Here is a 115,343-nt window from a genome sequence, read left to right on the forward strand (position 1 = left end):
TACCTAAAGAAATCGGTCAATTAAAGCAACTAGAAAGACTTTATTTAGCCAACAACCGCTTATTTAATATACCAGATGAAATTGGACAACTTACTATGCTCAAAGAGCTCTATCTGAAGCATAACAGAATTTCATATCTTCCCAACACCCTTTGTAAGCTCGAAAATATAACTGACTTTCACGTTAATGATAACTACTTACAAGGATTCCCTGACTGCATTCTAGCTTTTAAAAAACTTCGTGATTTAGATATCTCCAATAACGAAATACACTCTATTCCACCAGAATTACTGGATTTACATGATTTAAAATTACTTTGGATGCGAGGTATAACATTTGAAGCCAGAAATAGAGAAGAGGCAGAATCTATCAGAAATACAATTGAAGGGTTACAGAAAAAAGGCGTAAAAGTAAGTTTAGATTTAGAATAATTACCAGTTAATACTTTCTAAACCAAGCTTGTCTAAATACTCATTTGCTTTTGAGAAAGGTTTACTACCAAAAAAACCTCTGTGAGCCGCGAAAGGAGATGGATGAGCAGACTCAATAATATGGTGTTTATTTCTATCAATTACTGCTCCTTTTTTTTGTGCATAAGCTCCCCAAAGAATGAATACAACATTTTGTTTTTTCTCCGAAACAGTCTGGATCACTGCATCAGTAAATTGCTCCCAACCTTTGTTTTGATGACTTCCAGGTGATTTGGCTCTTACTGTTAAGGTAGCATTCAACAACAAAACTCCCTGTTCTGCCCAGTTAGATAAATCTCCATTTGGAGGCATAGGCTTTCCTACATCAGCTTTTCGTTCTTTAAAAATATTCAAAAGTGACGGTGGCATGGGAACACCCGGTTTTACTGAAAAGCATAAACCATTTGCCTGACCTTCACCATGATAAGGATCCTGCCCTATGATAACAACCCGCACATCATCGAAATAACATTTATCAAAAGCATTGAAAATTTCATTCCCGGGTGGATATACTATATTCTTAGCATATTCTGACTTCACAAATTTTACAAGCTCATCAAAATATGGTTTTTCGAACTCATTTTTTAAGTAAGCCTTCCAACTCTCATGAATTTTTACTTCTGAAGCATCCATTATCTTACACTAATTAATATTGGTTTACAAAACACAAACAGACCAAAGTTGCGTTACAATATGCATATTGACAAGTTTTAAAGTATATTTACAATATGGTTAAATTGATTACAGAAGGTATAGTAGTTAGTGTTGAAACTAGCTATTTGCAGGAATACTCTAGTCCTGCACAAAACCATTATGTTTTTACGTACAAAATAACCATTGAAAATAATGGTCAGCATACAGTTCAGCTACTTAGCCGTCATTGGTTCATACATGATGCTGGTTATGAAATGAAAGAAGTAGATGGTGAAGGTGTTGTGGGCAACCAGCCTATACTGGAACCAGGGCAAAAACATATTTATGTATCAGGCTGTAACCTTAAATCAGCTTTGGGTAAAATGCATGGATATTACACCATGGAAAGAATTGTTGATGGTCAGCTTTTTGATGTTAAAATACCAGAATTTAATCTGATAGCAGAATTTAAATTAAATTGAATTTCTTTATCATAAAGGAGTGGCTCAAGTATTTCCACCTACAAACTGACGAGCACTCTTTACATTCTCCTTACTTTTATAAGTTCTATACTGAACTAATCAAGCCTAAGCACAGAAGAAATAATTCTGCCTTCGATGAGATAGAAAAGCAAAGAAAAGTCTATTTAAAGAGTACCGAAGATATAGAAATGCTTGATTATGGTGCTGGATCGAAAGTGCTAAAGATAGATAGAAGAAGGATCAGTGAAATAGCAGCATCAAGTATCTCACAAAAGAAATTTTCTATTTTCCTCAATAGAGTTATTAATCATTTTAGTTATAAAAATGTGATAGAATTAGGCACCTCTTTGGGGATAAACACTGCCTATATAGCGCATAATACTTTATCAAATATTACAAGCTTTGAAGGTGATCCTTCTCTTTGTACAATAGCCAATGATCATCTGAGATTTTATAGAAACATAAAAATCATTCAAGGAAATATAGATGATACACTTGCTTTACACCTTGAAGAAAGCAATGAACCCCTTGATTTGGCCTATATTGATGCTAATCACACATACGAAGCCACCCTAAAATATTTTGAGCTCATGCTTAACTATTGTCATGCAAATAGCATACTCGTTTTTGATGATATTCATTGGTCACGTGAGATGAAAGAAGCTTGGGAAAACATCAAAAGACATCCTCAGGTAACAGCCAGCATGGATATATTTGATGCAGGCCTAGTTTTTTTTAATCCAGATTTCAGCAAACAACACTATATACTAAACTTTTAAAGGAGACATTTCAATAAACAGTTCATTACCTAACCTTTGGGGAATTGAGTTTGAACTTATCTTCATATGCTGTATATCAAAACATGTTTGGAAAAGAGGTTCATAATCGCTTTTATGACCTCCAAATGGAGGTTGATCTTGGTTGAGAGGTATATTAAACAATAAACCAACGAGCTTCCCTCCTTCTTTTATCAATTGGCTCATTTTACGTACATAAATAGGTCTTAACTTAATCGGAAGTGCACAAAAGAAGGTCTGCTCAACAATGTAATCATAACTACCTTCATGTTCAAAGAAATCACTATGTAAAAGATTTTCATCAGGAAACTCTGGGCATCTTGCTTTAAGATTCTCCAATGGTTTTTTAGACAAATCAAGAACTTCTACATTTTTAAATCCTTTCTCAAAAAGCACCTGAGCCTCATAAGAATTACCTCCACCAGGAATGAGAATATGTACATCCTTATCATCAATACCTTCAAAGTATCTAATAATGGCGGGTGCAGCATAGCCTATATCCCAACCAGTTTCACCGTTTAAATATCTTTTGGTCCAATAAGATTCGTTTAGCTGCATTAGTATGATATCAATAAATGATTAAATTTGCCGTTAATTTTACTCAAAAAAAGCAAGAAACAATACTAATCAATCATTTATGAGTCAAGATTTAACAGGTAAGTCAGCCAACGAGTCCGAAAGAAAAAGCAAGAACCAGAGTAGAACTATTTATGTCATTCTATTTTTAGTAGTGATAAGTGCGGCAGTTGGTTTTAAATTTTATATGGATGCTGAAAGCGAAAACAAAAAGCTTCAGGCCGATTTAGAGGAGACTTACACGGAATTAGATAGTATAAGCAGTCAACTTGACAATAAAATTTCCGAAATAGAAGCATTAGGCGGAGATGTTACTGAACTTCAGTTGATTAGAAAAAACCTTGAAAGTGAGAAAGAAGCCTTACAAAAATCCAATAAGTGGGCAGCAAACGAAATAAAAAGATACAAGGATAAGGTAAGCGGCTATGAAGAATTGCTAACCTTACAAGATGAAAAAATTAAGAAGTTAGAGGCCGTAAACAAGGAGTTGATGGGTGAAAACACCAACCTTAAAAAGGAGAAAAATGTACTTAACGATAGCATCTCCGAATTAAAATCAAGAAGAAAAGAACTTGCTAGTAAGGTTGCCTTGGCCTCACGCTTAAAAGCAGAAAATATTAAGGTTTATGGTGTTAACGACAGAGGAAGAGAGCGAGAGGATGAATTTAGATCAAGACAAATAGATAAACTAAAAATAGAATTCAATCTGGAAGAAAATAATGTAGCACAGCCTGAAGGTAAAAACATTATTCTTCGAGTAATCAACCCTAAAGGAAATGCCCTATTCGATGTAGCTACAGGATCAGGCTCTTTCATGGTAGATGGAAAGGAAATGTTTTACACTGCGAAACAGGAAATACTTTTCGACAACACCAAACAACAACTTTCCTTTGTTTATGATAGAGGTCAGGAATATGAAGAAGGTATTTATAAGGTAGAATTATACGCAGATGACTATTTAATAGGTAAGGCAGATTTTACTGTTAAGTAAAAAGTATTGCTCAAATACGTGTTTTCAAATCTATCTTGCGGATCATTATTCATGCGTTTATTGTGCATCATTCAACATGTATATGGACAGAATAGAGTCGAAAAACACTACACTTTCAACCTAATTCATGAAATTAGTGCTGGTCACTTGGTGCTTAGATAAAAGATTAGAAATAAATACAATCACCCTCGTAGCCTTCGAATAAAGAAAAGGTTAGCTTTTGGTTACTCTGGTTTCTGATAATATCTAGTTTATAACTGCCTGCAAAAACTGTTTTAGAAGCTAGTTCATTATTTAAATAAACAGTATCAGAAGTATAAGCTATCTCCTCAGAAACACCTTCTGCATAAACATATTTGGCATGCATAGAATCGAGATTTATCCAACATGAAAATTGATTATTCGCTAATACATAAACTGTATCCACCTGGCCACCAATGCTCCACGTAAATTCATCGAAATCCAAAGAAGTATTATTATAAACAGCTAAATTAACCTTATCATCTAAAATTTCACCGCAAAAAACCTCAGTACAGAGATCTTCGTTAGCAAAATCTTCTTCAAGGCAAGACATCAAAATAAGTACCAATAAAATACTAAAAAGCTTCCTCATAAAATATTTATTCCACATTCAAGACAATATAATGAATGGAATGGTTGCAACGCACTTAAAATATAAGCTACAAAAGTACAATAACTATTGTTTAAATAAATACAATACCCTATTTTTGCAGTCCAAAATTAAAAATTAATATAATGGAATTGAAAAATTACGAGACGGTATTCATTTTAACTCCCGTTTTATCTGATGCTCAGATGAAGGATGCTGTCGACAAGTTCAGAAAGGTTTTGGAAGATAAGAAAGCCGAAATTATTAATGTTGAGCAGTGGGGCTTAAAAAAACTAGCTTACCCTATTCAGCATAAAAGCACCGGCTTTTACAATCTTATCGAATTCAAAGCAACTCCTGAAACTGTTGCAGTGCTAGAATTAGAGTACAGAAGAGACGAGAAAGTGATGAGATTCTTAACAGTTGCTTTAGACAAGCATGCTATAGAATACGCTGAAAGACGCAGAAATGGCGCATTTAATAAATCCAAAGAAAATAAAGAGGAGGTAGCGAAATGACACTTCATAACGAACCTATCAACGCGAAAAAGCAAGATAACCAGAAAAAATACTGCCGATTCAAAAGATTTGGCATTAAGTATATAGATTATAAAGATCCGAACTTCTTATTGAAGTTTGTGAACGAGCAAGGTAAACTTTTACCAAGCAGAATCACTGGTACTAGCGCTAAATATCAAAAGAAAGTGGCTCAGGCTGTAAAAAGAGCTAGACACCTGGCTTTATTACCTTACGTTACTGATTCATTGAAATAATAACCCAAAAATTTAATTAAAATGGAAGTAATATTAACTGCAGATATTAATGGTTTGGGCTATAAAAATGATACAGTAAATGTTAAGCCTGGTTATGGTAGAAATTACCTAATACCTCAAGGTTTCGCAATTATTGCAAACGACTCAAACCGTAAGATGATTGACGAAAATATTCGTCAGGCTGCTCACAAAGCTGAAAAATTACAAAAAGATGCTGAAGAGCTAGCTAATAAAATTGGTGATTTAACTTTAAACATTAAAACCAAAGCTGGTGAAAGCGGTAAAATATTTGGTGCAGTAACTACTGTTCAAATTGCTGATGGCTTAAAAGAAAAAGGTTTTGATGTAGATAGAAAGAAAATTGCTATTAATGGTGATATCAAGCAAGTAGGTGAATATACTGCTGTTCTTGATCTACATAAAGAGGTTAAAAAAGAAATAAACCTAGTTGTTGAGGCTGACTAAGTCCATAAACAATTAAATTAGAAAAGCTCTGACAGTTCGCTGTTAGAGCTTTTTTTATGTCCGGTTCACAAGAAATAATTTAACAATAATGATTAGAGTCTATCAGCTGGTATACCGAATAACCAAATTTGTGTTTCTTGTTGACTGCTGAAGTTATTATCAGAAACAAATAAGAGGCTCTTGGTTTCACTATCAAAATCTCTTCCAAAAGCCATCCCCTCTATATTGTCAACTCTTTCTCCATACTGATTGAGGTCAATAAACAACTCCTTATCCACAGCAGTAAAAGTGGCTTGTGTTAAAGCTGGTTCATCCATTACATTGGTAGCATTAGAAACATTCACTTTAAATACATTTACAAAGTTTCCTACTCCCGTTATATAGGACCTTTCTAGAACAAGTAATTCAGTCTCGCTCAAACTAATCAACTCCGTAACTGAATTAATATTAAATTCATTAGCTGGTTTAGTAATAGCCTGAACTGGTTCAATTGGATAGGCGTATTCTGCTAGCACCTCTTCATTTTTAATATCAAACCTCGTAAGTCTAATTGGTCTTTTACTTTCAGCATATTTCGGAACATCGCCATCCTCTTTCAATGGAAGTTCGTTGGCAAACCAAATGATAGTATCATTTTCAAAAGTTAAACTCTCAAATCCCCCATTCTTTCTTAGACCTTTCGTTTCATAATAATTAAATACAGTAGGCACTTTATATGATTTTATAAGGTTACCTAAAGTATCCATTTCTCTAATGAAAGGCGCTTTGTTGTTTTCTTGCCTACCACCCTCGCTCGTATAAATAAGAGTTTTACGATTCTGATGAAAGCGAATGGCTTCGGGATCTAAGGAGTGCTCTCTATAATTAAATCCACTATCATTTTTTAGAAATACCGTCTTTCCGATTATAACGGTATCAATTCCTTTGTCAGTGTAGTCAATTCGAGCACGATAATAACGAGCATCATTATATTCCGATCTATCATCAGAAATAAAATACCAAAAGGCATTACCATCGTAATCAATGGAGGATAAACCTCCTAGAATGGTGTTATCTACAATAGAGCTATCTCCAATAACATATTTATCTATAAACTTTACTTCACTTGACTTATCAATTTTCGGGTTACAGCCTAGTAAAAATGAGCCCACCACTATCAGTAAAAAAATTCGACTATACATAGCATCTTTTTATCTCGCAAAAATAATATAAGCCCGTAACTTTTAAACTAATTGTAAGTTAATAATTGAAACTTAATAGAAATGATAGATTGGAATGAAGTTATAAAAAGAGCTAACAATGGAAATCCTAAGCCTCCGAGAAGAGTTGAAAAAACGGAAAGTGAATGGAAATCCGAATTGACTCCTGATCAATTCTTTATAACTAGGAAACACGGAACAGAAAGAGCATTTACCGGTGAATACTGTGAAGCTCATGAGCCGGGAAAATATGGATGTATATGCTGTGGCACTACCCTATTTGATTCGAACTTAAAGTTTGACTCAAACTCTGGCTGGCCAAGCTTTACTGAACCATTTGAAGACGATGTAATAAAACATACCAAAGATACCTCACATGGCATGGTAAGAGTTGAGGTGAGCTGTAACGTTTGCGATGCGCACTTAGGCCATGTGTTCCCTGACGGCCCAAAGCCAAGCGGCTTGCGCTATTGCATAAATTCAGCCTCTATTAAATTACAAAACAATTAATTAAACTCTTCAGGAGCAAAAAGTCGTCTGAGTGCCTTTTTATCATATTCCTGACTCACTTTGTTAAATAATATGAAGCTATAGAAACAGCCATTTGCCTTGATTTTAGTCATAACAAACTTGGCCTGATCTATAGCTCCATATTTATCCATGATTGCACATTCCTTCCTCTCAGAAATCCCTGTTAATATAAATTGGGGATCTGAATCAAGTTCTGCAATTCGCTTATCTAAAGAACATTTAAATACCTGTTCTGGTGTGTTACCTATTAGATCCTCCTTATTAAAGTAAAGCTCATCTTGCAAGTATTGACTGATTGCCACAATCTTATAATGCTCATCAATTACCAGAACGCCATCGTATACTTTAGCAATTAATCTATTGAAAAGCTTCTTTTCAAGTTTCACTCCTTCTAACTGAGCTTCAATATTTTGTTGATTGCGGGTCATTTCTTCTTGCGTAGCCTGAAGTTCTTCCATATTCTGCCTCATCTCTTCCTCCTGAGCTTTCAATTCCTCAGTCATCTCCTGCGAGTCTTGCAATAATAAGGTTGTTTTTTCTTGCATTTTTATGGCACTTAGGTTAGCACCTAATCTGGAAGCAAACTCCTTGATAAATTCAATACTGGCCTCTGAGAATTCTTTAAAACTTGCTAATTCAATTACGCCAGTAATAGTCTCTTTATGTTTTACAGGTACTATTAATATGGATCGAGGTGATGCATCTCCCAAACCGCTTCTAATATTCAAGTAATTATCAGGCACATCAGTTAAATAAATATGATCACCCTCCAGCCAACTTTGACCGATGAGTCCCTCGCCTCTAGCTATTTTTTTATTCAGATACTTTTTGCGTTCAAAAGCATAACACCCTTTAAGGCTTAGATAATCTTGTTTAGAATCGAAATCATTTTCACTTTCAACCACGAACAGAGCTCCCTGACTTGCTCCTATATACTTTACAAGTTCACTTATTATAGTATAAGCGAATGTTGCCTGATCCGACTCGTCATTTTTCATTAATTGAGCAAACTTTGCTAATCCTTCTGTGCTCCAATTTCTGCGTTCATCTAATTTAGCTTTTGCCTCAAGTGTTTCATTCTTCTCATTGATCAACCTAAGGTTTGATCTCAGATTCTCAAGCATCTGCTGGAAGTTTCTACTCAAGCTTCCAATTTCATCTTTGCTATCCACATCCAAATACTTGTCAGCCTCTCGATCACCCGAAAGAACCTTTTTAACGATATTATCTAATTTAATTATAGGTTTAGAAACTGTCTTTCTGAGTAAATAAATTAGAAATAAGCTACCCATTATTAAGAATAAGATAGTTAAGCCAATCGTTATCTGCGCTTGCTTCTTCAGAGCATTATTTTTATCGTTAATTTTAGCATAAATAAAATTGATCTTTGGAGTAGTCTGTTTCAATATTTCCTCCAACTCTAAAAGCATACCGTTCTCTTGAGTAAGGCCTATCTCCATTTCGGCTAAAACTATTCTATCAAAATGGTTTTTATAAGCATTAATTTCATCAATTGCCTTTTCCTTATAATTAGAAGTCATATGAGGAAATTCTTGAATGTCAGCATTCTTGATAAACGCAACAAATTCAGACACTGTGTTATGAAGTCTATCAACATATTTTGTATCGTGTCGAAGTGCAAAATCCTTCTCATGCTTTCTTAAGGTAAGCGCAAAAACCTGTTCTTCAGGAGAAATACGTTCCTGCAGTTGATGAGCATATGTGCGCATCTCTCCTTCCAAACCATGATCTTTGAAACCTCTTTTGTGAAATAAAGCAGTTAAATCATTGAAATTTTGTTGATAGCTATTAACCAAACTGGAGAGTTTTTCCACGTCAAAAGATAAATCAACACTTTCAACCACATCCAATTGAGACGTTTGATTTAGTGCCGCTCTAATAATATTGAGATTTGAGTTAATTTCTGTTGTGATATTACTTTTACCATCTTCTAGAAATGCAGGTTCCTTCCATCCAAAAAGCATAAACTCCTTTTGTCTTTTCTGAGCCTTATCCAGGTCTAGCATTATTTCAGCCATTTCTATTCTAAGGGTTTGAAAATTACTTATGTCGCGGTACGAATTGAAAACTATAAGCCCTCCGAAAAGCCCTAGAAATAGTAAAAGTGAAAATGAAATGATGAATTTCTTCCTGATTGCTAAATCTTTGTATCGCATACAATGCTTTTTTTTGCAAAGGTACGATGTGCAGAGAGGCTAATTATTAAGAATAAGCAATCGGTCTGTTAAGAAATTATGAGTAGTAAAAGTATTTATTGGAAATGTTCAATTACTACACAGAAGCTCTATTTTAATAAAAAAGAAGAGGTTGCTTAAGCAACCTCTTCTTTATCTCTTAAATGCCTTCTTATTATTTTTCCCACATTTGATTTAGGCAACTCGGTTTCAAATGAAACCAACTTAGGACATTTATAAGCGGTCAAATTTTCTTTGCAGTAGGCAATAACTTCTTCTTCAGTTAAACTATCATCTTTTTTAACAATAAAAGCTTTTACCTTTTCAGTAGAATGCTCATCTGGAACACCAATTACCGCAACTTCCAATACTTTATCCATTCCGGCAATTACATCTTCAATCTCATTAGGATATACATTAAAGCCAGAAACGTTAATCATATCTTTCTTACGATCAACAATTTTGAAGAAGCCATCTTTATCCATCACTCCCACATCACCTGTTCTAAACCATTCACCATTAAAGAAAGTGGTTTCATTTAATTCGTCTTTATTCCAATAGCCTGACATTACTTGTGGACCCTTACCACAAATTTCTCCAGGCTCTCCCAAAGGAACCTCTTCACCTTGCTCATTCATTACTTTCATTTCTGTGCTAGGCGTTGGAATACCAATTGTACCAATTCGCTCAGTACCATCTAAAGGATTTACACTTAGTACTGGGGAGGTTTCACTCAGACCATAACCTTCCACTAAAGGACCACCTGTTATCTTTTTCCATTTTTCAGCAACAGCACGCTGTACGGCCATACCACCACCTATGGAGCCTTTCAAATGGGTAAAGTCAACTTCATTTATATTAGGTTGATTCAGTAATCCATTAAATAAGGTATTTACTCCTGTCATCAAAGTAAAAGGATGTTTCTTCAACTCCTTTATAAAACCCGGCATGTCCCTAGGATTAGTTATTAAAATACTTTTTGCACCAATGCTAAACATTAACAAACCATTTACCGCCAAGGCAAAAATATGATAGAGCGGCAAGGCTGTTATCATTACTTCCTGCTCTCCATCTGTAAATAATGGTTTAAACCATTCCTGCGTTTGCATAGTGTGTGCTACTAAGTTTCTATGCGATAGTTTTGCTCCTTTACTTACTCCTGTTGTTCCTCCCGTGTACTGTAGAAAAGCTAAATCAGAAGAGGAAATCTCGGGTCTTTCAAAAGAATGCTTACTTCCTTCCTTTAAGGCTGTCTTAAACTTCACAGCCTTAGGTATATTATATGAAGGAACCATCTTTTTGATGTACTTCACAACGAAGTTCACTATAAAGCCTTTCAATCCACCGATCATATCTCCCAGTTCAGTATGAATCACTGTTTGAATGTCAGTTTCTGGTAATATCTTTTCTAAATTATCAGCAAAGTTGGCTACAATAACAACTGCTTTAGCACCTGAGTCCTTAAACTGATGAGCCATCTCTCTTGCGGTATACAAAGGATTAGTCCCCACTACAACTAAACCGGCTTTTAAGGCTCCAATCATTGAAATAGGATACTGCAGACAGTTTGGCATTTGTATAGCTATCCTGTCTCCTTTCTTTAATCCGGAAACGTTTGTCAAATAACTCGCGAAATTATCAGATAATTCATCAACTTCACTGTAGGTTAAAACCTTACCCATATTTTCGTATGCCTCTGCATCCGCATACTTTTTGAATATTTCTTCAAAAAGCTCAGGAAGGCTTGAATATTGATCTGGGTTTATCTCTCTAGGCACTCCTTTCGGATAATGCTTAATCCATGGAAAATCACTCATAATGTTTCTGTAGTTATCAATACTAATCTTTTGGGTCTGGAAATTACTAAAAAATATTATTCTAACATAAACTCATATACATATGGAAACGTTTGCAAATTTCACCTTTTTCATTACTTCTCTGTTAATCAATGGATTAGTGTTATGCATGCATAACAATTAAGGCTTTAATAAAAATTGATTTTTTAAAACCATTAAAGAAACCATCAGTTTAAAGCACTAAAACTATTGATAAAAGTAATTGAGTTAATAGATTTCATCGATAGTTCAATTGTTAAAAAAAATGCTTAAAGGTTAACATAAGGCATCTTTTTATGTTAGCTTTGTAGTTAAATTAAAATTAGTCTAAATAATTCATATATGAGCAAAGACGATCAAATTTTAGAAGAATTTGCCTCAAAAGAATATGAACATGGATGGAATGTGGATATCGAAGCAGATTCAGCTCCTCCAGGTTTAAATGAAGATATTGTACGATTTATTTCCGCTAAAAAAGAAGAGCCAGAATGGCTTCTTGAATGGCGATTAAAGGCTTACAGAAATTGGAGGAAAATGGTAGAGCCGGAATGGGCTAATATTCATTATCCTAAGCCTAAGTTTGAAGACATCATATATTATTCTGCCCCAAAGCAGAAAAAGAAAATTGAGAGCTTGGATGATGTTGATCCTGAATTACTCAAAACATTTGAGCGTTTAGGTATTTCCTTGACCGAGCAAAAAAGATTAACAGGGGTAGCTGTTGATGCTGTAATGGATTCTGTTTCAGTGGGTACAACATTCAAAAAGCAATTAGCTGAGCAAGGAATTATATTCTGCTCTTTCAGCGAAGCTGTTAAAGAACATCCGGAATTAGTTAAGAAATATATTGGCTCAGTAGTGCCAAGTAATGATAACTTCTATGCAGCTTTAAATTCCGCAGTATTCTCTGATGGATCATTCTGTTATATTCCAAAAGGAGTAAGATGTCCGGTTGAGCTTTCAACTTATTTTAGAATTAATGCAGCTAACACTGGCCAATTCGAGAGAACGCTTATAGTAGCTGAGGAAGATTCTTATGTTAGCTACCTTGAAGGTTGTACAGCTCCGCAGAGAGATGAAAATCAGCTTCACGCTGCTGTAGTTGAAATATATGCAGCTAAAAGCGCAGAAGTGAAATATTCAACCGTACAGAACTGGTTCCCTGGTGATAAAAATGGAAAAGGTGGTATTTACAACTTTGTAACTAAAAGAGGTATTTGTGCGGGTGATTATGCGAAAATATCATGGACACAGGTGGAAACCGGTTCTGCAGTTACCTGGAAATATCCTAGCTGTATCTTAAAAGGTGACCATTCACAAGGTGAGTTTTATTCTGTGGCTGTAACTAACAATTATCAGCAAGCTGATACGGGTACCAAAATGATCCACTTAGGTAAAAACACCAAGAGTAGAATCGTATCTAAGGGTGTATCTGGGGGAAAAAGTCAGAACTCGTACAGAGGTTTGGTAGAAATTCATCCAAGAGCTGAGAATTCAAGAAACTTCTCACAGTGTGATTCGCTATTAATGGGAGACCAATGTGGTGCTCATACCTTCCCTTACATTGAGGTGAAAAACAAATCATCTCAGGTGGAACATGAGGCTACAACATCAAAAATTGGCGAAGATCAGATTTTCTACTGTACGCAGAGAGGTATTGATGAAGAAAGTGCTGTGGCATTAATTGTAAACGGCTATTGTAAAGAAGTTTTAAACAAGCTTCCTATGGAGTTTGCAGTAGAAGCTCAAAAGCTTCTCGCATTAACTTTGGAAGGATCTGTAGGATAATCAATAAGTAAATAATATTAAATTTCAGAAGATAAGTAATGTTATCAATAAAGAATTTACACGCTTCAATTGAAGGCAAAGAGATATTAAAAGGTATTAACCTTGAGGTTAAGCCAGGTGAAGTTCATGCTATTATGGGACCAAATGGTTCAGGTAAAAGTACATTAGCTTCCGTATTGGCTGGTAGAGAAGATTATGAAGTAGATAAAGGTGAAATCACTTTCAAAGGAAAAGACCTTTTAGATTTAGGTGCTGATGAAAGAGCTAAAGAAGGTGTTTTTCTGGCATTTCAATATCCTATTGAAATACCTGGTGTAACCACAACCAACTTCATGAAAACTGCTCTTAACAAAATTAGAGAGCATAGAGGTCTGGAGCCTTTAGATGCGGTTTCTTTCTTAACATTAATGAAAGAAAAAATGAAATTGGTTGAAATTGATCAATCACTTTTAAGCAGATCTCTTAACGAAGGTTTTTCAGGTGGTGAAAAGAAAAGAAATGAGATTTTCCAAATGGCTATGCTTGAGCCTGAATTATCTATTCTTGATGAAACAGATTCAGGACTTGACATTGACGCTTTGAGAATCGTTTCTAACGGAGTTAACAAACTTAAAACTCCTGATAATGCTACCATAGTAGTAACCCACTACCAAAGATTATTAGATTACATTGTACCTGATTACGTTCACGTACTATTTGAAGGTAAGATAGTAAAAACTGGTGGTAAAGAATTAGCTAAAGAATTAGAAGCTAAAGGTTACGATTGGATTAAAGAAGAGGCAGGCGTTGCTTCATAAACATTTGCTATAATTTTATGAGTAAACTAACGAAAGAACAAATAGATCAATTCTTTATTGAGCAGTTTGAGTCATTCGAGCAACAATTGAATGGTGAGAAATCACTTCCTCTGCACAAAACGAGAAAGGAAGCATTTGATACATATAAACAATCAGGTTTTCCCGCTCCGAAGGATGAAGAATATAAATACACCAATATAGCGAAGGCTTTTGCTTCTCACATTTCTTCTGTTGAGACATCTGACATTGAATTGACAAAAGAGGATGTACAAAAGCATTTTATCAGTAAGCTGAAAGCTATAAATTTGGTGTTTGTTAATGGTGAATTGAACACATCATTATCCGACCTCAAAGATTTACCTGGTGGTCTTATCATTGAGAACATAAATGATGCACAAACCAAGTATGAGTCGGATTTTGCCTCATACTTCAATAAAGCTGATATGGCTGGTGCAGATAACTTCTTTTCACTGAATACTGCCTTCACCAATGGTGGAGCCTTTATTAAAGTAGAAAAGAGTGCAATTATCGAGCAACCTCTTGCATGTTATTTCTTTAGCACATCTCAGAAGAATGACATGATTTCTCAACCAAGAAACATGATCATTGCTGGCGAAAATAGTCAAGCCACTGTTATAGAAAACTTTATTACACTAGGTGAGCATGCAAGCTTCACCAATGCTGTAACTGAGATTACACTTGAGCAAGATGCCATTTTCAATTATTACAAATACCAGAATGAATCGGATAAGGCCATTCATGTTGGTGCTACAATGGTTGAACAAAGAGGTAAATCAGTATTTAATGCCGGCAGTTTTAGCTTGAGAGGCATGATGCTAAGGAATAACCTAAACATTGCGATTCATAAACCTCATTCTGAAACTAATATGTATGGCATGTATTTACTTGATGGTAAATCACATGTTGATAACCATTCAGTAGTAGATCATATTGCTCCAGATTGTGAAAGTAATGAGCTTTACAAAGGAGTATTAGATGGTAAATCTAAAGGTGTTTTCAATGGTAAAATCTTTGTTAGGCAGGCTGCGCAGAAAACTAATGCTTTCCAATCGAACGGAAACATCTTATTAGCAGATACTGCTGAAGTGGATACCAAGCCACAATTAGAAATTTGGGCTGATGACGTTAAATGTTCTCACGGCTGTACTGTAGGGCAGCTAGATGCTGATCAGCTATTCTATTTGAAAGCCAGAGGCATAGATGAAAAAACTGCGAAGTCAATGCTACTTAAGGCCTTTGCCGCAGATGTAATTACTACTGTGAAGGTAGATGCACTCCGTGAGCTTATTGAAAAAAATATTGAAGAACGTATATAATTAAGGCAGGGCTTCAACTCAAAGCCCTGTACTTATCGTTCACATTCTCATTTCTAAAAATCTAGCAATGCAGGTAACCGAAACCACTTTCGATATCAATAAAATAAGAGCAGACTTCCCTGTTCTTGATCAAAAGGTTAACGGCAAACAGCTGGTTTATTTTGATAACGCTGCTACCACGCAAAAGCCTAAGGCAGTTATTGAGGCCATAAAAACTTATTATGAAGGCTATAATGCCAACATACATAGAGGTCTTCATACGCTTGCCGAAAAGGCCACTACTGCTTTTGAAGAAACCCGTAAAACCTTCCAGCAATTTGTTAATGCTAATGAAGTTGAGGAAATTATTTTCACTAAAGGCACTACTGATAGTATTAATTTGGTAGCACATGCTTATGGTAGAAAGTTTTTCAAATCAGGTGATGAAATTCTAATATCAGGGATGGAGCACCATTCCAATATAGTGCCTTGGCAATTATTGTGTGAAGCAACCGGGGCTCAGTTAAAAGTAATTCCAGTCAAAGAAGATGGAAGTATTTCATTGGCAGATGTTGAAGATCTTATTACTGACAAAACTAAGTTGGTATCTGTTGTATATGCTTCCAACTCTTTAGGAACAATTAATCCTGTTAAAGAAATTGCTGCTTTGGCCCATAAAGCGGATGCAGTAATGATGGTAGATGGTGCTCAGGCAGCTTCTCACTGTAATGTAGATGTTCAGGATTTAGACTGCGACTTCTTTGCGACTTCAGGCCACAAAATGTATGGTCCTACAGGGACAGGTATTTTATACGGTAAAAGAGCCTTACTGGAAGCAATGACTCCTTATCAGGGAGGTGGGGAAATGATCAAAAATGTAAGTTTTGAGGAAACAACCTATAATGACATCCCTTATAAATTTGAAGCCGGCACACCTAACATAGCGGATATTGTAGCTTTGAAGGAGGCAGCTGACTACATCAGTGCTTTAGGAAAAGATAACATTATGGTCTATGAGCAGGAATTAACTAAGCATGCTCATCAGGTTATGGCTGAAGTTCCGGGCATTAAGTTTTATGGAACGGCAGAAGAAAAAGTAAGTGTTGTTTCTTTCACACTCGAAACCGTTCATCCGTATGATGTAGGAATGATGCTTGATGCCAAAGGTATTGCTGTAAGAACTGGCCATCATTGTACGCAACCTTTGATGGATCATTTTGGTATTGAAGGAACAATCAGGGCGTCCTTCTCTGTTTACAACACAAAAGAAGAAATCACTCAATTAGCTGAAGGCTTGAAAGATATAGTGAGCAAATTCGGCTAATAAAAAATAAAGTAATGAGCGATCAAAGTATAAATCAAATTCAGGATGACATCATAGAAAAATTCTCCATGCTTGATGGAGATATGGAAATGATGATTGGCTATTTAATGGAACTAGGTGAGAAATTACCTGAAATGCCTGAAACCTTAAAAACAGAAGATAACATTGTAAAAGGCTGCCAATCAAAAGTATGGCTAGTTGCTGATGAACAAGAAGGCAAACTTTACTTTCAAGCCGATAGTAATACAGCTATAACCAAAGGCTTGGTAAGCCTTTTGGTAAGCATATTAGGTGGGCAAAAGATTGAAGATATAATGGATGCGGACTTATATTTCATCCATAAAATAGGAATGAATAGATTCATAGGAACTCAGCGTTCCAATGGATTTTTAGCAATGATCAAACAAATAAAAATGTTTGCCATTGCTTATAAAACAAAAATTGAAAACGAAGCGTAAAACAAGGCTATGTCAGATACACAACAAGAAACTAAAGGGAGCATCCCTAACTTGCGCGATAAAGTTTTAGATGCCATTAAAACAGTTTACGATCCGGAAATACCGGTGGATATTTACGAGTTAGGTCTTATATATGAGATTAACGTGTATCCATTAAATAATGTGTACGTTTTAATGACACTTACTTCTCCGTCTTGTCCTTCAGCCGAAGAAATTCCGGGTGAGGTGGAAGCTAAAGTGAAAGCGATACAAGGGGTTAATGATGTTAGAGTTGAATTAACATTTGACCCTCCTTACACTCAGGAAATGATGAGTGAGGCTGCTAAGTTAGAGCTTGGCTTTATGTAATAGATTTGCCGGTATTGAGTATAGAGTACTTAGTATTGAGGAATTTAGCTTTAGAGAATAGAATATAAGATAGATTAACTGATAATTGATAATTAGATAAATATGTATCCAGAAGAATTAGTAGCACCAATGCGTGCAGATTTAACAGAAGTTGGTTTTGAAGAGTTAAAAACTGCTGATGCCGTAATAGAGCATTTGAAAGACCACAAAGGAACATCTTTAGTGGTAATTAACTCTGTATGTGGTTGTGCAGCAGGTGCTGCAAGACCAGGCGTTAAATGGGCTGTTCAATCAAGTGAGAAAAAGCCTGATCATTTAACAACTGTATTTGCTGGTGTTGACCAGGAAGCAGTAGCTAAAATGAGAGAGATGACAGCTCCTTATCCACCATCATCACCTTCTATTGCTTTATTTAAAGACGGTGAGTTGGTACACTTTGTAGAAAGACACCATATTGAAGGTAGAAATGCAGAAATGATTGGTAACCACCTGATTCAGGTTTTTGAAGAGTATTGTTAATTGTTAACAAATCGCATGAATAAGAAAGGCTGCTCAATGAGCAGCCTTTCTTATTTATATATTTTCATTAATTTATTTAATCTTCATCATCTTCGTGAGAGCTAAATGCCCATATTGCTAAACCTGTCAACGTTATCACACCACCTACTACCAGAGCCACATTAACATTTCTTTGAACTTTCTTGGCTCTATTGAGATATGAAGATCCAATTCCTTTACTTGCAATAAAATCTTCAAGCTGAGTTACTCTATGTTCTAATTCGTCTTTTGCTTTTTTAGTCAAATCCATAGTTTTAGTGTTTGAAATATAACTTATAAACTCATTTATGTCCGTAATTGTTTATATAAAAGCTTTTGTATAAATTAACTATAAGATTAATTAATCTTAACAAGGTTTATACATATGCGTCTCCTATCTACTATCGCTCTACTTACTTTTCTTTCTTTAACATCATGTAACGATGACTTAGCAGATGTAGCACAAGAAATAGAACAAGCCGAAGAAATTGAAAAAACCTATAATGTCAGCCTTAATGACGAAGATTTTAAAGGTTTACGATGTTACGCTAGTATTCCAGCAAATGGACCTATTTATATAATCGATGGTCTATCAGTTTCAGAAGAAAAGCTTAAAGAAATTCAGCCGAATGAAATTAAATCAATTACCGTATTAAAGGGCGTAAAAGCTACCGCATTTTACGGTAGCAGAGCAAAAGATGGTGTAATCATTATCAATAAAAAGTAAGCTTACTGATAATTTTCTGGCACTTTACGTTTATGGGAGGCCTCTTCATAAATATTGCCCCACTTTAATAATTTCGCCTCCTCAAAAGGTTTGGCAACGAATGTTAAGCCTTTGGGCTGCCCTTCATCATACCCCATAGGTACAGTTAGGCAAGGATAATGAGCAACGGCAGCATAACCTGCGCTCCAGTTGTTGATCGAAAGTATGCCATCAAGTTTATTTTTCTCCATTGGCTCTGAGAAATATTTCTTTCCTTCTGTCATTAGTCTTTGCTTGAGTATTTCCAAACTATCCAATTTGGTTGAATCTTCAGCAACACCTTCAAATCTACCCTGACCATACGGAATTCTTACTATAGTGTCATTTAAGTTATAGGCCATTATTTCCTGAATATTTGCAACGGTAAGATTCGGATTACCATAATTTTTAATGTAAGCGGGTAGATCAGCTTTCATATCTGCATTGAGTAAAGTAAGAAAACCTTCCAACTGATAAGGTTTCGGTTCTATCTCTATAATTTCAGCACCCAGATTTTCCAAATCTTCCAACGCCAACTGATATAAGCTATCTTCCATAAAGTTTTTGATAGCCCCGAACCTTAAGCCTGTAAGGCTCTTTTCATTAAGAATTGCAGTATAATCAATACTTGCATCCGAAGCCATGGTAATTTCATCCAAAGGATCATTCCCTACCATAGCCGATAACAAAATGGCATTATCGGCAACAGTTTTTGTCATAGGGCCAGGCGTATCTAAGGTACTCGAAATAGGCACAATTCCTCCCCTGCTTAATAAGCCTACGGTAGGTTTCAAACCCACAATGGAATTGGAACTAGATGGTGACAAGATAGAACCTGATGTTTCAGTTCCTACAGCTGCAACTGCATAATTAGCAGCAACTGCAGAGCCACTGCCAGAGCTTGAACCACCCGTATCAAACTTTCTTGGTCCATAAGGATTTAGCGTTTGGCCACCAACTGCACTGTAGCCATTTGGACAAACTGTACAAAGAAAGTTTGCCCATTCACTTAAGTTAGCTTTACCCAAAATAATGCCTCCTTTTTCTTGAATTCTGTCTGCGATAAAAGCATCTCCGGTAATATTATCTGCAAATACTACTGCTCCTGCTGTAGTAGGTAATACTTCGGTATTGATATTATCTTTCAACAGAATCGGCATTCCGTAAATTGGATGCGATTTGTCCTTTATATGCTGGTCTAGTTGTTCTGCTTGCTCTACGGCCTTCGGGTTAACGGAAATAATATTATTCAGTGCCGTAGCGCTATCATTTTCAAATAATACGATTCTATAGAGGTACCACTGTGTCAGTTGCTTGTAGGTAAGCCTCTTATCAGCTACTGCCTTTTGAATATCAGTAATACTTCTCTCCAATATAAAAGGCTTTAATGCATCGTAGTCTTTCACATTGAAATCTGATAATTGCGGTTCTATCTGCGCCCACAGCTCATTTTTATCTGAAAAGCGAGACTGAATCAGTTTATATTGCACCCTTTCAGAAGGATGATCAGCATTCTCTGCTATTAATGCAGCTTGATCATAAGGAACCCAGGTTGGTATTTTAGTATTTTCCTTCTCACAACAAGAGGAAACGATTATTAAAACCAACAGAATAATTAATCTGGCAATTCCTTTAGTAGTACTAGATGTAAATTTCATAGCTCCTATATTGAATATCAAATACAATATAGAAGTAAATTATGTTTTATTCTTTTTCTAAACCTACAAGTTCATCTACAGTTACGTGTCCATCAGCCACTACTGTTTCCATGTAATTATCTTTAGTTACCACCTTGGGTTCTAATAGAATTGCTTTAACCTTCACACCAGCAACAGTAGTATATTTTAACTCATTAATTGACTCATTATTTGCCAATTTCATAGCGGACTTTGCAGCTAGCTTGGCTAAATCCTTTATGGGTTTGTAAACCGTCATGTCTTGCAAGTCTTTCTTAAGGTTTCTCACCGCTCGAATTTCCGCATCCTGACCTGTTATATACATTGGCTTAACCACACTTTCATCTCCTAAAGCTGAAATTACTCCGCTTGCCAGCGCATCATTAGCTGCTACAACAGCATTGATCTCATTAGTTAAAGTAAGAGATTGTTCTTGCATTTCAAGGAAGGCATTAAGCTCTCCCCACTCTTCCAAAACAATGTCTTCAAGAATCTTTATGTCACCTTTTTCCTCATATGGTTTCAACACTTGCAATTGACCTTTTCTAAATAAAATAGCATTGTAATCGCTTTTTGGTCCGTTCATGAGTACATAATTGCCTTTTGGTGCATTTTTTATGGCATATTCAGCCTGCAACATTCCAACCTTCTCATTATCGAAAGATAAATATGCCGCTAACTTATCTGTTGGAATAATACGATCATAAGCTATCACTTTTACACCTTTTTCCGTAGCATAATCAACTACTTTTACAGCCTCTTTTATATCTACTGGAACAACTATTAATACTTTTGCTCCCGCTTTGATGAGCTCTTTGGCTTGTTTCAGTTGAGTCTCAGCTACTCCTTCAGCCACCTTTACCAAACACTCTCCACCTAATTTGGTGATCTCTTCGCATATGTAATTTCTGTCATTCAACCACCTTTCTACCACATAACTATCCATTAACAGACCTATTTTCTGACTGTACCCTACACTAGCACAGCCAATTAAAACTATCAGCAATAACTTTTTCATGGTTTTATCTTTTTTGGTGAAACTTCTTTCTGGTTCTATAAAAGATAGCATTTTTTCATGAGAAAGTCATTTAATTGAGCGTGTAAAAAGCAATCGGTTGCAAAAGTATTCTATAAAGAAGCCTCACATTAAAATATATAAGCCTTTAGTTTTTTCATTTATTTCTTATTTATGTTACTTTCATTGTGATTTTAAAAACAGGATCATTATGGGTTTCTTTAGCAGCTTAAGGAGTGAATTCATTGATATTATTGAATGGACGGATAACTCCAGCAATACATTAGTCTATCGTTTTGAAAGACATGACAATGAAATTAAAAACAATGCGAAACTGACTGTAAGAGAGGGGCAGGCAGCAGTTTTTATAAACGAAGGAAAACTGGCCGATGTATTTATGCCTGGCATGTACAGCTTAAACACCCAGAACTTACCTATACTTTCCACTTTAAAAGGTTGGAAATACGGTTTCGATAGTCCTTTTAAGGCCGAAGTATATTTCGTTAACATGCGAAATTTTACAGACCAAAAGTGGGGTACCAAGAATCCGATTACACTTTCCGATAATCGTTTTGGGATGCTAGAAATCAGGGCTTTCGGAACATATGTGATTAAAGTAAAGGATCCTGCACTGTTCATAAAAGAGATAGTTGGAACGGATGGTCATTTTACAACAGAGGAGATAGCCAATCAGCTTAGAAGTTTAATTGTAACAAGATTTACTGATGCCATAGGAGAAGCTGATTTGCCTGTAGAAAAATATGCTGCTAATACAAATGAAATAGCTCAGCTCATTAAAGGCATCATGCAAGAGGATTTTAACGCATATGGTATTGACCTCACCAATTTTCTGATTGAAAATATCAGTATGCCTGATGAAATCAAGACAGAAATATTTGAGCTTAGTCGTTTGGACAGGGTTGACTTAGATAAATTTGCTAAGATCAAGGCTGCCAAAGCGATGGAAAAGGCTGCCGAAAATGAAAGCGGTACTGCTGGTGCCGGCATGGGTATGGGAATGGGATTTGCCATGGCTAACCAAATGGGTAATGCTTTTCAGGGAAACCAACAAAATAATCAGTCAGCTGGTGGGCCTCCTCCGTTACCAAATCAGACTAGCTTTCATGTCGCTATAAACGGTCAACAATCTGGCCCATATGACTTGAATACTTTACAGCAAATGATCAACAGCAATCAGGTTAATAAAGACACACTTGTTTGGAAACAAGGTATGGCACAATGGACTGCTGCGGGCCAAGTAAGTGAATTAAGCCAGTTTTTTGGTAGTGTGCCTCCACCCTTACCTCCTCAATAAATGGACGAGCAAAAAGAAGCAGCTGCAAATAACGTAATTACTTTTGGCTGTACTGATTGTGGTGCAGACCTAAAGTATGAACCTGGTACTACCTCGCTTACTTGCGAATATTGCGGTGCAAAAAATGATATCCCTGCTGTTGATGATGACATAGAAGAGTTGGATTATGAAGCTTTTCTAAACAAGGAAACCGCCACAGCAGATGAAATGACCATCAATCTGGTCAAGTGTCATGTTTGTGCTGCCGAATCTAGCCTGGAGCCTCATGTAACATCGGCTAATTGCCCCTATTGCGACTCGTCATTGGTAGTGGAAGATGCTCATGAAGAGAGTGTATTAAAGCCAAAGAGCTTGCTCCCCTTCAAACTAAAGAAGGATGAGGCCATCGCACAATTTAGAAAGTGGATAAAAAAGTTATGGTTTGCTCCCAATGACTTGAAGAAAGCTGTTCTTTCGTTCGATCACTTTAAAGGTTTATACATCCCTTATTGGACTTACGATTCTGCCACACATACCAACTATACCGGTCAAAGAGGTACTTACTATTATGTGACTGAAAGTTATACCACCACAGAAAATGGTAAAACTGTTCGGAAAACCAGACAGGTAAGGAAAACCAGATGGAGTTTTACCGCAGGCAGTATAAATCACTTTTTTGATGATGTATTAGTTCCTGCAAGTAATTCACTACCTAGAAAACAAGTAGAAGCCCTAGAGCCCTGGGACTTGAAGAACTTGGAGCCATTTACTCCCCAATATTTAAGTGGATTCATTACTGAGAAATATCAGGTTAACCTAAAGGCCGGTTTTGACCGAGCCTGTAACATCATGCAATCGCGCATTGACACTTTGATAAGGCAAGATATTGGAGGTGATGAACAACGCATACTTACTAAAAAGACACAATATGATGATATTAAATTTAAACATCTATTGCTGCCAGCCTATGTAAGTGCTTATAATTTTAAAGGTAAACTATACAGGTTTATGGTAAATGCCAGAACGGGGGAAGTTCAGGGAGAAAGGCCTTACAGCTGGATAAAAATTACCTTAGCTATACTAATAGTACTAGGAATAATAGCAGCGTTTTATTTTTTCGCAAAAAGTTAAACCGCTGCCTAATATATTATTGAGCGACCTTTGCTTCTAAAGCATTGAGTCGCTCTTCTATTTCCATCAATTTATGGATGATAATAATATGCGTTTTCTTCGCATCAATGCCTACTACGCTTTCCGCACTGGCAATCATGTTTTCTATTTCTTTATAACGTTCTTTTGGGATTCCTGTGTTTTCCATATTTAAAAAATTATCTATGATTCTTTGTGTGCTAACATTCTAAGAACATAAGCCTTACCGCTATGGTATTTTCCTTCATCCAAAACTGTTTGTTCTTCACTTAGGTAATCAATTATGAAATCAGAAAACTCTTCTTTTGCAGATGCTAAGTCTAAAAGAAAATCTTCGCTTTTAGGACCACCTGAGTCTAAACCAATTTGATTTTTAGAGAACTGCTCCATGATGATAAATCCACCTGGCTTTAGCCAATCTTTTAGCTTTGCATTAAAGGCCTTTCTGGTTAAACTATCTGTATGATTAAATATTAAAACAATAGCATCAAAAGGAGCATTTTTAGGCTCAAAATCGTCATAAGTTGTAACCTTATAATCAATATTTACTTGGTGATTTTGAGCCAGATACTCGGCTTTCTTTTTTCCTTCCTCAGAATAGTCAAAAGCTTCAACCTGCCATCCTTTAGTTGCAGCATAAATGGCATTTCTTCCTTCACCTTCGGCCACAAATAAAGCTTTACCAGGTTTGAGTTCACGTAATTGTTCTGCAAGAAATTCATTAGGTTTTGTACCATAAATGAATTCCTCTATGCTATATCGTTCGTTCCAAAAATCTTTTTTCATACACTGAACAAATAAAATTAAAAAGGCAGACAAAATTTTGTCTGCCATCACGTAATCAACTTAACTATCTAATTTAAGTTCTTCTTAGCCAGATAGAAGTCTATTTTTTCGATTGAATCATCTGCTTCCCTTGCTTCCATTTCTGCCAAAGTTTTTGGTGGAGGTATAATTACTTTATCACCTTTTTTCCAATCTAAGGGCATAGCGACTTTATATTTATCAGAAGTTTGAAGTGCTTCTAGTGCCCTTAAAATTTCATCCATATTCCTACCTACGTTTAACGGGTAGTACATAATTAACCTAATCTTCTTTTCAGGATCAATAAAGAAAACAGCTCTAACTGCGGCTGTTTCACTTTCATTTGGTTGAAGCATTCCATACAGTTTTGAAACCTTCATATCTAAATCTGCAATGATAGGAAAGTCAAAATACACTCCTGTATTTTTCTTCACATTGTTTACCCAGCCCAAATGTGCGTGAATACTATCAATACTTAAACCTATCAATTCTGTATTTAAAGCATCAAATTCTGATTTTCTTTGTGCAAAACCGCTCATCTCAGTTGTACAAACAGGAGTAAAGTCTGCCGGATGTGAGAACATCACTATCCATTTACCTTCAGCATAATTTGAAAGCTTGATGTCACCTTTGGTTGTTTTGGCTGTAAAATCAGGAGCCTTATCGCCTATTCTCGGCATTGAATAAGTCTGTTTTTCTTGTATATTTTCCATTGTAATTATAGTTTTTTATACTTTAATTAACGACTTCAGACTCATGATTGACGTAACAATTGTTACCTTCTGTTATTTAAACTCCTCCACTGCATCGCTTAAATCATATACCTTTTGATTGGTTTTTGATTCAATAATGCTTGAGCCAACAGCCGAACGATAACCACCTGCGCAATGCACTAATATCGGTTTATCATCTTTCACTTCGTCAAGTCTTTTTCTTAATTCCGGCAATGGTATGTTTTTAGAATTTGGGAAAAAGGCACCAGTGGCATATTCAGAAGCGTTACGTACGTCTATAATGTTATATGTTTCAGGATTATTTTTTACGTCATCTACGACTACTTCCTCATCTTTTTGAAGCTCATTTGGCAAATGATATGTAGCTCCTATAATATTGGTCTCATAACCAATTTTAGCGGAGCGCTCGATGGCTCTTCTCATTTCCTGTTCGTTAGATGCTACCAAATAGAATTTTTCATCAGGCTTAATTGTAGACCCAAGCCATGTTTCAAACTTAGAGCTTTCACCACCTAACTGAATGTTAAAAGCCTTTTCTTGATGTCCTCTTTTAAAATTATTTTCAGGTCTAACATCAATAATGAGAGCATCTGTTGGTATTACTGCTCCTTTAGAAAGCACTTCTACAGCGCTGACTGCATCATCAAATGCATTAGCCCCTTTTCTATTAAGCTCTACATCATAAGGGAAATAATGAGGGATAAACGGCTGTCCATCTAAAAAGCTATCGACAAATTTTGCTTTATCGTTGATTTGAAACGCCCAATTATTTTCCTTTTCCTTACCAATAGTAGAAGTTCTGTCAGGACTCATATTTTTACCACAAAGTGATCCTGGTCCGTGAGCTGGATTAACAATTACTTCATCCGATAATTCTTTATAAACAGTATTAATTGTATCAAACATCATTTCCGCCAAATCCTTTCTAGTGGCTTTTATGTTCCCTGCTCCTTCCCTTAAGTCTGGTCTTCCTACATCACCTACGAAAAGTGAATCACCAGTAAAAACGACTTCATCAATACCATTCTCATCTATCAATAGATAAGCGTTGTGATCTGGTGAATGACCAGGAGTGTATAAGGCTTTTATCCTCACTTTGCCTAATGCCACTTCTTCATTATGGTCGATCCCTTTATGCTGATAAGAAACACCTGCTTGCGAATTAATATAAACATCCAAGTTATACTTTTCTATCCATTCCTTATGGCTACTTACAAAATCAGCATGTGGATGAGTTTCAAAAACAGAAACGATTTCTGCTCCTTTCTCATCAGCAAAATCTAAATACTGTTTAGGGTTTCTGCGCGGATCAACCAAAGCGATCTTTCCTTCAGATAATATAGCGTATGAAGCATGTGCCAACGCTTCATCATAAAATTGTCTAATCTCCATAATTTGATCTATTTACATTATTCAGAGAACTGATTTAGTAAGCTGCTGTTTGTAACAGATGTTACTTAAGCTGATTAATGTGGTAGCTTGTTCCTCACCAAACCATAAACATATGTACCTAGCACGGCAGATAGTATGACTACAGAAATTACACCAATACCATTACCTAACAGAATAAACATTGGACCGGGGCAGGCACCTGTCATAGCCCAACCTAAGCCGAAAATTATACCGCCAATCAAGTAGCGCGGTATACTAAACTGCTTAGGCTTAATATTAATTGGCTCACCATCAAGTGATTTAACGTTATTCCTTTTGATAAACTGAATAAGGATTATTCCAATAAGTATTGCTGAACCAATCACACCATACATATGGAATGATTGAAACCTAAACATTTCATATATTCTAAACCAGGAAATTACTTCTGCTTTTGCCAATGTTATGCCAAAAATGAGACCTACAAATAAGTATTTTAAGAATTTCATGTGCTATCTGTTGATTTTAAAGTGTTAGTAAATAAGGTAAAATGAGATAAGTTACTGCTAAGCCCCCGATGAAGAAACCTACCACAGCTATTAAAGAAGGAAGTTGTAAATCACTTAAACCACTTATGGCGTGACCAGAAGTACATCCTCCTGCATAGCGAGTTCCAAAGCCAATTAAAAAACCTCCCAGTACTAACATTACAAAACCCTTAATACTGAAAAGGCTTTCCCAAGTGAATAATGATTTAGGGACTAAATGGTTACCGGGGTTTTCAATTCCATATGCTTTTAGTTCTGCAACTGTTTCTGCCGAAATATTAACCTCTGATGAACTTGATAGGTATTCATGTGCAACAGAACCCCCAATCACCAAACCTAAGGCAAAAACCAGGTTCCATATTTGATTCTTCCAGTTAAAATCGAAAAACTCACAATTCTTTCCTCCCCCAATAATTGAACATACTGTTCTTAGATTAGACGATATTCCGAAAGTATTACCAAAATAAAGTAAGAAGAACATCACTAAGGCTATAATAGGTCCGGCAACGTACCAGGGCCAAGGTTGACTTATCCATTCAATTAAACTGCTCATTATTTTTAGTTTTTTCTAAGTGAGGTGCAAAAGTATGATGAAAGTCATGTTTAGTTCGTAACACATGTTACATGTAGCTACACCAATAAAACAACTCTTTAAGACTGGATGGCGAAAGCGCTTGCTAAGACGTATTGGATGGAGTGAACTGATACCGACTAAAATTACAGGTATTAAATACAAAAGTATATGTAAAAAGTGAAATTTGATTTCCGTGAATTTGGAAAACTTGTAACTTGTAAAGATTTTAAACAATTAAACTAACAATTTACATGGCTACAGTAACCATTTACGTAAGCAAACAAGCCGATGGCAAAGGGCTTCATTTTTCGGATAGTGAAGGGCATTCTGGAGATAATACTATCAGTACCAAAGTGAAACCTGGAGACACAGTTATATGGAAAATAGCACCTAATGGAGGCATAGATTCAATAACTAGTATAACAGAAAAAAGTATGACAGAAAACAAAAATTTATTTAGTTCATTACCAGCACCTGAAAATCCAAAGGACCCTAAATCTGACTGGTCAGGGGTAATTAGCGAAACAGCAACAGGCAAAGAGGTTTATACTGTAGGTTACACTATTGGTAATGAAACTTATCTTCATGATCCGGAATCTAACGACCCTGAGCCTGAGCCTAACGATCCTGATTTAGAAGTGGATCCAGATGGCAATTAATAATAAGAAAATGAGATTAGATATGTTGAAAGTCTATGTAACAATGGGCTTTCTTCTTTTATTTCCACTTTTGTTAGTTGGCCAGGACAACAAGAATAGAATTGACAGCCTTGAAGCAATTCTATTACAAAAAAAAATCAGCGACTCATTAAAATTTGAAGTTTTAGAAGAATTAGTTAATGACCAAAGTCTGAACCCGAAAGTCAGGTTAAAGAATTGTTTTATTTTGGTTCAGCTAGCCAAAAAAAATAATAACCTATACTGGTACTATAAAAGCAACGTATGGTTTGGCCATATTTATAAAAAAATAGGCGATTTAGACAAAGCACTCGACAACTACTTAGATGCGGCTTTACATGCCCAAAAATTGAAAGATACAAAGAAAGAAGCGATAGTTTACAGTGCAATCGGTAGTTTATATAAAGTGCACGAAGAATATGGTAGAGCGCTCGACTTCTTTAATAAGAGTATTGCGCTATCAAGAAAGGTAGGAGACAAAAAGACGTTAGCCATTACATTAAACAATTCCGCTCAACTATACAAAATGGATGGCGTCTACGATAGTGCATTATTACGTTTTGAAGAGGCAGGCAAAATTTTTGACAGTCTAAACTACCGAAAGGGCCTGGCTTACAATTTAGGAAATATTGGCTTGTTATATGCTAAACAAGGAAATAATTTAAAATCTACTGAAAATTTACAAAAAGCTATTCAAATCCTTAATGAAATAGGTCACTCATATCCGATAGTTACTTATGAATTAAAGTTAGCAGACCTATCTTTTATAAAAGGTGATATTTCGAAAGCATTGGATTATGCTCATCACAGCTTAGAAATTGCCGAAGAAAATGATTTAAAAGAACAGATAAGAGATGCCAGTTTAAAGCTTTCTAAGTTATATGCTGAAACAAAAGCATACGAGAAAGCCTATAATTACCATAAACAATTTGTTATCTATTTGGATAGCATAAGAAATGAAGAAACCATTCGAAATATGGCGGACTTGAGGACAGAATATCAGGTTGCACAAAAGCAAGCAGAAGTCGATTTACTTCAAAGTAAAAGACAAAGGCAAAATATAATATTCGCTGCTATGATTGTTGTGATGATGCTATTGGTGTTTTTAGTGTTCCTTTATTATAGAAATTATAAAAGAAAGCAAGCACTCAATATGGTTATTACTGAACGAAAAGAAGAAATTGAAGCCCAGAGAGATCAACTGGAAATGATGAACGAAACCAAAGAGAAGTTTTTATCAATCATCTCTCATGATCTGTTAGGTCCAGTGAACTCTTTTAAAGGATTGAGTACTATTATGCAGGCTTCCATTGAGCAGCAAAACGTAGCTGACCTGAGACATATTCATAAACTATTCAATGATTCTGTAGAAAATTTATCAACACTTCTTACTAACCTTTTAGACTGGTCTGTAACGCAACAAGGAGCTATTCCTTATAATCCAGAAGAAATTAATGTGGCAGAATTAGTAAATGAGTTATTGCATTTATTTTCAAATATGGCCCTTAATAAAGATATCAACCTCTCTTCTACTGTGGGGGATAAAATATTAGTTTGGGCTGATGTAAATAGCTTAAAAACCATTCTTAGAAACTTAACAAGTAACGCGATAAAATTTACCGACCAAGGCGGACAGATTACCATATCCGCCATTTTACACGATGACAAAGTAGGCATTCAGGTAACTGATAGTGGAGTGGGTATGGCGCAAGAAAAAATTGATGAGCTATTAGCTAAAGATAATTTTAAAAGAAGCTCTGGCACGAAAGGTGAAAAAGGAGTTGGACTTGGTTTACAACTTGTAAAAGAGTTCACAGAAATGAACAAAGGCAGCATGTCAATTGAGAGTACTGAGGAAGTAGGAACCAAGATTACTGTTTATTTACCAGTGGTTTAACAATTTTGGCGTTAAAAACTATTTAGTTAATTCTACAAAGTGATAATGAAATTCTTCTAACTGTTCTCGTTCTGTTGATGCTAAATTATAACTTAAATCAACACCATCAAACTCTACAATTTCATGGCCTTTGGTAATATCAACTTCCTGATCACATGCTGTCAAGAAAGGAATATCACCAAAAGGGTTTTCATTATTAACGATTGACTTACTATAAGCATTCTTTATATAAATACGAAAAGCATGTAACTTATTGGAATCATCGGACTGTATAGCACCTATAGAATCTATTTTTCTATAGCTAACACTATAATCAATTATAGGCTTGTAAATAACATATCTACCATCTTCAGCTAAATAGTTACAATCTCCCATCCATTGACTAAGGTTAAAATTACCATCTTGATTAAAGTCAAAAGTAGTTTCAATATCTATATTTGAAGTATCAAGTCCATGAAAGCTTTTATAAACATTCCAGTTACGAGATGATAAATTGAATGAATAAAGAGAATTTTGATTTATGAAATCTATGTGGTCTCTATTAGCTTCCAATACTGCATCTTCCTTACAAGCAATTGCTAAAAAAGACAATATTAAGAGTGATAAATACTTTTTCATTAGATATGTATTAAAATTAAAAAGCCCGACCATCAACAGATAATCAGGCTTTAGTACCTTGGGCCGGAGTCGAACCGGCACGAGTGTTACCTCATTGGTGTTTGAGACCAACGCGTCTACCAATTCCGCCACCAAGGCATGTGGTAATCGGGTGGCAAATATAGAAAAATATAGTCTGATTTAGCAAGCCATTTACTTAAATAAAAAGGAGCACAAACAATTTCTGCAATAGTCTGTATTATTGCATGAAATTTCATCTCATCATCCCACTGGTAATCATACAATTAGCACTAACTATGGATAATTCACCCTTTGATGCTTTTCAATGGAAAAACAGAATCTTGGTTATTTACTCAAATGAATCCTCCAATTCATTGACTTCCCAAAAGCAATACTATGCTGATGGTAAAACCGATTATGAGGAAAGAGATTTAATTGTATTTGTTTTAACTGATAAAACGCTCAACTATATTGACAATTCAGCTGCTTCTATTGATGCGATAGATGTCAGAAATTTTCTTAACATCTCAGAGAAAGATACTTTTAATGTCAGCCTTATTGGAAAAGACGGAGGTATTAAGCTTCAGCAAAATACGCTACTTACTAATGAAAAACTCTTTGCCACAATAGATGCGATGCCTATGCGGAAAAGAGAAATGAGGAAAGATTAAGCTTACTGAAGTTCACTGAGCTCCAACCAGCGCATTTCCATTTCATCCAACTTGTCAGATAGTTCGTTTAGGCTTTTGCCCCAATTGGCAAAATCTTCTGCACTACCTTCTCCTTTGGCCATCAACTCTTCTAATTCCTTTTTCTGCTTACTTAGCTCAGGCATTTCTTTATCTAAGGTTTCAAGCTCTAACTTTTCCTTGTAGCTAAGCTTTTTTCCGTCATTTGACTTTTCTTTGATTGCCTCAGTTTTTACCACTTCCTTTTTAGGCTGTTTCCGATTATCCTGTTCTTTCTGTTTCTTTTCTAACCTATATTCAGAATAGTTACCATTGAATATCTTCACCTGATGATCTCCTTCAAAAAGAAATAGTTGTTCAGTCAAGCTATCCATAAAATACCTATCGTGAGAAACAATGATCAGGCAGCCCTGGAAACGCTCAAGGAAATCTTCCAGAATAGACAAGGTTTGCAAATCGAGGTCATTAGTAGGCTCATCTAAAATGAGAAAATTAGGATTTTTTATAAGAACTAATAGCAGTTGCAGCCTTCTCTTTTCCCCTCCACTTAATTTATAAACAAAATCATGTTGTTGCTTTGGTGGAAAGAGAAATCTATTTAGAAATTGAGAAGCCGTTATATCTGATCCATCAGGTAGTTTAAAATGATCAGCAATGGCTGATACAACATCAATCACTTTTTTAGACTCATCGAACTGAATCTCTTGCTGTTTGTAATAGCCAAATTCAGTGTTTTTACCTAAATCGATTTCGCCTGCATCTGCATCAATGTTACCAGTCAAAATATTAAGAAATGTACTTTTGCCAACGCCATTTTGACCAACAATACCTATCCTGTCACCCTTTTTAAAAATATAGCTGAAATTTTCAAAAAGTAAATTATCGCCAAACTGCTTTTTTATCTTATCCAGTTCAAGAATTTTACCCCCCATTCTTTTCTGAGACACTTCCAACTCTACCTGGTCTTTTTTGAGATTCTTTGAAGCTTTTGCTTTCAGATCATCAAAAGCATCCATTCGATATTTGGCCTTGGTACCACGTGCTTTCGGCATGCGTCTTACCCATTCCTGCTCCTTTTTCATCAGGCTTCTAGCCTTATCCACCTCAAGCTGCTCGTTGGACTCTCGCTCTTCTTTCTTAACTAAAAATTCAGAGTAGTTACCTTCATATTTATAAATACTGTTATTATCTATTTCCAGAATTCCGTTACAAACTCTATCAAGAAAATAACGATCATGTGTCACCATTAATAAGGTAATGTTCTGGGTAGATAAATACTTTTCTAACCACTCTATCACTTCAATATCTAAGTGGTTAGTTGGCTCATCTAATATCAAGAAGTCAGGATTAATAATTAACTGTGCAGCGAGGGCTACTCTCTTCTTCTGGCCTCCACTCATGTCTGATACCGCCTGATCAAAATCAGAAATACCTAATTGCCCAAGTATTTGCTGAATCTGGCTTTCATAATCCCAAAGCTGCAATGATTCCATTCTTTCTAATAAATGGGCAAATCGTGCTTGTTGCTTCTCGTCTTGATCAGGATTATTTACTAAATGTTCATACTCTTTTATAATCTGAAGTGCCTCATGCTCACTATTGAAAATAGCCTGTGTGGCATTAATCCCTTTAGGAAATTGTGGATTCTGAGGAAGAAAGCCTACTACAATATCGTTTCTGAAACTGAAATTACCACCATTGGGTGACTCCTCTCCCATCAATATTTTAAGCAAAGTAGATTTCCCTGATCCGTTAATACCCACTAAGGCAGTTTTATCGCCTTGAGCAAGGCCGAAAGATATATTTTCGAATAAGGTTTTATCGCCAAAATTTTTACTTAGGTTTTCTACGGAAAGGTAATTCATGTGATTTAATTTATTTACAGCGGCCACATGGAATGTCTTTTATCAGGCCTTTTTTGCCCTGGAATAGAATGAGCTTATTAAACTACATTCTATTGCATTTCACCTAAGACATTTCATGCTGCGAAATTAGTCTTAAAAATCAGGAAATAATAAGCCAATTGATCAATAGCCTGAAATTATTCTAAAAGGCCAACCAAATCACCATCAAAAGCTATTGTACCTTGCTCGTCCATTTCTCGCAACTTTGAAATAACTTCTTCCTTCGAGAATTTTAAGATACGATCACTGAGTGCTTTATATGTAAGAACTTCCTTTTCAAGTTCTTTAATAATAAGCTCTTCCAAAGATGCAGAATTGTTTTTGCCCTTATTCGCTAAGCAAATATCACAGACACCGCATACTTCATCCTTATCTTCACCAAAGTAAGCTAGCAGGCTTAGAGTTCTACATAGCTTATCATTTGTAAGATACTTTTGAACGGTTTCAAGTTTTTTCTTTTTAAGCGCCTTCCTCTCATTTAATCGCTTAATGTTGAGTGGTAATTTACTGGCATCATAACGCTCGTGCAGAAAAGTAATTTGTGGTGTATCAGTTTTAGGCGTGTAATCTACAATACCTTCTTTTGCTAAGTAAGCTAACTGTGTTTGAACCTGCTTTGCATTCAAATCAGCAAATTTACCTATCTCATGCTCATTTATAAACACTACTTGTTGATAAAGCTCACCGCCATATAGTCTCAATACCGCCTTAATCAGCTTTTCAAACTTCTCGTTAGCAATTTCAAAACTGTATAAAGCCTTAAAATCAATCTTAATATGCAAGCCTGATGGCCTGTAGAATTGTTCATTGAGCTGAATAAAACCTTCCTGCTCCAAAATCTTTACTCCTTGAAAGACTTCATATACTTCTAACTGGAAATGTTGGCTAAAAGCTTTTATATCAAAATCATAGCTCATAAACTCACCAGATCCTATGGCAATTTTAAAATAATTCGCCAGTGACTGATAAAGTCGCTTTAAGTAGTCAGCTTCAGGGTGGGCCATTTCAAGGCGCTTGTTCATGTCAGTAAAATCGCTCGAATGGTAAAGCGCCACTGCAAAAGCTTTGTTTTCATCACGTCCTGCTCTGCCAGCTTCCTGATAATAGGCTTCAAGGTTATCAGGCACTTCCCAATGGATTACCGTTCTTACATCAGGTTTATCTATCCCCATACCGAAGGCATTGGTAGCTACTACTATCCTTGTCTTATTTTCTATCCAAGCTGATTGTTTAGTATTTCTTTCTTCCTGACTGAGACCCGCATGGTAGAAATCAGCACTCAATCCTTTGCGCTGGAGCATCAGGGCTAAATCCTGAGTAGTTCTTCTGTTTTGTGCGTAAACAACAGAACTACCCGGTATCTTATTGAGAATCTCCAGAAGCTTATCTTCTTTATTTTCTACATTCCGAACAGAATAGGATAGATTATCTCTGGCAAAACTCTTTTGATATACCTTCCCATCCTCAAAATTGAGCTTTTCCTGGATATCAAGCCTAACCTCTTCTGTAGCTGTTGCAGTAAGCGCTATACAAATAACCTCAGGATAGTTTTCACGGAATTCAGCTATTTCCAAATAAGGCGGACGGAAATCATATCCCCATTGGCTGATGCAGTGTGCTTCATCGATGGCCAGGAGAGAAAGGTCCATCTTCTTAACTCTTTCCTGGAAAAGCTCGGTCTTTAATCTTTCAGGTGATAAGTAAAGAAATTTGTAAGCTCCATGCGCAGCATTATCAAGTAATATATCAATTTCCCTTTTGGTCATTCCCGAATAAATAGCAGCGGCTGGTATACCTCTTTTTTTGAGTTGATCTACTTGATCGCGCATTAAAGCTATTAAGGGAGAAATGACCAGACATAAGCCATCCATCATTAATGCGGGTACCTGAAAGCATATAGATTTCCCGCCACCGGTAGGTAACAGGGCTAATGTATCATTTCCCGCTAATACAGAATCAATTATATCTTCCTGTAAAGAACGAAAGGCATGATAACCCCAATATTTTTCAAGTACAGCTAATGCCTGCGGATTAGTCATTTAATTGTTACCAACTAGGAGTTTCTTTATTGAGAAATGCTGCAATACCTTTTTTACAATCTTCAGAATTACGAGCCATTGCATTTTGTTCAGCCGCATACTGCAAGCCTTCGTCTAAACCTTTTGACTGCACCTCGGCAATCATTTGTTTAGTAAACTGCATTGACTGACCGGAATTATTTTGAATCAATTCCTGAGCAAAATCATAAACATGCTGTTCCAACTTATCAGCATCTACCACTTCGTTAACCAATCCGAAATCCTTTGCCTGCTCAGCATTGTACAATCGGCCTGACAGTAGCAATTCTTTTGCTTTCCCCTCTCCCACTTTACGCAATAAAAACACTTTCACGATGGCAGGAATAAAACCTATCTTCACTTCTGTATAGCCAAATTTAGCTTCGGGTACAGTATAAGAGAAATCGCAAACTGTAGCCAAGCCACAGCCACCTGCTAAGGCATGACCTTGAATTTGTGCAATTACCACTTTTGGGTAGGTATAAATCATTCTAAACAATTCTTTCAAATGCATAGAATCTTCAAGGTTTTCTTCATATGTATTTTTCTGAAGTTGCTGAATGTAACCTAAATCGGCACCAGCGCAGAAGGCTTTACCTTCAGCTTGTAACACTATTACCTTTGCCTCGTCATTGGCCTCTAGTTGAGTAAAAGCTTCTTTAAGCTCTGCAACAAAGTCATAATTAAGTGCATTACGCTTATCCGGCCGGTTTAAAATTATATAACCAATTCTGTTTTCTACTTTAACTTTGGTAAAGTTCATTTGCTAAATTTTTAATTCAAAAGCACCCTCCTCAGGCACTACATAATAATTAATCTGTTTTTCTTCAAGTATGTTTTTCAAGCGTTGAATTTCATAATAATTATTGGAAGCATCTATTATAACATAACCAATTTCAAATTGATCAAATACTAAATCACATTTACTCCCTCGGTTTTCACTCATGATCAAATAATCAATCTTGGCTTTTTCATTTAACTGAAAGTTTTGCTTTACCTCTCCACTTATAACACCAATCACCAAATCATTCCATACAGTTAGAAAAATACCATTCCAGTCTCTAAAGATTTGTTGTTGATTTTTGGGATTGAAATCATCAGGATGAAAGTCGGCTATACCTGCTTGCAATTGTGAAGGATAGACATGAAAACGCAGCTTACTTTTATCTTCAATAAGCGCTGTATCAAGTTTTATATATTGACTAAACCCATTTCTAAGTGCGAAAGCTTTATCTCCTTTTGTAGCATATACAATAAATCTATTTTCACTTGCTCTCTTCAGATGTCTGTTGATTATAAGGAATGAGCAAAGAAAAATGGTTATAAAAGCGTATCTCCAATAAGTTATTTTCTGTGCAACGATAAATAAAGCAAAGAAAACTATTATAAGATAGATCAGCCAAGTCTCAAAAGTGATCATGTAAATTCCTTCAATTGTGCTGGCAGGAAAGCGCTCAAACATAAATATAAGCTGATTAACAGCCCAGATGAGCAAATCTATTATACTGCCGATCAGTTTCGCTAACCATTCCCACCAAGAGAAAGCGAGTAATAAAATGCTGCCATTAAGAATTAGAAAAGCCGCAGGTATTACTACTAAGTTTGAAATGAAAAAATAGGTAGGAAACTGATGAAAATACAAAATACCTAGTGGAGCTGTAGCTAATTGTGCAGCTATCGAAACAGCGGTTATCGCCCAAATCTTATCCAGCAATTTATTCCTTACTGCCAACAATTTATAAATCTTTGGCTGGAAGAAAACAATGCCAAAAACAGCTAAATATGAAAGTTGAAAGCCAACTGAGAACAATAGAAACGGGTTGAACAACAGCAACACAAAAGCTGAAGCCGCCAGAGTATTGTAAATATTAGTGTGCCTCTTAAAAGTTTGCCCCACAATGATAAAACTGAACATAGTGGCTGCTCTTAAAACAGAAGGCGATAAGCCTGTTATAAAGGCATAAGTCCATAAACCGATGATGCTGACAACTGCAAAAACAAATCTTCCTTTCTGTCTGTGCTTCCAGGGTTTGAAAAGGGCTGATATAATAAGGAAGATAATGCCTACATGTAAACCACTTACTGCCAAAACATGCATTGCTCCAGCTGAGGCATATGCACTTTTAATATCATCATCAAGCTCATCCTTTACTCCTATGGTGAGTGCTTTGGCAATAGCCAGCGACTGAGGATCATTGATATATTTACCAAGTAAATCACTTAGATAGGTACTGCTTCTGATAGATGCAGATATGAAAGGATTCCCATTCTCCTCCTTTAAAATAGTATAGTTATCAAGTGGAACATATTGCTGAAAATATATCTGAGAAAAACCCAGAAAACGTTTATAGTTAAATTCAAGAGGATTCTTAGGTCCTTCTAACACACTTAAACCAGAATTAATTAATAGCTCATCACCATAGAAAAGACTATCCGTTTTACGACCCTTCTGTAAATAGATAATGGCTTTAGAATGAAGTGCCATCCATACTGAATCTACTTTTACAGCATTAATCTGCACCCTAAAACTTTGTGTTTTCTCTGTTTCCTTTGCTTTGCTAATCAAGCTTGCCTTAAAGGCGGTGAGCTGCTCATAGTTATGATTTAGTAGATGTTGTTGACTATTTTTCTCAGATTGGAAGTAGGCATTTAAGTATCCTACACTACATGACATCACAAATGCCAGTACACCTAGCTGTAAAGATTGCTGAGTTTTAAAATACCTATTACGAAAAGCTGTTAAGGCAAAATAGGAAACAATGCTTAGTATAAATAAAAGTAAGAATATGCTATAGAGAGAGCTGACGAATGTACCGACAACTATGCCTATGGCTAGCCATAAGGTGAGGCGCACAAAAGCAAATCTATTCCAATAGGACTGCATAATTATGAATATACAACAATGCAGTTAAATAAGTAATAAGGTCTTTGCTTAAGCCGGATTTAGCTCCATAGTATAATGCATGATATTACACTCTTCAAATTGCTTTCCCACTTTTTTAAAGCCAAATTTCTCATAAAGTGAAACGGCTCCTAGTTGAGCATGCATGTAACGTTTTTTATCTGCTGATGCAGGATTATTGGCTATATCTTCTAAAACTGCATTGACTAAGGCATAGCCTACTCCTTTATTCCTATGACTTTTCAATACGGCAAAACGCTCCATTTTTACACCATTATCAGTATAACGCCACCTTGCCGTACCACAAGCAGTTCCTTCACTGTCTCTGGCTATAAAGTGGGTAGAAGTATCTTCAAATTCATCATACTCCTCTTCAGGCGCTACTTTCTGTTCTTTTACAAAAACTTCTTCGCGAATTTTAAATATCTCTTTTAGTTCATCTTGGGTCTGAACTACCTTAACCTTTATCATGATTTAGCTTCCTTTTCAGCGTCACTTTTATCGTAAGCATCAATAATTTGCTTCACTAATTTATGTCTCACTACATCCTCACCACTTAAATTAATAACTCCAATACCTTTAATATCTCTTAGAATACGGGTAGCCTCCACCAAGCCAGATTTTTGCTTTTTAGGTAAATCTACCTGACTCATATCTCCAGTAATGATAGCTTTTGAATTTGGCCCCATTCGCGTTAAGAACATCTTAATTTGCATGGGTGTAGTATTTTGGGCTTCATCGAGTAGAATAAAAGCATTGTGTAAAGTTCTACCACGCATATAAGCAAGAGGAGCAATCTCAATCACTCTGTTTTCCTGATAGTATTTTAGCTTTTCAGCGGGCACCATATCATCAAGCGCATCATAAATTGGACGAAGATAAGGATCAATCTTCTCTTTTAAGTCACCTGGCAAGAAACCTAAATTTTCACCTGCTTCCACCGCAGGTCTGGTAATGATGATTTTCTTGACTTCTTTATTCTTGAGTGCGCGAACCGCCATGGCTACAGAAATATAGGTTTTACCTGTACCTGCCGGCCCTATTGCGAAAACCAGATCATTTTTCTGAACTGACTTAACAAGCTTAATCTGGTTATTCGTTTTAGCCTTTATAGCAAAACCTCTGGTACCGAAAACAAGCGTTTCTTCAGCATCAACCATCATTTTCTTTTCGGTCTCTGCACTTTCATCGTTTAAGTACGACTTAACACTGTCTTCAGTAAGCTTACCAAATTTATGGTAATGATCTACAAGCGATTGAACAATTTGATTAATTCTGATTATTTCAGGCGAGCTACCCTGGATACGTATTTCATTACCTCGGGAAATGATTTTTGACTTTGGAAAAGCGGCCGATAATTCGTTTATATTTCTATTCTCAACCCCTAAAAAATCTACTAATGATACATTTTCTAATGTGATGACTTTTTCTACCAAATGCTTCTATTATTTAAATTTTCTGAATTTGTATGTACTAAATTTTCAGTAGTTTTGTTCTTAACAAATTTAACAATTATTCCGCTGTTTGTATGCCATTAGTCACTTTTCTATCAGATTTTGGTTGGCGCGACCACTATGTGGCGGCCGTAAAGGCGAAAATTCTGGCAGAGGACCCCAGCATCCATATCGTTGATATCAGTCATAACATCAAGAAGTTTGATATCATTCATGCAGCCCATGTTTTAAAATCTGTTTATCAAGATTTCCCGGAAGGGACTATCCATTTGGTGGCCATTAATCTGCAAAGTCAACCTAAAGAGGATTTGATTGCGATTGAATTAAATAAGCATATTTTTCTTGGAAGCAACAACGGTTTAATGAGCTTAATAAGTGAAAACGCTCCTTCTCAAAGCGTGAAACTATCCTTATCTGATTTTACGAATTTTGCAGCAAAAGATGTTTTGGCACCAGCAAGTGTAGCACTTGCAAAAGGGAAGAAGTTAGGGAAGCTGGGAGATAAACTAGAAGAAGCTGATCTTACAAGATTTATGCCTCTAAGGGTAAAAGCTAACCGTGAACTTATTCAAGGGCATGTTGTGCACGTTGATGATTATGGCAACCTGATTACCAACATCAGCAAGGTTGACTATGACATTTTAAGTAAGGACAAAAATGTACTTATTAAGTTTAGAAATTACGGCCTACCAAAAGTGCTCAACCATTACCATGATACAAAAGGTGGAGAGGCCTTTGCAATATTTAATGCTGAAGGCTTCCTTGAAATAGGTATAAAAGAAGGTAATGCTGCTGAATTACTTGGACTGGAATACAGCAGCATGGTAACTATCAAGTTTGATAGTTATTAGATCAATTACAATATTGTCTTATATAGTAATCTACACTTTCATCACCCATACCTTTTGCCTTTTGCCAGTCCGAGCAGGCAGCCTCATCATTTTCTAACTGATAATTAACATTACCTCTCAATTTAAAATAAGAAGCTTCATTATTATTCAACTCTATGGCTTTGTCCAAATCTTTCAGAGCAGGACTATAATTCTCTAGTATTGACTTTACATTACCTCTATAATAATAGGCTGAAGCATCTTTAGGATTGAGCTGAATTACTTTATCGTAGTCAGCCAGTGCTCCTTCCCAATCTTCAATTTCTTCTCTTAAAACAGCTCTGTTATAATAAGCATCCGTGTTATCAGGGTTCAGTTGAATGGCTTTTGAATAATCCTCCATAGCAGCTCTTACATTACCTGTATATAATTGTGCTTGTGCTCTATACAAGAAAATAGAAGGGTTGTTAGGTTCATTCTCAGCAGCCTGATTTAAATCCTGAATGGCCGTACCATAATCCTCCACTTCAAGATAAGCTCTTCCTCTTTTAAAATAAGAGTCGGCATTGGCTGCTCCACCTTGAATAGCTTTTTCAAAATAGGATATAGCACCAGGCCAATCTTCCATCTGATAATATGATTCTGCTTTAATCAGGAATAACTGAGGGTTGGCTTCACCTAAATCTTCAAGTGCATCCACATCATTTATTACACCTTCATAATCTTCTTTCTCATAAAGAGCTGTAGCTCTATTTTCATAAGCCCTGCTGTAGGAAGCATCCTGAGCTATTGCTTTGTTGTAATCTTCAATAGCAGCATCAATATTGCCAAGTAGTTGTTTAGCTTTACCTCTATTATTGTAGTAAATCGCTTCAGTAACTCCTCCATTGATAGCCGTATTATAATCTTCAATTGCCGATTGATAATTCTTCAATCTGAACTTGGTATCACCTCTATAGGCATAAGCTTCATAAAGCTTGGCATCTTGCTCAATTGCTTTGTTAAAATCTGCCAAAGCCTTTTGAAGATCTTTCAACTCATAATGACCAATACCCCTTTTGAAAAATAATAAGGTTTCAGTTGACCCTAGTTCTTCAGCCTTATTATAATCCTTAATGGCTTCTTCTAATTTAGACTCCTGATACAACAAATTTCCTCTATGGAAATAGGTAATCGCATGATCATCATTTAAAGCAACAGCCTGATTTAGATCATTTAAGGCCGGATCGAATGCTTCTAAGATATAGTAGGCATTACCTCGAGCATAAAACAAATCAGCAGAAGTATTTCCTCTTTGGAATGCCAAATCTAGCGTTCCAATAGCTTCTTCATACTTACCTAAATTAAACTGGCACAAGCCTAATCTTATATAAGTGTTTTCGTCTGTAATATTCAATACAATCACTTGGTCGTAGTCAGCAATTGCCTCTGTATATTTATTTAATTCATAATAAGCATTGGCCCTATTAAGCAATGCTTGTCCATACTCACTCTTTATTGCTAAGGATTTATTGTAATCCTCAATGGCTGCTTCAAATTGCTCTTGCAAAGCTTTTGCCTTACCTCTATTGTTATAAATCACTTCATCTTCAAAACCTTTAGCGATCGACTGATCATAAGCAGTAACTGCTCCTTTATAATCCTGCTGTCTGAATAGCACATTACCATACTGATAATAGGTTTCGGCCTGTGCTTGACCTCCTTTAACCGCTTGGCTCAAATATTGAGCAGCTGGCTCATATTGTTTCCCCTCATATAATGCATTCCCTAAGTGTTCTATCACTATAGGTTCAGTAGCTCCTTTTTCAACTGACTTTGATAAATCTTGCGCTGCTTGTTGCATATTTTTTAACTGAAAGAAGCTATTACCTCTATTGGCATACAATGCAGTTTCCTGAATACCTCCCTGCTCGGCTTTTTGATAAGCCTGAACAGCTTCACGATAAGCTTCCTTTTGGTAATGAATATTTCCTTTATAGAAATATAGTGTCGCATTATTAATTCCTCCAGCTATTGCCTCCTGCATTTTGGTCAACGCCTTATCATATTGTGAGGTCTGATAGTATGCAAGCCCCAGCATTTCAGAAACTGCAGGAGTAGATTCTGTTACTTTTTCCAGATCACTAATTGCTGCAGCATAATTCTCTTGTTGGTAATAAGCACTACCTCTATTGAGCAAGGCCTGTGCATAAGCAGGGTCTTTTTCAAGAGACTTTGAGTAATCTTGAATGGCTGCTGCATATTGTTCTTGACTAAATTTCGCTTTACCTCGATTATTGTAAAGCACTTTATCATCCATGCCTAATGTTGCGGATTGATCATAAGCAGTTACAGCCTCCGCAAATTGCTCTTGCTTGAACTTCAAGTTCGCCAGGTAATAGTAAACTTTAGCTTCTTTTGAACCCTTTTCTTTAGCTTTAGTCAAAGCAATAGTGGCACTTTCAGCATTCTTTAATTCATACTGAGAAATCCCTAGAGCTTCAAATAACATCAAAGATTGATTACCTAATTCCTGGGCTTTAATTAATTGATCTGCCGCAGGTCTAAATCTTTCAAGTTTGTAATACGACATTCCCAAAGCAGAGAGAACTTCTTCGCTACTCTCTCCACCTTGTAAAGCACTATTCAATGCACGAGATGCTTCATCATATTGTCCATTTTGATAAAGTGACAAGCCGAGCATGGCATAATTTTCCGAATTGTTTGCACCTTGTCTAATAGCATTTTGTAGGTTTTCAATTGCTTTGTCGTAAGACTTTGTCTCGTAGTAGGCTTTACCTAAACTCGCTAATAAGTTGGTCTCACGAACCCCTGCTTCTGCAGCTTTATTTAAATTTTCAATTGCGGCCTGCCACTGCTCTTTCGCCAATGACATCAAACCTTTGTAATAATACAGTTTACCATCAGCAGCACCCGCACTGAGTGCTCGCTCAATATTAATTGTAGCTTCTTCAGTATTACCAGTTTCATACAATAAGATTGCATATTGAGCAAAAACATTAGGACTTTGAGTGCCCGCGGCTATCGCTTTCTTTAGGTTATTTATAGCAGTTGGTTTATTGTCTGTTGCCAGATAAGCTTTTGCAGTATTAAGGAATAGAGAAGTATCCTGAATACCGAAAGAAGCTGCCCTTTCTAAATTGGAAATAGCTTCTTGATAAGCTTTAGCATTAAACTGTGCAGTACCCAAAAGCTGAAAGATTTCACCTGAATTAGCACCACGTTCAATGGCAGCTTTAAAATCTGCAACTGCCTTTGCCTCATTGCCCATCGCAAGATAAGCCTTACCTCTTAGCTCATATACTGCCTGGTCATTTATTCCTTTTGAAATAGCTGTATTAAAACTACCTATTGCATCTCTATAATTTTCAACTTGAAAATAAGCAAAACCTAAATTATAATGCTCCTGCCCTTTGGAATCTGCAGAAACAACCTTCTTAAAATCATCTATGGCAGGTTGCCATTTCTCAGTCTTGAAATAAGCGTTAGCCCTGTTTTCTAAGGCTTGTTGATAAGTCGGTTTTATTGCTAATGATTTATTAAAGTCATTTATGGCCTCTTCATATTTCTCCTGGAGAAAGTAGGCCTTTCCTCTATTATTGAAGAGCACCTCATCTTCCATTTTTTGAGCCACGGCCTTATCATAGGCAGCTATTGCTTCAGAGTACTGCTCTTTTTTAAAGTAGGCATTCCCTAAGTAATAGGCTGCTTCTGCTCCTTCATATGCTTTTTCTACTGCTTGCTTTAAACTTTCAATTGCCTGATCATTTTGATCTAATTCATAATGAGCGATACCTTTATAGGCATACCATTTTTTCTCATCTATTTTCTTGTCCTTACCCTGTTCAAAATCACTTACAGCTTTGGCGTAATCCTTTAGTTGATAATAGGCAATTGCCCTCGCACTGAAAGCCATTGCATCTGCTCTTATATTGATAGCTTTTGATAAGTATTCGATAGCTGATTGATAATTACCCTCATAGAATGCAGCCATTCCTGCTAATTTCCAAGGAGTTGCCTCTCTAGGGTTGCTACTAGCAAATGTAGCTAAGGCGGAAGAGGCTGACTTATAATCTTCTTTCGCAAACTGATATAAAGCTGAAAGTGCGTTAGTATTAACGTTAAGCTCACTGGTAAATTTAGAAAACCCTAAAGTTACAGCTGAAGCCTCATTCAATCTTGAACTGCCAATAATCAAGCTGCCATTAACACTACTCACATCAGGAACAACAAAACCTGCAGCCTTAGCTCCTGAAAATACAACTGAAATATGCTGCTTATTGCCGGGTATAGAGGCGAATGTACCAAAACCCTCTACAGTATAGGCTTCATTTGTCTTTATACTTTTCACTTGTCTCTCTTGAACATCCGTAGCCAAAATTTCCGCTAAACTTTCTCCTTGTTTTAAGGAGCCTTCCATTAGTGATGCTTTTTCGAAAGCCGTACTTAAATTATTATCTACCGTGAACTTTACAAGACCAGATATTTTATCCCAAGCATTAAAGGTACTTATATTATGAACAGAGCTATCCTTGGTGAAAACTTTAGCACTTGATGCACCCTTGAACAGTGAAGCATGAGATACTCCTGTTCCTTGAGCATCAATAATTAATGCCGTACCACTTTGTAATGGATTACCTCCACTATTGTAAGTCTGCACAAAATATGTACTTTTTTCTTGTGCCAATGAGATGCTTGAAACGATCAGCATCATTAAAAGCCCAGATATAAATAGAAGTCTCTTAAACATCAATCAAAGATTTAAATAACAGAGGGGAAATTATTGAAAATTTGCCGTTTATGGAAGAAACTTTCAGCTATTGTTAAGAAGTGTTATCTTCAAGGTTCATCCAAAGTAAAACATCATGAATAAAACCCACTACCTGATTTGCCTGGCCATCCTACTATTAAGTAGCTGTAAGCCAAGCAATGACACTAAGAAGACAGAAACGAATTATAAAGAGCAAGCAATAGAAAAAGGTCCTATAACGCTGGTCATTCATGGCGGAGCAGGAAATATAAATAGAGAGGCATTAGGCCCTGAGCGTGACTCACTTTACCGTGCTAAGTTAAAGGAAGCACTTGAAGTTGGCTATGATAAGTTGAGCAGAGGTGGTTCCGCTATGGATGCAGTGGTTGCAACTATTCAAACAATGGAAGCTTCTCCCCTCTTTAATGCCGGAGTTGGCGCGGTATTTACCAATGAAGGCAAGAATGAATTAGACGCTTCAGTAATGAATGGTAAAGATAAAATGGCCGGAGCAGTTGCTGGAGTTACCACTATCAAAAGTCCTATTGCTGCAGCAAAGGCCGTAATGGATAAAAGCCCTCATGTGATGATGGCCAGAGATGGTGCAGAGCAGTTTGCAAAGGAAATAGGTCTCGAAATGGTTGATCCGTCATACTTTTATACTGAAAGAAGGTTTAAAAGCCTTGAACGTGTGAGAGAAGCCGAGAGAAAAAAGGAGCTATCCTATCTAGAAAAATATCCTGATTGGAAATACGGAACGGTAGGCTGTGTAGCTTTGGATAAAGATGGTAACATTGCAGCAGGCACATCTACCGGAGGCATGACAAATAAAAAATATGGTCGTATAGGAGATTCACCTGTAATTGCAGCTGGCACTTATGCTGACAATGCAACCTGCGGAGTTTCTGCAACTGGGCATGGTGAGTTTTTTATTAGGAATGTTGTAGCTTATGATATTGCTGCCAAAATGAAGTATTTAAATTTAAATCTTGATGAAGCTGCCGATAAAGTGATTAACGAAGAATTAGTTGAATTCGGAGGTGATGGTGGCATTATTGCCTTGGATAGAGCTGGTAATATTAGCATGCCTTTTAATACAAGTGGCATGTTTAGAGGTTATAAGAACACTGCGGACGATACACGAGTTTTCATCTATAATGACGAAGAATAATGGACATTAAAATAGAGCCTTTTAAACCTGCATTTTTTGAGGAATTACTTTACTTAATGGACTTAAATATTCCATTATATTTTGCTCCCGAAGAAAAAGATGACTTTAGAAATTATTTAGAAAACGAGGTGGAAGATTATTATATCCTACTTGTTGATAACAAATTAGTGGGATGTGGTGGTATCAATTATGATGATAAAAATACTGCGGTAATTACCTGGGACATGCTTCATCCGGAATATCAAGGACAGGGTTTTGGTACTAAGCTTTTGTTATTCAAGCTTGATAAAATAAAGGAGAAGACAAATATTGAAAGAGTGATAGTTCGCACTTCACAAATGGCACACACCTTTTATGAAAAACAAGGTTTTAAGCTTTTAGAAACAAAAAAAGACTACTGGGCCCCAGGTTTTGACTTGTATTGGATGGAGTTGAATGTTTAAAGCAGATAATTTTTGAAACGAAAGAAGCCCGCAATTGCGGGCTTCTTTATTTTTAACCTAAACAAAACTATATGAGTAATTATAGTATGATTGTCTTTTTAGCAGTTCCGCTTATTACTTCTATGGTAAGCTCACCATTAACCTGAGCTACATCATAGTTTTGAACAAAGCTTACTAAATCTGCTACTGTATTGCTATAAAGAGCATTACCGTTTTGATCCTTAACGATCACTGTAACCGGACCTACTTCATTTTTCAATACCTTTAATTCTATCTTGTTATTCTCTAAAGTTCTGGCGGTAGCGTAGAAATTAACTTCTACTGAATTGATCTCTGATAAAGAAATCTTTTCTTCATAGGTATTCTTGCCTTCTTTAACTACAAAAGTAAACTCAGTACCGTTTAGCTTGCTCAAATTGTAAGGTCTTGTAAAACCTTCTGATTGCTGAATTTGCTCCTGAAAAATTGGAGTACCTTTCTCATCTAAAATCTTAACGATAACTTTCTCTTCAGAAGAAGGAATGAAAGTAAGGTGAGCCTTCTTATCAGTTACATTAGTTGTAACTTTTATTTTGGCTACTGCAGTTTTTTCTTCGTTTTCACCAGCTTTAGCAGTGAATACTGAACATACGATTAAGGCTGAAACTAATAATTTTTTCATTGTCGATAGATTGTTTTTGTTTATTGACGATGCAAAGATGAGCGACTATTTTCAGTTAATTGCAACAATTCAAATGATGTAATTATTAACAGATTTAATTGTAATGTAAGATTCCTATTGCATTTTTAACAAAACCATATCTTGTAAAGGGTATTAATTAAAATTGAAAACCAAATAATATTTTGATTAATAAGAAAATACAACTACTTCATTTAACACTTAAACAATGCTCATAATCTGCTATTTGCTTAAAGATTCAAAAAGTAGATAAAAAGACTCTCTTAACAATTACTTAACATTGGTATATAAAAAATCTGTTCTTCGCATTTTTTTATCCCTGAAAATCATGCCTTTACGCTGTAATTTTCTTTAACCTCACACTTTAACATCATAAGTGTGCGAATTCAACTTCCATAGTTTATCAAAAACTGAATGCACGGGAATTCAAAATCCTCCAAATTGGGTTAAAGAAAATAGCTTTTGTGTTATGATCTTTAAAGAACAAGAGGAACATAGCTATTATGAGCGTAAAAAATCAAAGCAACTCCTTAATGAATAGAAAAAAGCTATTTATTCTGGGAATAGGGATTATTGTGCTGTCATTACAATATTGTAAACCCGCCTTTACAAACACAAACAAAAATAAAGAGCCTTTGATATCATATAATAAAGACATTCAGCCTTTAATGCTGCAGCGATGTACGCCTTGCCATTTCCCGGAGCAAGGAAGAAAAGAGATGCTTAATACCTATGAAACTACTAAAACACACATCAATGATATCATCCATCGGATTCAACTACCAGAAGATGATAAAGAATTTATGCCTTTCAAAAGTAAGCGTGCACCGTTAAATAAAGAGGAAATAGAATTATTTAAATCCTGGCTAGTTCAAAATATGCCAGAATAATAGCTCACTCATGAGCAGGTAACTCGAACAAAGCTATTTTTACTATCAGCTAGTTAAACTTTTAACTATTAAAAAAACACTCTATCTTACCTACATAACTAATAGATTATGAGGAAGATATTATCGATTATCCTATGTACATTAATTTCACTTAATTGTCTAATTGCTCAAAAACCATCTGACCCTTTAGCGCATACTTATTCAATAGTAGCTAGAGATCCTGACACAGGTGAAATAGGTGTAGCAGTACAGAGCCACTGGTTTAGTGTAGGCACAGCCGTTTCATGGGCAGAAGCGGGAGTGGGTGCCGTAGCCACTCAATCATTTACAAATGTTTCCTTTGGACCGAAAGGACTAAGTTTAATGAAATCAGGACTTAATCCACAAAAAGCATTGGATATACTCTTAGCTAATGATGAGGGAAAGGATTATCGCCAGGTAGCGCTGATTAATGAGAAAGGAGAAGTAGCAACACATACAGGAGAAAAATGCATAGATTTTGCCAGTCATTTAAACGGTGAAAACTTCTCTGTGCAAGCCAATATGATGCTAAACAACACAGTTGTCTCGGCCATGGAAAAAGCATGGAAGATAAATGAAGGAGTACCTCTTGCAAAACGTATGCTTATAGTTTTAGAAGCCGCTCAAAACCAAGGAGGAGATATAAGAGGTAAACAATCCGCAGCACTTCTGGTAGTAGCTCCAAAATCAAGTGATGCCCCATGGGAAGATAGATTGGTCGATCTGAGAGTAGATGATCATGAAAATCCTTTACAAGAATTAGGAAGACTGCTTGATGTACATGAGGCCTATCAATATATGAATAAAGGTGATGTTCATGTTGAAAAGGGTGAAATGAAAGAAGCTATGCAAGCTTATAATAGCGCCATGAAAATATTTCCTGATAATTTGGAGATGCAATATTGGACAGCTATCACTTTAGCAAATGATGATAAAATTGAGCAAGCTGTTCATATGCTTCAAAGTATTTATACCAAAGATTCAAATTGGAGAGAACTTACTAAAAGACTCCCAAAAGTAGGTTTGCTTTCTGTAAATGAAAGTGAACTAAGTTTATTGCTTAAGTAATTAGCCACTTCAGAACAAAAACATATTAACACAAACCAAGTTTAAGCTATGTGCGTAGGCTAGGTCATAAATACTGTTTGACAATAATCAGCTTATCTTTCATTTTTTCCGCATGCGAATTGAATGAAAAAGATACTGAAATAAATATATCTCCTCAAGATACAACTGCTACTGTTATAAAGTTTTTAGCCTTAGGTGACTCATACACAGAGGGAACAGGAATTGAAGCAAGCGGCAACTGGCCTAATCAGTTAGTCAGAAGATTAAGATCTAAAGAATTTGTTGTGGACACATTAGCAATAATTGCACGAAGTGGACAAACCACCGGCAACCTCCTTAACGCTATTAGAAGTGCTGAAATTGGTGATTTCAATTTGGTGTCATTACAAATAGGCGTTAATAATCAATTCTTAGGCAGACCTTTTGAAACCTTTGAAGTAGAATTCAATCAGTTGCTGGATTCTGCCATCGAATATTCAGGAAGCTATCATCAGGTATTTGTTCTCTCCATTCCCGACTATGGCGTTACACCCTTTGGGGCCACAGAAAGTGAAACAATCGCGCAAGAAATTGATCAGTATAATGCTTATATAAAGACCGTTTGTGAGCAGCGTGAAATACTCTATATAGATGTGACCAGCATCTCCAGAGAATTAGGTGACGGTTCGCTGGCACTTGCCCCAGATGATCTTCATCCGAGCGCCTATCAATATAGTAAATGGGTTGACGCGATGATGCCTGATGTAATCAAGCTAGTTGAAAAATTGGAATGAATTGAATTCAAAAAAACCGAACACATTTATTTATAAAAGTATTCGGATTCATGTACCAATCGAGTAATTCTTAAGGATTAAGCCTTAGTATAGCATCTGCAATTTCTTGAGCAATTTCTTTCTTACCATCTTTAGAATTTAAGTAAAGGTCTGAATCAGCATTGGATACGTAACCAATATTGAAGAGCACTGGAGGACATTTTGCATTTTTTAGCACATAATAACCACTCGAATAGGCTGGTCGGATATTTTTACCAACTCCATTAAATTCTTCCGTTAACAACTGAGCAAACCGCTTAGAGGCTGCCTCAAACTCACCCAAATCATTATAAATTGGAACAAGCATATCTTCCATTTTGTCTTCATGCCTTTCTACATGTAGAGAGATGAACATATCAGCATCTTCTGACATAGCAATACGCTCAGCAAGCGACTTCATTTCATCAGCTTTACGTGTTAATACAATATCCACTTCCTTAGAATTTTCAAAAAGAATTGCTAATTCCTGAGCCACATCTAATACGATATCCTTTTCATCTTGCCCAGAAGAGTGAGTGCCAGCATCTCTTCCTCCATGTCCAGGATCAATCACTACTTTTAGTTTACGTTTTTTAGTGTCAGAATTTTTATTTGCTTCCTGAACTAGTTCTGACTTAAATGCAAAATCATGTATAAATGGCAAAGGATCGACATGACCTTGGTTGGCATCAATTACCTCATAATGTAAGTGTGGACCAAATGAAGCTCCACTATTACCTGAAAGCGCGATAACTTCTCCCCTATTCACTTTATCCCCCTTCTTAACTTTAATTTGAGACAAATGGGCAAAGGCTGTCTGATAAGTTCCATTGTGATCAATGATAACTTTTAAGCCATAATCACCAATTTTTGCAGCTTCAATGACTTCACCATTAGCAGTTGCCAAAACAGCATTTCCTACTGGTGTTCTAAAATCAACTCCTTGATGATGTTTTTGTACTTTAAGTTTAGGATGAATTCTAGGTCCAAAGGCAGAAGTCAGTTTGACCTTTTCAGTGTTTCTTAAGGGCAGTATTGATGGTATATAGTTATCGGAAACCGTTTCATCAGTTAGAAGAGCCTCCATATCTGGATTTAAAATTTCCAGTGCTTCTATTTTTTCATTATGAGAAAAGAAAACTGTAAGCAATAAAAGTACGGGCAAACTAAATGAATAGACCCAAAGAGATGTTTTTTTGTTAGCATTCATCATTTTTATTCTGTTTTTAAGGGTTAAAAAATTAAAGTGATTAACAATGGCAACTGAGAGCGAGCCTGAGCTTTGATGGTACAAGGTTTCCATGTAATCCACTGTATCTACTTCTTTTTCTAATACATAAGCATCTGCCTGAAATTCATGAAGCTCAATGAGAAGTTTTCTAAACAGGTATAGGAAAGGATTGAACCATAAAAGAGTTATTAAAACCTCCATAATGAGCCTATCAACAGAATGGTATTTCTTCACATGTGCACACTCATGAGTTAATATTTGTTGAAAGGCTTCAGCCTTAAAAAGATTAGATGGTATATAAACATCTTTAAAAAAACTAAATGGCACTTTATAAGGACTTTTATGCAAGAAGTACCAGCTTTCATGTACTGTAATAGATTTTTTCTTTATTCGTAGAATTTGGTAGTAATTCATTAAAAGCTTAGTCACTAAAACCAGACTAATGATTGGAATAACCCAAAATAAAAAGGATACCAAAGAGATAGATTTTTCTGATTTTGTGGTAATTGGTATTAAATGCTTTGCTTCAAAAGTGCTTTCAATCTCTGTAAAAAAATATTCCGCCTTCTCATGGGGAAGTATCTGAATTTGCTCGGATAAATTTGGAAGGCTAATCAGCGGCACAGTAAAACTAAACAACAGAACTGTCAAAACGAATATCCTGTTAAGCGCATGTCTCCCACTTTTATGTAAAAAGAATTTATAGAGGAGAAATGCCAAGCCTTGTATACCAATAACTTTGATCAGATAAATCAATAACTCATTCATGACTTTTTCTTTTCAATTTCCTGATCAATTAAACTTCTGATTTCCTTCAGTTCCTCAACTGAAAGCTCCTTTTGTGCAGCAAAAAACGAAGCGAATTTTCGAATAGAATTATCAAAAAAGCTACTCATAAAGCCCTTCATTGATTGCTTGGTATAAGCCTCTTTGTTTATTAATGGATAATAGTGCTTGGCTTTACCATGTAGATCGAAACCAATAAAGCCCTTTTTTACCAAGACATTTACTACAGTACTTATTGTAGTGTAAGCCGGCTTAGGTTCTTCATAAGCCTCTACTATATCCTTTAGATATGCTTTCGATAACGTCCAAAGATGCTGCATCAGCTGCTCTTCTGCCTTTGTTAATTCTTTCATACTTCAAACATATTACTATTTTTATAGTAATACAACTATTTTATTAATTTCATTACTATAAAAATAGTAATAACTAAATTAAATTATTGCAGTAAGTATAAAAGTCGTTTTATATATTTAAGCTGTCACTCAAATAACATCAGATTTGTCGAACGCAAAAATCAAAGAATCATTCTTATGAAAATCATTTCATCAATTGCACTTATTGCTACATTAATTTTTAGTATAAGTTGCAATTCCAAAAAGGAGATCAAGCAAGAACAAGAAATAAGCTTTAATCAAGAACTTGCTGATGAACTCGCTCAAATGGGAACTATAGATCAAATAGCAGCTTATATTCCAAAGGGTAAATACAAAGCTTATAGTCAAAATGAATGGCAAGCATTTAAGGACAGCGTATTTACAAATAATAAAAGGAGAGCCAATGAAATTTTTAAACAACATGGCTTTCCAGGTTATGATTTAGTGGGTAAAGATGGCGAAAGAGATTTTTGGCTAATTGTGCAGCATAGTGATTTTGATCCGGATTTCCAGAAGGAAGTATTAAAAGCTATGAAACCTAAAGTAGAAAACAACAATGCAAAATCTTCGCACTATGCACTTCTGACAGATAGAGTAAATCTAAATACTGGAAATAAGCAAATTTATGGTACTCAGGTGGCTTATGATTTGCAAACAGGACAGGTATATCCAAAACCACTGAAAGATAGTGCTCGAGTTAATAAAAGAAGAAAATCAGTAGGACTTGAACCACTCGAAATCTACCTTAATAATATGTCTCAAATGCACTTTGAAATGAACAAGGAAAATTATATTAAAAAAGGCATTAATGAACCTTATTTGTATAAACTACCATCTGATAATTAACCTTTAATTCTATGGTGAAATGAGAATCATAATTGCATTTTCAACTTTATTCTTGCTAATAAAAGTTTGCTCTGCACAAGAAATTCAATGGAACCAGGATCATTCCATAGGACTAGTTCCTGCCAAAAATTGGAAAAAAGATTCGGATCCTAACAAATTCAGATTTGAATTAAAGTCGCTACTGGCAAATCCTCCTTTTAAAGGAAGTATTGAGATAATAACTGCTCCATCCAGAAATAAATCTCTTAACGAATTATGGGAAATCTATGTCACTGAAGACTTTCCAAAAGTTATAAATGGATTTGCCAAGATAGATGAAGGTGTTTCTGTAGTTGCTAGTAAAAATGCCAATTGGATTGAGTTTTATACAACTGATTACAACATCCTGTTTCAAATGTTAACCGTTTGTTTTGTTAATGATAATACACTTTTCATCATCACATGTACTTCAGTTCCCAAACATCATGACAAAGTAGAGGATGAATTTTGGCAAATGATAGAAACTATTACTTTGAAATAGGTTTTGTTAGAAGATAATGACAATAAAAAATTATATCCCATTCACCAATAACCCAAGAAAGCTTTTACTTATTGATGCAGCCGGTGCACTCCTATCTTCATTTTTACTTGCTTTTGTACTCGTAAAGTTTGAGTCTTTTTTTGGCATTCCTAAAAACACGCTTTTCATATTAGCTACCATACCCATATTTTTTGCTCTCTTTGACATAAGCAGTTTCGTTACAAATATTTTACCTATTAAAACCTATTTAAAATCAATAGCTCTATTTAACGTAGGCTACTGCTTCTTGTCTCTTGGTTTTGCAATCTATCATGCGGATGTCATTACCCTATTTGGTTGGGTTTACATTGTCTCAGAAGTATTAATTGTATTGGTGCTGGCAAGATTGGAATTTAAGCTTTCTCAAATTCAAAATTCTTAAATAAGCCTATAAACCGATATATTAGCGCAAAGCGTAAAAATGATAGCAGTATTAACAGGAGACATTATCAATTCCAAGAAAGCAGAGGCCTCCAAATGGTTAGAGCAACTAAAGAAAGTATTAAACAAATACGGATCGAACCCAGAAAGGTGGGAAATTTATAGAGGAGATAGCTTTCAGCTGGCGCTGGCACCAAAAGAGGCACTTTGGGCAGCGCTACATATAAAAGCAGCTATCAAGCAAAATAAGCAATTGGATGTGCGCATTGCTATCGGACTGGGAGATGATAAACATCAGGCAGCAAAAATTTCAGAAGCAAACGGATCAGCTTACGTTCGTTCCGGTGAACAATTTGAAGCACTGAAAAAGCAAAACCTGGCAATCAATTCGGCAGATGAGCATTTAAATACCATCTTAAACCTCATGCTAAAATTGGCTTTACTCACCTTCAATAAATGGAGTGCTACTGTGGCTTCAATAATTTGTACAATCATTGAAAACCCTAAGTATAATCAAACCGATATTGCTAATTTGCTCAACAGAACACAAAGTAGTATTAGTGAAGGACTAATCCGAGGAGGCTATAATGAGCTAGTAGTTCTTAACTTATATTACAGAAACGAAATTTTAAAAAGATCTCATTAAATCTAAATATATGACAAAACATCAATTGGCGTTAGAAGCATATAAAAATACACAAGAATTAATACGATTTATGGATCAAAAAGCAGGAGCCATTCTCGTAGTTTTGGGCTTGGTCTTTACTGGATTTATCCAAATAATTCAAAGACTAAGTTTTACTATTGAAGATTTGAACTTGTATAGCGTACTAGCTTTTTTATTAGGCCTTGTAACAATAGGCTCACTTTTGATGTCACTATTTATTGTAATATTGAATATTTTAAGACCTCGATTACCTAATACATCAGGAGCAGATAATCTTTCAATATTCTATTTCCAAAATGTCGCTAAACAGCATAAAGAAGAGCTATATAGTAACTATTTAGGTTTAGAAGAGAAAGATTTGCTTTCTGAAATTACAAATCAACTATCTGAAGTTTCATTAATACTCGTCAAAAAATCAAGATTTGTCAGCAGAGCACTCTATTATTTATTAATTTCAATCGTATCCCTAATGCTTCTTATTATTTGTGTTAATGTGTTATGATATTTTCCATAGCATAAATTTTATCTGAAAAAATTTAAGGAAAGAAAGTCGCAGGACAAAACCTAACAATCTCCCCTACTCGCTTGTCTATAATACATGGACGAAATTATTTCGATTGACATTTTAGGTGTAAGAATAGACGAACCAATTGTTTCACTAACAGATCTATTGGTGAGTTTTTTGTGTTTCCTATATTTCTATAAGATGCACAAGAACCCGGTAAAAACCCTCTCATTCACTTATTTCAAATATTACTTTCTCATTATGGGATTGGCTACTGTTTTTGGTGGTTTGGTAGGTCATGCCTTTTACTACGAATTCAGCAGAAGCTGGAAGTTGTTAGGCTGGGTCATCAGTATGTTTGCTATTATGCTGATTGAAAGAGCAGCCATTGAACATACTGATATAATCTTGAAGAAGAAATACTTAAAGATCTTGAGAGTGGTCAACATTATAGAGTTTTCCATCTTTCTGTTCCTTACCTTCTATACATTAGATTTCTTTTACGTACAGCTGCATTCTGGCTATGGACTTATGTTTGTGGTGCTAACTATTGAGTTTTTACTATTTATAAAAACTAAGAATGAAGCCAGTAAATACATTATGGCAGGAATTGGTTTTGCCGCTCTTTCAGCACTTACTTTCTCCACTGAATTCTCTTTACACCCATGGATGAACTATTTATCTATTAGCCATATCTGGATGGCAGTAGCAACAGTATTTATTTATCAGGGAGCCGTAAAAATCGGTATCAAAAAGCAAAAGCAAGAAGAAGTACCTGCTTAGTAGTAGCCACTTGTTGGTGGTGTTAGTACAACAAGAACTGTAAATCCCCCTATTGCTCTTCGTTTATGTCACCTCCATGGAGAAAGCCTGTCCCGCTTCTTATTAGGAGAGGTTGGGATTATTAATATCATAAGTAATACTATCCCATTGTTGGTGCTATCACCAACAAGCACTAAGATTGATTATAACAGATTCCTACGGAATGGCTACCAAAGCCAGCAGTAACAGTCATTTCGTAGAAATCTACTTTACCCACCTAATATATTTTACTATATTGTTTAGGTTATGAAACCAAAACCCAGCATTGACTTGATCTCCTTTTTATTATACCTTTTTTGCTCATTTTGATAATTAATTTAATATAAAAAATGATCTAAAATTATTCTAACTACGAAATTAGGAATAAACCAATTACATAGAAGAAATGAAGTTATTCAACTGGTTTACTAAAAAAACATCACAAAAAACAAAAGTTCATTCGAAGCCAGAACCTGAAAAGGATGATGGCTATGAAAAAGTGATTTTGACAAAAGGTGTTTTCAAAGCGTCCAGAAACAAGGTAGTTCCCGAAACTGACAAATTTCATATAAAGAACATTTATATTACCGATAGAACCTATTTTAAGAAAAACCAAGTAATTGCGGTGCTTGCTTCAGCAATTCATGGCTCTGGTTTGATATTCATTCAACTTCCGTTTAGTGGAAAAATGGAAAAAATTCTCATTAGGCCAAATCATAAAATTTCCTTTAATGATAAATTATTCTCAGTAACGAGAATTGCAAATGAGGCTACGGTAAACAAAAAAATAATCGAACAGAATAAGACAACTCTTGACCAAACAGAAGTTGGCTATCTAAAAGATGAATTTACTGATGACAAAACCATTAAAGTAATGAGAGTCGGAGCTGAAGAAACACCTTATTTTAAATTATATGAAGATCAGACAGAATCACTCTATAACTTCTTAGGAATAAGTTTAACTAACCATAATGGATATATATACATGTCCATTCATTCAAGAAATGAACATATAACTTTAGCAAAAGGCGATTCCATTATATTTCTTTTCCAAGATAAATCAAGAGTTAGCTTAACGTTTAAGCACGCTGGAAACGGAACTAAGGGTTTACGTAATAATCACGCAGCAATTGGTTATGAAGAACTTGAAGCCTTTTTAAATAAACGTTTAGTAAAGGCTAAATTAATAAGTGCTAGAAAGAATTTATACTCCATCTACAGTTTGAATCACCGAATCTACGAGAATCCCTATTTATCAATTGAAGAAAAAGTTCAATATTCAATTGAAATTGAAGGACAGTATCTGTTGAAACTTTTAACGGCTCGTTTTATAGAAATGAATCAGAAATATAAAATCCGGTGAATCAAACACAGTTTTACTTTAAATATGTAATTGGGCAACCTTACACTCTATCCTGTTGTTGGTGTTATCACCAACAAACACCATGAATTATTAAAAACAGATTCCTACGGAATGACCGTAACGACTAATAAATATCAATAAATTCACTTAGTATAATTCAATCCTCCCAACCTCCTTCTCCAAGGAGGAGTAAATGTACCTGCTAATATTTTTTAGGAACTCCTTATCAAAGAGCCTGTCCCGAATTTATATCGAGAGGGTAAAAGGAGGATTTAAGAAGTTCTATTAATTAGATTCCTACGGAATGACCTCAAAAGCTAGCAACTACGGTCATTTTGTAACACAGAGGAGAAATCTAATTCCCCACTTCACATTAAAGTATTTTCAACAATCACTTCTCCCCTTCCACAAAAAACAAATCAATGGTACGCTTATCAATGTCGGTCGCTTTAACGGCTACGGTAACCTTATCGCCTAGGGTGTACATCTTCTTATTGTTCTGACCAATTACACGCAAGTTCTTTTCATCAAACTCGTAGTAATCATCATTCATATCAACCAGGCGCACCATACCTTCACATTTGGTTTCAATGATTTCTACAAAGATTCCCCACTCGGTTACACCGGTAATCAAACCTTCAAAGTCTTTGTCTTCCACGGAAGCCATAAACTCAACCTGTTTGTATTTAATAGAAGCACGTTCCGCATCTGAAGCCCGTTTCTCTCGCTCAGAAGAGTGTAAGCATTTTGCTTCAAATTCGTCCTGCTTGGCAGACTTACCTTCATCTAGGTAATGCTGTAACAGTCTGTGCACCATCATATCAGGGTAACGCCTGATAGGCGAAGTAAAATGGGTATAATATTGAAAAGCCAGTCCGAAGTGAAAAGAGCTCTTAGTGGTATATTTAGCTTTGGCCATGGAACGTATCGCCAGGCTTTCCAGTACATTCTGCTCTGGTTTGCCCTGTATGTCGTCCATCAGCCTGTTTAATGATTTCGAAACAGCTTTTTCGTCCATATTAAGCTCATGCCCAAAACGCTTGGCAAATATGGAGAAAGTATTGAGCTTTTCCGGATCAGGATAATCGTGCTGCCTGTAAACAAAAGTGAGTTTCTGATCGCCTTTCTTCTTGGTCGCTATAAATTCGGCAACCTTTCTATTGGCCAAAAGCATGAATTCCTCCACTAACTTGTGGGCATCTTTTCGCACCTTCGGAATAACACCCAAAGGTTTGCCATTTTCATCCAGCTTGAATTTTACTTCTACCGATTCAAATGCTATAGCACCATGTTGGAAACGTGCTGCCTTTAAGTTCTTCGCTATTTTATTAAGCGTTACCAGTTCTTCAGAATAATCTCCAATCTGGGCTTCAATAACTGCCTGAGCTTCCTCATAAGTAAACCTTCTATCCGAATGGATGATTGTTCGTCCAAACCACTCTTTCTTAATTTTACCTTGGTCGTCTAATTCGAAAATGGCCGAAAAAGTAAGTTTATCTTCATTAGGCCGTAAAGAACAGAGTCCGTTGGAAAGTCGCTCAGGGAGCATAGGCACTGTCCTATCCACCAAATAAACGGAAGTAGCTCTAAAGTAGCCTTCTTCTTCCAATAAGGTTTTTGGCTTTACGTAATGTGTTACATCCGCAATATGTACACCTATTTCATAGTTGCCATTATCTAGCTTCTTAAAAGAGATGGCATCATCAAAATCTTTTGCATCTGCAGGGTCAATGGTGAAGGTGGTGACATCACGCATATCCTTCCGCTTGCTTATTTCTTCTTTTGAAATCTTGTCGCTAATGGTATCGGCCTCTTTGATAACTGCCTCAGGAAATTCCATCGGTAAATCAAATTCAGCCATAATGGAATGTATCTCCGCTTCGTTTTCACCAGCCTTACCCAAAACGCGAACTACTTTGGCCTCGGGTTTCATATCCACATCATTGGGCCATCGGGTAATTTCTACTATGGCTTTATCTTGATGTTCTGCTCCGCCTAACTTATCATTGTAGATGTAGAAATCTGTATGAATATTTTTACTATCAGGAATAAGGAAAGCATAACGCACCGACTTATCGATGCGGCCTACAAACTGCGTTTTGTTTCGCGTTACAATCTCAACTACTTTGCCTTCTTCCTTGCCATCTCTGTTACGCTTAGTGACTACTACTTTTACCGTATCACCATGAAAAGCACCTCTAAGATTATCAGTTTTCACCATGATATCCTTTTCCTTATCTGGCGAGATAATGAAGGCAATTCTTGGATTGACATGATCCACTGTGCCAATGATGGCATCAGGTTGCATTAATGAACGGTAGCTACTGCGCGAGGCTTTTTCAATTTTGCCATCTTGCACTAATTCGTTCAATACTCTATCTAAAATCTTTTTGGTTTGTGCGGTATTACTTTGCAATGCTCTGGCGAGATTGCGTACCGTGTATGACTTATCTAAATTAAAATCTAAGACTTGAAGCACTTCATTTTTTAAATCCGGTAGTGCCGCGGGATTTCTTTTAGGCTGCTTTTTGCCGCCTTTCTTTTTTCCTTTACTCATATTGTATCTTAAAAAATTTCATCAGATGTAATTAAAAGTCTTCAGTGTATTCATTGTGCTGCATCAACTCTCACTATTTGTTCATCGCTCAAGAGGGGCTTTACATTTAAGCGCAAATACAACTGACAGGTGAGAATTACATCTTTCTCGCAATAAATTGCTATTCTATTTAAATCGTTTTCTTCGTAATATGTTTTATAAACTTCACTGCCGTCTATATCATCTTTACTGCTTGGTATTTCAAAAACGTGTGCCAGCAGATCAAGTTTAGTATAATGTTTTCTATCTCCAAATTTCCATAGCTCCAGTGTATCCAGATAAGGCGTTTGCCAGGGTTTCTTGGAAGACACATCCAATAAATCAGGGAGTTTCAATTGGTTGATCAAAATTCTTCTGCAGAGAAACGGCACATCAAATTCTTTGATATTATGCCCACAAAGCAGCGTATTAGTGTTATCTATTTTTACCAGAATATTGATGAGCTCACTTAGAAGTTCCTTTTCATCATCATTGGCTAAAGTCTTCACTCTCAGTTCAGCCTCCTCTCCTTCTCCACTCAACCAACCTAATGAGATGACAATCACTTTACCAAATTCGGCATAAATACCAGCCCTTTGATAAATTTCTTCTGGAGTAGATTCATCCCTTATTAAGAAACCTGCTTTATAATCCCAAAGTGATTTTTCTTTGTCGGAGAGTTCCTGATATGACGCGTGAAGTGGAACCGTTTCTATATCAATAAAAAGTATGGCCATAAGTATTATTTAAACCTACATTGATAGCGCAACTCCCTCAATTGACTCTAAGGTATTAAAAAGAATTCGCTTCTACTATTTTACCACTTCTTTTGATAAAAGTTTAACATTTTCGACTTATTCATTTAACCTGAGCAACTGACAACCTCAAAATGTTGAAATTTTCATTATTATGAGATTCCCACTTCCGTGGGAATGACCCAGAGTGCATTTGTCAACCGTCATTCCCTTGAACCTGCCATTTAACAAACAGGAAAGAAAATCCTAATATTAAGATTTAATTCTATCGCTGGATATTCAAATAAATAATTATCATTTTTCTTTTGGACTGCTAACTTTACGCCTTCAAAACTGAAACTAATTATGAATTATATAAACCCTACCAAAACATCTAGCTGGGAACTTCTTAAAACGCACTACAACACAATTAAGACAAAACACATTAAGTCTTATTTCGAGGAAGACAAAAGTAGATTCGAAACCTTCAGCCTTAAATTTGAAGATATCTTTGTAGATTTCTCAAAAAATAAGCTGGATACAACGACCATCAAGCTATTGATCGATTTGGCAAAAGAAACCAAGCTAAAGGAGCAAATTGCTGCATTTTTTGGCGGGATGCCTATCAACTTCACAGAAAACAGAGCGGTAATGCATACTGCCCTTCGCTACTTTGGTAATCAGGAAATCATTATTGACGGTGAAGATGTAATGCCAAAGGTGAATGCTGTAAAAGCACACATGAAAGAGTTCAGTGACAAAATACATTCAGGCGAATGGAAAGGCTATTCAGGTAAGAAAATCACTGATGTGGTGAACATAGGCATTGGCGGTTCGGACTTAGGCCCTGTAATGGTTACTGAAGCGCTTAAGCCTTATAAAGTAGAAGGGATTGAAACGCATTTTGTAAGTAATGTTGATGCTTCCCACATTGCCGAAGTATTCAAAAAGATAGATCCTGAAACTACGCTTTTCCTAATTGCATCGAAAACATTCACTACCCAGGAAACCATGACTAATGCTTTCACAGCAAGAAAATGGTTCCTCGAGAATGGAGGTAATGAAGATGCTATTGCCAAGCATTTTGCTGCATTAAGTACTAATCAAAAAGCAGTAGAAGAATTTGGGATTGATTCAGCCAATATGTTCGAATTCTGGGATTGGGTTGGTGGCCGTTATTCGTTATGGTCGGCTATTGGCTTATCTATTTCTCTTACCATAGGTTACGATAACTTTGAGCAACTGTTGAAAGGTGCTTATGCCATGGATGAGCATTTTAAGAAGGCTGACTTTTCTGAGAATCTTCCAGTTATATTGGCACTTATCGGCATTTGGTATAACAATTTCTTCGGTGCTGAAACTGAAGCCATTTTACCATATGACCAATACATGCATCGTTTTGCTGCATACTTCCAGCAAGGTAACATGGAAAGCAATGGTAAATCAGTTGACCGCAATGGTGAACCTATTGATTACCAGACTGGGCCTATCGTTTGGGGTGAACCTGGAACTAACGGGCAACATGCCTTCTATCAGTTGATTCATCAGGGCACCAAGCTAATTCCGTGTGACTTTATTGCTCCTGCACAATCGCATAATCCTATTGGCGATCATCATCCGAAGTTGTTAGCAAACTTCTTTGCACAAACTGAGGCTTTGATGATGGGTAAAACAGCTGAAGAGGCAAGAGAAGAATTGCTGAAGAGCGGAACGGCTCAAGAGTTGGTTGAAAAACTAGTGCCTTACAAGGTATTTGAAGGAGATAAACCGACCAATTCAATATTGGTGAAGAAAATTACACCTTATACTCTAGGAAGCATGATTGCGATGTATGAGCATAAAATCTTTGTTCAAGGCAGTATTTGGAACATCAATAGCTTTGACCAAATGGGGGTTGAGCTAGGCAAGCAATTGGCAAAATTGATCTTACCTGAATTAGATCATAACAATCCAGTTATTGGTCATGATGGTTCTACCAATGGCTTGATTAATGAGTATAAGAAAATGAGGTAGCTAGCTTATTTTATAATTCCTCCTACAGGTTTTTATTAGTAGGAGGAATTCTTTAATTACAAATAGCACTATTTCATTAAAACCTTTTATCCCTCCCTAACTTTGCAAGCATCAGCTGGCTTAGCTACTTTCGCATCTTATTAAATACAAGTGTTTCATCAAATATGAAACACTTATCCGTTTAATGCATTTATATAAGCTAAAAATACTTTTATAAACCTTGGATATGGAAGACTCTAAAGTGCTCAATTATATTAAAGAAGTAGTTAAAAATACTCCAGCCGATTGGTTAAAGCTTACCACGCACAGGCTTGATATTTACCATGAAGAATTGGCTAAAACTGAATTTATTCAGGAGTTTGAAAAACTTTATGAAGCCAGCAATAACGATAAGTCTGCTCTTGAAGCCCTACCCACAGCTTACGATTACATCAGGTTAGGTCATCCATTATCTTCTGTATTAGAATGGGCTATTGCAAAGCTCAATAATATCAATTCTGAAAGTGTAATAAGTTTTTCTTCCAGAACTATCCCCATATTAGCCGTACTCCGAAAGAATCATTTCGATCATAAGCCTACACAAATTCTTTATACTGATAAACTGCCTACAGCTTTTGATGAAGTTGCAGTAAAGAAAGTATATGGCTATCAATTTGAATTGAAGCAATTAAAAGCTGGAGAAGAGATTTATGCTTTCGAAGGCAGTACCATCTTAATTTCTAATAATAAGGATATAGCTTCTTTCGAGCTTAACGCTAAAGTTGATTTCTCTATCAACCTGTATGATGAGTTAGGAAGTATTTTAGTGGTAAATGGCAAAGAGAACAAAAGTTACATTTCCGACATCCAACATGTGCGTAGAAGGGAAACCATTGCTATGACTCCAGCCGATTGTTATACAGCATTACAGCAATTGGTAGGGAAAGCAGCAACAGATGAAGGTCATAGTGACCGGGCTACCAATAAGGCAATTGTATTAGAAACTATAGAAAAAGTTACTGCAGCCAACACTGATGCCATTTTGGGTTCTTGTGGTTTATCAGTGCAGTATGCTATTATGATGGGACTGATTGATGCCGCATTGGAGCAACATCCTGATAAAGCCATTAAAATTATAGTACCTCCTAACTGTTATGGCGGCACAAACGACCAGGCACGAAGAGTAGCTGCTGCAGTCAAAAATGTGGAGATTCTTGATCTTCCTGTTGATGGCGACAATGATATGGTACAAAGCACAGATAAGGTACTTACACAGGTAGCCGAAATGGATGCCATCCCTTACATTATTGCTGAAATACCTACCAACCCAAGGGTGGAAGTCCCCAATTTGGAAGACTTAAGGGCTGTCTTAAGTAAGAAACGCCTCACTCCTACAGGCAATACAGCCATTGAGCCAGTATTTATTTTAGATCAGACCTTCTGCCCAAATGTACAATTCCTGGGCGAAAATGGAATTCTCTCCTCTATTAAAACCATCTCTTATGTAAGTGGCTCTAAATTCCCAAGTGGTGGAAAATGCACAGCAGGCTATTGTGTGGCCAATGATGAAGCTGCCTACTTAATGGAGAAAATAGATAAGCATATGAAATTGTGTGACAATGAAGCTACTGATCTTCAGGTAAGTATTTTAGCCGAGCAGTTGCCATCTATGAATCAGAGAATTGCAGATGCTTACAAAAATACCCGCGAATTTGTCACTTTCATTGAAGAGACTTTACCAACTGCCAAAATAAATTTCGTTTCAGAAGAGTTGGCTGCGCGTGATTTCACACCATCAGTTTTCTCGCTCGATTTACCAACCAAAGGTGGTACTGAGGAAGAAAGAGAAGCTTACAAGCGTGCGCTAAATCAAAAGCTGATTGACATGATGATCACGCAAATCCCTAATGAAAGTAAATATTGCGTAAGCTATGGCCAACTGAAAGGTTGTTATTGGACTATTCCTGCAACTTCAACACAGGGTACCACCAAGGAATCGGATAAGGATTATATCGCTCGTGTATCGGTTTCCCCTGATTTAAACCTTGATAAACACAAAGCTGTTTTCAAAGAGTTTGTGGAAAGCATCTGATTCTATTTCAATGCGCCTTCTTAATCTTTCTCATGAATATCTCGTTGGAAAGAGCTTAAGTATGTCATACAAATTAATTAAAAAAGCGAATACATTTTTATGGATAATCCATTACTTCAAGAATTTAATACGCCCTACCAAACTCCCCCATTCGACAAAATAAAATCTGAGCATTTTATGCCAGCCATTAAGGAGGCTATTAAAGAGGCTAATCATGAAATTGACGAGATTGCTAATCAAGAAGCCACTCCAACTTTTGAAAATACAATAGAAGCAATGGAGTTTGCAGGAAAAAAGTTAGGAGATGTATCTTCTATCCTGTTCAACTTAAATAGTGCTGAAACAAACGAAAAAATTCAGGCTGCAACTCGTGAGGCTTCACCAATATTATCAGAGTTTAGTAATGACATTTACCAAAATGAGAAACTCTTCGGACGCGTAAAAGAAGTTTTTGAACAAAAAGAGCAGCTTTCATTGAATAAAGAGCAAGAAATGCTGCTCAGTAAAACTTACAAATCGTTCATAAGAAATGGTGCCGATCTCAATCAAAAAGAAAAGGCAAGGTTTAAAGAAATCAGTAAGCGTTTGTCAGAGTTATCTCTTCAATTTGGTGAAAATGTATTGGCTGAAACTAATAATTACGAGCTAATCATTGATGATAAAAAAGACTTAAGTGGTCTTCCTGATTCAGCTATAAAACAGGCCGCTAACACAGCTAAAAGTAAGGGAAAGGACGGTAAATGGGTGTTTACATTACAAGCTCCAAGTTTTATTCCATTTATGGAGAATGCTGATAACCGTTCACTGCGGGAACAGCTTTACAGGGCTTATATGTCAAAGTCCAACAAAAATGATAAGCTGGATAACAAGGCTATCATTAAAGAAATAGTCACGCTAAAAAGTGAGCGAGCAGCGTTGCTAGGTTATGCTACTTATGCGGATTATGTGTTGGAAGAAAGAATGGCCGAAGGAATTGATAAGGTGCAAGATTTTCTGGATGACTTGCTGAAAAAGTCTTTACCAAAAGCACAGGAAGAAGTAACGGAAATAAAAGCTTTTGCAAAAGAATTAGGAGATGATATTGACCTTCAGCGTTGGGACTGGGCCTATTATTCTGAAAAGCTCAAGAAGAAAAAGTATGCAATTGATGATGAATTGCTCAGACCCTATTTCAAACTTGAGAATGTGCTAGATGGTGTATTCCAAACGGCTGAGAAATTGTATGATATTCGTTTTAAGCAAGTTGATAATATACCCGTGTATCATGAAGAGGTTACAACTTATGAAGTGAAAGATGCTAATGATGAGTTAGTAGCCGTTTTCTATGCTGATTTTCATCCAAGAGAAGGCAAAAGAGGCGGTGCCTGGATGACGACCTACCGAGATCAATATAAAGTTGGTGGTAGAACCATAAGACCATTGGTGTCTAATGTTTGTAATTTCACTCCTTCCTCTCCTGATAACCCAAGCTTGCTCACTTTCAATGAAGTAACAACATTGTTTCATGAGTTTGGGCATGCCTTGCATGCCATGTTAGGGAATGGCCAGTATGGAAGCCTTACGGGAGCACACGTTTACTGGGACTTCGTAGAACTACCATCCCAGATATTTGAAAACTGGTGTTATGAGAAAGAATGTCTCGACTTGTTTGCCAGACACTACGAGACTGGTGACAAAATCCCTCAAGAATATATTGATAAAATAAAGGCGAGCAGTACTTACCATGAGGCTTATGCTACAGTTCGTCAGACAAGCTTTGCCATGCTCGATATGGCCTATTACAGCATGACTACAGAAGAAGTAAAAAACATTGAAGATGTAGCTGCATTTGAAGCCAAAGCCATGGCACAAACAGAACTATTCCCAAAAGTAGATGGAGCATTAATGAGCACTCAATTTGGGCATATATTCGCTGGTGGTTATGCCTCGGGCTACTACAGTTACAAATGGGCTGAAGTGCTCGATGCAGATGCCTTCGCACTTTTTAAGGAAAAAGGTATTTTTAATAAAGAGGTGGCGCAGTCTTTTAAAGACAACATTTTGTCTAAAGGTGGAAGCGAACACCCTATGGAATTGTATAAAAGGTTCAGAGGACGTGAACCTAAAATTGATGCGCTGCTTGAAAGAGCCGGGTTAAAGTAAAGAAATAACTCACAGATTTAAATATAAAAAAGGCCTCGTTTGAGGCCTTTAATTTTACACTATGATATACAAGGGTATTATCCTACTACTGTCACTTTCAGCATATTGGTTCTGTTCTTTTCCTTAATTGGCATACTTGCCATGAGAATAATGGTATCACCTTTCTGAACATGCTTATCCTTTTTCAAGGTATTTTCTATATCAGCAAAGGTTTTATCAGTACTTTCATATTTATCATAGAAATAACCCCTTACACCCCAAACTAAATTAAGCTTCTCCAATAAAGGCTTCTCTCCTGTAAAGACAAAAATACCAGCTTTAGGCCTATGACTTGCAGCACGGAAAGCAGTATAACCTGACTTTGTCATCCCCACGATAGCTTTAGCACCAGTTTCTTCTGCCAATTTACAAGCGGTTTGCACCAGGTTATCACTCATAAAGGTATCTGAATCTTTAGATACACTCTCATATTTATAATAAATGCTGTCGTGCTTTTCTATGCTCGATATTACCTTCGACATGCTCTCAACAGATTCAACAGGATATTTACCTGCTGCAGACTCAGCAGAAAGCATCACTGCATCAGCTCCATCTAAAATACCGTTGGCCACATCATTAGTTTCTGCACGAGTTGGACGCGGATTCTCTATCATGCTTTCCATCATCTGAGTAGCGATAATAACCGGCTTGCAGGCTCTATTACACTTCTCAACAATTGACTTCTGTGCCAGTGGCACATCTTCCATTGGGATTTCAACCCCTAAATCACCACGAGCCACCATTACAGCATCTGTCGCCTCTACAATAGCATCAATATCTTTTAAGGCTTCTGGCTTTTCAATTTTTGCAACCACCTTGCACGCTTTACCAGCATATTTGATTCTATTCTTAAGATCAAGAATATCAGCTCCGGTTCTTACAAATGAAAGTGCAATCCAATCTACCTCATGCTTTAATCCGAATTTAAGATCTTCCAAATCCTTATCTGTAAGGCTCGGTGCAGAAACGTTTGAGAAAGGCAGGTTAATGCCTTTTTTTGATTTCACAGGCCCTCCATATATAACTTTAGTAGTTACTTCATTCTTGTCAATACCTGTAACCTCCAACTGAATGTTTCCATCATCAATGAGTACCATATCACCCTTCTTTACATCAGTAGGAAGCCCCATATAGGTTGTGCTGGCTTTTTTACTATCGCCAACCATTTCCTGAGTAGTTATAATAAACTTATCTCCTTCTTTTATTTCAGTACCATCCTTCATTTCACCCAATCTTATTTTTGGACCTTGAAGATCTTGCAAAATACTAACATGAGTTCCCCACTCATCATTTATTTTCCTGATCTTTTGAATGGTTGCCTCATGTAGTTTGTGGTCTCCATGAGAGAAATTTAAACGAAACACATCTGCACCAGCTTTCACTAGCTTTTTCAACATTTCTTCTGAATTAGATGCAGGACCAACTGTAGCAACTATTTTAGATTTGTTAAATGTAATTAAATCAGATCCCATAGGATTACTTATTTAGTTTTATGTTGTAGTCTTTATACTTAAGAGCGACTGATTTACAATTGTTTAACAAAATTTAATCAGTCAATCCTCTATAAGATTCTCAACTGATTTCAATTGACTTACATCAATCACCTGGGTCAAAATTACATTATTTATTTTACTTAGTGTACTTTTTACATTAAGTATTTCAAGATTCTCTGTCTCATCATCAATCATGAGCAAATAGTCTATATTTTTTACTTCAGGAAGTAAAAAGTTCTGTCCTTCACCTTCCTCTGCTCTATTTTTTAAAAGTGTGTAAATAACATTTTCGGTACGATAAATAAACTTTGCAGTATGTATAAACCTATCTTGCCTGAAACTTACATTGTGGTCTGCAGTTCTGACTAAACTAATACCTAATGATTGATTGATTTGCCAAGCAAGCTGATAGTCAGGCAGGTTACAGGCTATACCTAAAAGGTGAAAGTTTGCTTCAAAAGTTGTTTTAAGTACATTTCTTGGCATAGGGCCATTTTTTTACATTATCTAAAGTTAGATATTTCAGCTTTGTTAAGCCATTTCTATTAATTTAAAATCAAGATAAGATTGAAAAAATTGTTTGACATTAATGAGGGAAATACATTTCTTTGCGGAGTATTTAAACTAAAATTCTAAAATAATGTCTGAAATAGCACAGAAAGTAAAGGCAATTATCATTGATAAGTTAGGAGTTGAAGAGTCAGAAGTAACAGCTGAAGCAAGCTTCACAAACGATTTAGGAGCTGATTCACTTGATACAGTTGAGTTAATCATGGAATTTGAAAAAGAGTTTAATATCTCTATTCCTGACGATCAAGCTGAAAACATTGGTACTGTAGGTCAGGCCATCTCTTATCTAGAAGAAAACGTAAAATAATTTTATACCTCTCATAATTCATTTATGAATTTAAAAAGAGTAGTTGTAACGGGACTAGGAGCTTTAACACCAATTGGTAATACAGTTGATGATTACTGGGCTAACCTTGAAAAGGGTGTTTCAGGTGCTGGTCCCATTACTAAATTTGATGCCTCCAAATTCAAAACACAGTTTGCCTGTGAAGTGAAAAACTTCAATGCGGAAGATTACCTTGATAGAAAGGAAGCCCGAAAAATGGATCCTTTTACTCAATATGGTATGATCACTGCAGAGCAAGCCATTAATGACTCAAAGCTAGATCTTGAAAAGATTAATCTGGATAGAGCAGGAGTTATTTGGGGTTCTGGTATTGGTGGTATTAAAACTTTCCAGGAGGAAGTTGACAACTTTGTTTCTAATGATAGAAACCCACGTTTCAATCCTTTCTTCATTCCAAAAATGATTTCTGATATTTGTGCAGGTCTTATTTCTATTAAATATGGATTTAGAGGACCTAATTTTGTCACAGTATCAGCCTGCGCATCGGCAACCAACGCACTTATTGATGCTTTCAACTACATCCGCTTAGGAAAAGCAGATATATTTATATCTGGCGGTTCAGAAGCTTCAGTTACTGAATCTGGCATTGGAGGATTCAATGCAATGAAGGCATTGTCTGAAAGAAATGACAGCCCTGAAACAGCCTCTCGACCTTTCGATAAAGACAGAGACGGTTTTGTATTAGGTGAAGGTGGTGCAGCTCTTATTCTTGAAGAATATGAGCACGCGAAAGCGAGAGGCGCAAAAATTTATGCTGAAATTATTGGTGGCGGCATGTCAGCTGATGCACATCACATGACTGCTCCACATCCGGAAGGATTAGGTGCAACCAATGTAATGAAGAACGCTATAGAAGATGCCGGAATAGACCCATCGGAAGTTGATTACATCAACGTACACGGTACCTCTACTCCTTTAGGTGACCTAAGCGAATCTTCAGCTATTAAAAAGGTCTTTGGAGATCATGCCTATAATCTTAATATTAGCTCTACCAAGTCAATGACTGGTCACCTTTTAGGTGCCGCTGGAGCTATTGAGGCTGTAGCATGTATCATGGCACTTGAAAAACAAGTAGTTCCTCCTACTATTAATCACTTCACTGATGATGAGGATTTTGATAGTAAATTGAATTTCACATTCAATAAGGCGCAAGCACGTAAAGTAAATACTGTTTTAAGTAACACTTTCGGTTTTGGTGGACACAATACTTCTATCATCATGAAAAAGTTAGTTGATTAATCAAATACCTTGATTAGGAATTACTTCTTTTCATTTTTAAGAAATACAAAACAAAACAAAGGGCTTATAACCTCAGTGAAACAAATTGCTGGTTATAAGCCTTTTCGCTTAGAGCTGTTCCAGCTCGTTACACAACATTCAAGCATAGCCAAAACATTACCCAATGGCTTTAAAGCTTCTAATGAAAGATTAGAATACCTTGGCGATGCTATTTTAGGAGCGGTAGTAGCTGATTATCTTTTTAAAAAATATCCATTTAAGGACGAAGGTTTTTTAACTGAAATAAGATCGAGAATTGTAAATCGAGAATCTTTAGGGCAGTTAGCTAGAAAAATAGGCATCACTCAGTTGGTTCAGGAAGACCTGAGGGCAAGTAAAGTCAACTATAAGTTTATTTATGGTGATATGATTGAAGCCTTTATTGGAGCTGTTTATTTAGATAGAGGCTATAAATTTTGCAGGAAATTTATAATCAAAAAATTACTGATACCTCATTTTGATTTAGATCAAATCATTGAAAACAACACGAATTATAAAAGCATTCTTATTGAATGGGCACAAAAGGAAAATAAAGAGGTAGCTTTTGAAATTGTAAAAATTGATGAGGAAAAACGAAAAAAAGAATTTCATGCTGAAGTAATCCTCAATGAAGAAAGCTTTACCAAAGGTATTGGACTAAACAAAAAGAAAGCTGAACAAATGGCTGCTTTTAAAGCTTGTAAGGCTTTGGATATTCTTTAAGTTAAAACACTTTTTATTTGCCCATCTGTTAAACTTAACTATTTAGTTTCAATATGATATTAGCCGGAGCAACAGTAAATCAAACTCCATTAGACTGGAAAGAAAACATAAAAAATCTTTTAGAGGCTATTGAAGAAGCTAAATCTAAAAAAGTTGATATTTTGTGTCTTCCTGAATTATCAATATGCGGTTACGGTTGTCAGGATTTGTTCCTTAGTGAATGGCTATGGAAATATTGCGTTGAGTTGCTATTTAATGAAGTCATTCCAAATACTGAAAATATATTGGTAAGTGTTGGCTTACCTATAAAATTTGAAGGAGAACTTTATAATTGCACAGCGCTTATCCACAATAAAGAGTTGATTTGCTTTATCCCTAAGCAAAATTTAGCAAATGATGGCGTACATTATGAACCTAGATGGTTCAAAGCCTGGCCGGTAAACAAAACAGCTACTCTACAGCTGAATCAAGGTAACTTCCCTATCGGAGACCATACCTATGAGATGGGTGCCTACAAAATAGGTTTCGAAATCTGTGAAGATGCCTGGAAAGAAGATCGCCCGGCATGTCGACTAATGGAAAGAGGAGTCAACCTTATATTGAATCCTAGTGCAAGTCATTTTGCCTTGGCCAAAAGTATGAGCAGACAGCACTTGGTTGTAGATTCCTCTAAAAACTTTAACTGCACATACATTTACGCCAACCTTCTAGGTAACGAAACAGGAAGGATGATATACGATGGCGAAATCATGATAGCCAAGGAAGGTGAATTACTGAAGTATAACGAATTACTCTCTTTCAAGAACTTTAATCTAGTTACCTGGAATGATGAAGATGATAAAACTTTTCTGACGAAACGCCCTACAGACAAAAATATAGAATTTCATAAAGCTGCAAGCCTTGCACTTTTCGATTACTTAAGGAAAGCTAAAAGCAATGGTTATGTACTTTCGCTTAGTGGCGGTGCCGACTCATCAACCTGTGCTATTTTAGTATCAGAAATGATAAGTAGAGGAATTGATGAATTAGGTCTTAAATTATTTCTTCAGAAAATACATAAGGCTGATTGGTTTGACCAAATCAATCGAGCTGATAAACCTAAAAAGGCAATTGCCAATAGAATTTTTACTACTGCCTACCAAGGAACCATAAACTCGGGGGAGGCTACTTTGAATTCCGCCAGAGAACTGGCTGCCGAGACTGGTGCTATATTCCATCACTGGATGATAGATGAAGAAGTAAAGTCCTACACTCAAACAATAGAAAATTGTCTTGGAAGAAAATTAAGCTGGGAAAAAGACGACATAGCTTTACAAAATATTCAAGCCAGGGCTCGTTCACCCATTATTTGGATGCTCGCCAACATTAAAAATGCTTTGCTCATCACAACTTCCAACAGAAGCGAGGGTAGTGTAGGTTACACTACTATGGATGGTGATACCAGTGGAAGCATTGCTCCTATTGCGGCAATTGATAAACCTTTCATTATTAACTGGTTAAAATGGGCAGAAAAAAACCTGGGCTATAAAAGCCTAAAATACGTAAATAGTCTTCAGCCGACAGCAGAATTAAGACCTTCGTCTAACAAACAAACGGATGAAACTGATTTAATGCCCTATCCTATTCTTCAGGCAATCGAAAATTTGGCTATTAACCATAAAAAATCTCCCGTTGAGGTTTATTTATCCCTGAAGCAAGAACTTCAATTAGAGAAAGAAAATCTAAAAAAGCACATCCTTAAATTTTACAGATTGTGGTCCAGAAATCAGTGGAAGCGTGAAAGAATAGCTCCTTCATTCCACTTAGATGATTACAATGTTGATCCAAAAACATGGTATCGCTTCCCTATTTTGTCAGGAGCATTTACAGAAGAATTGAAAGCGCTTGAAAATATTGATTGAGGCATTGATTTCTTAGTATTTAAGCTATTTTTGTATTAAACATAGAATTATGCTCAGTTATATAGTTTGGTCTCCCAAACCTTACATCGTTGATCTTGGCTTTACCGAATTACGATGGTATGGCTTACTTTTCGCGCTTGGTTTCATTATCTCCCAGCAGGTAATGTTTTATATCTTCAAGAAAGAAGGTAAACCTGAAAGACAAGTGGAAGTGCTTACACTCTATATGGTAATCGCTACAATTATTGGTGCGCGATTAGGACATGTATTATTCTATGAACCTGACAAATATTTTGGAGACTTTTGGAGCCACCCTTTTGATTTCTTAAAAGTATGGGAAGGTGGTTTAGCAAGCCACGGTGGAGCAATCGGGATTTTAGTAGCTCTCTATCTCTTTTCAAGAAAATATAAGGATATCAGTTATTTATGGATAGTTGATAGGATTGTAATAGTGGTAGCCATTACAGGCGCTCTCATAAGAACAGGAAATTTCATCAACTCAGAAATTATTGGCTTACCTACCGACAAAGCCATTGGTATAGTTTTCGGTAGAGATGTTGAAACTCGTGTAGCTTATCAAACATCAGCAATAACCGATGTTAAAATAAAAAAAGTTAGTGAAAATGAATTTCCGACTGAGCTAGAAGCGGAAGGTCTACAGCCTATCATATTAAATGTCTCTTATGACAGTAAAAATGGAATGGAGGCGATACAACGCTATACGGAGGAAAAATTATTGAATGTGCTAGGCTCTGAGAAAATTAAGCAGTTTGCTTTGTTTAACCAGAATACCACCATTCAATACGAAACCAATCCGGGCGTAATTACAGCTCGTATATTTGGACTGGGAATACCGCGGCATGCAGCACAGCTTTACGAAGCATTTTCTTGTGTGCTCTTATTTCTATTATTATTCTATTTATGGAATAAAAGTAGAAGCGGCTTGGCAGACGGAAGACTCTTCGGTATTTTCCTAATAGTATGTTTTGGCTTAAGGTTCTTCTATGAATTTATAAAAGAGAACCAGGTTGCCTTTGAAGATAATATTGCTTTAAATATGGGGCAATGGCTGAGTATACCGCTAGTTTTGGCAGGAGTATACTTAGTATTTAAATCAATTAGAGCAGAAAAAAGAATCTAAGGGACAGGATCGTAGCCTGATCCTCCCCAAGGATGACATTTGCTTATTCTTTTGGCTGCAAGGGTTGAACCTTTAAATATGCCATGTTTCATAATGGCATTTTTAGCATACTCCGAACATGTCGGGGTAAAACGACAGGCTGCGGGGAAAAATGGTGAAATACCATATTGATAAATTACAATAGGCAAAGAAAAAGCCTTACGGACAAGGAATTTTATGTGTTTGGTATATGTATTGTTCACATTACTATTTTAAACAAAGATAAAAACATTATTAGCAGGATAGTTCCATATCATTTAAGAAACTTAAGCAAATTCGTAATTGTCTTGTTACTGTTATTTGCTGCAACAATATCTTTTGCCCAAACCGATTCAACTCAACAAGAAAGCTCAAAAAATTTAATTAAATCTAAGGATAATGATCCTATAGTGTATGTAACTGCCATTGAATATCGTGGTAATAAAAAAACTAAAAAGAGAATCATTTCCAGAGAGGTTGATATTGAACCAAACGCCAGTTATGCTCTTTCAGATTTGGAGAAATTAATTGAGTTAGATGAGAATAAAATCTTTAACACTTCTTTATTCAACTCTGTTGTAGGCGAAATTATCTTTCCTGAAGATGGTAGTAATAGGGTGAAAATCATATTCTTTGTTGAGGAACGCTGGTACATTTGGCCAAGTGTTATTTTTAAGTTGGCAGATAGAAACTTTAGCGATTGGCTTTTTAACCAAAATGCCGCAACTGATAGATTTGAATATGGCCTTAAGTTTGATCAATTTAATGTAAGGGGATTAAATGAAAGGCTATCACTGCTGGCACAATTTGGCTTTAAGAAACGTTTCGGTTTTTTATATAGAGCACCTTACCTTAATAAGGAACAAAAACTTGGAATGGGTATAGCCTTCTATTATAGCGAATATGATCAGATTGATTATCTCAATCAAAGAGATAAGAGATTATTTATTGATGCCGATTCTTTATATGGCCCAGAGCGAGAAAGAGACATTATATCAACAGATGTAGCAACCAAAGTTGATTTTACCTATCGTGAATCTTTTTATAATACTCACACTTTTGCAGCAATTTATAGACGTAGCTGGGTTGTTGATACCATTCTAAATATTAATCCTGAGTACTATGATGGTGATGATAATATTCAGAATTCCATTGATTTAACTTATAATTTTACTAGAGATTTCAGAGATAGAAATAACTATCCTTTAAATGGCTTTTATATAAGTGGTACTCTAGTTAAGAGGGGGTTAGGAATATTTGGAGATATCAATCAGGGAAGTGCTGACATGCGTGTGGCTATTTATAACCCACTCTATAAAGAGAGAGTCTATTTAGCTAGCTCTATTTCAGGTTATACTAGTTTTCCTCAGCAGCAAGCTTATACTAACAGGCTTGGTTTGGGTTTTGCCAACAATTTACTAAAAGGCTATGAACTTTATGTGATTCAAGGTCAACACTACCTGATGCAGAAAAATGAATTAAAGCTTAGATTATTTAGTGTTGAAGGCAACCTTGGTAAATGGATGTTTTTAAAGCAATTTAGAAAAGTACCACTATCTGCCTATTTCAAGATTTATTTTGATCAAGGTTATGTACAGAATAATTTAAATCAGAACATCAACTCAATATTAACCAACAAATATATCTACAGTGTAGGTGCTGGTCTTGATTTGGTAACTTATTATGACGCTGTTCTTAGAATAGAATATTCGTTGAATTCATTGGGTGAGGCTGGCTTATTTATTAACGTGAAATCAGGTATTTAAGCTATTCAATATCCTTGAGACTTACTTTTATCTTTTTACCTCGCATATTGAAGTAATACCAACTTCCTACTTTCTTGCCTTCATCAAAATTGCCTTCGTAAGTTTTTCTACCCTGCTCATCATAATATTTCCATTTACCAGACTCTAATCCATTTAAATAACTTCCTTCTTGAATAAGAATCCCCTGTTCATTATAAAACTTCCAGTAGCCATGAGGCAAGCCTTCTTTATAATTCCCTATTTGGCGTAACTCACCATTATTAAAATAGAATAGCCATTTTCCATGGTACTGACTATCGAGGTAATTTCCGTTTTTCTCCAGTTGTCCATTTGGGTAGAAATACATACTGGAATCCTGCAATTGACCATATTGCCAAAACTCTTTCGCTTTTATTGTACCTGATGGATAATAGTAAACAACAGAATCATGCAATTGACCTTTTTGATAATGTTCAACAACATTTTTGGCACCAGAAGGAAAATACATAATCCACTCTCCCACTTTGTCTCCATTATATAAAGCTCCAAAGCTTCTTAAAGCACCATTATTATAAAAGGTACTATCTATGCTTTGAGCATTTAAAGAAAAACTAAAAAGTAAAGAGGTAAATATAAAAGCTGAAAAAAAATAAATCCTTTTAATCATTTTTGGTATTTTGGTAAGCAAAGCGTTCAACCATTAGCCAAGTCATGCAAAAAACGGTTCTACTCCTTCTAGTGTTTTATTTCGTTCTAAACGGATTAGCTGCACAGTCGATATTTGAACCTCTTGGAGCAAGAAATATTGCATTGGCCAACACTGCTACAACAATTTCAGATATTTGGTCAGGATTTCATAATCCTGCGGGAATAAGTAAGGTAGATGTGCTGACATCGTCAGTTTTCTTTCAGAATAAATATAATTTAGAAGGATTTAATAGTATGGCAGCTATAATAGCTTCCCCTATCCCCTCAGGTAGTTTGGCCATAGGCGTAAACAGATTTGGTGATGGCCTATACAACGAACATAGAGTATCAGCAGCTTATGGCTCTCAAATAGGGATCATTCAAATTGGTGGCAGAGCAAGCTACTTGCAGTATTTTGTTCAGGGTTTTGGTACAGCTACAACCTATTCATTAGACTTTGGCGTAATTGCCAGCCTAACCAAAACGCTTACTATAGGTGCTAATGCATACAACATTTCTCAGTCCGTAATTAGTGAACAAGATGAAGAGGAAGTTCCCACCTTGTTAATGCTAGGTATACAATATAAACCTGTGGAGTATTTCTTCATCAATACAGAAATAGAGAAAAACTTAAACATGCCTGCCTTTGTCAAACTGGGGCTTGAATATACTATTACCGAACGTTTCTTTTTAAGAACTGGCATTCAGTCGGATACTTTTGAGAGCTTTTATGGGTTTGGAATGAAGTTCTTCGGGTTTCGATGTGATTACGCATTAAGCCTTCACCAAGAGTTAGGCATTTCAAACGCAATCAGCCTTCAGTATAAAATTCAAAAGCAATGAAGTGGATAGTTCTACTGACTTTATTACTTTTTTGGTCAGCATTTCTATTGGCACAGGATACTGACAACTTCGATCTTGAAGATTTTATAGAAAGTAACTTTCCTATTCAGGATGATGACACAAACTATGAAGACATTTACGAATCTTTATTTCAACTTTATCAATCTCCTATCAATCTAAATCAGGCGACCAGGCAAGATTTGCAATCACTTTTTGTATTAAGTAACCTACAAATCAACAGCTTTCTTGAGTATAGGACCAAAAACGGCAAACTCTTAAGTATTTATGAGCTTCAAGCTATCCCAAGTTTCGACCTGCCAACCATAAGACAAATTTTACCCTTTGTTCAAGTTGATGAAACTGTTTTACAAGCTGACAATCGGCCATTGCTTAAAAGAATAACCAGTGAAAAGAACAATTATCTCATTATAAGATCCGATCGAGTATTAGAGCAAAAGGAAGGATTCTCTACTGAAGATAGCTCGAGAGCATATCTAGGTGATCCAAACAGACTTTATTTAAGATACAGAGTGCAACACACCAATGACTTTAGTATTGGCTTCACGGCAGAAAAAGATGCCGGAGAACAACTCAACTGGAATCCTAAGAATAATCAGTTTGGCACAGATTTTTTCTCTGCACATTTTCAACTACAGAATCAAGGCAAATTAAAAAACATAATCATTGGCGATTATCAATTGCAGTTTGGCCAGTCCTTGGTATATGGTGCTGGTTTTGCTTTAGGAAAAGGAGCAGAAACTGTTGCGACTGCCCGTAGGAGTAACTTAGGAATATTACCTTATACCTCCGTACTGGAAACTAACTTCTTCAGAGGAGCAGCTGCTACTTACAAAATATTTAAAAATTTAGACTTAACAGTTCTTTATAGCTACAACCAGCTCAATGCAAATGTGCAAACAGACTCCATCCAAAGTGCAGAGGAGTTTTTTACTTCTATCAGGCTGTCTGGCTTGCATAGAACGGCAAGAGAACTTGCTGCAAAAAATAGCATAACCGCTCAAAATTTTGGTGGTAACCTATTGTTCCACACAAAATCTGAAAACCTAAACATAGGCCTCAACTATTTACAAACTATTTATGACCAACCTCTATTGAGGAATCAATCTAAGTACAACCAATTTGAATTTGAAGGAAAACAAAATTTCGTAAGCACACTTTTCTCTAACTATTACTGGAGAAACTTCCATCTTTTTGGAGAAGCAGGCCTAAGCCAATCTGGTGGAATAGGGGCTATCGGTGGTTTAATAGCATCAATCTCGAATGGCCTTCAAATGAGTGTGGTTCTTAGAAATTATGAGAGAAATTTTCACACATTTTATGGAACTGCATTTGGTGAAAACAGCAGGAATATTAATGAGAAAGGCATCTATCTGGGGCTAAAAAAACAATTTAACAGAAGCTTCTCTATAGCTACCTATTGGGACAAATTTAATTTCCCTTGGTTAAAATATCAGGCAGATGCTCCCAGTAATGGAAGTGAATATTTGGCTCGATTAACCTATAAATTTAACAAGCAACTATCAGCATATGCACAATTAAGGGTTGAAAACAAAGAACGCAATGTTGATAATACAGATAATTCAAACACATACGCTTTGGCCAGTGGGCAAAAACGAAATTATTTGATCAATTTCGATGTAAGACCTAAAGGCATTCTCAATCTAAAAACTCGTTTACAATTTAGTGAATATCTACTGCAGGGCGAATACTCAAATGGATTGGCTTTGCTTCAGGATGTTAATTTTGATTGGAACAGGTTTAAGATAAGTACCAGATATGCCATTTTTGATACTGATGATTTCCAAAACAGACAGTATCTTTACGAGAAGGACGTACTTTATGCTTTTTCCATACCGGCCTATCAAAATACAGGAACCCGTACTTACATTTTAGCTCAATATAACGTAAGCAAAAAAATAAGGCTCTGGGCCAGGTGGGCACAATTCAAATATATTGATACTGAAAGTATTGGAAGTGGCACGGAAGAAATTAAGGGAAACACACGTTCAGAAGTTAAATTTCAAATAATGCTAAAGTTTTGAAGAAAGATAGCTACTACATTGTCTTGCTTATAATATTGCTTTCATCATGCAAAAGAACTACTCCTGCAGAAATGCTTTTCGGCACATGGGAAGTAGCCAAAATTGTTGAAAACAGTCATAATGTAACAGATCAATATTTTGACAACACAACAGCTTATTTACAGCTAAGCCAATCCGGAATATACCAAGTTGGCTTGATGGATTCGACAAGTGATAAAAATTGGACTGCTTATCCTGAAACCAATCAGTTGGTTTTGCTTCAAGGTGGCTTAATTGATGATATTAAAAAATGGCAAGTGCGAGCGGCAGATAATCAGCTTCAGTTAATTTATCCTAGCAGAGCTTTGAAGATTACTTTGAATAGACTGAAGAAATTGCCTGAATTAACATTCAAAACTCCTCAGGACTTTGTTGGTAAATGGGTAGTTGAAAAAGTTACAATTAACGGCAATAACAGCACCTCAAACTATGCCTTTCCAGATAGGTGGATTATCCTCTCTGAAAATGGTCGCTTTTATAATGGTGAAAACAACGAAGACCAAAACACCGGTTTCTGGAAGACCAATGAATCGTTAACTAAAATAGAATTTCGGGCTGATAAAAAAGATGATAGCCCTGCCCTCTCCTTTCATGTTGCTAATGAAACCATTTGGTACCAGAAGCAACAATCCGTTAATGAAAAACATGCAGTAAAAATCTATTTTAAAAAGGAAGATAGTTAAGCGCACAAATTAATCGTTCTTTTTAGTGCATTAGCTTACTTCAAATTATCTAGTTCAACAAAAAATTATAAATTTGCTATCCGCTAAATTTTAAAGCAGGGATTTACCAGCAATTAATGCAGCTAACCAAACTAGAAATAAAGGGGTTTAAAAGTTTTGGTGACCGTATGGTTATCAACTTTGATAAAGGAATTACAGGTATTGTAGGTCCTAATGGCTGTGGTAAATCCAATGTTGTTGACAGTATCCGTTGGGTACTGGGAGAGCAAAAAACACGCGCACTACGCTCCGATAAAATGGAGAATGTAATCTTCAACGGTACCAAAAAAAGAAAGCAAAGTAACCTGGCTGAAGTTTCCTTAACTTTCAACAACACTAAAAATCTTTTACCAACTGAATATGCCAATGTTACAATCACCAGGCGCTACTACAGAACTGGTGAAAGTGAATACTTACTTAATGGAGTAAGTTGCAGACTTAAAGACATCACTAACCTTTTTATGGATACTGGTATTAGCTCAAATAGCTATGCCATTATTGAATTGAAAATGGTTGATGACATCCTTACTGATAAGGATAACAGCCGAAGAGGTTTATTCGAAGAAGCTGCTGGTATTAGCAAATTCAAAATTCGTAAGAAAGAGACTTTAAAAAAGCTAGACGATACTGATGCCGACTTAGATAGAGTTGAGGATTTACTTTATGAGATAGAGAAAAACCTCAAATCACTTGAAAAGCAGGCTAAACAAGCGCAGAAGTTTTACGAATACAAAGAGACTTACAAAGAAAAAAGCGTTTTACTAGCCAAAAAAACTGTCGCTGAAAAGCGAGACCAATTTCTGACGCTTAACAAACAGCTCGGAGCTGAAAATGATAAAAAAGTTAGCCTTAACAGGCAACTGGCAGAATACGATGCTAAGCTAGAACAGGCAAAAGCAGATCTGGTTAAACAGGAAAAGCTTTTGTCTACCCGGCAGAAAGCCCTAAATGAACATGTGAATAAAATCAGATCTTACGAAAGTGAGAAGAAGATTAAGAATGAAAGGCTTCGTTTTCTGCAAGATAAAAGTGACAACCTAAAACAGCAGATTGAGCAAGATAAGCAAAGTAATGAAAGAGCTTCTTTCAGTATAAAGAGCTTAACTCAGGAGTTAGAATCTGCTCAAAAAATATTTGCGGAGACTACTACTCGAATTGAAAGTCTAAAATCTGAATACGAAGCTCAAAAAGAGAAAACTGTTGCAATTCGTGAAGAGGTTAACACTTTAAGCAAGCAGCAACAGTCACTGAAAGATGATGTTTATCAGTTGAATAAATCTTTAGAGATAAAAGAAATTCAGCTTTCGTCAGTTAAACAAGAACTAGAGAAAAGTACAACTGACAGCTCTGAACAAAGTGCCAGTGTAGCTGAATTTGATGAGAAGATTTCTACCCTCTCCGCTCTTTTGAAAGAAAAGAATGAATATCTTCAGAATCTTAAAAACAAGGAAAACCATCTTAATGAGCAAATAGAAGATCATGTAAAAACGATTGAGCTGATAAAAGATGAGCTAACACAATCCAGCCGAAAGCTAGATGCCACGGAAAACGAATATAACCTTACCAAGTCATTGGTAGATAATTTAGAAGGTTTTCCTGAAGCTATTAAATTCTTAAAGAAGAGTTCGAAGTGGGGTAAAAATGCGCCACTTTTATCTGACATTCTAACAACATCAGAGGATTATAGAATCACAATTGAGAACTTCCTTGAGCCTTATATGAACTACTATATTGTAGACACAGAGGCCCAGGCATTTGAAGCAATCAATTTACTAAGTGATGCAAGTCGCGGAAAGGCACATTTTTTCATTCTCGATAGTTTTGAGAAGTTTATACCATCAGATACCAAGCTCTTTGACAACGCTATTGCGGCTACTGAAATAGTTGAGTTTGATGCCAAGTACAAAAAGCTGATAGCCTACATTTTAGATAACGTTTATGTTGTTCAAGGCGATTACCAAAAAATGCCTGAAGATGCGGATTGCACTTTTATTACCCAAAGTGGTAAAGTGACCAAGCGTAAATTCAGCATGTCGGGTGGCTCCGTGGGTTTATTTGAAGGTAAGAGAATTGGTCGTGCCAAGAATCTGGAGAAACTTCAGGAAGAAATTAAGAAGCTGAATAAAAGCATTATTTCTATTAAAGACTCACTAGCTCAGCGCCAGAAGGATCTTGAAAACCTAAGGCAGCATAGCTACCGAGAAAATATAGAAAACCTTCAAACTGAAATTAATGAGGTTAATTCGGAATATGTTTCAGTAAAAACCAAGCAGGAACAGTTTGCTGAAATGCTTTCCAGCGCAGCCAATAAGCGCGAAGATCTGGAGAGTAAAAGAGAGCAACTTACCGAAGAGATTGAAGCAATAAAACCTGAATCAAAAGAGAAAAGTGGCCGACTTCAGGAAATAGAAAGCAGACTAGATATCATCCGTGAGGATTTAGAAAGTCATGATGAACTGCTCAATCAAAAATCCACCGTCTTCAACCAGGAAAATATAGAATTTCATCAGCAGGAAAACAGGGTTAATAGCCTGGAAAATGAAATTACTTATAAACAAAATGCTTTCGACAGCAGCAAAGAGCGCTTAGAGAAAAATCAGTCTGAGCTTAAAAAGAATGAGGAAGATATCAAAAACCTCATTGACACCGCAGAAACCAATGATGATGAATTATTGGGCATGTACGATGAGAAAGAACAGATTGAGCTGGGGGTAAACGAAGTAGAGAAATCATATTACGCTGCCCGTGGTGAGATTGATGAGGTTGAAAAAGAAAGTAGAAACATCCAGCGAAACAGAGAACAAGTTGATGAATTAGTACTGGAGCTTCAGAATAAACTAAACGAAACCAAGCTTTCTCTGAACAGTGTAAAAGAGCGTTTATCAGTTGAGTTCAATATTGATCTCGACAAAATAATGGCAGCCGAAGAGGATGATCAGGATGAAGTAGACCACAGTGACGTTGACACGCTTAGAGAAGAAGTAAGCAAGCTTAAAGAAAGAATGGATCGCATTGGTCCTATTAACCCGATGGCTATGGAAGCTTATGAGGAAATAAAAGAGCGTAACGATTTCATTATTGAGCAGCGTGAAGATTTAAGAAAAGCCAAAGAGTCATTACTAAATACCATCACAGAGATTGATGAAGTAGCAAGAGTGAGCTTCCTGGAAGCTTATGCTAAAATCAAGGAAAACTTCATGAAGGTTTTCCGAACCCTTTTCACCGAAGAAGATGAATGCGATCTGCAATTGTCAGATCCTGACAACCCTTTGGAGTCAAAGATCGAGATCATGGCTAAGCCTAAGGGCAAAAGGCCATTGACAATCAATCAGCTTTCAGGTGGGGAAAAAACACTAACGGCAACCTCTCTCCTATTTGCCATTTACTTATTAAAGCCTGCTCCTTTCTGTATTTTTGACGAGGTAGATGCGCCATTGGATGATGCTAATATTGATAAGTTCAATAATATTATCCGTGAATTCTCAAATGAATCACAATTTATCATAGTAACGCATAACAAGAGAACCATGTCTTCTACAGATGTGATTTATGGTGTTACCATGGTAGAGCAAGGTGTTTCGCGTGTAGTGCCGGTAGATTTAAGAGAGTTAGAGGATATGGTGGAGTAAAACAAGCTCTCTTTAACTTATTCCCGTCTGATTTCATAATCTACACCCCAACCAAACACCTTTAAACCACTAAATTACAAGCCAGTACATTCAAACAACTTTTGAAATCCATAGTTTTTTATTAAATTCTTAAATTATGGAAGATTCAACTATTATTTATGAAAAAGATCACGCCAAAGTAACTTATTATCCTACAAAACAGATGATCGGTGTTAAATGGGATGGTAATGTGTCGGTAGATCAATATAGAGAAACTTTTATGTCGGCACTGGAACATGCCAAGAAAGGCTTTCCAGTCAAACGTTTTTATTCAGATACCAGAGAGCAAGGTGTAGTAGGGCCTGAAAATAGAAAGTGGTTTGAAAACGAAATGCTTCCAAAAGCCATTGAAGCAGGTTTAGAAAGAGCTGGAGCTATTAGCAGTGCCAATGTATTCAAAAGGTATTATTTAAATATGCTCCTTAAATCTGTGGGTAAGTTTAACCTGCCTTTCAAGCTATGCGGTTCTGAAGAAGAAGTAGTAGAATTTTTGATGAAAGATGAGAAAGTGACTAACTAATAGTTCATTTTGAAAATTGAATACCAAGCCTGATTTGCAAATTATAAGTTAAAGCATAATCTGTAAATAGGCTTGTTCCATATATTGATTTTGCTGCGCCAACACCGCCAAAAACTTCAAAGAATAAAATATCATTGAGTTGTTGTTTTAGCCCTGCCTCAAAGAGTAAATTAATATATGATTCAGTTTTGTACTGCCTCGTATATTTTAATTCAAGTGTATTTATTTCATTAAATAAATGTGTAGCAATATAAACCCCATTGTTCTTTTGATTAGATTTTGACAGACCTAATAAGTATTTTCTTAATGACAGTCCTATTTCAGAGTTCAGTAAAAAAATCAACTCATTTTCCTTAAAAAGATTTACGAATTGATAGCTATATCCATAATCATATCTCAATAGAAGTGTTGAGGTAAGTCTTTGCTCATAAAACAGGCTTGTATTTAAAATACCTTGTTGAAATCCTCTAATACCATCTTCAAGCTGAATTTCATTCTTCTGAGAAAAACTCATTAAAGAAATCTCGATTAATAAAACTGTAAATAATAACTTTTTGATAAGCACTGATATTTGGAAACTCACCCCTATTTTCGAAATGCAATATTACACAATTCGGTGTAAATAAAATCAGGCTAGTGTGTTATTCGTGGATCACCATCAAAGACTTCATTAGTTGTAAGTCTTTTAGTTGCCTTACTTTGTAAATCATAACTGTAGAGCTCCCAATTTCCATCTTTATTACTTCCATAATAAATGCTTTCACCATCACTCGACCAGCGTGCTATTAATTCCCAATCCGGAGAATTGGTGATATTCTCAAGCGAACGGGAAGCTAAATCCATTACATATATTTCCTGATTGTTATTTCCATCTTTATCAGAGGTAAATAATATCCTTTTCCCATCAGGAGAAACATCTGGTGCTTCTTCATTATATTTTGATTGGGTTAGATTTATCAACCCACTTCCATCAATATTTACAGAGTAAATATCACTCTGTTTCTTGTTGTTATATGAAAATGCAATCTTATTTCCATTCGGATACCAAACTGGTTTATAGGCTACGCCACCTAATGAGTCAGTAAGATTAATTTTAATAGCTCCTATCGAATCGGCAATGAATACATTACCGTCACAAGCATATAATTGATCATCATTAATGGTATTATAAATAACGTTTTTGTCATCAAGCATGCAGTTTTGAGGATGAGGGATAAACTGCTCTTTTCCGGTAAAAGGATCGAGTGAAACTCTTACGATGGTATTTTCAATCTGGCGCAAAAAGGTAATATTACCATTTCTCTTAATAGTTGGAGCCCATTCTTCCGTTGAATCTGATGTTAATGCCTTTTGGCTACTTCCATCAGCATTCATAAGGAATATATCAGAGTTTCCATTTCGGCTTGAACTAAATACAATTCTGTCTTTAGAAGAATTACAGGAACAAATAAGAAGGGCCAAAAGGAATATGTACAATAAGCGCATGGAAATCAGATTTAATTTTTCTTAATCTAAGTTTTTAATTCATGATTGCCAACCCAACACTTTTTGTGAGAAAAAATTGACCTCTTTAAAACTATTTCTAACCAGCCATCATCTTAGTACTGAAAGCAAAAATAATTTCTGAGTAAATTGAACTTGATGTACCAAGATTTTATCCAGACAGAAGAAGAAAACCTTATTGAAGAGGCACAACACGGCAACAGTTTGGCTGCCGGTAGGCTGGTGCAACTTTGGTACGAAAGGATTTACAATTATGCCTATAAGTTTTTAGGCAGTAAAGAACTGGCTTCTGAAGTAAGTCAGAAAACCTTTATAGCAGTTTACAAGAATATTGGGAGTTTGCAGGACAGGTCTAAATTCAAATCGTGGATTTACACCATTGTGGCAAACAAATGCAAGGAAGAACACCGGAAGAAAAAGAGGTGGAGCATATTAAGTTTTGATCAGATACTACCTAATAACAAGGAGGTAGAAGCTGAATCGCCAGCTTGGGAAGTTTCCAAACCATTGGATACCAACCCGGAAAAGCACTATATGCAAAGCGAATTGGGAGACATTATTAGAAAATGTATGTCAAAACTTCCTGCTGAGCAAAGAGAAGTATTAATTATGAAAGAATACGAAGGGTTAAAGTTTAGAGAAATAGCAGATGTGCTTCAGATATCTGAAAACACAGCAAAATCCAGATTGTATTATGCACTGGATGCCATGCGAAAGATTTTGAATAAAGAAAATATTAATAAAGAAACGGTGAGTTATGAATATTGAATCGAATAACGAATCAGCAAAGGAAAGAATGATGGCTTATCTATATGATGAGCTATCAGGTGCGGAAAAGAAGGCTTTTGAAAAGGAGCTCGAAAATAATCAGGCTCTCAGAAATGAGGTTGAAGCATTTAAGGATACACGTAGCCTGCTGGGAAAGGCTGGAAATGAATCGGTTACTCCTCCTCCATTTTTTCAGCTGATGGATGAACGTAAGCAATCATCAGGTAATAATGCTTTCAAATGGGTAGGAAGCATAGCAGCCAGTTTACTAATACTCCTTTTTGCAGCAAAGTTGAGTGGATTGAGTGTAAAGATAGAAAACGGTAATACCTCAATTGCTTTCAATAGTAGCGCTGACTTAAACGGTAGTTACATTCCAAAAGCCGAAGTAAATCAGATGATTGAAACATCTCTGGTAGCCTATGATCAAAAAATTAATCAGCAGCTGGATAACAGGGATCAGAAACAAGAGCATATGCTTAACGCACAGTTTGCAGAAAATAGAACAGCAATGGCCAACTCATTGAATAAAATAGAAAAGAAAAATGAGCAACTCATGGCTAACTATTGGCAAAAAAATACATCACAGCAAAAACAATATATGACATCACTCATGGGCGATTTCACCAATTATGTTGAACAGAGAAGAAGTGAAGACATGCAGTATTTAATTGCTAAAATCAATCTGCTGGAAACCGATACAGATTTGTTGGAGCTTGAAACCAACCAGCTTAAAAGTAGCTATGCAGTAAATAATACGGAAGACGCATATTAATTAGTTAAAAACCGATAAATAGAAATAAGATGATAAAGTATAAATTTTTAATAGGCTTGCTGCTCATAGTGAGCATGGCAAGTGCACAAAATTTTGATCAGAACAAAATGAACAGAGACCTTGAAGTGGCTCGAACCGTGCTCAACTCTCTGGTAAACAAGAGTGGAGTTAATTGGGTGAGCAACGACAATAAAGGCCGATACATTGAGGGCTATGGAGTTATTCTAAACATGCCTCCTCACAATTTAATATTTGGTAATTTTGATTTTCCAGTAGAAGATTTTGACTTTCATTTTGATAATGAAGATTTTGAGTTCGAATTTGAAGATGAGTTTGATAACAATGCAGAAATAATTATTGCAGATGGAAAAAGACTTGAAGATGAGGCTGAAAGGGTACAAAAAGAAGCTGAAGATATACAGAAGGATGCTGAAAGGTTGCAACGCAATGCTGAAAGACAGCAGGAATTAGCACAGCGTCAACAAGAACTTGTTGCGCGAGCTCAGGAAATAGCCAATAAAACTGTAAGGGTGCTTAGGTTAGACAGCATGCAAATAAAAAGCGAGGAAAAAAGACTAGCCGCTATGAAAACTTTCCTTGTTGATTATGCTCATCTCATTGGCCAACTTCAGCCTGAAGAGAAAATTCTTATTACAGATAAGAGTGCTCATATGGTTGAATTTACCAACTCTTTTGGAGTAGACGCGCTTAAAAACAGTAGACTTTCTGCAGAGATAGCGGTAAAAGATGTGCAAGCATTACAAAGTGGAAAAATCAGCAGAGAGCAAGCCTTGGAAAGAATTAAAATAAATAGAAATGAAAAAGAATCTAAAAAGGTGTATAAGGATCTGGAGCTTTTCAAAAGTATTATTGACAGGCTGTATAGTAGAGATTTAGCCGAAACCTACTATTCATATGGTAACATAGAGTTTGAGAAATTAGATGGTTTGGGCGCTATGTTCTTTATGAATACTGTATCGTCTCTAAAGCAATCAGATGGCATGTGGAAGATACCTACACAAGACAAAGGCGGATTGAATCAGGAAGCTAGAGATGAATTGGTTAAATCGCTTTACCCTAAATTCGAACAGCAATTAAAAGAGAACCTGGTTGAATATGGCAGAACAGTTACAAGCCTAAATTCTGACGAGCGTATAATCTTCAATGCTAAAATCACAAAATGTGAAGGCTGTGGCATTCCTAAAAATGTAGAGCTAAGTATTAAAGCATCAGATCTTGCAGACTTCAATAGTGGAAAAATTAGCAAAGAACAGGCAATAAGCAGAATTAAAGTAACTCAAGGGGAAAAGCAGTAGTCAAATTGCTGTTAATCAAAAAAGCACCAAGTGTAAGGCTTGGTGCTTTTTTATTAGTTATTGCTATAAATTATCAGGAGGCAATCAACACCATACAAAAAGCTATAATGCTCAGCCAGAATTTATAGCCGACCAATGCAGGAATGGCTACAATTCCTAATTCCATAAATACTAAAATCAGCACGATAACGATCGCTACAAGCTTAATTAAGTTCTTGGTTTTTCTGCTCATAATTCAAAGTTTGGTTAATATTTTAAAGTAAGTCTAACAAATCCTCAATCTAAATTGATCTAGCTTTTCATTAGTACTTTTAATACTATACTTCAACAAAAGATTAAAGGCCTCTCTGTAAATATAAAATTCTCTTTTTACATTCCTGTGCCTATTCCTTAATTTATGTAAATTCGCTTTTAGTTATATGGCACATATTGGCAGCAGCATTTCAGAGGCAAAAGAGATTTTAGATAGAGGTGAATTAATAGGTCTTCCTACAGAAACGGTGTATGGTTTAGCAGGAAATGCCTTAAACCCTGCATCGGTAAGTAAAATTTTTCAGGTAAAGAACAGACCTCAGTTTGATCCACTCATTTTACATTGTTCATCAATTGAGCAAGTTAAAGAATTGGTTTCCGAGTTCCCTGATAAGGCACTAAAGTTAGCTGAAGAATTTTGGCCGGGACCACTTACCTTACTTCTACCAAGAAAAAAAGAGGTTATACCTGATATTACCTGTTCAGGTCTACCAAGAGCAGCTTTCAGAATCCCTAAGCATAAAATTGCCAGAAAATTATTAGAAAAGCTTGACTATCCATTAGCAGCACCCAGCGCCAATCCATTTGGGTATATAAGCCCTACTTCAGCTATGCATGTAAATAATCAACTGGGTGATAAAATAGAGTACGTACTGGATGGAAAGGTAAGCAAAGTAGGGATAGAATCGACCATTGTTGGTTTTGAAGAGGAAAAGGCAATTGTTTACAGACTAGGCGGTTTAGATGTTAACGCCATAGAAGCGGTTATTGGTGAGGTTGAAATAATGCCATATAGCAGCTCAAGTCCAGCCGCACCGGGGATGCTTAAAAGTCATTATGCGCCCAAAAAGACTATCCACTTAGGAGACGTTGATGACTTAATCAGAAAATATAAAGGAAAAAATATTGGCATATTATCTTTCCATAAAAAATATGCTGGCGTTCCAAAAAGCTTCCAGTTAAGTAGTTCTCAAAATTTGGATGAGGCTGCACAGAACCTATTTTCCTATCTTCGTTTACTAGATGAGAGCGATGTTGACCTCATCATTACAGAACTGGTACCTAACGAGGGCCTCGGAAAAGCCATAAATGACAGATTAAAACGAGCTTCAGTTTAAATAAGACTAAAACCATAATTATGAAAACAGTAGACAACTACTCATTTGAAAATAAAACAGCTTTAATAAGAGTTGATCTTAATGTTCCTTTAAATGATAAATTTGAAGTAACAGATCACACCAGAATTAATGCGACAGTAAAAACCATCAAGAAGATATTAAACGATGGTGGTAAAGCTGTTTTGATGTCTCACCTAGGTAGGCCAAAAAATGGACCTGAAAATAAATTCTCTTTGAGGCACGTGGTAGCTGATCTTGAAAAGGCATATGGAACAAAAGTACATTTCAGCGAAGAATCCACTGGGGCTGTTGCTGAGAAAAAAGCTTCTGAACTGAATAATGGTGAGGTATTGCTTTTAGAAAATGTAAGATTCCATGCAGGCGAAACCAAAGGAGATGAAGCTCTGGCGGAAGAATTTTCAAAGTTGGGTGATGTGTATGTAAATGATGCCTTTGGTACTGCTCACAGAGCACATTCATCAACTACAGTAGTAGCCAAATTCTTTGATGAAAAATTTGCTGGTTACGTAATGCAAGCTGAAATAGAGAATGCTAAAAAAGTATTAGAAAAATCAGACAAACCATTTACTGCCATAATGGGTGGTGCGAAAATATCTGATAAAATATTGATCATCGAAAAGCTACTCGATAAGGTTGATAATTTAATTATTGGCGGTGGTATGTCTTACACCTTCTTTAAAGCCATGGGTGGAAAAATTGGTTCTTCATTAGTAGAAGAAGACAAGTTGGATCTCGCCAAAGAGTTGATTCAAAAGGCTAAAGAAAAAGGCGTTGACTTGAAATTACCTATTGACTCAATAGTTGCTGATGCTTTTGCCAATGATGCCAACACTAAAATAGCGCAGAATCACAGTATCGAAGATGGCTGGATGGGCTTGGACATTGGACCTGAAGCAACAGAAATTTTCAAGAATACGGTAGAGTCATCAAAAACCATTTTATGGAATGGACCTATGGGTGTTTTCGAAATGGAAGCATTTGCAACAGGCACTAAAGCTATTGCAGAAGCTGTTGTGAAGGCTACTAAAGGAGGTGCCTTCTCATTAATAGGTGGTGGTGATTCGGCCGCAGCAGTTAATACCCTCGGTTATGGCGATGAGGTAAGCTACGTTTCTACGGGAGGTGGCGCATTGCTCGAATACATGGAAGGAAAAACACTTCCTGGTGTGGCAGCCCTGGAGAATTAAAAAAACATAATAAATTTAAAGCAGGCAAAAGCCTGCTTTTTTCATTTTAGCCTTTAACACAAACTATGACTTATCACATACTTAACGGTGATTCACTAAAAGCTCAATTTCCTGCAAATATAAGTGGTGGAATTATAGTAGGCAGAGAAGCACTTGTAGATGGTGAAGTAAAGGCTAACTCTCTGGAAGAGTTCTTTAGAGTGAGGGCTGATTTCATGCATACTCACTATGAAGTACCTCGTGCAGAATATTTGGAAAAGTCAGCAAAAGAAATCAATAAGATACTAGATATCACCGCAGAATCAGAAATAAACTTGTGGTTTGAGGATGATCTTTTCTGCCAGGTAAACTTTTGGTTTATTGCTGACTTGCTTCTTCAGCAATCAAAAGATTTTACTATCTACCTGGTTAGGCCCACAAAAGAGATTTCTTATAATGGTTTTGCATGGCTTACTTCTGATGGCTTAGAAAATGCTTTAAAACAAAGAGTACTTATCAGTAATGATTTGATTAGCTTCTCCGAACTATGGAAAGCATACCAAAATCAAGACTCAACTAAATTAAAAGAAATTGCCGACAGACTTGCAAACTCCTACCCTTTTATACCTCCTGCCGTAAATGCACAATTAGGAAGAATGCACTACTCCAATGGTATGAATGAAGTTGAAGCAATTATCAGTAAACTTATTGATGAATTATCTACAGAAGAGTTTGTACCAATATTCAAAGCTTTTAATAAGCAGGCAGGTATTTATGGTTTTGGTGATTTACAAGTTGAAAGATTATTAAGTGAGGTGATAAGAAAACGCCAAAGTCAGTAAAACAGCTGAGTTCATCCGTAGTATATAAACACTTGCTATCTTTCCAATTAAGACCTTTGTTCTATGGAGCCTGAATACATTCACTCTCTATTTCCCTTTCATTTAAGCCACCAATAAAGAGATGTAATAAAACAATAAAATAGTACATATTACTGCACTTTTATAGTCTAAATAGCCATAAAACACCATTTAAGCAGATGAATAATTTAATTACAACTGTAATCATTTATTGGAATAGTTCAAATATATTGATTACAAACAATCAAAAAACTCAAAAAAACACAATACGGCTTCTAAACGCACTATTTAGCTACCGCGGAAGGAATAACATGTAATAAAATTTGGTTAAAAGGAATAAAATATTGATCTTATTGAAATTCTTAATAACCAAAAACCAAATTTTATGAAAAAGTTTCTTACTCCCCCTATGCGGGCGGTGAAAGGAAGTTTTAGAGGACTCATATTGGGTTCACTAATGCTAGGGGCTACTGCCTCCTTCGCCCAAGACAAAATTACAACCACTCCAAAACATGATGCTCAAACAGTTAAATTTAGAGGGCACAATGCTATTCAAGGAGTTGTTCGAGTAAAATTCAAAAACACAAAAGATGTTGAGCTTAAGCTTGAAAAGCTAATTTCTGACAACAAAAATGGAAGAATCAGCAAAGGTGCTAGCAACTACCTGAGACTTCCTGATTTCCCGGAATTTAGTGCCAGAAATAGTGAGTTTGGTGCTATAAATATGAAACGTGTCTTCCGCCCAGCTGGCAAGTATGAAGCAAGACACCAAGAGTGGGGACTTCACCTGTGGTACGAGATCGAGTTTAAAAATGCAGCTGATTTAGATAGAGTATTAGATGCCTATTCAAAAGTAGCTGATGTTGCCGTTGCCGAGCCTCGTTATGAAATGTCTTTAAATACACTTTCAGGTGCTCCTAACGATCCTCAATATTCAACTCAGGCTAACCACTATGATTTAATCAATGCTTTGGATGCCTGGGGAATTGAAACCGGTTCGTCAGATGTAGTTGTAGCCATTGAAGATCAAGGTGTAGATTACACTCACCCGGATTTGCAGGGCCATATGTGGACCAACCCAGGAGAAACTCCAAACAATGGTATCGATGATGACAACAATGGCTATGTAGATGACTACTATGGTTACAATTTCGGTAACGACAACGGAAACATAGCTATTAACTATCATGGTACACATGTTGGTGGTACTGTATCAGCTGAAACCAACAATGGTGTTGGTGTAGCCGGTGTAGCTGGTGGCTCAGGAAGTGATGACGGTGTTAGATTAATGTCCTTATCCGTTTTTGGCAATAATGCTCAAGGTGGATTCGATGAAGCATTTATCTACGCAGCAGATAATGGTGCCGTAATCTCTCAAAACTCTTGGGGTGGCGGTTCTCAATCAGCTGCGCTGGAAAATGCTATTGACTATTTCATTGCAAATGCCGGTGGTTCAGGACAACCTCTTAATGGTGGATTAGTAGTTTTTGCTGCAGGTAATAGCAATAGCCAAACAACAGGTGCTTACCCTGGTAGATACGCACCTGTGCTATCAGTAGCTTCAACCACTTACAACGGCACTAAATCAAGCTTTTCAAATTATGGCTCATGGGTAGATATTTCAGCTCCAGGCTCTAATATTTTGAGTACTTACCCAGTTTCTCAGGGTAGTTATAATACTATCTCAGGTACTTCAATGGCCTGTCCACACGTTTCCGGTGTTGCTGCACTTGTAGCCTCAAAGGCATGGAGAGATGGTGCTCCTTTAACAGCTGCGGAACTAAGAAGCCGTTTAGAAAGTACAGCCAACTTTGACCTGCTTTACAATGCCAATTCCAGTACCTATGATGGGAGATTGGGTGCCGGTATGCTAGATGCTTATGCTGCCCTAGGTGGTACTGGTGGTGGCGGAGGTGGCGGCACCTGCGATGATACTGAGGTAACCCTTACACTTACTACCGACAACTACGGTTCAGAAACTACATGGTCATTAACTGATGGCTCAGGATCAACAATTGCTACTGGTAGCGGTTATGGTAACAACCAAACTTACACAGAAACTTTCTGTTTAACAGACGGAGACTACACCTTTACTATTAATGACTCTTATGGCGATGGTATTTGCTGTTCTTATGGTAATGGTTCATATGCTATCAGCGATGGTTCTTCTACTTTAATTTCAGGAGGAGAATTTACATCTACCGAAAGTAAAGATTTCACTATTGGTTCTGGTGGAGGCACTTCTTGTGACACACCAACAGGTTTAGCATCCTCTAATGTTACTTACAATAGCTTTACAGTTTCATGGAATGCTGTTTCGGGTGCATCTTCATATGATGTTGAAGTAAATGGATCTATTGCTTCAGATGATGCGACCAATACTTCTGTAAATTTAACTGGCGCTAGTGCTAATACTACCTATTCAGTAAAGGTAAGAGCTAATTGTTCAGGTGGTTCATCTGCCTACTCGTCTGCTATAAGTGTTACTACTCCAGATGAGCCTTCAACAGGAGGATGTACAGGTGGCATTTCATCATTCCCTTATACCGAGAGTTTTGAATCTAGCTTAGGCGCCTGGTCAAACGGATCAGGAGATGATACTAACTGGACAAGAGATTCTGGTGGAACTCCTTCTAGCGGAACAGGTCCTTCAAGTGGCTCCGCTGGTTCTTATTATGTATACCTGGAAGCTTCAGGTAATGGTACTGGCTTCCCTAATAAAACAGCTTACTTGAATAGCCCTTGTTTTGATTTATCAGCTGAATCGGAAGCTAGTTTCTCTTTCGACTACCACATGAATGGTACAGCAATGGGTTCTTTAGCCTTGCAATTGAGCAGTAATGATGGCTCGACATGGACCACCGCTTGGTCAATTTCAGGAACTCAGGGTAATTCATGGCAATCGGCTTCAGTTGATTTAGCAACTTACTTAGGTGGTTCTGTTCAGGCGCGCTTCCTGGCAACTTCCGGTTCTAGCTGGTCTTCTGATATCGCCATAGATAATATTTCTGTTGGCTCAGGCTCTGGCGGAGGAGGAAACTCTGCTGTTACGCTTACGCTTGTTACGGACAATTATGGTTCTGAAACTTCATGGACACTGACTGATGATGGCGGAAGCACAATAGCTTCTGGTAGTGGCTATGCAAACAACCAGACTTATACTGAAACCTTCAACTTGTCTGGCGGCTGCTATACTTTCACCATCAACGATTCTTATGGCGATGGTATTTGCTGCTCTTACGGAAATGGTTCCTACACCCTAGCTGATGGAAGCGGTGTAATCGCTACTGGTGGAGACTTTAATTCTAGTGCTACTGAAGACTTCTGCGTGAGTGGTACTTCTGACTTTGGTTTATTCTCTGAGAATACACCAACAAGTACTGAGTTAGACAAATTTGGTTTTACAGCTTTCCCTAATCCGGCAAGCTCTTCCATCAATATTAGATTAAGTGGCTCAACAGAAGCCAATTTTATCATAGTGGACATCACAGGTAAGGAAATGTCACGAGGTACGATTGCTAATAGCGAAAAAACTATCTCTATTAGTCACTTACCTAGTGGAATGTATATTATTAAAGCCACTACAGGTGAAACATCCATAACTCAGAAGATTATCAAGGAATAAGCATTTTTTTCAACGGTTGTCTAGAACTTCGTTTTTGATAACTTCTAGTTTAATGAAAAGTCAAGTGGATTTAATTCCGCTTGGCTTTTTTGCTTTATTATTATCAGAAAATCATTTAAACCACTAAATTTTGAGTATGCGGAATATATTAATAGCATCAGTATTAATCTTATTTGCCTGTAAGTCATCACATATGAAAAGCCAACAAATAGAACAAGGAGTGCAAGGTCAGGTACGCTGGTTTCAGGGTAATATGATGCCTTCTATAGGTGGAGATACGCCTAAAGGAAAAGCTGTAGAAAGAAAAATTTACTTCTGCCAACCATTAAAGATGGATGAATTACAGCGAGATGAAAGCAATACGCTTTTTTTAGGAGTGGATGGGTTGGCCATAAAGCACACTACAAGTGATGCAGAGGGTAACTACAAGCTTGAATTAGCACCTGGAGAATACTCTGTATTCACAAAGGAGGAAAACGGATTCTATGCCAATCAATTTAATGGTGAGGGTTATGTGAATATAGTGAAAGTCGAAAAAGATGAGATCACAACATTGGATATCAAGATCACCTATCAGGCAAGCTTTTGACTAAGCATAGTCTAAAATAAGGCTTACAAAAGTCTTCTTTTAGGAGGAGAAATCATGATGATAAAAATTGGAAATCCTTTTAAAAAAATCAGCATTTCACCAATCAATTTTAGGTAACATCTGTTACATTGCCAGAGTTGTGAATAACTAACTTTGACTGCATGGAAACCGAAATCTTAGCCCGCATTCAATTCGCTTTTACAGTAGCATTCCATTACATCTACCCTCCTCTTAGTATCGGCTTAGGACTATTAATGGTGATATTCGAAAGTCTTTACATCAGTACTAAAAACAAGGAATATCATACCCTAGCTAAATTCTGGACTAAAATATTTGCCCTCACCTTTGGCATTGGCGTGGTTACAGGTATAGTAATGGAATTTGAGTTTGGTACCAACTGGGCAACCTACTCTCGGTATGTAGGAGATATTTTTGGCAGCGCATTAGCTGCAGAAGGCATTTTTGCCTTCGCCCTGGAAAGCGGATTCTTAGGAATTTTACTTTTCGGCTGGAATAGAGTAAAACCCTGGGTACATCTGGTGTCAACTATAGGCGTATTTTTGGGTTCCATGTTTTCAGCAGTATGGATTGTAGTAGCAAATAGCTGGCAACAAACTCCGGCAGGTTATCATATTGTAGGAGAAGGCATGCATGCCAGAGCTGAAATAACTGACTTTTGGGCAATGGTTTTCAATCCTTCAAGTGTGGACAGGTTACTTCACGTTTGGCTCGGTGCGTTTCTATCTGGTGCCTTTTTGATATTGAGCGTTCATGCGTATTATTTACTCAAAGGGAGATATGTGCATATATCCAAAAAAGCTTTCAAGATAGCTCTTGCTGTAGCAACAGTCTTCTCTTTAGGACAATTACTAACTGGTCATAAGTCCGCTGAAGGAGTTGCGGAAAATCAACCTGCTAAACTTGCTGCCCTTGAAGGCCATTTCGAAGCAAAGGCACCTGCCGATATGTATCTTTTTGGCTGGGTAGACCAGAAAAATCAGGAAGTAACGGGAGTTAAAATTCCCGGAGGCTTATCATTTCTAATAGATTACGATTTTGAAGCTCCTGTTACAGGTTTAAATGCTTTTCCTGAAGATGAGAGGCCTGGACAGGTAAATGCTGTTTTTCAGTTCTATCACATCATGGTCGCCATCGGTATGAGCTTAATTGGCATTTCGTTATTAGGCTGCTTCATGTGGATGCGAGGGAAGCTGTTTGATAAAAGATGGTTGTTATGGATTTTTGTTTTCGCTGCCTTGCTACCCCAAATAGCCAATCAGGTGGGTTGGTTTGCCGCAGAGATGGGACGTCAGCCGTGGGTAGTTTACGGTTTACTAAGAACTTCAGACGCCTTTTCTCAGGCGGTATCGGCTAATCAGATCATATTCTCCTTAGTATTGTTCTTACTGGTTTACGCCCTGCTTTTTGTCCTCTTTGTTTATTTACTGAACAAGAAAATACAGAACGGCCCCTATGATGAGTCTGAAGAAGATGATAGACCTCTTACTTCAGAAATCACTAATGTTTTAACCTCAAAAAAATCTTAATGGAAACTTTTTTAGGCATCGATTATCCTACCTGGTGGTATTTAGTAGTTGGCGGATTGTTTTCCGGTTATGCCATTTTAGATGGTTTTGATTTTGGAGCAGGCGCCTGGCATTTATTCTTGAAAGATGAAAAAAGCAGAAGGATAGCACTCAATGCTGTGGGGCCAGTTTGGGATGGAAACGAAGTATGGCTGGTTATTGGTGGAGGAGCTTTATTCGCAGGATTCCCCGTTGTGTATGCTACCCTCTTCTCGGCTATGTATACTCCTTTTATGCTCTTTCTTTTATTCATTATTTTCAGAGCTATTTCCATCGAATTCAGAGGAAAAGAAGCCATGCTGTGGTGGCGAAAAACCTGGGATATTTCCTATAGTGTTTCCAGCATCATGTTGGCTTTCCTTTTGGGCGTAGTGCTGGGTAATGTGTTACAGGGCTTTAAAATCAGTCAGGATTACACCTATGAAGGCGCTGGCTTTTGGGAGTTTATTAACCCTTATTCCATTATGACAGGTGTAACCACTGTGTTCCTTTTTATGATGCACGGTGCCATCTACCTTTTACTGAAAACAGAAGGTAAGCTATTCGTAAAACTGACCTATTTCTTAAAGCGGGCCATGATATTCTTTATGGTAGCTTTTGGTATAACCACACTCTATACGCTCATTTACATTCCACACCTTTCTGATGACTTTAAAGCAAGTCCTGTACTTTTCATAGTACCTCTATTTACTTTTTTAAGTATAGCCAATGTGCCACGATTAGCCAGCAAGAGAAAGTTTGGCTGGGCATTCTTCTTTTCAGCGCTCACCATCAGCTTAAGTTTGGTTTTGGTAGCCATTGAGTTGTACCCTGTACTACTCTTTTCTACCATTGATCCTCAATTTAATATTGATGTGTATAACGCTTCGGCTTCAATAAAGACATTAAAAATAATGATGACAATTGTAGCCATAGGTGCACCTTTGGTATTGGCTTACACAATCTTTGTTTACCGCACTTTTTGGGGAAAAGTGAAGCTGGACGAAACGAGTTATTAGGTGATTTATTAAAGTCTTAAAAGAATTATATATTCATCATTACTATTTCTATTCATACTCATCCCGTTCAAAAATATTATTTATATATTTGCCCAAACTTTCAACGCAAGATGAGTAAATCCAAAAAAACAATAATCTTAATTATATTTTGCTTTAAATTCACTTCTCAAATCTTTGGGCAATATATTGAAAATGATTTTTCACCCGCTTTCACTAGAGAGGCCCACATCTCTTATTCACATATGCAAGGAGATAAAATTGTAATTGGTGGCCGGTTTAATCAAGTAAATCAATTCAATACTAACGGCATTGTAATATTGAATGAGGACGGCACAGTGTATAGAGCACCAAACAATGAGATCCTAAATCAAATAAGTTATGTTAATGTCCTATCCTCAACAGATAGTCTTGCTCTTATCAAAGATTCAGATCAATCTAGGGATTACCTTTACAATTTTGTTTCAAATGAGGTAGAAGAAATCACCTTTGATTCTTATTTATATTCAGGATTAATCTCACCAGACAATAACTATATTTTCGGAATATTCTATGAAAAAAGCTTAGACGAATTTGTGGTAAAGAAATATAATCTTGATGGTACATTGGATGAAAATTTTGACATAGTAAGACTAAATAATTGGGTATCTGGTTTAACCTATTTAAACGATGGTAGCCTTATTGTGTTTGGATATTTTGACCAAGTTAATGATACTGATATTAACAAAATGGTTAAAATAAGTAATAGTGGTAAAGTAGATGATAGTTTTAATGCGGGTGAAGCATCGAATAATATTGAAAAAGTTTATGAGAATAATGTAGGCGATTTATTTGTTTCAGGCTACATAACAAGTTTTGATAACAATCCGGTTTCTGGCGGATTAATAAAGCTAAATAATAAGGGCCAGTTTGATAATTCTTTTAGCCTAGGACCAACAGGGAATACTTTTAGCCGGGTAACAGATATTAAATTTGACAATAACAATAAAATTCTGGTAACAGGTTATAGTATTTCCAGCGAAAGCATGCATAAAGTAATTAGAATTAGAATGGATGGAAGTTTCGATTCAAGTTTTAATATGCCTGAAACAAGTAATGAAATTTCATATTTTACTGGTCCTTCCTTTTTAGAATCACTTAGTAATAATAATACTCTATTACTAGGGAATTTTTTGTCAATTGATAAGAATTTTGCTCCCAGTTCAGGTGTAATTAATTCTAACGGACAATTTGATGGTTATAATGTGGCATTAAAAAGCCCCGGCCATATAAGTACTTCTGCTAAGCAAACAGATGGCAAAATACTGGTTTCTGGTAATTTCGGATTTATAAATGATAAGGAGATATATAGAATTGCTAGAATTTCACAAAACGGTGATGTTGATAATAGTTTTATGCTAGACTCAAACATTCATATTCAAGACTTAACCAATGTAATTCTACAAAACGATAACAAAATAATTATTTCAGGCTATTTCGAAGTTGGAAACAGCTCTAACATAAGACAAATAATAAGGCTGCTTCCTGATGGAAACTTGGATTATACGTTTGATGCTGATATTTATATTTCATCAGATGTTCCAATTGCGTATGATTATAGAACTAAGGATGTCTATGCTTTAAATCCTTATGTCAAAAATGACATTATACGTACAGATTCTTTAGGAGCTAAAGATTTAAATTTTTCAACGGAAAATGTCTTTCCAAACGATTTTAGAATTACTTCAATATTTCCTGACATCAATGGAGAGATTTTTGTTTCAGGTTACACATACGTTAATGGCTCTTTAACTGGTGGAGAATTATATAAAATAAATAAAGAAGGAATTTTAATCGAAGATTTCGTTGTAAATAATATTCCTCAGAGCATTACTGATTTAAAAAGAATTAGTAATGGCACTATTATTTATGTTGGAGGATTTGTAACCAGCTTTAGTTCGACAGATCCAAACCCTATTTATTTTATTAATAATGAAGGAGAAATTATTGATCAAACTTCATTTGCAACTCGTGGAGCAAATAATGTGTCTGACAATGTAGTTTTTGAGATAGTCCTCAACAAAGATTCAACTGAGGCTTTACTATTGGGTAGATTTGAAATGATAAATGAACATCAGTCAGGTCAAGTGGCTCATATTAACTTAAGTGGAACCGTTGATAAAGAGTTTACCTTCTATGTTAAAGGTCAAACTAATACCGGCATCATATATGATCAGAAATTATCATTTTTTGGTAACTTTTCAATTTTAACTGATTCAGCTAAATACTCTGCAGGTCAGATTAACCTAAAAAACTATATACCCGATATTTTAGGTACTAGTAGTGAATTATCCATACTAGAAGATTCGGTTTTATTAGTAGAGGCTAGTATTTTAGATATTGTTGATCTTGATGATACAGATCATAACCTAATTGCGCTGCCAGGTGATAATTATTCGGTTTCAAACAATAATGAAATACGACCTGACACTAATTATTTTGGAAATTTAAGTATTCCTATCAGAGTAACTGATACTAAGGATACAAGTGACATTTACAATATTGAATTAGTAATTATAGCGGTTAATGATGCACCTTCATTGGTAGATTATACAGAATTTGAAATATTTGAGGATAGCTCATTTAACATAACTTTGAACAACCTGATAATTGAAGATCCAGATTCAGAAATTCAGAATTTAACTTTTACCATATTTGAAAGCGAGCACTATACTATAGAAAATCAAGAAACTATTGTCCCCGAAGAAAATTATTTTGGTGAATTAAATATTCACATTGTTTTATCTGATGGAATAGATGAAAGCGATTCATATTACATACCAATAGAAGTTTTAGCCGTAAATGATGCTCCAATTATTCAAGGGATTACTTCAGAAATTGCTATTGCTAAAAATTTTAGCTACGAATTTAAAATTGAGGATATCAATATTTTTGATCCCGATAATTCTATTGAAGACTTAGCTCTTGTAATTTTTGATGGCGAAAACTATACACATAATGACAACGTAATTACACCGGATCAGAATTTTGGCGGAACACTCAGTGTTAATTTCAGTGTAAATGACGGGGCTGATTCTAGTAATAAATTTGTTTTACCAATAATTGTTTCTTCTATACTTTCTAATAAAGACCTGAGTTCTTTTGATCAGTCAGGAATATTTCCAAATCCCACCAATGGTATTGTAAATATTCAAATTGACGATGCCTATATTGGTAATTTAATTATTATTATACACGATTCAAATGGTAAAGAAATAGCCAACAGAAGCCATAATAAAACATCTCAATCTGAGGTTTTTAGTTTAAATACTCAAGAGTTTCAAAATGGCCTTTATCTACTGAAAATTAAATCAGAAAATGATAGATTTGCTGAATCACATAAGATAGTCGTTAAAAAGTAACATTTCTTTAAAATTGCATGAACTATTACGTCAAGTTGAACCGCCAGAGGTCTTTAGGGTTTAATGTTTATGTATAAATCAATTTTATCCCTCGGCTTATTATTAAGTCTCAGTATTACCTGCACAGCTCAGCAAGATAGTAGCCGCTATACTTTCAAAGAAGGTAGTTATGATGGTATTGGCAAATGGTACCTCGGCAGAGAAATAGCGCATGTAATGGGCTATCAGGGGATGAGCTGGCTGGAACGCGATAGCAGAGAAAAAGAAGAAAACACTTCCCGTTTAATTAAAAATATGGACATTCAGCCGGAGGATGTCATTGCTGATATTGGAGCAGGCTCGGGCTATCATGTGTTTAAAATGGCTCCGATAGCCAGTAAAGGAAAAATTTATGCGGTAGATATTCAAGAGGAAATGCTTGCAGCCATAAGAAAGAAAAACGAGGAAAAAGGGATTGATAACATTGAATTAGTGAAAGGAAGCGAAAAGAGCGTAAACCTAGCCGCCCATAGTGTAGATAAGGTATTGATGGTAGACGTTTACCATGAATTTAATTTCCCCTATGAGATGATCCAGAGCATCAAATCAGCTTTAAAACCGAATGGTGAAATATTTTTGATCGAGTACCGGGCGGAAGACAAAAGCGTGCCTATTAAGCCTCTCCATAAGATGAGTGAAACCCAAGCCGTGAAAGAAATGCAGGCTGCAGGCTTTAAACTCAAAGAAAATATAAGTAACCTACCCTGGCAGCATTGTATGGTGTTTGTAATAGAATAATACAAACAGTTAAGTAGCTCTTCAGCAAGAAAATTGTTTTATATAGGGTTATTGTTTAATTTATTGCCATGTTGAACCAAAACCAACACAAAGCTCTCTCACTAAACGATAACAAACGCTTACAATCGGTTATCAAAAATATGAGCCTGATATAACAACTTTGGTTACTATATTCGGATGTTTTGCACAAGCCAAGCAACCCCATCAATTAAAAATAAACTCCAGGATTTTTTGCATTCTAAAATTCTAGCCTTATTATTGCGGTATCAATAATTGTAACATCAAATGAAAATTGAAAACGTTATACTTTTCCAAATTGACAAAACAAGCAAAATCGCTAAGCTATACTCGCAACGAGAATTTGAAAGGTTAGGAATGGGTATAACTGTTGAACAATGGATTTTATTAAAGATAATTGAAGAAAATGATGGGCTAACTCAAAAAGAGCTAGCTGCCAAATCTCTCAGGGATCCTGCCTCTATTACGAGAACATTAGACCTATTAAATAAAAAAGAGTTCGTAGAAAGAAGGGCCGTTGAGGATAATAGGCGACAGTACAGCATATGTCTTACAAGAAATGGAAAAACCTTTATTGATAAATTTATGCCCATAATCAATAATCATCGGTCAAAAAGTATTGATGGTATTTCCCAAGATGAGTTAAATACGCTAAATCGACTGCTAGAAAAAATTCAACAAAACATGCATTAAAAAATTTGTTTATTAAATTGATATATCAACTATTGATACTAAAAGAATGAAAACAATAATTATCTCTATTACTCTTGCCCTAAGTTCATGTAGTATGAAATTATCTACTATTAATAGTTCTGATGTCTATAAAACCAGTGAATTGGGTTTTTCACAAGCAGTAGTTTTCAATCAAGTAATCTATGGCTCAGGACAGGTGGGTTGGAACACAGACTACAAGTTACCCGAACATCCCACCTTCAATAATCAATTTGAGCAAACCCTGCAAAACATAGAACACTTATTACAAAACCAAGGGTGCGGTTGGCTAGATGTACTACATCTTAGGTTTTATGTTGTTGATATTAATGCCAGCAAGATAACACGTATAAGCAGTTTTCTAAAAACGACTTTTCCAAACAACTATGCACCTGCTACAACTCTGCTTGGTGTATCGGCATTGGCAAGAGAAAACCTTCAAATTGAAATCGAATTCATCGCTAAAATCAAAAAACAATGAAAACATTAATCATTTGCACGGCAATGCTTTCAGTTTGCCAATTTCATCAAAAGACTAACATGAAAGAAATAACCAAAAACAACATGACGGTAAAGTGGGAGATTGAACAAGGTCTCATCTACTTTGAAATGGAAGCAACTACGGACGGTTGGGTGGCAGTTGGTTTTAATGAAAACAGCTCTTTAACCGGTACATACTTAATAATGGGGCGTGTAAAGGACGGAAAACCCGAAGTTGTAGAGCATTACACATCCAAACCAGGAAGCTACAAACCTATTAATCAATATGGAATAGCTAGCCAAATAAAGATCATCTCAGGAACTGAAGCAGGAAATTTTACCAAATTAAAATTTTCGATACCAGTAACAGCCGCAAGTAAGTATCACAAAGAACTCTTAACTGACAGCAAGTGGACACTGTTAATGGCCTACAGTTTAGATGATGACTTTCAGCATCACTCCATTATGCGAACATCCGTAGACATAAAACTTTAAAATTATGTGCACCAATAAACAAATCAGACCACCCTAAAATCAGGATTCACCCTCACAAATTGAGTATTAATTAATCAAAATTTAAAAACAAAAAAAATGAACAAAATAATCTTAATGAGCATATTTGCTCTTTTTACCGCTGTAAGCTGCTACGCTCAAAATTCTGACGAGAAAGCTATCAAACAAACAATTATAGGATTCTCGAAAGCAGGAGACGTCAACGATGCCGATAAATTAGCCACCTATTTAGATGACAGTTATCGTATTGTTATGAATAGATTGTTTGGAAGTAAGGAAGTCGCTATAATGCCTAAGGATGTTTATCTTGAAAAAATCAAAACGAAGGAGTATGGCGGAGATAGCAGAAAGGTTGATATTGAATCCATCACGCTAAATGGTACTTCCGCAAGTGCAAAGGTTTCATTTATAGGAATCAAAATGACCTTTGTATCTATCCTGACACTCATAAAAGACGGAGACAATCAATGGAAAATTGTGAGTGATGTACCAATCATAAAATAGTGCCTGTGCACAACATCATATAAAAGCAATAGCGGTTTGGGTGCAAACTCAAACCGTTTTTGCTTTAATTTAAGTATCTTGCTTTGCGAAAAGTAATTGCATAAAATCCGCTACTGCTATTATACGTTACCGTTGGGCGTCACTTAAAAAAGGACACTGCAAATAAATGATATACTTAATCGGGATAACCATAACATTCTTTTTGTCATTTATTTTGTTAATGAAAAAGGGAAAAAGCGGTGCAGACAGAATACTTTTCGCATGGCTTTGTGTGATTTTGGTGCAATTGATTTTATTTTCGATTATTTCCTCAAATAAATACTTGGAGTTCCCATACTTATTGGGATTTGAAATACCAATACCCCTGTTGCATGGGCCTTTCCTTTTTATTTATACCTTGGTACTCACCTCAAGGCAGTTTTCCAGACCAAAAATGTTTCTTCATTTTCTACCCTTTTCAATTGGTTTAATTGCCACAATTCCTTTTTTAATACTAAGCCCTAAAGAGAAAATCCTTGTTTACCAAAATGAAGGTGAAGGATTTGAAACCATATCAATTATTATTTTTATTGGAATCATCCTGTCTGGCATTGCCTACACCATTTTATCACTACGAGTTTTAGTTAACCATAAAAAACTGATCAAAGACAATTTTTCCTCCATTGAAAAAATAAACCTGCAATGGCTTTTTAGATTAGTACTCGGCTTATCATGTATATGGGTCTTGGCTTTCTTTGCTGATGATGAAATTATTTTTTCATCTGTAGTCTTGTTTGTGGCTTTTATCGGGTATTATGGAATTAAGCAAGTGGGCATTTTTACTAATCAACAGGTTTTGGAACTTACTCCCGCCATTGAATACAAAGAACTTGTTGAGCCATCCGTTGCTGAGGCTGAAGTTTCCAAGTATGACAATTCAGCACTTTCGGATAGCCAACTCAAAGCCATTCATGGTGAGCTGGTACAATTGATGAAGCAAAAGAAATTGTTCCTTACACCTGAGCTGACTTTGAAAATGGTTGCCGAAGCACTTGAAATACATCCAAACACTCTTTCTCAAGTCATCAATACGGTAGAACAAAAAAACTTCTTCGACTATGTCAACACATTGAGAATTGAAGAATTTAAAGAACACATTGCCATCCCAGACAATCAAAAATACACACTCCTATCGCTTGCTTACGAATGTGGGTTTAATTCAAAAACATCTTTCAATAGAAATTTCAAGAACCTCACCGGCAAATCTCCCTCCGAGTACCTAAAAGAGAATAAAGCAAGGATCGATTAACCAGTTCATCTCCCACCCCAGATGGTTCAACTTCATAAGTGATAGATTATCAGCTGCATAACAATTAAGACAACCCACCTTAAAATTGGTTCCACTTTTCATTTTGGGGCGATTGACAAACTGCATACGCTGACTTTTGCATCGAGCCTTAAAACTTGAAAGTATGAACATAAAAATTCTGGCAGGCATTGGATTGACATTTATTCTATTGTCCTGCGAAAAAGAACTGGACATTCATGAACCAGGAAACTTAGTGCCAAAAACCGTGATAGAAGACCTCAGTTTACCTTCCATATCAGTAAATGGAACAACCCTACATGCTGAAACCTATGGAAACCCAGATAGCTCACTTGTTATTTTTCTACATGGAGGCCCTGGTTCAGATTACCAAAACGGACTGAACGTAAAGCAATTGGCAGATGACGGCTATCAAGTAGTATTCTATGACCAGCGTGGTACAGGCTTGTCACAAAGGCATGATAAAAACAACTATTCTATCCAACTCTACTTGGACGACCTCACTGCGGTAATTGAACATTACAGGTCATCTCCCGCTCAAAAGGTCTTTCTCTTTGGTCATTCATGGGGCGCAATGCTCACGGCAGCTTACATCAATGCGTACCCTGACAGAATTGATGGGGCTATATTCGCTGAAGCGGGTGGGTTCAACAAACAACTCCTTGATGAGTATGGGGAAGCAAGCCGAAAGCTGAACCTCTTTTCGGAAATCACAAATGATGTCCTGTTTTACGACCAGTTTCTGACCGGACGTGAAAATGAACACGAAATACTGGATTACAAGTTGGCTATAGCTTCAAGTTTTTCCTATGCAGAAGGCAATGACGAAGGTATTGAAGGGCCTTCAGCTTTTTGGAGGAATGGAGCGACAGTCCTGCAAGCCTTTATGGACATTGCCGAAAATGAAGGTTTCGATTTTACCACCAACTTAAATCAATATCAAACCAAAGTCCTCTTTCTATATGGAGAAAACAACAAATCCTATAGATTGAGATTTGCCGAAAAAGAAGCGGCATTTTTTCCGAAATCAGAAATTATTCAAATAGAGGATACCGGGCATGAAATGATTTATTTCAAATGGAATTCGGTCTATCCTGTGGTTCTTGATTATTTAAACTCACTAAACTAAAAACATGAAGGGAATTAAAACTTGGATATTCTTAATAATGTCATTTTGTATTTACCAAAAAGGAAATTCACAAACGGTGAATTGGAATGCGCTGGAAGATTCAAAACATATCATCGCTGCAGGTATTGGTTGGGATTACAGTGTTTCTTATAGTTTGGGTTACGCCTACCAACTCAAAACTAAAGTACCCATAGTCCTGACTGGCAATTTTTCAATTCCTTCCGGTGAAAAGCTGTTGGATGACTTCAAAACCAAAATCGGAGGACAGGTTGTGCTCCTGAATAAATCCAATATGAAAGGAAGTATTGCTTTGAATGGGATCTATCGAAGGTATGAAAATCCATTAGTACGATTGCAAAACTTTGGCAGTGAGTTAAGGGGTACATTGGGCTATTACAAACCGAAATGGTTTGTGGCAGGTGAAGTGGGTTTTGATAAAGCCATTGTCACGTATTTTAAACATTCCGAAACCTTCAAAGAAATAATCTTTACAGACGTAAAAGACGGTTGGTATGAACCTTCTACAGGAGGAAATTTCCTGTATGGCATTCAAACCGGCTACTCCTTCAACAAATCGGATATCACACTCAATATTGGTATGGTAACAACTCAGGACTTCAAAACCACTCCTTTAATACCCTATTATCTTATGTTAGGCTACAACTTCATAATCAACTGATATTTTGAATAAAAAAGGCAAACGCATAACATTATATAAGAGCAATAGCGGTTTAGGTGCAAACCTGAACCGTTTTTCCTTTTAAATAAGTATCTTGCAATCCAAAAGGTAGTCGCCTTAATATCTCCTACTGCCCTTATTCTTGACCGTTGTGACTAATTAACTTTTCGAAGCTATGGCATCTCCACTCAGACAAATTCAAGACATTCAAGTACAAGCTGAAAGACTGATTTCCAATAAAGCAAATCTTGATCAAATAGCAGAATTCTCTAAATACAGTGATGAGATCAAGTTTTATCTCATGGAAAATATTGATGACGAAGAGATATTGTCATATGTAAGAGACATTCCAACATTTGAAATTGAAGAATCCGAACTCAAGAAAACTGCGGAGGGAATTTTTGCAGGAATTCTATCCATTGCTTCTTATGGTCTAGCTGGATATTTTAGAAATCAAAGAGCCAGAGATAAAGCCTTAGACGTAGTTCGTGACATAAGAAGTAAATATGCTTCGATAGAATTCATGTGTAGAAACTATTTTGAATAAACTAATCAGAACATACAATATAGCGCATAACCTTTCTTAGTTACCCCGGAAGTACCTGCGAAACATCTCATTTATCTACCACCAAGAATCTGAAGTGTTCTTCTACCATTCTCACTCTTTACCTGAAACTTTGATCACATCGGCAGATAAGCTACATTTATTAGAATCAATTAGGCCTAGAGGCTACTATGCCGCACTAAGTGTTATTCACAAGCCAAAAAAATCACTATGGAATGGATTTATGATATGACGGACCCTCTTTGGGAAACAGCTGCAGCAAGTTTTATAATCTTCATTGTCATCATTGTGGCAACCAGAATTATAGGGCTCAGGTCATTTGCAAAATTCACCGCTTATGACTTTGCCTTTACCGTAGCTATTGGCAGTATAATATCATCCACGCTAACCTCAAGCACAAGTGTTGTCCACGGTGCTGTTGCCATAGTAAGCCTTCTTTTGTTAACATTCATATTTTCATTTCTTCAAAGAGCTTTTAAAAAACTGAGTTCACTAATATCGAATAAGCCCTTGTTACTAATGGATGGTGGCGAAATATTACACGAAAACTTAAAATATGCCAGAATAGAAAAAACCCAATTAATTGCGAAGCTGAGGGAAGCCAACGTAATTGATTATAGCCAGGTGAAAGCTGTTGTTTTAGAAGCTACTGGTGATATCTCAGTGCTACACAGCTCTGATGAAGCCGTAGAACTGAACCAGGAATTATTGGAAGGAGTTAGAAAAAATATCGATAATTGATTGGTTAAACATAGTCTAGAATTCTATTTGCTCACCACCTTGTACACCTTTACTGCTGAAACGCAGTAATTCATGCTGCCGCTTTTCTACGTTTGGGTGTGGTTTAAATAAAGATCACATAGTTAAAGCTTATAAATGATAAGGACTCCGCTACCATCTCTGCAAACAATACTGGTAACAATCGATTATGAAAAAAGGCCTGAAAATCTTATTTTTGTTTTGATAAAAGGAATGATTTAAGTACTAATTAAGTTATTGCTTTGTTGCTTACAAAAGCCCAATTTATGAATACAGACAAGCTTGTAGGAGACTTATTACACGCCCATGGACTCAGGAAAACTCAAATAAGAGTAGAAATTATCCAGCAGTTTATGGAGAGCGATTTCGGACTAAGGGCTAGTGAAATCATCAATAGTTTAAAGGCCAATCATGACAGGGTTACGGTGTACAGGGCCCTTAATTCTTTTGAAGAAAATGGCATCATTCATAAAGCTTCGGAAGATGCCAATGGTGTAAAATATGCACTTTGTGGCAATGAATGCTCAAGTGATCATCATGAAGATACGCATGCCCATTTCGTTTGTGATGAATGTCAAAATACTTTTTGCCTCGATGATGTTAAAATTCCACAACCTAAAGTGTCTGATGAACTCACTGTTAATCAGGTCACCTTTACCATCAATGGCATCTGCAAAGAATGTAAGGCATAAAAAAAGCCGGTGATTAGCCGGCTAGTTGAACTTTAACCAAAACAATTACTATATTAATTTACTGTAATATCCCAGCTGATATTTAAATCTGTACTCCCATCAACTGATGATGAATTTTCACTTTTAATATCAGGTTGGTGCTTTAATACTACTCTAAAAGTACCGTTTCCACTTGCGGCAGTTGTCCACTCAGTTAGTAAACCTGTAGGCTGATTGTTTGCATCCGAATCCAGATAATTTAAGGCATCACCTCTAGCATCTGCACCTATATTACCATCACCTGCAGGATCTGTAAAAAGCCCCTCAGTAAAACCAAAAAAGAACATGTGCTCTTCATCTTCAGCAGCTACTTCTTCAGAAATAGATTCCTCTTCAATACTGTTATATAGGTCAATTTCCAATTCATAAGTTGTGTTGGCTGCTAGCGCGATAGTATTAGCTACTTCTAAACCGCCAGGACCAGAACCATCTGCATCTTCTGCAAAACCTACAACTGCTGCTCCTCCACCTTCAGGAGTAAATGTTAAAGTAACATCGGTAATAACCTCTTCCTCATTTTCTGCTTCAGGCGTTTCAGTATCTTCACAACTCATTAGACTTAATGAACTAACAAATAATGCTGATAAGAATAAGTAATTGAATTTCTTCATGCTGTAATTAATTAATGTTTGAATTACAATGATAGTAATAACGCAACAATGTTGCAAGTACTAGAATTTATATTTTACTGAAAGGCTAAGATTAATTCCTGTTTCATCAGCAAAATACCGCATACGGTTGGTATAACTTCGGTAAGCAGTATTTAAAAGGTTGTCCACTTTTGCCATAAAAGAGAAATTCTTGTAATCAGCAGCTGCATTTAATGACATGAGCAGGTAATCATCCGGAGCTGGTAAATAATCAAAATTACTATCATCTTCCGCAAATAAGTTGACATCTGCCTCTTGAGCAGCTAATATCTCTTTTACTGTGATTACCCTTGGTGCATTAAACTGTTCAGCATAGTAGTTAGCTTGTAAGCCCAGCTCAATGCCTGATAAGCCTGCCCAATTCGGAATGGTATAATTAATGCCATAACCAAGATGAGCTGGCGGTATGTCTACAAATAAATCATCATTAGTGATGTCTTTTGCCCAAACGTAATTGGCTCTTATTACGGAACTAAACTGTTTTGAATGTTGAATTTTTGAGCTGATGTCCGCTCCCGCAAATAGTGCATCTGTCTGTTGATAAATAAATAAAGGAAAAGCTCCTCTCACCGTATTAACAATCCCTCCGGGCTTTGAATAAATATAATTCTGAATGTAATTCACGTATGCGGTAAGCTCTGCACTGAACCTGTCATTTTTTAATTCGTAGCCTGAAACAATCTTAAAAGCCTGTTCAATACCCACGTATCTCTCCTCATTAGACAAGACAGCATCGTCAAAATTATTGTCACTATCTCGAACATATCTCCACAGACCATACTCTATCACAGACTGATGCTTTCCTGATCGATAAAAATCAGAGACGTTTGCCGGCCTCCAAGCATTTCCTACATTCACTCTAAATATCCTGCCTTTTTGGATCTGCTTTTTTATGCCTGCCGTAGCAGAAAAACTGCTATAGTTTAATTCATTAAAATACAAATCGTTGGAATTGTCTCTACCTATTATGTCAGAGTAGAAATAATCGAACCTACCTCCTATTTCCAGTTCAGTAGATGGAGTCAACTCAGTGCTCTCTATTAAATATGCACCAAACTCATAACTCGTATAGTTCGGTACAAACTGAATTGTATTGGTACCAAAAATATTCCTATTGTTTCTGTAAATACTCTGGAAACCTGCACTACCTAAAAAATTAAATATTTCAGGATGCTTCCAATCGAGATTAAGAGTTTGGCTGGTAAGTGATAAGTCAATTGACGGCACTTCGTTGTTAGTTCCTCTCCTTACATCATATTCCTTCCTGTTATTTTGCTGATAAGCATATTGCAATTCAACTTTCTGATCTTCCCCATGCCAGGTACCATGCAGCTTGGCCATGTTATGAGATATAACCTGACGTGGGTTATTTATTTCGTACGAGAATGGTTTTGTTTCAGGCGGAACTTCACTTTCCATTGCATTTGCCAAATCTTCCAAATTACCGTTTACTGAAGCCTTCAAAATGCCTAATTCCTGCTCAAAGTGAGAAAGGTATAAGTTCAAGTCAAAAGCTTTTCTATGATAACGAGCGGCCAGAGATGCGCTAAGTTCTTCCTTTCCTGTGTTTGTTAACTGATAATTTGGAGCCGTCAAATCACCTTGTTTTAGGTAAGAAGCCTGCCCTGTAAAGGCAAAATTCTTATAGCCTTTTTCGAGTTTAGCTTCTGTATTGAAGGCTCGGCCATTAGTGCTAAAATCTGTTCCTACTTTCCCATTCCAATCCTGTAAAAGTTCTGGCTGATCCGCATCAATTAACAGAACCCCTCCGAGTGCACCTGCACCATAGCGTACAGTTGAGGCTCCTTTAATCACTTTAATCTGATCATAAAGAGAAGGGTCTATTTCTGGTGCGTGGTCTGCTCCCCAATTCTGATATTGGTGTTGCACTCCATTGTTAATGATAAGTATTCTACTACTGTGCAAACCATGAATTACAGGCTTCACCACATTCTGCCCAGTTTGTAAAACTGTGACACCAGAAATATTCTTAACCACATCACCAAAACTCCTTGAACTCTCTCTTTCGTATTCCTTGGCACTTAGCTTACCCACAGCACTTGTTGAGAGATCACCGGTAGTTCTTTCCGCCTCCACTACTACACTCTCAAGTGTCACCTCATTTGGAGCCATATAAATGGTGGGTAATTCATGGTGAACATCATGATGGTGAACCAGTTTTTTATAACCTACATGAGAGAATATTAGGTCGAATTCTTCTTCACAGAGTCCTTTCAATATAAATTTCCCATTTTCATCACTTACCACGCCTTTAGAGGTGCCTTGAACTTGCACTGTGCTGAAAGGAAGTGGTTCATCAGTTGAAAGATTATAAATGGTACCAGAAATTACTCTGTCACAATTATCATTTTGCGCACTAACACCAAAAGGAAAAAGTAATAAAATTAGTAATATCTGTTTGAGCATAAGAACACAAAGTAAACGGACTAAATCAATAATAGCAACAATGTTGCATTAAAGAATTATCTAGTAAACTTGTTATTTTTCTGATCTAATACAAGCTGAACAGTTACAAGTGGATATCGGTTAATAATACTTCACCAATAAATTCAAATTTTTATTGGCTCAAATACATTTCATACCAACTAACTAATACGTTCTATGGATTTCAGTAACATTAAAGCTGTCTTTGTAAACTGTACGCTCAAAAAATCTCCACAAAAAAGTCATACAGCTGAGTTGTTTAAGCTAAGTAAACACATTATGGAGAAGGAAAATGTACACGTTGATGAAATCAGATTAATTGACCATGATGTAGCCTCTGGGATTTATCCTGATATGACTGAGCACGGATGGGACAAGGACGAATGGCCTGAGCTGTTTGAAA

The 115,343-nt window shown here is 36.3% G+C and carries 108 protein-coding genes and 1 tRNA gene (2 of these 109 only partly in view); 71 read left to right on the top strand and 38 right to left on the bottom strand.

Translation table 11 applies throughout. From position 1 onward, the window contains the following. On the top strand, positions 1–431 hold the final stretch of the coding sequence (locus tag JKP34_RS12965) for a leucine-rich repeat domain-containing protein (RefSeq protein ID WP_201922166.1). It extends 1,009 nt beyond the left edge of the window; 431 of the gene's 1,440 nt are visible here — the last part of the coding sequence; the start codon falls outside the window, past its left edge; the stop codon is at positions 429–431. On the opposite strand, the gene ung is transcribed toward JKP34_RS12965, so the two are convergent. Then, complete coding sequence (ung, locus tag JKP34_RS12970) at positions 432–1,103, bottom strand: uracil-DNA glycosylase (RefSeq protein ID WP_201922169.1); 672 nt, start codon at positions 1,101–1,103, stop codon at positions 432–434. Between the two features lie 95 nt (positions 1,104–1,198). Between ung and apaG the strand changes: the two genes are divergently transcribed. Beyond that, a complete protein-coding gene (gene apaG, locus JKP34_RS12975) occupies positions 1,199–1,585 on the top strand; it encodes a Co2+/Mg2+ efflux protein ApaG (protein WP_201922171.1) in 387 nt (128 codons plus the stop codon). Then, positions 1,582–2,364, top strand: coding sequence for an O-methyltransferase (locus JKP34_RS12980; RefSeq protein ID WP_201922175.1), 783 nt, complete (start codon positions 1,582–1,584; stop codon positions 2,362–2,364). Before apaG ends, JKP34_RS12980 begins: the two co-directional genes overlap by 4 nt. On the opposite strand, the gene JKP34_RS12985 is transcribed toward JKP34_RS12980, so the two are convergent. Then, positions 2,353–2,940: a methyltransferase domain-containing protein gene (locus JKP34_RS12985; RefSeq protein WP_201922178.1), complete on the bottom strand. Its 588-nt coding sequence runs from the start codon at positions 2,938–2,940 to the stop codon at positions 2,353–2,355. The two genes, JKP34_RS12980 and JKP34_RS12985, sit on opposite strands and share 12 nt — an antisense overlap. 79 nt (positions 2,941–3,019) lie before the next feature. Between JKP34_RS12985 and JKP34_RS12990 the strand changes: the two genes are divergently transcribed. Then, the gene (locus JKP34_RS12990) at positions 3,020–3,949 is read left to right on the top strand and encodes a chromosome segregation protein SMC (RefSeq protein ID WP_201922181.1); all 930 of its coding nucleotides are present in this window, start codon (positions 3,020–3,022) and stop codon (positions 3,947–3,949) included. Positions 3,950–4,115: 166 nt separating this feature from the next. Here the strand turns inward: JKP34_RS12990 and JKP34_RS12995 are convergent, their stop codons facing one another. Then, on the bottom strand, positions 4,116–4,562 hold the full coding sequence (locus JKP34_RS12995; RefSeq protein WP_201922184.1) for a hypothetical protein: 447 nt from the start codon (positions 4,560–4,562) through the stop codon (positions 4,116–4,118). Positions 4,563–4,705: 143 nt separating this feature from the next. Between JKP34_RS12995 and rpsF the strand changes: the two genes are divergently transcribed. Genes rpsF through rplI form a run of 3 tightly spaced genes read left to right on the top strand, consistent with a single transcriptional unit; the run spans position 4,706 to position 5,796 of the window. Beyond that, positions 4,706–5,077 (top strand): 30S ribosomal protein S6, encoded by a 372-nt coding sequence (gene rpsF, locus JKP34_RS13000; RefSeq protein WP_201922187.1) that lies wholly within the window; start codon positions 4,706–4,708, stop codon positions 5,075–5,077. Continuing rightward, on the top strand, positions 5,074–5,331 hold the full coding sequence (gene rpsR / locus JKP34_RS13005; RefSeq protein ID WP_201922192.1) for a 30S ribosomal protein S18: 258 nt from the start codon (positions 5,074–5,076) through the stop codon (positions 5,329–5,331). The genes rpsF and rpsR overlap by 4 nt, the downstream gene beginning before the upstream one ends. A 21-nt stretch (positions 5,332–5,352) precedes the next feature. Then, positions 5,353–5,796, top strand: coding sequence for a 50S ribosomal protein L9 (gene rplI, locus JKP34_RS13010; protein ID WP_201922195.1), 444 nt, complete (start codon positions 5,353–5,355; stop codon positions 5,794–5,796). A gap of 92 nt (positions 5,797–5,888) precedes the next feature. Here rplI and JKP34_RS13015 read toward each other — a convergent pair whose 3' ends face one another. Further along, positions 5,889–6,977: an esterase-like activity of phytase family protein gene (locus JKP34_RS13015; RefSeq protein ID WP_201922198.1), complete on the bottom strand. Its 1,089-nt coding sequence runs from the start codon at positions 6,975–6,977 to the stop codon at positions 5,889–5,891. 81 nt (positions 6,978–7,058) lie between these two features. On the opposite strand from JKP34_RS13015, the gene msrB reads away from it, so the two are divergent. Then, positions 7,059–7,505 carry a peptide-methionine (R)-S-oxide reductase MsrB gene (gene msrB / locus JKP34_RS13020; protein WP_201922201.1) on the top strand — a complete coding sequence of 149 codons (447 nt, stop codon included), beginning with the start codon at positions 7,059–7,061 and terminating at the stop codon, positions 7,503–7,505. Here msrB and JKP34_RS13025 read toward each other — a convergent pair. Together JKP34_RS13025 and JKP34_RS13030 are read right to left on the bottom strand one after the other, a co-directional pair. After that, positions 7,502–9,703: a GAF domain-containing protein gene (locus JKP34_RS13025; RefSeq protein WP_201922204.1), complete on the bottom strand. Its 2,202-nt coding sequence runs from the start codon at positions 9,701–9,703 to the stop codon at positions 7,502–7,504. The two genes, msrB and JKP34_RS13025, sit on opposite strands and share 4 nt — an antisense overlap. Positions 9,704–9,858: 155 nt before the next feature. Then, the gene (locus JKP34_RS13030) at positions 9,859–11,538 is read right to left on the bottom strand and encodes an AMP-binding protein (RefSeq protein WP_201922207.1); all 1,680 of its coding nucleotides are present in this window, start codon (positions 11,536–11,538) and stop codon (positions 9,859–9,861) included. A 360-nt stretch (positions 11,539–11,898) separates the two neighbouring features. On the opposite strand from JKP34_RS13030, the gene sufB reads away from it, so the two are divergent. The 7 genes from sufB to JKP34_RS13065 all read left to right on the top strand — a co-directional run bounded on the left by sufB (position 11,899) and on the right by JKP34_RS13065 (position 18,106). Beyond that, complete coding sequence (gene sufB, locus JKP34_RS13035; RefSeq protein WP_201922210.1) at positions 11,899–13,344, top strand: Fe-S cluster assembly protein SufB; 1,446 nt, start codon at positions 11,899–11,901, stop codon at positions 13,342–13,344. A 38-nt stretch (positions 13,345–13,382) separates the two neighbouring features. After that, positions 13,383–14,141: a Fe-S cluster assembly ATPase SufC gene (gene sufC / locus JKP34_RS13040; RefSeq protein ID WP_201922214.1), complete on the top strand. Its 759-nt coding sequence runs from the start codon at positions 13,383–13,385 to the stop codon at positions 14,139–14,141. 17 nt (positions 14,142–14,158) lie between these two features. Beyond that, positions 14,159–15,478 (top strand): Fe-S cluster assembly protein SufD, encoded by a 1,320-nt coding sequence (sufD, locus tag JKP34_RS13045; RefSeq protein WP_201922217.1) that lies wholly within the window; start codon positions 14,159–14,161, stop codon positions 15,476–15,478. Between the two features lie 67 nt (positions 15,479–15,545). After that, positions 15,546–16,781, top strand: a complete 1,236-nt coding sequence (locus JKP34_RS13050) for an aminotransferase class V-fold PLP-dependent enzyme (RefSeq protein WP_201922220.1) — start codon at positions 15,546–15,548, stop codon at positions 16,779–16,781. Between the two features lie 14 nt (positions 16,782–16,795). Next, positions 16,796–17,239 carry a SufE family protein gene (locus JKP34_RS13055; RefSeq protein ID WP_201922222.1) on the top strand — a complete coding sequence of 148 codons (444 nt, stop codon included), beginning with the start codon at positions 16,796–16,798 and terminating at the stop codon, positions 17,237–17,239. Between the two features lie 9 nt (positions 17,240–17,248). Then, entirely contained in the window at positions 17,249–17,587 is a 339-nt protein-coding gene (locus JKP34_RS13060; protein ID WP_201922225.1) for an SUF system Fe-S cluster assembly protein, read from the top strand. A 102-nt stretch (positions 17,588–17,689) separates the two neighbouring features. Further along, entirely contained in the window at positions 17,690–18,106 is a 417-nt protein-coding gene (locus tag JKP34_RS13065) for a BrxA/BrxB family bacilliredoxin (protein WP_201922228.1), read from the top strand. A 76-nt stretch (positions 18,107–18,182) separates the two neighbouring features. Here the strand turns inward: JKP34_RS13065 and JKP34_RS13070 are convergent, their stop codons facing one another. Next, a complete protein-coding gene (locus JKP34_RS13070; RefSeq protein WP_201922231.1) occupies positions 18,183–18,395 on the bottom strand; it encodes a hypothetical protein in 213 nt (70 codons plus the stop codon). Between the two features lie 114 nt (positions 18,396–18,509). Between JKP34_RS13070 and JKP34_RS13075 the strand changes: the two genes are divergently transcribed. Then, the gene (locus JKP34_RS13075) at positions 18,510–18,851 is read left to right on the top strand and encodes a TonB-dependent receptor plug domain-containing protein (protein ID WP_201922234.1); all 342 of its coding nucleotides are present in this window, start codon (positions 18,510–18,512) and stop codon (positions 18,849–18,851) included. Between the two features lie 2 nt (positions 18,852–18,853). Here JKP34_RS13075 and JKP34_RS13080 read toward each other — a convergent pair whose 3' ends face one another. Together JKP34_RS13080 and JKP34_RS13085 are read right to left on the bottom strand one after the other, a co-directional pair. After that, the gene (locus JKP34_RS13080) at positions 18,854–20,527 is read right to left on the bottom strand and encodes an amidase family protein (protein ID WP_201922237.1); all 1,674 of its coding nucleotides are present in this window, start codon (positions 20,525–20,527) and stop codon (positions 18,854–18,856) included. Between the two features lie 46 nt (positions 20,528–20,573). Further along, on the bottom strand, positions 20,574–21,563 hold the full coding sequence (locus JKP34_RS13085; RefSeq protein WP_201922240.1) for a substrate-binding domain-containing protein: 990 nt from the start codon (positions 21,561–21,563) through the stop codon (positions 20,574–20,576). Positions 21,564–21,771: 208 nt separating this feature from the next. On the opposite strand from JKP34_RS13085, the gene JKP34_RS13090 reads away from it, so the two are divergent. Further along, positions 21,772–22,875: an SPFH domain-containing protein gene (locus tag JKP34_RS13090; protein ID WP_201922243.1), complete on the top strand. Its 1,104-nt coding sequence runs from the start codon at positions 21,772–21,774 to the stop codon at positions 22,873–22,875. Further along, positions 22,876–23,985, top strand: a complete 1,110-nt coding sequence (locus tag JKP34_RS13095; protein ID WP_201922246.1) for a hypothetical protein — start codon at positions 22,876–22,878, stop codon at positions 23,983–23,985. A 16-nt stretch (positions 23,986–24,001) separates the two neighbouring features. Here JKP34_RS13095 and JKP34_RS13100 read toward each other — a convergent pair whose 3' ends face one another. The 6 genes from JKP34_RS13100 to JKP34_RS13125 all read right to left on the bottom strand — a co-directional run bounded on the left by JKP34_RS13100 (position 24,002) and on the right by JKP34_RS13125 (position 28,013). Beyond that, positions 24,002–24,172, bottom strand: coding sequence for a hypothetical protein (locus JKP34_RS13100; RefSeq protein WP_201922248.1), 171 nt, complete (start codon positions 24,170–24,172; stop codon positions 24,002–24,004). 14 nt (positions 24,173–24,186) lie between these two features. Further along, the gene (locus JKP34_RS13105; protein ID WP_201922249.1) at positions 24,187–24,789 is read right to left on the bottom strand and encodes a class I SAM-dependent methyltransferase; all 603 of its coding nucleotides are present in this window, start codon (positions 24,787–24,789) and stop codon (positions 24,187–24,189) included. A 68-nt stretch (positions 24,790–24,857) separates the two neighbouring features. Then, positions 24,858–25,520, bottom strand: a complete 663-nt coding sequence (locus JKP34_RS13110) for a peroxiredoxin (RefSeq protein WP_236665000.1) — start codon at positions 25,518–25,520, stop codon at positions 24,858–24,860. A gap of 72 nt (positions 25,521–25,592) precedes the next feature. Continuing rightward, positions 25,593–26,933: an MBL fold metallo-hydrolase gene (locus JKP34_RS13115; protein WP_201922251.1), complete on the bottom strand. Its 1,341-nt coding sequence runs from the start codon at positions 26,931–26,933 to the stop codon at positions 25,593–25,595. A 74-nt stretch (positions 26,934–27,007) separates the two neighbouring features. Then, a complete protein-coding gene (locus JKP34_RS13120; RefSeq protein WP_201922253.1) occupies positions 27,008–27,421 on the bottom strand; it encodes a DUF6691 family protein in 414 nt (137 codons plus the stop codon). A gap of 16 nt (positions 27,422–27,437) precedes the next feature. Continuing rightward, the gene (locus JKP34_RS13125; RefSeq protein WP_201922255.1) at positions 27,438–28,013 is read right to left on the bottom strand and encodes a YeeE/YedE family protein; all 576 of its coding nucleotides are present in this window, start codon (positions 28,011–28,013) and stop codon (positions 27,438–27,440) included. 272 nt (positions 28,014–28,285) lie between these two features. Here JKP34_RS13125 and JKP34_RS13130 point away from each other — a divergent pair, with 272 nt between their 5' ends. Further along, on the top strand, positions 28,286–28,693 hold the full coding sequence (locus JKP34_RS13130; protein WP_201922256.1) for a hypothetical protein: 408 nt from the start codon (positions 28,286–28,288) through the stop codon (positions 28,691–28,693). Then, entirely contained in the window at positions 28,683–30,608 is a 1,926-nt protein-coding gene (locus tag JKP34_RS13135; RefSeq protein WP_201922258.1) for a tetratricopeptide repeat-containing sensor histidine kinase, read from the top strand. Before JKP34_RS13130 ends, JKP34_RS13135 begins: the two co-directional genes overlap by 11 nt. A gap of 18 nt (positions 30,609–30,626) precedes the next feature. Here the strand turns inward: JKP34_RS13135 and JKP34_RS13140 are convergent, their stop codons facing one another. Both JKP34_RS13140 and JKP34_RS13145 read right to left on the bottom strand, forming a co-directional pair. Continuing rightward, on the bottom strand, positions 30,627–31,199 hold the full coding sequence (locus JKP34_RS13140; protein ID WP_201922260.1) for a hypothetical protein: 573 nt from the start codon (positions 31,197–31,199) through the stop codon (positions 30,627–30,629). Positions 31,200–31,280: 81 nt separating this feature from the next. Continuing rightward, positions 31,281–31,364 (bottom strand) — tRNA-Leu (locus tag JKP34_RS13145). A 107-nt stretch (positions 31,365–31,471) separates the two neighbouring features. On the opposite strand from JKP34_RS13145, the gene JKP34_RS13150 reads away from it, so the two are divergent. Then, on the top strand, positions 31,472–31,897 hold the full coding sequence (locus JKP34_RS13150; protein WP_201922263.1) for a DUF4174 domain-containing protein: 426 nt from the start codon (positions 31,472–31,474) through the stop codon (positions 31,895–31,897). A gap of 2 nt (positions 31,898–31,899) precedes the next feature. Here the strand turns inward: JKP34_RS13150 and abc-f are convergent, their stop codons facing one another. From abc-f to JKP34_RS13180, 6 genes are all read right to left on the bottom strand, one after another. Then, positions 31,900–33,780, bottom strand: coding sequence for a ribosomal protection-like ABC-F family protein (abc-f, locus tag JKP34_RS13155; RefSeq protein WP_201922266.1), 1,881 nt, complete (start codon positions 33,778–33,780; stop codon positions 31,900–31,902). Positions 33,781–33,956: 176 nt separating this feature from the next. Next, the gene (locus tag JKP34_RS13160) at positions 33,957–35,858 is read right to left on the bottom strand and encodes a RecQ family ATP-dependent DNA helicase (RefSeq protein ID WP_201922269.1); all 1,902 of its coding nucleotides are present in this window, start codon (positions 35,856–35,858) and stop codon (positions 33,957–33,959) included. Positions 35,859–35,865: 7 nt separating this feature from the next. Next, positions 35,866–36,639 carry an enoyl-CoA hydratase/isomerase family protein gene (locus tag JKP34_RS13165; RefSeq protein ID WP_201922272.1) on the bottom strand — a complete coding sequence of 258 codons (774 nt, stop codon included), beginning with the start codon at positions 36,637–36,639 and terminating at the stop codon, positions 35,866–35,868. 3 nt (positions 36,640–36,642) lie between these two features. Then, positions 36,643–38,760, bottom strand: coding sequence for a ComEC/Rec2 family competence protein (locus tag JKP34_RS13170; protein ID WP_201922275.1), 2,118 nt, complete (start codon positions 38,758–38,760; stop codon positions 36,643–36,645). Between the two features lie 48 nt (positions 38,761–38,808). Next, on the bottom strand, positions 38,809–39,249 hold the full coding sequence (locus tag JKP34_RS13175; RefSeq protein ID WP_201922279.1) for a GNAT family N-acetyltransferase: 441 nt from the start codon (positions 39,247–39,249) through the stop codon (positions 38,809–38,811). Continuing rightward, complete coding sequence (locus JKP34_RS13180) at positions 39,246–40,214, bottom strand: PhoH family protein (RefSeq protein ID WP_201922282.1); 969 nt, start codon at positions 40,212–40,214, stop codon at positions 39,246–39,248. Before JKP34_RS13180 ends, JKP34_RS13175 begins: the two co-directional genes overlap by 4 nt. A gap of 92 nt (positions 40,215–40,306) precedes the next feature. On the opposite strand from JKP34_RS13180, the gene JKP34_RS13185 reads away from it, so the two are divergent. Beyond that, on the top strand, positions 40,307–41,083 hold the full coding sequence (locus JKP34_RS13185; protein WP_201922285.1) for an SAM hydrolase/SAM-dependent halogenase family protein: 777 nt from the start codon (positions 40,307–40,309) through the stop codon (positions 41,081–41,083). A gap of 1 nt (position 41,084) precedes the next feature. Here JKP34_RS13185 and JKP34_RS13190 read toward each other — a convergent pair whose 3' ends face one another. Beyond that, positions 41,085–45,812, bottom strand: a complete 4,728-nt coding sequence (locus tag JKP34_RS13190; protein WP_201922288.1) for a tetratricopeptide repeat protein — start codon at positions 45,810–45,812, stop codon at positions 41,085–41,087. A gap of 115 nt (positions 45,813–45,927) precedes the next feature. Between JKP34_RS13190 and JKP34_RS13195 the strand changes: the two genes are divergently transcribed. Continuing rightward, positions 45,928–46,983: an isoaspartyl peptidase/L-asparaginase family protein gene (locus JKP34_RS13195; protein WP_201922291.1), complete on the top strand. Its 1,056-nt coding sequence runs from the start codon at positions 45,928–45,930 to the stop codon at positions 46,981–46,983. After that, complete coding sequence (locus tag JKP34_RS13200) at positions 46,983–47,426, top strand: GNAT family N-acetyltransferase (RefSeq protein WP_201922293.1); 444 nt, start codon at positions 46,983–46,985, stop codon at positions 47,424–47,426. Before JKP34_RS13195 ends, JKP34_RS13200 begins: the two co-directional genes overlap by 1 nt. 79 nt (positions 47,427–47,505) lie before the next feature. On the opposite strand, the gene JKP34_RS13205 is transcribed toward JKP34_RS13200, so the two are convergent. Beyond that, complete coding sequence (locus JKP34_RS13205; RefSeq protein WP_201922295.1) at positions 47,506–48,087, bottom strand: hypothetical protein; 582 nt, start codon at positions 48,085–48,087, stop codon at positions 47,506–47,508. Positions 48,088–48,638: 551 nt separating this feature from the next. Between JKP34_RS13205 and JKP34_RS13210 the strand changes: the two genes are divergently transcribed. The 3 genes from JKP34_RS13210 (at position 48,639) to JKP34_RS13220 (ending at position 50,857) form a co-directional block, all read left to right on the top strand. After that, a complete protein-coding gene (locus tag JKP34_RS13210) occupies positions 48,639–48,995 on the top strand; it encodes a hypothetical protein (protein WP_201922298.1) in 357 nt (118 codons plus the stop codon). Positions 48,996–49,103: 108 nt separating this feature from the next. After that, complete coding sequence (locus tag JKP34_RS13215; protein ID WP_201922300.1) at positions 49,104–50,084, top strand: DUF1028 domain-containing protein; 981 nt, start codon at positions 49,104–49,106, stop codon at positions 50,082–50,084. A 77-nt stretch (positions 50,085–50,161) separates the two neighbouring features. Beyond that, positions 50,162–50,857 carry an SGNH/GDSL hydrolase family protein gene (locus JKP34_RS13220; protein WP_201922304.1) on the top strand — a complete coding sequence of 232 codons (696 nt, stop codon included), beginning with the start codon at positions 50,162–50,164 and terminating at the stop codon, positions 50,855–50,857. A 70-nt stretch (positions 50,858–50,927) separates the two neighbouring features. Here the strand turns inward: JKP34_RS13220 and JKP34_RS13225 are convergent, their stop codons facing one another. Both JKP34_RS13225 and JKP34_RS13230 read right to left on the bottom strand, forming a co-directional pair. Beyond that, on the bottom strand, positions 50,928–52,874 hold the full coding sequence (locus JKP34_RS13225) for an N-acetylmuramoyl-L-alanine amidase (protein WP_201922306.1): 1,947 nt from the start codon (positions 52,872–52,874) through the stop codon (positions 50,928–50,930). Then, entirely contained in the window at positions 52,871–53,245 is a 375-nt protein-coding gene (locus tag JKP34_RS13230; protein ID WP_201922309.1) for a BlaI/MecI/CopY family transcriptional regulator, read from the bottom strand. Before JKP34_RS13230 ends, JKP34_RS13225 begins: the two co-directional genes overlap by 4 nt. A gap of 177 nt (positions 53,246–53,422) precedes the next feature. On the opposite strand from JKP34_RS13230, the gene JKP34_RS13235 reads away from it, so the two are divergent. The 7 genes from JKP34_RS13235 to JKP34_RS13265 all read left to right on the top strand — a co-directional run bounded on the left by JKP34_RS13235 (position 53,423) and on the right by JKP34_RS13265 (position 58,388). Then, a complete protein-coding gene (locus JKP34_RS13235; RefSeq protein ID WP_201922312.1) occupies positions 53,423–54,112 on the top strand; it encodes a DUF6624 domain-containing protein in 690 nt (229 codons plus the stop codon). A 19-nt stretch (positions 54,113–54,131) separates the two neighbouring features. Continuing rightward, complete coding sequence (locus tag JKP34_RS13240; RefSeq protein WP_201922316.1) at positions 54,132–54,632, top strand: hypothetical protein; 501 nt, start codon at positions 54,132–54,134, stop codon at positions 54,630–54,632. Between the two features lie 16 nt (positions 54,633–54,648). Then, a complete protein-coding gene (locus tag JKP34_RS13245) occupies positions 54,649–55,053 on the top strand; it encodes a hypothetical protein (protein WP_201922320.1) in 405 nt (134 codons plus the stop codon). Positions 55,054–55,092: 39 nt separating this feature from the next. Beyond that, positions 55,093–55,698: a SatD family protein gene (locus JKP34_RS13250; RefSeq protein WP_201922322.1), complete on the top strand. Its 606-nt coding sequence runs from the start codon at positions 55,093–55,095 to the stop codon at positions 55,696–55,698. Between the two features lie 10 nt (positions 55,699–55,708). After that, positions 55,709–56,221, top strand: coding sequence for a Pycsar system effector family protein (locus JKP34_RS13255; RefSeq protein WP_201922324.1), 513 nt, complete (start codon positions 55,709–55,711; stop codon positions 56,219–56,221). 96 nt (positions 56,222–56,317) lie between these two features. Further along, positions 56,318–57,007: a DUF6962 family protein gene (locus JKP34_RS13260; protein ID WP_201922326.1), complete on the top strand. Its 690-nt coding sequence runs from the start codon at positions 56,318–56,320 to the stop codon at positions 57,005–57,007. Between the two features lie 424 nt (positions 57,008–57,431). Further along, positions 57,432–58,388 carry a hypothetical protein gene (locus JKP34_RS13265; RefSeq protein WP_201922329.1) on the top strand — a complete coding sequence of 319 codons (957 nt, stop codon included), beginning with the start codon at positions 57,432–57,434 and terminating at the stop codon, positions 58,386–58,388. A gap of 391 nt (positions 58,389–58,779) precedes the next feature. Here the strand turns inward: JKP34_RS13265 and rnr are convergent, their stop codons facing one another. Beyond that, a complete protein-coding gene (gene rnr / locus JKP34_RS13270; protein ID WP_201922332.1) occupies positions 58,780–60,945 on the bottom strand; it encodes a ribonuclease R in 2,166 nt (721 codons plus the stop codon). Between the two features lie 50 nt (positions 60,946–60,995). Continuing rightward, entirely contained in the window at positions 60,996–61,700 is a 705-nt protein-coding gene (locus JKP34_RS13275; protein ID WP_201922336.1) for a 3'-5' exonuclease, read from the bottom strand. 363 nt (positions 61,701–62,063) lie between these two features. Here JKP34_RS13275 and pgi point away from each other — a divergent pair, with 363 nt between their 5' ends. The 3 genes from pgi (at position 62,064) to JKP34_RS13290 (ending at position 67,923) form a co-directional block, all read left to right on the top strand. Continuing rightward, the gene (gene pgi, locus JKP34_RS13280) at positions 62,064–63,710 is read left to right on the top strand and encodes a glucose-6-phosphate isomerase (RefSeq protein ID WP_201922339.1); all 1,647 of its coding nucleotides are present in this window, start codon (positions 62,064–62,066) and stop codon (positions 63,708–63,710) included. 226 nt (positions 63,711–63,936) lie between these two features. After that, on the top strand, positions 63,937–65,781 hold the full coding sequence (locus JKP34_RS13285; protein ID WP_201922342.1) for a PLP-dependent aminotransferase family protein: 1,845 nt from the start codon (positions 63,937–63,939) through the stop codon (positions 65,779–65,781). 99 nt (positions 65,782–65,880) lie between these two features. Beyond that, positions 65,881–67,923, top strand: coding sequence for a M3 family metallopeptidase (locus JKP34_RS13290; RefSeq protein WP_201922345.1), 2,043 nt, complete (start codon positions 65,881–65,883; stop codon positions 67,921–67,923). 77 nt (positions 67,924–68,000) lie between these two features. On the opposite strand, the gene pyk is transcribed toward JKP34_RS13290, so the two are convergent. Both pyk and JKP34_RS13300 read right to left on the bottom strand, forming a co-directional pair. Further along, positions 68,001–69,434, bottom strand: coding sequence for a pyruvate kinase (gene pyk / locus JKP34_RS13295; protein ID WP_201922347.1), 1,434 nt, complete (start codon positions 69,432–69,434; stop codon positions 68,001–68,003). Positions 69,435–69,515: 81 nt separating this feature from the next. Continuing rightward, positions 69,516–69,941, bottom strand: coding sequence for an IPExxxVDY family protein (locus JKP34_RS13300; protein ID WP_201922350.1), 426 nt, complete (start codon positions 69,939–69,941; stop codon positions 69,516–69,518). A gap of 154 nt (positions 69,942–70,095) precedes the next feature. Here JKP34_RS13300 and JKP34_RS13305 point away from each other — a divergent pair, with 154 nt between their 5' ends. The 5 genes from JKP34_RS13305 to JKP34_RS13325 all read left to right on the top strand — a co-directional run bounded on the left by JKP34_RS13305 (position 70,096) and on the right by JKP34_RS13325 (position 75,393). Then, positions 70,096–70,332 carry an acyl carrier protein gene (locus tag JKP34_RS13305; RefSeq protein WP_013453317.1) on the top strand — a complete coding sequence of 79 codons (237 nt, stop codon included), beginning with the start codon at positions 70,096–70,098 and terminating at the stop codon, positions 70,330–70,332. Between the two features lie 24 nt (positions 70,333–70,356). Continuing rightward, complete coding sequence (fabF, locus tag JKP34_RS13310; protein WP_201922353.1) at positions 70,357–71,610, top strand: beta-ketoacyl-ACP synthase II; 1,254 nt, start codon at positions 70,357–70,359, stop codon at positions 71,608–71,610. Positions 71,611–71,685: 75 nt separating this feature from the next. Beyond that, positions 71,686–72,351, top strand: coding sequence for a ribonuclease III (gene rnc, locus JKP34_RS13315; RefSeq protein ID WP_317193712.1), 666 nt, complete (start codon positions 71,686–71,688; stop codon positions 72,349–72,351). A 53-nt stretch (positions 72,352–72,404) separates the two neighbouring features. Further along, positions 72,405–74,252, top strand: coding sequence for an NAD(+) synthase (nadE, locus tag JKP34_RS13320; protein WP_201922360.1), 1,848 nt, complete (start codon positions 72,405–72,407; stop codon positions 74,250–74,252). Positions 74,253–74,301: 49 nt separating this feature from the next. Continuing rightward, on the top strand, positions 74,302–75,393 hold the full coding sequence (locus JKP34_RS13325; protein WP_201922363.1) for a prolipoprotein diacylglyceryl transferase: 1,092 nt from the start codon (positions 74,302–74,304) through the stop codon (positions 75,391–75,393). Here JKP34_RS13325 and yidD read toward each other — a convergent pair. After that, positions 75,390–75,611 carry a membrane protein insertion efficiency factor YidD gene (yidD, locus tag JKP34_RS13330; RefSeq protein ID WP_317193717.1) on the bottom strand — a complete coding sequence of 74 codons (222 nt, stop codon included), beginning with the start codon at positions 75,609–75,611 and terminating at the stop codon, positions 75,390–75,392. The genes JKP34_RS13325 and yidD overlap by 4 nt on opposite strands. Positions 75,612–75,719: 108 nt before the next feature. Between yidD and JKP34_RS13335 the strand changes: the two genes are divergently transcribed. Further along, complete coding sequence (locus tag JKP34_RS13335) at positions 75,720–77,177, top strand: BamA/TamA family outer membrane protein (RefSeq protein WP_201922369.1); 1,458 nt, start codon at positions 75,720–75,722, stop codon at positions 77,175–77,177. Position 77,178: 1 nt separating this feature from the next. On the opposite strand, the gene JKP34_RS13340 is transcribed toward JKP34_RS13335, so the two are convergent. Then, positions 77,179–77,823: a toxin-antitoxin system YwqK family antitoxin gene (locus tag JKP34_RS13340; RefSeq protein ID WP_201922372.1), complete on the bottom strand. Its 645-nt coding sequence runs from the start codon at positions 77,821–77,823 to the stop codon at positions 77,179–77,181. 44 nt (positions 77,824–77,867) lie between these two features. Between JKP34_RS13340 and JKP34_RS13345 the strand changes: the two genes are divergently transcribed. The 5 genes from JKP34_RS13345 to JKP34_RS13365 all read left to right on the top strand — a co-directional run bounded on the left by JKP34_RS13345 (position 77,868) and on the right by JKP34_RS13365 (position 85,698). After that, a complete protein-coding gene (locus JKP34_RS13345; protein ID WP_201922375.1) occupies positions 77,868–78,686 on the top strand; it encodes a hypothetical protein in 819 nt (272 codons plus the stop codon). Next, entirely contained in the window at positions 78,683–80,749 is a 2,067-nt protein-coding gene (locus JKP34_RS13350) for a ComEA family DNA-binding protein (RefSeq protein ID WP_201922378.1), read from the top strand. Before JKP34_RS13345 ends, JKP34_RS13350 begins: the two co-directional genes overlap by 4 nt. After that, complete coding sequence (locus JKP34_RS13355; RefSeq protein ID WP_201922381.1) at positions 80,746–81,471, top strand: hypothetical protein; 726 nt, start codon at positions 80,746–80,748, stop codon at positions 81,469–81,471. Before JKP34_RS13350 ends, JKP34_RS13355 begins: the two co-directional genes overlap by 4 nt. 116 nt (positions 81,472–81,587) lie before the next feature. After that, positions 81,588–85,139, top strand: coding sequence for a chromosome segregation protein SMC (smc, locus tag JKP34_RS13360; RefSeq protein WP_201922385.1), 3,552 nt, complete (start codon positions 81,588–81,590; stop codon positions 85,137–85,139). Positions 85,140–85,275: 136 nt separating this feature from the next. Further along, positions 85,276–85,698, top strand: a complete 423-nt coding sequence (locus JKP34_RS13365; RefSeq protein ID WP_201922388.1) for a hypothetical protein — start codon at positions 85,276–85,278, stop codon at positions 85,696–85,698. 4 nt (positions 85,699–85,702) lie between these two features. Here the strand turns inward: JKP34_RS13365 and JKP34_RS13370 are convergent, their stop codons facing one another. Together JKP34_RS13370 and JKP34_RS13375 are read right to left on the bottom strand one after the other, a co-directional pair. Continuing rightward, complete coding sequence (locus JKP34_RS13370) at positions 85,703–86,212, bottom strand: hypothetical protein (protein WP_201922391.1); 510 nt, start codon at positions 86,210–86,212, stop codon at positions 85,703–85,705. A 119-nt stretch (positions 86,213–86,331) separates the two neighbouring features. Continuing rightward, complete coding sequence (locus JKP34_RS13375) at positions 86,332–87,183, bottom strand: TolB family protein (RefSeq protein ID WP_201922394.1); 852 nt, start codon at positions 87,181–87,183, stop codon at positions 86,332–86,334. Between the two features lie 156 nt (positions 87,184–87,339). Here JKP34_RS13375 and JKP34_RS13380 point away from each other — a divergent pair, with 156 nt between their 5' ends. The 3 genes from JKP34_RS13380 to JKP34_RS13390 are packed head-to-tail and all read left to right on the top strand — an operon-like array spanning position 87,340 to position 90,060. Further along, entirely contained in the window at positions 87,340–87,969 is a 630-nt protein-coding gene (locus JKP34_RS13380) for an RNA polymerase sigma factor (RefSeq protein WP_201922397.1), read from the top strand. After that, positions 87,959–88,744, top strand: a complete 786-nt coding sequence (locus JKP34_RS13385; protein WP_201922400.1) for an anti-sigma factor family protein — start codon at positions 87,959–87,961, stop codon at positions 88,742–88,744. Before JKP34_RS13380 ends, JKP34_RS13385 begins: the two co-directional genes overlap by 11 nt. A 29-nt stretch (positions 88,745–88,773) precedes the next feature. Then, on the top strand, positions 88,774–90,060 hold the full coding sequence (locus JKP34_RS13390; RefSeq protein WP_201922403.1) for a coiled-coil domain-containing protein: 1,287 nt from the start codon (positions 88,774–88,776) through the stop codon (positions 90,058–90,060). Between the two features lie 73 nt (positions 90,061–90,133). On the opposite strand, the gene JKP34_RS13395 is transcribed toward JKP34_RS13390, so the two are convergent. Further along, the gene (locus JKP34_RS13395) at positions 90,134–90,292 is read right to left on the bottom strand and encodes a hypothetical protein (protein ID WP_201922406.1); all 159 of its coding nucleotides are present in this window, start codon (positions 90,290–90,292) and stop codon (positions 90,134–90,136) included. Between the two features lie 187 nt (positions 90,293–90,479). Here JKP34_RS13395 and JKP34_RS13400 point away from each other — a divergent pair, with 187 nt between their 5' ends. From JKP34_RS13400 to JKP34_RS13490, 19 genes are all read left to right on the top strand, one after another. Beyond that, on the top strand, positions 90,480–91,430 hold the full coding sequence (locus JKP34_RS13400) for an L-threonylcarbamoyladenylate synthase (protein ID WP_201922409.1): 951 nt from the start codon (positions 90,480–90,482) through the stop codon (positions 91,428–91,430). Positions 91,431–91,450: 20 nt separating this feature from the next. Beyond that, complete coding sequence (locus JKP34_RS13405; protein WP_201922412.1) at positions 91,451–92,638, top strand: phosphoglycerate kinase; 1,188 nt, start codon at positions 91,451–91,453, stop codon at positions 92,636–92,638. 65 nt (positions 92,639–92,703) lie between these two features. Further along, a complete protein-coding gene (locus tag JKP34_RS13410) occupies positions 92,704–93,459 on the top strand; it encodes a DUF1835 domain-containing protein (RefSeq protein ID WP_201922415.1) in 756 nt (251 codons plus the stop codon). 403 nt (positions 93,460–93,862) lie between these two features. Continuing rightward, entirely contained in the window at positions 93,863–97,102 is a 3,240-nt protein-coding gene (locus JKP34_RS13415; protein ID WP_201922419.1) for a S8 family serine peptidase, read from the top strand. 136 nt (positions 97,103–97,238) lie between these two features. Next, positions 97,239–97,691 carry a carboxypeptidase-like regulatory domain-containing protein gene (locus JKP34_RS13420; protein ID WP_201922422.1) on the top strand — a complete coding sequence of 151 codons (453 nt, stop codon included), beginning with the start codon at positions 97,239–97,241 and terminating at the stop codon, positions 97,689–97,691. Between the two features lie 161 nt (positions 97,692–97,852). Next, positions 97,853–99,238 (top strand): cytochrome ubiquinol oxidase subunit I, encoded by a 1,386-nt coding sequence (locus JKP34_RS13425; protein ID WP_201922424.1) that lies wholly within the window; start codon positions 97,853–97,855, stop codon positions 99,236–99,238. Continuing rightward, positions 99,238–100,275 carry a cytochrome d ubiquinol oxidase subunit II gene (gene cydB / locus JKP34_RS13430; RefSeq protein ID WP_201922428.1) on the top strand — a complete coding sequence of 346 codons (1,038 nt, stop codon included), beginning with the start codon at positions 99,238–99,240 and terminating at the stop codon, positions 100,273–100,275. Before JKP34_RS13425 ends, cydB begins: the two co-directional genes overlap by 1 nt. A 110-nt stretch (positions 100,276–100,385) precedes the next feature. Next, complete coding sequence (locus tag JKP34_RS13435; RefSeq protein ID WP_201922430.1) at positions 100,386–103,673, top strand: T9SS type A sorting domain-containing protein; 3,288 nt, start codon at positions 100,386–100,388, stop codon at positions 103,671–103,673. A 69-nt stretch (positions 103,674–103,742) separates the two neighbouring features. Further along, positions 103,743–104,450 carry a class I SAM-dependent methyltransferase gene (locus JKP34_RS13440; protein WP_201922432.1) on the top strand — a complete coding sequence of 236 codons (708 nt, stop codon included), beginning with the start codon at positions 103,743–103,745 and terminating at the stop codon, positions 104,448–104,450. Between the two features lie 285 nt (positions 104,451–104,735). Continuing rightward, on the top strand, positions 104,736–105,161 hold the full coding sequence (locus JKP34_RS13445; protein WP_201922434.1) for a MarR family winged helix-turn-helix transcriptional regulator: 426 nt from the start codon (positions 104,736–104,738) through the stop codon (positions 105,159–105,161). Positions 105,162–105,255: 94 nt separating this feature from the next. Then, positions 105,256–105,660: a RidA family protein gene (locus JKP34_RS13450; protein WP_201922437.1), complete on the top strand. Its 405-nt coding sequence runs from the start codon at positions 105,256–105,258 to the stop codon at positions 105,658–105,660. Further along, on the top strand, positions 105,657–106,154 hold the full coding sequence (locus JKP34_RS13455; protein ID WP_201922438.1) for a DOMON domain-containing protein: 498 nt from the start codon (positions 105,657–105,659) through the stop codon (positions 106,152–106,154). Before JKP34_RS13450 ends, JKP34_RS13455 begins: the two co-directional genes overlap by 4 nt. 96 nt (positions 106,155–106,250) lie before the next feature. Beyond that, positions 106,251–106,676, top strand: coding sequence for a nuclear transport factor 2 family protein (locus tag JKP34_RS13460; RefSeq protein ID WP_201922440.1), 426 nt, complete (start codon positions 106,251–106,253; stop codon positions 106,674–106,676). A 220-nt stretch (positions 106,677–106,896) separates the two neighbouring features. Continuing rightward, on the top strand, positions 106,897–107,964 hold the full coding sequence (locus JKP34_RS13465; protein ID WP_236665001.1) for a helix-turn-helix domain-containing protein: 1,068 nt from the start codon (positions 106,897–106,899) through the stop codon (positions 107,962–107,964). A 163-nt stretch (positions 107,965–108,127) separates the two neighbouring features. Continuing rightward, complete coding sequence (locus JKP34_RS13470; protein ID WP_201922444.1) at positions 108,128–109,111, top strand: alpha/beta fold hydrolase; 984 nt, start codon at positions 108,128–108,130, stop codon at positions 109,109–109,111. Positions 109,112–109,115: 4 nt separating this feature from the next. Beyond that, complete coding sequence (locus tag JKP34_RS13475; RefSeq protein WP_201922447.1) at positions 109,116–109,790, top strand: hypothetical protein; 675 nt, start codon at positions 109,116–109,118, stop codon at positions 109,788–109,790. Between the two features lie 175 nt (positions 109,791–109,965). Further along, on the top strand, positions 109,966–110,337 hold the full coding sequence (locus JKP34_RS13480) for a hypothetical protein (protein ID WP_201922451.1): 372 nt from the start codon (positions 109,966–109,968) through the stop codon (positions 110,335–110,337). A 228-nt stretch (positions 110,338–110,565) separates the two neighbouring features. Then, complete coding sequence (locus JKP34_RS13485) at positions 110,566–111,096, top strand: DUF421 domain-containing protein (RefSeq protein WP_201922455.1); 531 nt, start codon at positions 110,566–110,568, stop codon at positions 111,094–111,096. A gap of 284 nt (positions 111,097–111,380) precedes the next feature. Beyond that, positions 111,381–111,806 carry a Fur family transcriptional regulator gene (locus JKP34_RS13490; protein ID WP_201922459.1) on the top strand — a complete coding sequence of 142 codons (426 nt, stop codon included), beginning with the start codon at positions 111,381–111,383 and terminating at the stop codon, positions 111,804–111,806. Between the two features lie 53 nt (positions 111,807–111,859). Here the strand turns inward: JKP34_RS13490 and JKP34_RS13495 are convergent, their stop codons facing one another. Then, positions 111,860–112,456 (bottom strand): hypothetical protein, encoded by a 597-nt coding sequence (locus JKP34_RS13495; RefSeq protein ID WP_201922462.1) that lies wholly within the window; start codon positions 112,454–112,456, stop codon positions 111,860–111,862. A 60-nt stretch (positions 112,457–112,516) separates the two neighbouring features. Further along, on the bottom strand, positions 112,517–114,922 hold the full coding sequence (locus JKP34_RS13500; protein WP_201922464.1) for a TonB-dependent receptor: 2,406 nt from the start codon (positions 114,920–114,922) through the stop codon (positions 112,517–112,519). A 195-nt stretch (positions 114,923–115,117) separates the two neighbouring features. On the opposite strand from JKP34_RS13500, the gene JKP34_RS13505 reads away from it, so the two are divergent. Then, positions 115,118–115,343, top strand: the 5' portion of a protein-coding gene (locus JKP34_RS13505; protein WP_236665002.1) for a flavodoxin family protein. 500 nt of this gene lie beyond the right edge of the window; 226 of the gene's 726 nt are visible here — the first part of the coding sequence; the start codon lies at positions 115,118–115,120; the stop codon falls past the right edge of the window.

The organism is Marivirga atlantica (assembly GCF_016734805.1).
GTDB classification, from domain to species: Bacteria; Bacteroidota; Bacteroidia; order Cytophagales; family Cyclobacteriaceae; genus Marivirga; species Marivirga atlantica.

Coding starts and splice junctions, on each gene's coding strand:
- ung (WP_201922169.1), bottom strand. CDS start 1,103: ATGGATGCTTCAGAAGTAAAAATTCATGAGAGTTGGAAGGCTTACTTA.
- apaG (WP_201922171.1), top strand. CDS start 1,199: ATGGTTAAATTGATTACAGAAGGTATAGTAGTTAGTGTTGAAACTAGC.
- JKP34_RS12985 (WP_201922178.1), bottom strand. CDS start 2,940: ATGCAGCTAAACGAATCTTATTGGACCAAAAGATATTTAAACGGTGAA.
- JKP34_RS12990 (WP_201922181.1), top strand. CDS start 3,020: ATGAGTCAAGATTTAACAGGTAAGTCAGCCAACGAGTCCGAAAGAAAA.
- JKP34_RS12995 (WP_201922184.1), bottom strand. CDS start 4,562: ATGAGGAAGCTTTTTAGTATTTTATTGGTACTTATTTTGATGTCTTGC.
- rpsF (WP_201922187.1), top strand. CDS start 4,706: ATGGAATTGAAAAATTACGAGACGGTATTCATTTTAACTCCCGTTTTA.
- rpsR (WP_201922192.1), top strand. CDS start 5,074: ATGACACTTCATAACGAACCTATCAACGCGAAAAAGCAAGATAACCAG.
- rplI (WP_201922195.1), top strand. CDS start 5,353: ATGGAAGTAATATTAACTGCAGATATTAATGGTTTGGGCTATAAAAAT.
- JKP34_RS13015 (WP_201922198.1), bottom strand. CDS start 6,977: ATGTATAGTCGAATTTTTTTACTGATAGTGGTGGGCTCATTTTTACTA.
- msrB (WP_201922201.1), top strand. CDS start 7,059: ATGATAGATTGGAATGAAGTTATAAAAAGAGCTAACAATGGAAATCCT.
- JKP34_RS13025 (WP_201922204.1), bottom strand. CDS start 9,703: ATGCGATACAAAGATTTAGCAATCAGGAAGAAATTCATCATTTCATTT.
- JKP34_RS13030 (WP_201922207.1), bottom strand. CDS start 11,538: ATGAGTGATTTTCCATGGATTAAGCATTATCCGAAAGGAGTGCCTAGA.
- sufB (WP_201922210.1), top strand. CDS start 11,899: ATGAGCAAAGACGATCAAATTTTAGAAGAATTTGCCTCAAAAGAATAT.
- sufC (WP_201922214.1), top strand. CDS start 13,383: ATGTTATCAATAAAGAATTTACACGCTTCAATTGAAGGCAAAGAGATA.
- sufD (WP_201922217.1), top strand. CDS start 14,159: ATGAGTAAACTAACGAAAGAACAAATAGATCAATTCTTTATTGAGCAG.
- JKP34_RS13050 (WP_201922220.1), top strand. CDS start 15,546: ATGCAGGTAACCGAAACCACTTTCGATATCAATAAAATAAGAGCAGAC.
- JKP34_RS13055 (WP_201922222.1), top strand. CDS start 16,796: ATGAGCGATCAAAGTATAAATCAAATTCAGGATGACATCATAGAAAAA.
- JKP34_RS13060 (WP_201922225.1), top strand. CDS start 17,249: ATGTCAGATACACAACAAGAAACTAAAGGGAGCATCCCTAACTTGCGC.
- JKP34_RS13065 (WP_201922228.1), top strand. CDS start 17,690: ATGTATCCAGAAGAATTAGTAGCACCAATGCGTGCAGATTTAACAGAA.
- JKP34_RS13070 (WP_201922231.1), bottom strand. CDS start 18,395: ATGGATTTGACTAAAAAAGCAAAAGACGAATTAGAACATAGAGTAACT.
- JKP34_RS13075 (WP_201922234.1), top strand. CDS start 18,510: ATGCGTCTCCTATCTACTATCGCTCTACTTACTTTTCTTTCTTTAACA.
- JKP34_RS13080 (WP_201922237.1), bottom strand. CDS start 20,527: ATGAAATTTACATCTAGTACTACTAAAGGAATTGCCAGATTAATTATT.
- JKP34_RS13085 (WP_201922240.1), bottom strand. CDS start 21,563: ATGAAAAAGTTATTGCTGATAGTTTTAATTGGCTGTGCTAGTGTAGGG.
- JKP34_RS13090 (WP_201922243.1), top strand. CDS start 21,772: ATGGGTTTCTTTAGCAGCTTAAGGAGTGAATTCATTGATATTATTGAA.
- JKP34_RS13095 (WP_201922246.1), top strand. CDS start 22,876: ATGGACGAGCAAAAAGAAGCAGCTGCAAATAACGTAATTACTTTTGGC.
- JKP34_RS13100 (WP_201922248.1), bottom strand. CDS start 24,172: ATGGAAAACACAGGAATCCCAAAAGAACGTTATAAAGAAATAGAAAAC.
- JKP34_RS13105 (WP_201922249.1), bottom strand. CDS start 24,789: ATGAAAAAAGATTTTTGGAACGAACGATATAGCATAGAGGAATTCATT.
- JKP34_RS13110 (WP_236665000.1), bottom strand. CDS start 25,520: ATGGAAAATATACAAGAAAAACAGACTTATTCAATGCCGAGAATAGGC.
- JKP34_RS13115 (WP_201922251.1), bottom strand. CDS start 26,933: ATGGAGATTAGACAATTTTATGATGAAGCGTTGGCACATGCTTCATAC.
- JKP34_RS13120 (WP_201922253.1), bottom strand. CDS start 27,421: ATGAAATTCTTAAAATACTTATTTGTAGGTCTCATTTTTGGCATAACA.
- JKP34_RS13125 (WP_201922255.1), bottom strand. CDS start 28,013: ATGAGCAGTTTAATTGAATGGATAAGTCAACCTTGGCCCTGGTACGTT.
- JKP34_RS13130 (WP_201922256.1), top strand. CDS start 28,286: ATGGCTACAGTAACCATTTACGTAAGCAAACAAGCCGATGGCAAAGGG.
- JKP34_RS13135 (WP_201922258.1), top strand. CDS start 28,683: ATGGCAATTAATAATAAGAAAATGAGATTAGATATGTTGAAAGTCTAT.
- JKP34_RS13150 (WP_201922263.1), top strand. CDS start 31,472: ATGAAATTTCATCTCATCATCCCACTGGTAATCATACAATTAGCACTA.
- abc-f (WP_201922266.1), bottom strand. CDS start 33,780: ATGAATTACCTTTCCGTAGAAAACCTAAGTAAAAATTTTGGCGATAAA.
- JKP34_RS13160 (WP_201922269.1), bottom strand. CDS start 35,858: ATGACTAATCCGCAGGCATTAGCTGTACTTGAAAAATATTGGGGTTAT.
- JKP34_RS13165 (WP_201922272.1), bottom strand. CDS start 36,639: ATGAACTTTACCAAAGTTAAAGTAGAAAACAGAATTGGTTATATAATT.
- JKP34_RS13170 (WP_201922275.1), bottom strand. CDS start 38,760: ATGCAGTCCTATTGGAATAGATTTGCTTTTGTGCGCCTCACCTTATGG.
- JKP34_RS13175 (WP_201922279.1), bottom strand. CDS start 39,249: ATGATAAAGGTTAAGGTAGTTCAGACCCAAGATGAACTAAAAGAGATA.
- JKP34_RS13185 (WP_201922285.1), top strand. CDS start 40,307: ATGCCATTAGTCACTTTTCTATCAGATTTTGGTTGGCGCGACCACTAT.
- JKP34_RS13190 (WP_201922288.1), bottom strand. CDS start 45,812: ATGTTTAAGAGACTTCTATTTATATCTGGGCTTTTAATGATGCTGATC.
- JKP34_RS13195 (WP_201922291.1), top strand. CDS start 45,928: ATGAATAAAACCCACTACCTGATTTGCCTGGCCATCCTACTATTAAGT.
- JKP34_RS13200 (WP_201922293.1), top strand. CDS start 46,983: ATGGACATTAAAATAGAGCCTTTTAAACCTGCATTTTTTGAGGAATTA.
- JKP34_RS13205 (WP_201922295.1), bottom strand. CDS start 48,087: ATGAAAAAATTATTAGTTTCAGCCTTAATCGTATGTTCAGTATTCACT.
- JKP34_RS13210 (WP_201922298.1), top strand. CDS start 48,639: ATGAATAGAAAAAAGCTATTTATTCTGGGAATAGGGATTATTGTGCTG.
- JKP34_RS13215 (WP_201922300.1), top strand. CDS start 49,104: ATGAGGAAGATATTATCGATTATCCTATGTACATTAATTTCACTTAAT.
- JKP34_RS13225 (WP_201922306.1), bottom strand. CDS start 52,874: ATGAATGAGTTATTGATTTATCTGATCAAAGTTATTGGTATACAAGGC.
- JKP34_RS13230 (WP_201922309.1), bottom strand. CDS start 53,245: ATGAAAGAATTAACAAAGGCAGAAGAGCAGCTGATGCAGCATCTTTGG.
- JKP34_RS13235 (WP_201922312.1), top strand. CDS start 53,423: ATGAAAATCATTTCATCAATTGCACTTATTGCTACATTAATTTTTAGT.
- JKP34_RS13240 (WP_201922316.1), top strand. CDS start 54,132: ATGAGAATCATAATTGCATTTTCAACTTTATTCTTGCTAATAAAAGTT.
- JKP34_RS13245 (WP_201922320.1), top strand. CDS start 54,649: ATGACAATAAAAAATTATATCCCATTCACCAATAACCCAAGAAAGCTT.
- JKP34_RS13250 (WP_201922322.1), top strand. CDS start 55,093: ATGATAGCAGTATTAACAGGAGACATTATCAATTCCAAGAAAGCAGAG.
- JKP34_RS13255 (WP_201922324.1), top strand. CDS start 55,709: ATGACAAAACATCAATTGGCGTTAGAAGCATATAAAAATACACAAGAA.
- JKP34_RS13260 (WP_201922326.1), top strand. CDS start 56,318: ATGGACGAAATTATTTCGATTGACATTTTAGGTGTAAGAATAGACGAA.
- JKP34_RS13265 (WP_201922329.1), top strand. CDS start 57,432: ATGAAGTTATTCAACTGGTTTACTAAAAAAACATCACAAAAAACAAAA.
- rnr (WP_201922332.1), bottom strand. CDS start 60,945: ATGAGTAAAGGAAAAAAGAAAGGCGGCAAAAAGCAGCCTAAAAGAAAT.
- JKP34_RS13275 (WP_201922336.1), bottom strand. CDS start 61,700: ATGGCCATACTTTTTATTGATATAGAAACGGTTCCACTTCACGCGTCA.
- pgi (WP_201922339.1), top strand. CDS start 62,064: ATGAATTATATAAACCCTACCAAAACATCTAGCTGGGAACTTCTTAAA.
- JKP34_RS13285 (WP_201922342.1), top strand. CDS start 63,937: ATGGAAGACTCTAAAGTGCTCAATTATATTAAAGAAGTAGTTAAAAAT.
- JKP34_RS13290 (WP_201922345.1), top strand. CDS start 65,881: ATGGATAATCCATTACTTCAAGAATTTAATACGCCCTACCAAACTCCC.
- pyk (WP_201922347.1), bottom strand. CDS start 69,434: ATGGGATCTGATTTAATTACATTTAACAAATCTAAAATAGTTGCTACA.
- JKP34_RS13300 (WP_201922350.1), bottom strand. CDS start 69,941: ATGCCAAGAAATGTACTTAAAACAACTTTTGAAGCAAACTTTCACCTT.
- JKP34_RS13305 (WP_013453317.1), top strand. CDS start 70,096: ATGTCTGAAATAGCACAGAAAGTAAAGGCAATTATCATTGATAAGTTA.
- fabF (WP_201922353.1), top strand. CDS start 70,357: ATGAATTTAAAAAGAGTAGTTGTAACGGGACTAGGAGCTTTAACACCA.
- nadE (WP_201922360.1), top strand. CDS start 72,405: ATGATATTAGCCGGAGCAACAGTAAATCAAACTCCATTAGACTGGAAA.
- JKP34_RS13325 (WP_201922363.1), top strand. CDS start 74,302: ATGCTCAGTTATATAGTTTGGTCTCCCAAACCTTACATCGTTGATCTT.
- JKP34_RS13340 (WP_201922372.1), bottom strand. CDS start 77,823: ATGATTAAAAGGATTTATTTTTTTTCAGCTTTTATATTTACCTCTTTA.
- JKP34_RS13345 (WP_201922375.1), top strand. CDS start 77,868: ATGCAAAAAACGGTTCTACTCCTTCTAGTGTTTTATTTCGTTCTAAAC.
- JKP34_RS13350 (WP_201922378.1), top strand. CDS start 78,683: ATGAAGTGGATAGTTCTACTGACTTTATTACTTTTTTGGTCAGCATTT.
- smc (WP_201922385.1), top strand. CDS start 81,588: ATGCAGCTAACCAAACTAGAAATAAAGGGGTTTAAAAGTTTTGGTGAC.
- JKP34_RS13365 (WP_201922388.1), top strand. CDS start 85,276: ATGGAAGATTCAACTATTATTTATGAAAAAGATCACGCCAAAGTAACT.
- JKP34_RS13370 (WP_201922391.1), bottom strand. CDS start 86,212: ATGAGTTTTTCTCAGAAGAATGAAATTCAGCTTGAAGATGGTATTAGA.
- JKP34_RS13375 (WP_201922394.1), bottom strand. CDS start 87,183: ATGCGCTTATTGTACATATTCCTTTTGGCCCTTCTTATTTGTTCCTGT.
- JKP34_RS13380 (WP_201922397.1), top strand. CDS start 87,340: ATGTACCAAGATTTTATCCAGACAGAAGAAGAAAACCTTATTGAAGAG.
- JKP34_RS13385 (WP_201922400.1), top strand. CDS start 87,959: ATGAATATTGAATCGAATAACGAATCAGCAAAGGAAAGAATGATGGCT.
- JKP34_RS13390 (WP_201922403.1), top strand. CDS start 88,774: ATGATAAAGTATAAATTTTTAATAGGCTTGCTGCTCATAGTGAGCATG.
- JKP34_RS13395 (WP_201922406.1), bottom strand. CDS start 90,292: ATGAGCAGAAAAACCAAGAACTTAATTAAGCTTGTAGCGATCGTTATC.
- JKP34_RS13400 (WP_201922409.1), top strand. CDS start 90,480: ATGGCACATATTGGCAGCAGCATTTCAGAGGCAAAAGAGATTTTAGAT.
- JKP34_RS13405 (WP_201922412.1), top strand. CDS start 91,451: ATGAAAACAGTAGACAACTACTCATTTGAAAATAAAACAGCTTTAATA.
- JKP34_RS13410 (WP_201922415.1), top strand. CDS start 92,704: ATGACTTATCACATACTTAACGGTGATTCACTAAAAGCTCAATTTCCT.
- JKP34_RS13415 (WP_201922419.1), top strand. CDS start 93,863: ATGAAAAAGTTTCTTACTCCCCCTATGCGGGCGGTGAAAGGAAGTTTT.
- JKP34_RS13420 (WP_201922422.1), top strand. CDS start 97,239: ATGCGGAATATATTAATAGCATCAGTATTAATCTTATTTGCCTGTAAG.
- JKP34_RS13425 (WP_201922424.1), top strand. CDS start 97,853: ATGGAAACCGAAATCTTAGCCCGCATTCAATTCGCTTTTACAGTAGCA.
- cydB (WP_201922428.1), top strand. CDS start 99,238: ATGGAAACTTTTTTAGGCATCGATTATCCTACCTGGTGGTATTTAGTA.
- JKP34_RS13435 (WP_201922430.1), top strand. CDS start 100,386: ATGAGTAAATCCAAAAAAACAATAATCTTAATTATATTTTGCTTTAAA.
- JKP34_RS13440 (WP_201922432.1), top strand. CDS start 103,743: ATGTATAAATCAATTTTATCCCTCGGCTTATTATTAAGTCTCAGTATT.
- JKP34_RS13445 (WP_201922434.1), top strand. CDS start 104,736: ATGAAAATTGAAAACGTTATACTTTTCCAAATTGACAAAACAAGCAAA.
- JKP34_RS13450 (WP_201922437.1), top strand. CDS start 105,256: ATGAAATTATCTACTATTAATAGTTCTGATGTCTATAAAACCAGTGAA.
- JKP34_RS13455 (WP_201922438.1), top strand. CDS start 105,657: ATGAAAACATTAATCATTTGCACGGCAATGCTTTCAGTTTGCCAATTT.
- JKP34_RS13460 (WP_201922440.1), top strand. CDS start 106,251: ATGAACAAAATAATCTTAATGAGCATATTTGCTCTTTTTACCGCTGTA.
- JKP34_RS13465 (WP_236665001.1), top strand. CDS start 106,897: ATGAAAAAGGGAAAAAGCGGTGCAGACAGAATACTTTTCGCATGGCTT.
- JKP34_RS13470 (WP_201922444.1), top strand. CDS start 108,128: ATGAACATAAAAATTCTGGCAGGCATTGGATTGACATTTATTCTATTG.
- JKP34_RS13475 (WP_201922447.1), top strand. CDS start 109,116: ATGAAGGGAATTAAAACTTGGATATTCTTAATAATGTCATTTTGTATT.
- JKP34_RS13480 (WP_201922451.1), top strand. CDS start 109,966: ATGGCATCTCCACTCAGACAAATTCAAGACATTCAAGTACAAGCTGAA.
- JKP34_RS13485 (WP_201922455.1), top strand. CDS start 110,566: ATGGAATGGATTTATGATATGACGGACCCTCTTTGGGAAACAGCTGCA.
- JKP34_RS13490 (WP_201922459.1), top strand. CDS start 111,381: ATGAATACAGACAAGCTTGTAGGAGACTTATTACACGCCCATGGACTC.
- JKP34_RS13495 (WP_201922462.1), bottom strand. CDS start 112,456: ATGAAGAAATTCAATTACTTATTCTTATCAGCATTATTTGTTAGTTCA.
- JKP34_RS13500 (WP_201922464.1), bottom strand. CDS start 114,922: ATGCTCAAACAGATATTACTAATTTTATTACTTTTTCCTTTTGGTGTT.